Source organism: Brevundimonas sp. DW-iso22 (assembly GCF_058725425.1).
Window position 1 is genome coordinate 221,410 of sequence record NZ_JBZXEB010000005.1, and the last position, 111,732, is coordinate 333,141.

At 65.1% G+C, this 111,732-nt stretch carries 111 protein-coding genes and 3 tRNA genes (2 of these 114 cut by a window edge); 62 read left to right on the forward strand and 52 right to left on the reverse strand.

From position 1 onward, the window contains the following. The 7 genes from AC4PRM_RS09850 to AC4PRM_RS09880 all read right to left on the reverse strand — a co-directional run. Window positions 1–54: the 5' end (the start) of a PIG-L deacetylase family protein gene (locus AC4PRM_RS09850; RefSeq protein WP_492039708.1), read on the reverse strand. It extends 624 nt beyond the left edge of the window; 54 of the gene's 678 nt are visible here — the first part of the coding sequence; its start codon is at window positions 52–54; the stop codon falls past the left edge of the window. Continuing rightward, the gene (locus AC4PRM_RS09855; RefSeq protein WP_492039709.1) at window positions 48–1,178 is read right to left on the reverse strand and encodes an acyl-CoA dehydrogenase family protein; all 1,131 of its coding nucleotides are present in this window, start codon (window positions 1,176–1,178) and stop codon (window positions 48–50) included. The genes AC4PRM_RS09850 and AC4PRM_RS09855 overlap by 7 nt, the downstream gene beginning before the upstream one ends. Further along, complete coding sequence (locus AC4PRM_RS09860; protein WP_492039710.1) at window positions 1,175–2,254, reverse strand: glycosyltransferase; 1,080 nt, start codon at window positions 2,252–2,254, stop codon at window positions 1,175–1,177. The genes AC4PRM_RS09855 and AC4PRM_RS09860 overlap by 4 nt, the downstream gene beginning before the upstream one ends. Then, entirely contained in the window at window positions 2,251–3,225 is a 975-nt protein-coding gene (locus tag AC4PRM_RS09865; RefSeq protein ID WP_492039711.1) for a glycosyltransferase family 2 protein, read from the reverse strand. Before AC4PRM_RS09865 ends, AC4PRM_RS09860 begins: the two co-directional genes overlap by 4 nt. Then, window positions 3,219–4,346 carry a glycosyltransferase family 4 protein gene (locus tag AC4PRM_RS09870; RefSeq protein ID WP_492039712.1) on the reverse strand — a complete coding sequence of 376 codons (1,128 nt, stop codon included), beginning with the start codon at window positions 4,344–4,346 and terminating at the stop codon, window positions 3,219–3,221. The genes AC4PRM_RS09865 and AC4PRM_RS09870 overlap by 7 nt, the downstream gene beginning before the upstream one ends. A 163-nt stretch (window positions 4,347–4,509) precedes the next feature. Further along, the gene (locus tag AC4PRM_RS09875; RefSeq protein WP_492039713.1) at window positions 4,510–5,226 is read right to left on the reverse strand and encodes a Crp/Fnr family transcriptional regulator; all 717 of its coding nucleotides are present in this window, start codon (window positions 5,224–5,226) and stop codon (window positions 4,510–4,512) included. A 130-nt stretch (window positions 5,227–5,356) separates the two neighbouring features. Further along, window positions 5,357–5,902 carry a response regulator gene (locus AC4PRM_RS09880; protein ID WP_492039714.1) on the reverse strand — a complete coding sequence of 182 codons (546 nt, stop codon included), beginning with the start codon at window positions 5,900–5,902 and terminating at the stop codon, window positions 5,357–5,359. Window positions 5,903–6,083: 181 nt separating this feature from the next. Here AC4PRM_RS09880 and AC4PRM_RS09885 point away from each other — a divergent pair, with 181 nt between their 5' ends. The 3 genes from AC4PRM_RS09885 (at window position 6,084) to AC4PRM_RS09895 (ending at window position 8,413) form a co-directional block, all read left to right on the forward strand. Further along, window positions 6,084–6,491 carry a helix-turn-helix domain-containing protein gene (locus AC4PRM_RS09885; protein WP_492039715.1) on the forward strand — a complete coding sequence of 136 codons (408 nt, stop codon included), beginning with the start codon at window positions 6,084–6,086 and terminating at the stop codon, window positions 6,489–6,491. 243 nt (window positions 6,492–6,734) lie between these two features. Beyond that, window positions 6,735–7,325, forward strand: a complete 591-nt coding sequence (locus AC4PRM_RS09890) for a hypothetical protein (protein WP_492039716.1) — start codon at window positions 6,735–6,737, stop codon at window positions 7,323–7,325. Beyond that, window positions 7,322–8,413 (forward strand): OmpA family protein, encoded by a 1,092-nt coding sequence (locus AC4PRM_RS09895; protein WP_492039717.1) that lies wholly within the window; start codon window positions 7,322–7,324, stop codon window positions 8,411–8,413. The genes AC4PRM_RS09890 and AC4PRM_RS09895 overlap by 4 nt, the downstream gene beginning before the upstream one ends. A 431-nt stretch (window positions 8,414–8,844) precedes the next feature. On the opposite strand, the gene AC4PRM_RS09900 is transcribed toward AC4PRM_RS09895, so the two are convergent. Continuing rightward, window positions 8,845–8,921: transfer RNA gene (locus AC4PRM_RS09900), tRNA-Lys, on the reverse strand. A 111-nt stretch (window positions 8,922–9,032) separates the two neighbouring features. Here AC4PRM_RS09900 and AC4PRM_RS09905 point away from each other — a divergent pair. After that, window positions 9,033–10,112 carry a CaiB/BaiF CoA transferase family protein gene (locus tag AC4PRM_RS09905; RefSeq protein ID WP_492039718.1) on the forward strand — a complete coding sequence of 360 codons (1,080 nt, stop codon included), beginning with the start codon at window positions 9,033–9,035 and terminating at the stop codon, window positions 10,110–10,112. Window positions 10,113–10,114: 2 nt separating this feature from the next. Here the strand turns inward: AC4PRM_RS09905 and AC4PRM_RS09910 are convergent, their stop codons facing one another. Both AC4PRM_RS09910 and AC4PRM_RS09915 read right to left on the reverse strand, forming a co-directional pair. Further along, window positions 10,115–11,527: an ATP-binding protein gene (locus AC4PRM_RS09910; protein ID WP_492039719.1), complete on the reverse strand. Its 1,413-nt coding sequence runs from the start codon at window positions 11,525–11,527 to the stop codon at window positions 10,115–10,117. A 47-nt stretch (window positions 11,528–11,574) separates the two neighbouring features. Continuing rightward, window positions 11,575–11,847, reverse strand: coding sequence for a hypothetical protein (locus AC4PRM_RS09915; protein ID WP_492039720.1), 273 nt, complete (start codon window positions 11,845–11,847; stop codon window positions 11,575–11,577). Between the two features lie 139 nt (window positions 11,848–11,986). Between AC4PRM_RS09915 and AC4PRM_RS09920 the strand changes: the two genes are divergently transcribed. The 3 genes from AC4PRM_RS09920 to AC4PRM_RS09930 all read left to right on the forward strand — a co-directional run bounded on the left by AC4PRM_RS09920 (window position 11,987) and on the right by AC4PRM_RS09930 (window position 18,390). After that, on the forward strand, window positions 11,987–12,241 hold the full coding sequence (locus AC4PRM_RS09920; protein ID WP_487921822.1) for a hypothetical protein: 255 nt from the start codon (window positions 11,987–11,989) through the stop codon (window positions 12,239–12,241). Window positions 12,242–12,313: 72 nt separating this feature from the next. Further along, complete coding sequence (locus AC4PRM_RS09925) at window positions 12,314–14,149, forward strand: autotransporter assembly complex protein TamA (protein WP_373258429.1); 1,836 nt, start codon at window positions 12,314–12,316, stop codon at window positions 14,147–14,149. Then, complete coding sequence (locus AC4PRM_RS09930; RefSeq protein ID WP_492039721.1) at window positions 14,146–18,390, forward strand: translocation/assembly module TamB domain-containing protein; 4,245 nt, start codon at window positions 14,146–14,148, stop codon at window positions 18,388–18,390. Before AC4PRM_RS09925 ends, AC4PRM_RS09930 begins: the two co-directional genes overlap by 4 nt. Window positions 18,391–18,456: 66 nt before the next feature. Here AC4PRM_RS09930 and AC4PRM_RS09935 read toward each other — a convergent pair whose 3' ends face one another. After that, entirely contained in the window at window positions 18,457–18,987 is a 531-nt protein-coding gene (locus tag AC4PRM_RS09935) for a hypothetical protein (protein WP_487921820.1), read from the reverse strand. A gap of 69 nt (window positions 18,988–19,056) precedes the next feature. After that, window positions 19,057–19,593, reverse strand: coding sequence for a hypothetical protein (locus AC4PRM_RS09940; protein WP_492039722.1), 537 nt, complete (start codon window positions 19,591–19,593; stop codon window positions 19,057–19,059). A gap of 84 nt (window positions 19,594–19,677) precedes the next feature. Between AC4PRM_RS09940 and AC4PRM_RS09945 the strand changes: the two genes are divergently transcribed. From AC4PRM_RS09945 to metH, 10 genes are all read left to right on the forward strand, one after another. Further along, a complete protein-coding gene (locus AC4PRM_RS09945) occupies window positions 19,678–20,928 on the forward strand; it encodes a hydrolase (protein ID WP_492039723.1) in 1,251 nt (416 codons plus the stop codon). A 2-nt stretch (window positions 20,929–20,930) separates the two neighbouring features. Continuing rightward, a complete protein-coding gene (locus AC4PRM_RS09950; RefSeq protein ID WP_492039724.1) occupies window positions 20,931–21,938 on the forward strand; it encodes an arginine N-succinyltransferase in 1,008 nt (335 codons plus the stop codon). A gap of 8 nt (window positions 21,939–21,946) precedes the next feature. Continuing rightward, the gene (gene astD, locus AC4PRM_RS09955) at window positions 21,947–23,365 is read left to right on the forward strand and encodes a succinylglutamate-semialdehyde dehydrogenase (protein ID WP_492039725.1); all 1,419 of its coding nucleotides are present in this window, start codon (window positions 21,947–21,949) and stop codon (window positions 23,363–23,365) included. Then, entirely contained in the window at window positions 23,362–24,699 is a 1,338-nt protein-coding gene (gene astB, locus AC4PRM_RS09960) for an N-succinylarginine dihydrolase (protein ID WP_492039726.1), read from the forward strand. The genes astD and astB overlap by 4 nt, the downstream gene beginning before the upstream one ends. A gap of 55 nt (window positions 24,700–24,754) precedes the next feature. Continuing rightward, entirely contained in the window at window positions 24,755–25,369 is a 615-nt protein-coding gene (locus AC4PRM_RS09965) for a DUF998 domain-containing protein (protein WP_492039727.1), read from the forward strand. Window positions 25,370–25,418: 49 nt separating this feature from the next. Continuing rightward, window positions 25,419–26,381, forward strand: a complete 963-nt coding sequence (locus AC4PRM_RS09970) for an ArsR/SmtB family transcription factor (protein ID WP_487921813.1) — start codon at window positions 25,419–25,421, stop codon at window positions 26,379–26,381. Continuing rightward, window positions 26,378–27,331: a methylenetetrahydrofolate reductase [NAD(P)H] gene (metF, locus tag AC4PRM_RS09975; RefSeq protein WP_373258418.1), complete on the forward strand. Its 954-nt coding sequence runs from the start codon at window positions 26,378–26,380 to the stop codon at window positions 27,329–27,331. The genes AC4PRM_RS09970 and metF overlap by 4 nt, the downstream gene beginning before the upstream one ends. Further along, window positions 27,328–28,395 carry a homocysteine S-methyltransferase family protein gene (locus tag AC4PRM_RS09980; RefSeq protein WP_492039728.1) on the forward strand — a complete coding sequence of 356 codons (1,068 nt, stop codon included), beginning with the start codon at window positions 27,328–27,330 and terminating at the stop codon, window positions 28,393–28,395. Before metF ends, AC4PRM_RS09980 begins: the two co-directional genes overlap by 4 nt. Window positions 28,396–28,544: 149 nt before the next feature. After that, the gene (locus AC4PRM_RS09985; RefSeq protein WP_492039825.1) at window positions 28,545–28,781 is read left to right on the forward strand and encodes a DUF6508 domain-containing protein; all 237 of its coding nucleotides are present in this window, start codon (window positions 28,545–28,547) and stop codon (window positions 28,779–28,781) included. Next, entirely contained in the window at window positions 28,781–31,447 is a 2,667-nt protein-coding gene (gene metH / locus AC4PRM_RS09990) for a methionine synthase (RefSeq protein ID WP_492039729.1), read from the forward strand. The genes AC4PRM_RS09985 and metH overlap by 1 nt, the downstream gene beginning before the upstream one ends. A gap of 3 nt (window positions 31,448–31,450) precedes the next feature. Here metH and AC4PRM_RS09995 read toward each other — a convergent pair whose 3' ends face one another. Continuing rightward, window positions 31,451–32,029 (reverse strand): hypothetical protein, encoded by a 579-nt coding sequence (locus AC4PRM_RS09995; RefSeq protein ID WP_492039730.1) that lies wholly within the window; start codon window positions 32,027–32,029, stop codon window positions 31,451–31,453. Window positions 32,030–32,181: 152 nt separating this feature from the next. After that, complete coding sequence (locus tag AC4PRM_RS10000) at window positions 32,182–35,052, reverse strand: TonB-dependent receptor plug domain-containing protein (protein ID WP_492039731.1); 2,871 nt, start codon at window positions 35,050–35,052, stop codon at window positions 32,182–32,184. 275 nt (window positions 35,053–35,327) lie between these two features. On the opposite strand from AC4PRM_RS10000, the gene AC4PRM_RS10005 reads away from it, so the two are divergent. The 3 genes from AC4PRM_RS10005 (at window position 35,328) to AC4PRM_RS10015 (ending at window position 37,402) form a co-directional block, all read left to right on the forward strand. Then, window positions 35,328–35,864: a hypothetical protein gene (locus AC4PRM_RS10005; protein ID WP_492039732.1), complete on the forward strand. Its 537-nt coding sequence runs from the start codon at window positions 35,328–35,330 to the stop codon at window positions 35,862–35,864. Next, complete coding sequence (locus tag AC4PRM_RS10010; RefSeq protein ID WP_487921805.1) at window positions 35,861–36,274, forward strand: protein tyrosine phosphatase family protein; 414 nt, start codon at window positions 35,861–35,863, stop codon at window positions 36,272–36,274. The genes AC4PRM_RS10005 and AC4PRM_RS10010 overlap by 4 nt, the downstream gene beginning before the upstream one ends. Window positions 36,275–36,499: 225 nt before the next feature. Beyond that, window positions 36,500–37,402 (forward strand): MBL fold metallo-hydrolase, encoded by a 903-nt coding sequence (locus tag AC4PRM_RS10015; protein ID WP_492039733.1) that lies wholly within the window; start codon window positions 36,500–36,502, stop codon window positions 37,400–37,402. A 3-nt stretch (window positions 37,403–37,405) separates the two neighbouring features. Here AC4PRM_RS10015 and AC4PRM_RS10020 read toward each other — a convergent pair whose 3' ends face one another. Both AC4PRM_RS10020 and AC4PRM_RS10025 read right to left on the reverse strand, forming a co-directional pair. Further along, complete coding sequence (locus AC4PRM_RS10020; RefSeq protein WP_492039734.1) at window positions 37,406–38,101, reverse strand: DUF1499 domain-containing protein; 696 nt, start codon at window positions 38,099–38,101, stop codon at window positions 37,406–37,408. 4 nt (window positions 38,102–38,105) lie between these two features. Continuing rightward, window positions 38,106–39,734: a long-chain-fatty-acid--CoA ligase gene (locus AC4PRM_RS10025; RefSeq protein ID WP_492039735.1), complete on the reverse strand. Its 1,629-nt coding sequence runs from the start codon at window positions 39,732–39,734 to the stop codon at window positions 38,106–38,108. A gap of 149 nt (window positions 39,735–39,883) precedes the next feature. Here AC4PRM_RS10025 and AC4PRM_RS10030 point away from each other — a divergent pair, with 149 nt between their 5' ends. Beyond that, window positions 39,884–40,480: a hypothetical protein gene (locus AC4PRM_RS10030; RefSeq protein ID WP_492039736.1), complete on the forward strand. Its 597-nt coding sequence runs from the start codon at window positions 39,884–39,886 to the stop codon at window positions 40,478–40,480. A 26-nt stretch (window positions 40,481–40,506) separates the two neighbouring features. Further along, on the forward strand, window positions 40,507–41,154 hold the full coding sequence (gene udk, locus AC4PRM_RS10035; RefSeq protein ID WP_492039737.1) for a uridine kinase: 648 nt from the start codon (window positions 40,507–40,509) through the stop codon (window positions 41,152–41,154). A gap of 3 nt (window positions 41,155–41,157) precedes the next feature. Here udk and pdxH read toward each other — a convergent pair whose 3' ends face one another. After that, on the reverse strand, window positions 41,158–41,832 hold the full coding sequence (pdxH, locus tag AC4PRM_RS10040; protein WP_492039738.1) for a pyridoxamine 5'-phosphate oxidase: 675 nt from the start codon (window positions 41,830–41,832) through the stop codon (window positions 41,158–41,160). A 91-nt stretch (window positions 41,833–41,923) separates the two neighbouring features. Between pdxH and AC4PRM_RS10045 the strand changes: the two genes are divergently transcribed. The 3 genes from AC4PRM_RS10045 to AC4PRM_RS10055 all read left to right on the forward strand — a co-directional run bounded on the left by AC4PRM_RS10045 (window position 41,924) and on the right by AC4PRM_RS10055 (window position 44,893). After that, on the forward strand, window positions 41,924–42,658 hold the full coding sequence (locus AC4PRM_RS10045; RefSeq protein ID WP_492039739.1) for a DnaJ C-terminal domain-containing protein: 735 nt from the start codon (window positions 41,924–41,926) through the stop codon (window positions 42,656–42,658). Between the two features lie 12 nt (window positions 42,659–42,670). Further along, window positions 42,671–43,756, forward strand: a complete 1,086-nt coding sequence (gene aroC / locus AC4PRM_RS10050) for a chorismate synthase (protein WP_492039740.1) — start codon at window positions 42,671–42,673, stop codon at window positions 43,754–43,756. 441 nt (window positions 43,757–44,197) lie between these two features. Beyond that, on the forward strand, window positions 44,198–44,893 hold the full coding sequence (locus tag AC4PRM_RS10055) for a pirin family protein (RefSeq protein ID WP_492039741.1): 696 nt from the start codon (window positions 44,198–44,200) through the stop codon (window positions 44,891–44,893). 214 nt (window positions 44,894–45,107) lie between these two features. Here the strand turns inward: AC4PRM_RS10055 and lon are convergent, their stop codons facing one another. Continuing rightward, entirely contained in the window at window positions 45,108–47,519 is a 2,412-nt protein-coding gene (gene lon / locus AC4PRM_RS10060) for an endopeptidase La (RefSeq protein ID WP_492039742.1), read from the reverse strand. A gap of 225 nt (window positions 47,520–47,744) precedes the next feature. On the opposite strand from lon, the gene AC4PRM_RS10065 reads away from it, so the two are divergent. Beyond that, on the forward strand, window positions 47,745–48,068 hold the full coding sequence (locus tag AC4PRM_RS10065) for a hypothetical protein (protein ID WP_492039743.1): 324 nt from the start codon (window positions 47,745–47,747) through the stop codon (window positions 48,066–48,068). A gap of 65 nt (window positions 48,069–48,133) precedes the next feature. On the opposite strand, the gene clpX is transcribed toward AC4PRM_RS10065, so the two are convergent. Then, a complete protein-coding gene (gene clpX / locus AC4PRM_RS10070; protein WP_373258396.1) occupies window positions 48,134–49,411 on the reverse strand; it encodes an ATP-dependent Clp protease ATP-binding subunit ClpX in 1,278 nt (425 codons plus the stop codon). A 189-nt stretch (window positions 49,412–49,600) separates the two neighbouring features. Here clpX and AC4PRM_RS10075 point away from each other — a divergent pair, with 189 nt between their 5' ends. Continuing rightward, window positions 49,601–50,248 (forward strand): HAD-IB family hydrolase, encoded by a 648-nt coding sequence (locus AC4PRM_RS10075; protein WP_492039744.1) that lies wholly within the window; start codon window positions 49,601–49,603, stop codon window positions 50,246–50,248. Here the strand turns inward: AC4PRM_RS10075 and AC4PRM_RS10080 are convergent. From AC4PRM_RS10080 to tig, 3 genes are all read right to left on the reverse strand, one after another. Then, the gene (locus AC4PRM_RS10080; RefSeq protein ID WP_492039745.1) at window positions 50,245–50,565 is read right to left on the reverse strand and encodes a hypothetical protein; all 321 of its coding nucleotides are present in this window, start codon (window positions 50,563–50,565) and stop codon (window positions 50,245–50,247) included. The two genes, AC4PRM_RS10075 and AC4PRM_RS10080, sit on opposite strands and share 4 nt — an antisense overlap. A 79-nt stretch (window positions 50,566–50,644) precedes the next feature. After that, on the reverse strand, window positions 50,645–51,286 hold the full coding sequence (locus tag AC4PRM_RS10085) for an ATP-dependent Clp protease proteolytic subunit (RefSeq protein WP_373258391.1): 642 nt from the start codon (window positions 51,284–51,286) through the stop codon (window positions 50,645–50,647). A gap of 158 nt (window positions 51,287–51,444) precedes the next feature. Next, on the reverse strand, window positions 51,445–52,788 hold the full coding sequence (tig, locus tag AC4PRM_RS10090; RefSeq protein ID WP_492039746.1) for a trigger factor: 1,344 nt from the start codon (window positions 52,786–52,788) through the stop codon (window positions 51,445–51,447). Between the two features lie 187 nt (window positions 52,789–52,975). Between tig and AC4PRM_RS10095 the strand changes: the two genes are divergently transcribed. Further along, on the forward strand, window positions 52,976–53,677 hold the full coding sequence (locus tag AC4PRM_RS10095) for an MBL fold metallo-hydrolase (protein ID WP_487921790.1): 702 nt from the start codon (window positions 52,976–52,978) through the stop codon (window positions 53,675–53,677). A 9-nt stretch (window positions 53,678–53,686) separates the two neighbouring features. Here the strand turns inward: AC4PRM_RS10095 and AC4PRM_RS10100 are convergent, their stop codons facing one another. Next, the gene (locus AC4PRM_RS10100) at window positions 53,687–53,980 is read right to left on the reverse strand and encodes a hypothetical protein (RefSeq protein WP_373258388.1); all 294 of its coding nucleotides are present in this window, start codon (window positions 53,978–53,980) and stop codon (window positions 53,687–53,689) included. A 412-nt stretch (window positions 53,981–54,392) separates the two neighbouring features. Between AC4PRM_RS10100 and AC4PRM_RS10105 the strand changes: the two genes are divergently transcribed. Further along, window positions 54,393–54,617, forward strand: a complete 225-nt coding sequence (locus AC4PRM_RS10105) for a con-10 family general stress protein (protein WP_373258387.1) — start codon at window positions 54,393–54,395, stop codon at window positions 54,615–54,617. Window positions 54,618–54,682: 65 nt separating this feature from the next. On the opposite strand, the gene egtB is transcribed toward AC4PRM_RS10105, so the two are convergent. The 8 genes from egtB to AC4PRM_RS10145 all read right to left on the reverse strand — a co-directional run bounded on the left by egtB (window position 54,683) and on the right by AC4PRM_RS10145 (window position 65,384). Further along, on the reverse strand, window positions 54,683–56,842 hold the full coding sequence (gene egtB / locus AC4PRM_RS10110) for an ergothioneine biosynthesis protein EgtB (RefSeq protein ID WP_492039747.1): 2,160 nt from the start codon (window positions 56,840–56,842) through the stop codon (window positions 54,683–54,685). Between the two features lie 108 nt (window positions 56,843–56,950). Continuing rightward, complete coding sequence (locus AC4PRM_RS10115) at window positions 56,951–57,964, reverse strand: threonine aldolase family protein (protein WP_373258385.1); 1,014 nt, start codon at window positions 57,962–57,964, stop codon at window positions 56,951–56,953. 4 nt (window positions 57,965–57,968) lie between these two features. Further along, window positions 57,969–58,904 (reverse strand): mechanosensitive ion channel family protein, encoded by a 936-nt coding sequence (locus tag AC4PRM_RS10120; protein ID WP_373258384.1) that lies wholly within the window; start codon window positions 58,902–58,904, stop codon window positions 57,969–57,971. Window positions 58,905–58,932: 28 nt separating this feature from the next. Continuing rightward, on the reverse strand, window positions 58,933–60,738 hold the full coding sequence (locus AC4PRM_RS10125; RefSeq protein ID WP_492039748.1) for an ATP-binding protein: 1,806 nt from the start codon (window positions 60,736–60,738) through the stop codon (window positions 58,933–58,935). A gap of 78 nt (window positions 60,739–60,816) precedes the next feature. Continuing rightward, the gene (locus AC4PRM_RS10130) at window positions 60,817–62,502 is read right to left on the reverse strand and encodes a cisplatin damage response ATP-dependent DNA ligase (protein WP_492039749.1); all 1,686 of its coding nucleotides are present in this window, start codon (window positions 62,500–62,502) and stop codon (window positions 60,817–60,819) included. A gap of 88 nt (window positions 62,503–62,590) precedes the next feature. Beyond that, window positions 62,591–63,061 carry an RcnB family protein gene (locus tag AC4PRM_RS10135; protein ID WP_492039750.1) on the reverse strand — a complete coding sequence of 157 codons (471 nt, stop codon included), beginning with the start codon at window positions 63,059–63,061 and terminating at the stop codon, window positions 62,591–62,593. Between the two features lie 94 nt (window positions 63,062–63,155). After that, window positions 63,156–64,973, reverse strand: coding sequence for an ATP-binding protein (locus tag AC4PRM_RS10140; RefSeq protein WP_492039751.1), 1,818 nt, complete (start codon window positions 64,971–64,973; stop codon window positions 63,156–63,158). Window positions 64,974–65,075: 102 nt separating this feature from the next. After that, window positions 65,076–65,384 carry a BolA family protein gene (locus AC4PRM_RS10145; protein WP_373258379.1) on the reverse strand — a complete coding sequence of 103 codons (309 nt, stop codon included), beginning with the start codon at window positions 65,382–65,384 and terminating at the stop codon, window positions 65,076–65,078. 45 nt (window positions 65,385–65,429) lie between these two features. On the opposite strand from AC4PRM_RS10145, the gene AC4PRM_RS10150 reads away from it, so the two are divergent. The 5 genes from AC4PRM_RS10150 to AC4PRM_RS10170 all read left to right on the forward strand — a co-directional run bounded on the left by AC4PRM_RS10150 (window position 65,430) and on the right by AC4PRM_RS10170 (window position 68,392). Beyond that, entirely contained in the window at window positions 65,430–66,101 is a 672-nt protein-coding gene (locus AC4PRM_RS10150; RefSeq protein WP_492039752.1) for a J domain-containing protein, read from the forward strand. Window positions 66,102–66,152: 51 nt separating this feature from the next. Then, window positions 66,153–66,581, forward strand: coding sequence for an organic hydroperoxide resistance protein (locus tag AC4PRM_RS10155; RefSeq protein ID WP_492039753.1), 429 nt, complete (start codon window positions 66,153–66,155; stop codon window positions 66,579–66,581). Between the two features lie 138 nt (window positions 66,582–66,719). Then, window positions 66,720–66,893, forward strand: a complete 174-nt coding sequence (locus AC4PRM_RS10160) for a hypothetical protein (protein WP_492039754.1) — start codon at window positions 66,720–66,722, stop codon at window positions 66,891–66,893. Window positions 66,894–66,976: 83 nt separating this feature from the next. Further along, a complete protein-coding gene (gene cobS / locus AC4PRM_RS10165) occupies window positions 66,977–67,981 on the forward strand; it encodes a cobaltochelatase subunit CobS (protein WP_373258375.1) in 1,005 nt (334 codons plus the stop codon). A gap of 105 nt (window positions 67,982–68,086) precedes the next feature. Further along, complete coding sequence (locus AC4PRM_RS10170) at window positions 68,087–68,392, forward strand: CsbD family protein (protein WP_373258374.1); 306 nt, start codon at window positions 68,087–68,089, stop codon at window positions 68,390–68,392. Window positions 68,393–68,678: 286 nt separating this feature from the next. Here AC4PRM_RS10170 and clpA read toward each other — a convergent pair whose 3' ends face one another. The 3 genes from clpA to AC4PRM_RS10185 all read right to left on the reverse strand — a co-directional run bounded on the left by clpA (window position 68,679) and on the right by AC4PRM_RS10185 (window position 72,095). After that, window positions 68,679–70,994 carry an ATP-dependent Clp protease ATP-binding subunit ClpA gene (clpA, locus tag AC4PRM_RS10175; protein WP_492039755.1) on the reverse strand — a complete coding sequence of 772 codons (2,316 nt, stop codon included), beginning with the start codon at window positions 70,992–70,994 and terminating at the stop codon, window positions 68,679–68,681. 14 nt (window positions 70,995–71,008) lie between these two features. Then, complete coding sequence (gene clpS / locus AC4PRM_RS10180; protein ID WP_373258372.1) at window positions 71,009–71,341, reverse strand: ATP-dependent Clp protease adapter ClpS; 333 nt, start codon at window positions 71,339–71,341, stop codon at window positions 71,009–71,011. Between the two features lie 262 nt (window positions 71,342–71,603). Then, window positions 71,604–72,095: a phasin family protein gene (locus AC4PRM_RS10185; protein ID WP_373258371.1), complete on the reverse strand. Its 492-nt coding sequence runs from the start codon at window positions 72,093–72,095 to the stop codon at window positions 71,604–71,606. Window positions 72,096–72,361: 266 nt separating this feature from the next. Here AC4PRM_RS10185 and AC4PRM_RS10190 point away from each other — a divergent pair, with 266 nt between their 5' ends. The 4 genes from AC4PRM_RS10190 (at window position 72,362) to rplI (ending at window position 75,253) form a co-directional block, all read left to right on the forward strand. Then, window positions 72,362–73,804 carry a D-alanyl-D-alanine carboxypeptidase family protein gene (locus AC4PRM_RS10190; protein WP_492039756.1) on the forward strand — a complete coding sequence of 481 codons (1,443 nt, stop codon included), beginning with the start codon at window positions 72,362–72,364 and terminating at the stop codon, window positions 73,802–73,804. Between the two features lie 183 nt (window positions 73,805–73,987). Beyond that, entirely contained in the window at window positions 73,988–74,380 is a 393-nt protein-coding gene (gene rpsF, locus AC4PRM_RS10195; protein ID WP_373258369.1) for a 30S ribosomal protein S6, read from the forward strand. Between the two features lie 11 nt (window positions 74,381–74,391). Beyond that, complete coding sequence (rpsR, locus tag AC4PRM_RS10200) at window positions 74,392–74,667, forward strand: 30S ribosomal protein S18 (RefSeq protein ID WP_373258368.1); 276 nt, start codon at window positions 74,392–74,394, stop codon at window positions 74,665–74,667. A gap of 1 nt (window position 74,668) precedes the next feature. Further along, the gene (gene rplI, locus AC4PRM_RS10205; RefSeq protein ID WP_492039757.1) at window positions 74,669–75,253 is read left to right on the forward strand and encodes a 50S ribosomal protein L9; all 585 of its coding nucleotides are present in this window, start codon (window positions 74,669–74,671) and stop codon (window positions 75,251–75,253) included. A 67-nt stretch (window positions 75,254–75,320) separates the two neighbouring features. Here rplI and lipB read toward each other — a convergent pair whose 3' ends face one another. Beyond that, complete coding sequence (lipB, locus tag AC4PRM_RS10210; protein ID WP_492039758.1) at window positions 75,321–76,040, reverse strand: lipoyl(octanoyl) transferase LipB; 720 nt, start codon at window positions 76,038–76,040, stop codon at window positions 75,321–75,323. Window positions 76,041–76,115: 75 nt separating this feature from the next. Here lipB and AC4PRM_RS10215 point away from each other — a divergent pair, with 75 nt between their 5' ends. From AC4PRM_RS10215 to AC4PRM_RS10245, 7 genes are all read left to right on the forward strand, one after another. Continuing rightward, a complete protein-coding gene (locus tag AC4PRM_RS10215) occupies window positions 76,116–76,367 on the forward strand; it encodes a FliM/FliN family flagellar motor switch protein (protein ID WP_373258365.1) in 252 nt (83 codons plus the stop codon). A 50-nt stretch (window positions 76,368–76,417) separates the two neighbouring features. Next, a tRNA-Leu gene (locus AC4PRM_RS10220) sits at window positions 76,418–76,504 on the forward strand. Between the two features lie 139 nt (window positions 76,505–76,643). After that, window positions 76,644–78,053 (forward strand): magnesium transporter, encoded by a 1,410-nt coding sequence (gene mgtE, locus AC4PRM_RS10225; protein ID WP_487921778.1) that lies wholly within the window; start codon window positions 76,644–76,646, stop codon window positions 78,051–78,053. Window positions 78,054–78,115: 62 nt separating this feature from the next. Next, window positions 78,116–79,168: a lysozyme gene (locus tag AC4PRM_RS10230; RefSeq protein ID WP_373258364.1), complete on the forward strand. Its 1,053-nt coding sequence runs from the start codon at window positions 78,116–78,118 to the stop codon at window positions 79,166–79,168. A gap of 104 nt (window positions 79,169–79,272) precedes the next feature. Continuing rightward, a complete protein-coding gene (locus tag AC4PRM_RS10235; protein ID WP_492039759.1) occupies window positions 79,273–80,436 on the forward strand; it encodes an acyl-CoA dehydrogenase family protein in 1,164 nt (387 codons plus the stop codon). Window positions 80,437–80,489: 53 nt separating this feature from the next. After that, window positions 80,490–80,675 (forward strand): DUF3008 family protein, encoded by a 186-nt coding sequence (locus AC4PRM_RS10240; protein ID WP_492039760.1) that lies wholly within the window; start codon window positions 80,490–80,492, stop codon window positions 80,673–80,675. Between the two features lie 105 nt (window positions 80,676–80,780). Next, window positions 80,781–81,416 carry an exopolysaccharide biosynthesis protein gene (locus AC4PRM_RS10245; protein WP_492039761.1) on the forward strand — a complete coding sequence of 212 codons (636 nt, stop codon included), beginning with the start codon at window positions 80,781–80,783 and terminating at the stop codon, window positions 81,414–81,416. A gap of 7 nt (window positions 81,417–81,423) precedes the next feature. Here AC4PRM_RS10245 and flaF read toward each other — a convergent pair whose 3' ends face one another. Together flaF and flbT are read right to left on the reverse strand one after the other, a co-directional pair. Then, entirely contained in the window at window positions 81,424–81,792 is a 369-nt protein-coding gene (gene flaF, locus AC4PRM_RS10250; protein WP_373258360.1) for a flagellar biosynthesis regulator FlaF, read from the reverse strand. Beyond that, a complete protein-coding gene (gene flbT / locus AC4PRM_RS10255) occupies window positions 81,752–82,174 on the reverse strand; it encodes a flagellar biosynthesis repressor FlbT (RefSeq protein WP_373258359.1) in 423 nt (140 codons plus the stop codon). Before flbT ends, flaF begins: the two co-directional genes overlap by 41 nt. 133 nt (window positions 82,175–82,307) lie before the next feature. On the opposite strand from flbT, the gene AC4PRM_RS10260 reads away from it, so the two are divergent. The 3 genes from AC4PRM_RS10260 to AC4PRM_RS10270 are packed head-to-tail and all read left to right on the forward strand — an operon-like array spanning window position 82,308 to window position 84,835. Continuing rightward, window positions 82,308–84,125 (forward strand): tetratricopeptide repeat protein, encoded by a 1,818-nt coding sequence (locus AC4PRM_RS10260; RefSeq protein ID WP_492039762.1) that lies wholly within the window; start codon window positions 82,308–82,310, stop codon window positions 84,123–84,125. Between the two features lie 36 nt (window positions 84,126–84,161). After that, entirely contained in the window at window positions 84,162–84,608 is a 447-nt protein-coding gene (locus AC4PRM_RS10265; protein WP_492039763.1) for a hypothetical protein, read from the forward strand. An 11-nt stretch (window positions 84,609–84,619) separates the two neighbouring features. Then, window positions 84,620–84,835: a hypothetical protein gene (locus tag AC4PRM_RS10270; RefSeq protein ID WP_492039764.1), complete on the forward strand. Its 216-nt coding sequence runs from the start codon at window positions 84,620–84,622 to the stop codon at window positions 84,833–84,835. A 64-nt stretch (window positions 84,836–84,899) separates the two neighbouring features. Here AC4PRM_RS10270 and cysS read toward each other — a convergent pair whose 3' ends face one another. Then, window positions 84,900–86,351: a cysteine--tRNA ligase gene (cysS, locus tag AC4PRM_RS10275; protein ID WP_492039765.1), complete on the reverse strand. Its 1,452-nt coding sequence runs from the start codon at window positions 86,349–86,351 to the stop codon at window positions 84,900–84,902. Window positions 86,352–86,512: 161 nt separating this feature from the next. On the opposite strand from cysS, the gene folE reads away from it, so the two are divergent. Continuing rightward, window positions 86,513–87,139 (forward strand): GTP cyclohydrolase I FolE, encoded by a 627-nt coding sequence (gene folE / locus AC4PRM_RS10280; RefSeq protein WP_373258354.1) that lies wholly within the window; start codon window positions 86,513–86,515, stop codon window positions 87,137–87,139. Between the two features lie 169 nt (window positions 87,140–87,308). Then, the gene (locus AC4PRM_RS10285) at window positions 87,309–87,746 is read left to right on the forward strand and encodes a biopolymer transporter ExbD (RefSeq protein ID WP_373258353.1); all 438 of its coding nucleotides are present in this window, start codon (window positions 87,309–87,311) and stop codon (window positions 87,744–87,746) included. Window positions 87,747–87,848: 102 nt separating this feature from the next. Here the strand turns inward: AC4PRM_RS10285 and AC4PRM_RS10290 are convergent, their stop codons facing one another. The 4 genes from AC4PRM_RS10290 to AC4PRM_RS10305 form a co-directional block, all read right to left on the reverse strand. Further along, a complete protein-coding gene (locus tag AC4PRM_RS10290) occupies window positions 87,849–88,769 on the reverse strand; it encodes a MotE family protein (protein WP_492039766.1) in 921 nt (306 codons plus the stop codon). 73 nt (window positions 88,770–88,842) lie between these two features. Next, window positions 88,843–89,418, reverse strand: coding sequence for a DUF6468 domain-containing protein (locus AC4PRM_RS10295; RefSeq protein WP_492039767.1), 576 nt, complete (start codon window positions 89,416–89,418; stop codon window positions 88,843–88,845). Continuing rightward, the gene (fliM, locus tag AC4PRM_RS10300; RefSeq protein WP_373258350.1) at window positions 89,418–90,476 is read right to left on the reverse strand and encodes a flagellar motor switch protein FliM; all 1,059 of its coding nucleotides are present in this window, start codon (window positions 90,474–90,476) and stop codon (window positions 89,418–89,420) included. Before fliM ends, AC4PRM_RS10295 begins: the two co-directional genes overlap by 1 nt. 2 nt (window positions 90,477–90,478) lie before the next feature. Further along, the gene (locus AC4PRM_RS10305; RefSeq protein WP_492039768.1) at window positions 90,479–91,153 is read right to left on the reverse strand and encodes a flagellar basal body-associated FliL family protein; all 675 of its coding nucleotides are present in this window, start codon (window positions 91,151–91,153) and stop codon (window positions 90,479–90,481) included. A gap of 176 nt (window positions 91,154–91,329) precedes the next feature. Between AC4PRM_RS10305 and flgF the strand changes: the two genes are divergently transcribed. The 8 genes from flgF (at window position 91,330) to AC4PRM_RS10345 (ending at window position 97,660) form a co-directional block, all read left to right on the forward strand. Next, the gene (flgF, locus tag AC4PRM_RS10310) at window positions 91,330–92,067 is read left to right on the forward strand and encodes a flagellar basal-body rod protein FlgF (protein ID WP_373258348.1); all 738 of its coding nucleotides are present in this window, start codon (window positions 91,330–91,332) and stop codon (window positions 92,065–92,067) included. Between the two features lie 14 nt (window positions 92,068–92,081). Next, window positions 92,082–92,870 carry a flagellar basal-body rod protein FlgG gene (flgG, locus tag AC4PRM_RS10315; protein ID WP_373258347.1) on the forward strand — a complete coding sequence of 263 codons (789 nt, stop codon included), beginning with the start codon at window positions 92,082–92,084 and terminating at the stop codon, window positions 92,868–92,870. Beyond that, the gene (locus AC4PRM_RS10320) at window positions 92,867–93,469 is read left to right on the forward strand and encodes a flagella basal body P-ring formation protein FlgA (RefSeq protein ID WP_492039769.1); all 603 of its coding nucleotides are present in this window, start codon (window positions 92,867–92,869) and stop codon (window positions 93,467–93,469) included. Before flgG ends, AC4PRM_RS10320 begins: the two co-directional genes overlap by 4 nt. 15 nt (window positions 93,470–93,484) lie before the next feature. Next, a complete protein-coding gene (gene flgH, locus AC4PRM_RS10325; RefSeq protein WP_373258345.1) occupies window positions 93,485–94,228 on the forward strand; it encodes a flagellar basal body L-ring protein FlgH in 744 nt (247 codons plus the stop codon). A 73-nt stretch (window positions 94,229–94,301) separates the two neighbouring features. After that, a complete protein-coding gene (locus tag AC4PRM_RS10330) occupies window positions 94,302–94,769 on the forward strand; it encodes a hypothetical protein (RefSeq protein ID WP_492039770.1) in 468 nt (155 codons plus the stop codon). A gap of 38 nt (window positions 94,770–94,807) precedes the next feature. Then, complete coding sequence (locus AC4PRM_RS10335; RefSeq protein ID WP_373258343.1) at window positions 94,808–95,239, forward strand: hypothetical protein; 432 nt, start codon at window positions 94,808–94,810, stop codon at window positions 95,237–95,239. A gap of 14 nt (window positions 95,240–95,253) precedes the next feature. Then, entirely contained in the window at window positions 95,254–95,772 is a 519-nt protein-coding gene (locus tag AC4PRM_RS10340; RefSeq protein WP_487921756.1) for a hypothetical protein, read from the forward strand. A gap of 67 nt (window positions 95,773–95,839) precedes the next feature. Continuing rightward, entirely contained in the window at window positions 95,840–97,660 is a 1,821-nt protein-coding gene (locus AC4PRM_RS10345) for a DUF885 domain-containing protein (RefSeq protein ID WP_492039771.1), read from the forward strand. Here AC4PRM_RS10345 and AC4PRM_RS10350 read toward each other — a convergent pair. From AC4PRM_RS10350 to msrA, 3 genes are read right to left on the reverse strand one after another with little or no spacing between them, the layout of a single operon-like run. Then, entirely contained in the window at window positions 97,626–98,159 is a 534-nt protein-coding gene (locus AC4PRM_RS10350; protein ID WP_492039772.1) for a c-type cytochrome, read from the reverse strand. The genes AC4PRM_RS10345 and AC4PRM_RS10350 overlap by 35 nt on opposite strands. A gap of 59 nt (window positions 98,160–98,218) precedes the next feature. Then, complete coding sequence (locus AC4PRM_RS10355) at window positions 98,219–98,566, reverse strand: MmcQ/YjbR family DNA-binding protein (protein ID WP_492039773.1); 348 nt, start codon at window positions 98,564–98,566, stop codon at window positions 98,219–98,221. A gap of 23 nt (window positions 98,567–98,589) precedes the next feature. Further along, window positions 98,590–99,249 carry a peptide-methionine (S)-S-oxide reductase MsrA gene (msrA, locus tag AC4PRM_RS10360; RefSeq protein WP_492039774.1) on the reverse strand — a complete coding sequence of 220 codons (660 nt, stop codon included), beginning with the start codon at window positions 99,247–99,249 and terminating at the stop codon, window positions 98,590–98,592. A 135-nt stretch (window positions 99,250–99,384) separates the two neighbouring features. On the opposite strand from msrA, the gene AC4PRM_RS10365 reads away from it, so the two are divergent. Beyond that, a tRNA-Ser gene (locus AC4PRM_RS10365) sits at window positions 99,385–99,474 on the forward strand. A 397-nt stretch (window positions 99,475–99,871) separates the two neighbouring features. Here the strand turns inward: AC4PRM_RS10365 and AC4PRM_RS10370 are convergent. From AC4PRM_RS10370 to AC4PRM_RS10390, 5 genes are all read right to left on the reverse strand, one after another. Then, window positions 99,872–100,141 (reverse strand): hypothetical protein, encoded by a 270-nt coding sequence (locus AC4PRM_RS10370; protein ID WP_492039775.1) that lies wholly within the window; start codon window positions 100,139–100,141, stop codon window positions 99,872–99,874. A 156-nt stretch (window positions 100,142–100,297) separates the two neighbouring features. Then, on the reverse strand, window positions 100,298–102,340 hold the full coding sequence (locus AC4PRM_RS10375) for an AIPR family protein (RefSeq protein WP_492039776.1): 2,043 nt from the start codon (window positions 102,338–102,340) through the stop codon (window positions 100,298–100,300). Further along, the gene (locus tag AC4PRM_RS10380; RefSeq protein ID WP_492039777.1) at window positions 102,327–103,346 is read right to left on the reverse strand and encodes a PD-(D/E)XK motif protein; all 1,020 of its coding nucleotides are present in this window, start codon (window positions 103,344–103,346) and stop codon (window positions 102,327–102,329) included. The genes AC4PRM_RS10375 and AC4PRM_RS10380 overlap by 14 nt, the downstream gene beginning before the upstream one ends. Next, a complete protein-coding gene (locus AC4PRM_RS10385; protein WP_492039778.1) occupies window positions 103,343–106,081 on the reverse strand; it encodes a Z1 domain-containing protein in 2,739 nt (912 codons plus the stop codon). Before AC4PRM_RS10385 ends, AC4PRM_RS10380 begins: the two co-directional genes overlap by 4 nt. A gap of 19 nt (window positions 106,082–106,100) precedes the next feature. Next, on the reverse strand, window positions 106,101–107,612 hold the full coding sequence (locus AC4PRM_RS10390) for an ATP-binding protein (protein WP_492039779.1): 1,512 nt from the start codon (window positions 107,610–107,612) through the stop codon (window positions 106,101–106,103). Between the two features lie 427 nt (window positions 107,613–108,039). Here AC4PRM_RS10390 and AC4PRM_RS10395 point away from each other — a divergent pair, with 427 nt between their 5' ends. Genes AC4PRM_RS10395 through AC4PRM_RS10405 form a run of 3 tightly spaced genes read left to right on the forward strand, consistent with a single transcriptional unit; the run spans window position 108,040 to window position 110,266 of the window. Further along, window positions 108,040–109,152 carry a hypothetical protein gene (locus AC4PRM_RS10395; protein ID WP_492039780.1) on the forward strand — a complete coding sequence of 371 codons (1,113 nt, stop codon included), beginning with the start codon at window positions 108,040–108,042 and terminating at the stop codon, window positions 109,150–109,152. Further along, the gene (locus tag AC4PRM_RS10400; protein WP_492039781.1) at window positions 109,149–109,421 is read left to right on the forward strand and encodes a hypothetical protein; all 273 of its coding nucleotides are present in this window, start codon (window positions 109,149–109,151) and stop codon (window positions 109,419–109,421) included. The genes AC4PRM_RS10395 and AC4PRM_RS10400 overlap by 4 nt, the downstream gene beginning before the upstream one ends. 2 nt (window positions 109,422–109,423) lie before the next feature. Next, window positions 109,424–110,266 carry a hypothetical protein gene (locus AC4PRM_RS10405; protein ID WP_492039782.1) on the forward strand — a complete coding sequence of 281 codons (843 nt, stop codon included), beginning with the start codon at window positions 109,424–109,426 and terminating at the stop codon, window positions 110,264–110,266. 316 nt (window positions 110,267–110,582) lie between these two features. Here the strand turns inward: AC4PRM_RS10405 and AC4PRM_RS10410 are convergent, their stop codons facing one another. Both AC4PRM_RS10410 and AC4PRM_RS10415 read right to left on the reverse strand, forming a co-directional pair. Next, window positions 110,583–111,593, reverse strand: coding sequence for a DUF4917 family protein (locus AC4PRM_RS10410; protein WP_492039783.1), 1,011 nt, complete (start codon window positions 111,591–111,593; stop codon window positions 110,583–110,585). Continuing rightward, window positions 111,593–111,732, reverse strand: partial view of a hypothetical protein gene (locus AC4PRM_RS10415; RefSeq protein ID WP_492039784.1) — the end only. Its footprint extends 388 nt past the window's final position; only the last 140 of its 528 coding nucleotides appear in the window; the start codon falls outside the window, past its right edge; its stop codon occupies window positions 111,593–111,595. The genes AC4PRM_RS10410 and AC4PRM_RS10415 overlap by 1 nt, the downstream gene beginning before the upstream one ends.

Consider the following 111,732-nt stretch of genomic DNA (forward strand, 5'->3'; position numbering starts at 1 on the left):
GAGGACAAGCCATCGCGCACCTGCCCAGGCGCTTTGGGTGAGGGGCTCTACCAAAGGCGGTCGTCCGCAGACCATACGTCGTGGTCCAGCCAGGCCTGAGCCGCCTGATCCCGCGCATGATCAGGCCCGGCCTGACGCAGGTACAGGCTGAGGTCTCTCGAGATCTTGTCGATGCGCTGGCCATCGAAGGCACTGCGGGTGCCCACGATCCGCGCGGCCAGTTCCATGACGTCCAGTCCCGCGCGCTCGACCACGCCCCGGGTCATCTGGACGAACGCCGGCGCATCCGGATCCTCGTCGGCCGATCTCAGGGCCGCTTCGCGAACCCAGAAGCCTGCCGTGCGCGTCGCCACCACGGCCTCGGCAAACTTGGCTCGTTGCAGAGGGTCGCTCCTGGCCCCTTCGGACATGGCCAGTCTCAGTTCCATCAGGAGGCCTTCGATCCCGCCCAACTGCACCGCCGTGAACCGCCAGGCCCCCGCCGTGAAGCGCGGCTCCCGGTCATAATCGCCTGGAGCGCCGAGGCAGGCCTCGCGGGTAGCCGGCAGGCCGGTCACGTCGTAAAGCCCGCTGCCGGTGGCGCGCATGCCCCGAACCTGCCATCCGGACAGATCCGTGCGGTCGCTTTTGTCCGCCGGTACGATGACCATCCGTCGGGGACCGACCTCGGCCCGCGCCGTGATCACGGCAAATCCGAGCCCGCCGGCCCCGGTCGCGAACGCCTTGGCACCCTCCACGATCGCGGATTCACCCATGCCCACAATCCGGACGCCCGGTGCCGGTTCGGTAGCCCAGACCCCATAGTAGAGGCCTCGGTCCAGATGATCACCGAGGCGCCGGGTCTGGTCGAGCGCGCCGTACCAGGCAAACAGTTTCAGGGCATTCACATGGCCCTCGAACAGACGCCCCAGGCTGAGGTCAGCCCTGCCGACGACCCGCAGGCTGTCCAGCAGGTCCAGCGCTTCCAGGCGTGCGGATCCGAAGGTCGTGCCGCCGCTGGCCAGGGGCGCATAGCGTCGGTGCAGGCCCGCCCCCGTCAGAACGGCGAGACTGTCGGCGGGAAAGGCCGGCGTGGCATCATACTGCGCCCCGAGGGTGCAGAGCCGCGCGTGAAGACTGGCGAGATCCGGGCGATGGTATGCCTGGGCCTGCGGCCTGGACATCGATAGAAGGCTCATGACGGTCTTTCAGCAGCAGTAAATCCGGATCGCGCGGCACCGAGGGACCCTGCCAGATCAACAAGGCGCGTGGCCGTGCGTTCCGGCCCATGAGGATCGGCCAGCCGACGTCTCGCAAGCGAGGGAATGGCGCGTGCCCTGTCGACCAGTGGCCCCCAGTCGCCGGGCTCGGGCCAGGTGGTCTCGACAACAGCAGCCCCCACCGTCTCAAGGCAGCGGGCCGCGCTCAGCTGCTCATCAAACGGCCTCGGCTCAGGCAGGCAGATGAACGGGCGATCGGCCGCCATCACCGCCGTGACCAGGCCATTCCCGGCACCGCCGATCACGACCTCGGCCCTGGCGATTTCCTGCGAGACCGCCCCCGTCCATCCGAGAAGGCTGAGATTGGGTGGCAGGTCGATATCAGGACCGGACACAGGGCCAGCGACACGCCACGTCCATGCGGGCCATGCCCGCGCCGCCTCTGAGAGCTGGCCGACGTCAGCCGACTGCCCGCCTCGACCGACCACGACCAGCATCCGCCCTGGCACAGCGTCGCCCGACGCAGCGGGGGGCGCAAGTCCGGGGGCATAGAGCGTCTTGCGGCGCACCCACTGAGGCGTGCCGGGATCATCGAGGACCTCGGCATAGGGGCACAGAAGCGCGGTCGCTCCCCTGAACGCCTCCAGATGGGGAGCGTCCCCTCGGTCGCCATTCAGGCGGACACATACGGTGGGCACCGAGGCGAGGCGCGCCAGCATGGCCACCTCCACCGACACATCGACCACCATGAGCGCCGGGCGGGCTTCGGCGATCCATGCCGTGAGCGTCGCGACACGCCGGCGGATACCGTCGTGGTCCAGGGGCGCATAGTGGAGCGCATCCGGCCGGTCTGCGGCCCCGTCCCGGCCATCGAAGGCGGCAGCCCCTGTCATCCGGTCGTCTGGCAGGTCGATGAGGTCCACGTCCCCGGCCGCGCCCGTCAGGCCGGTTCCGAGCAGAACAAACCGGCCGGGCGCGGCCCGCGCAATCTGTAGCGCCCGCTGCCGGTGCCCTTCACCATGATGATGCACATAGTAGCCGATAGGGGCTGTCATGCGACCACCCCGACGTCCGCCAGCACCATATCCGCCACCATCGGCTCAAGGCTGCGTTCGGCCTCCAGAAGGACGTCTGGCGACACGTTCGATGCGCGCCGTTCCGCGCGCCACCGGGCCCGCTGGCGCCACTGATCCAGCGACGGTGCGAGAACGGGCTGACCCTGGGCCAGGGTGTCGGCCAGCGCCAGGAGATGATCGGCCATCCCTCCCCGCGCGCGGCCATCCAGCCGGCCCGAAACCCGGGTCCAGACATCGACAGGATGTCTGAGCCGTGCGCCGATAGCGACCGCGGCCTCGACAAGGGCACGGTCTTCTCCAGAGGCGACGGGCGGGATGCCGCCTGCCGCCCTGTAGGTCGAGACACGCAGGGCAAGGCTGGCTCCGGTATGGTCGCCATGTCGCGGAGCCGGATCCCAGGCGACTGGATCAATCGCATCCTCGATGGCCCGCACCTCGGTCCAGTACCGGTCCCACAGCGCTCTTGCGCGGCCCATATCGTGCGGAAGCGGATTCCGTTCGTCGATCACGAGACGGCCGCCGACGATGTCAGCGCCCGCCTGGAAGGCGCGGAGCGTGTTGGCCACCCAGTCACGCGGCGGCCGACTGTCGGCATCGGTGGAGATCAGGACGGCATCCGCACGCCCCTCAAGCCGTGAGATGCCCAGATCCATGGCCAGGGCGCGGGCTCCTCCGGCATTAGCGTGTTCGGCCGGCAGGGTGACCTCCCGCAGGGTCATATCCAGGCGGCCTTCAAGTGCCGTAGCAGCATCCCGCGCCGCCTGGGCCGTGTGGTCCCCGCTGTTGTTGACGAGCACGGCGACGCGGACTGGCCCCGCGACAGTCTGGGCAGCCAGGGCTCTAAGCAGAACCGGCAGTCTCGCCACCTCGTTGCGGGCCGGCACGCAGACGCAGAACGGCAGCGGATCGACGCTGCGATCGTCATCTTCCGGTTCCGGGGCGTTCAGCACGGCGACAGTTGACGCGCGCGCCCAACAGGTTCGCGTTTCCAGTCGGACCGACCATGCGAAGGTCCTGCTGTTTCGCTGATCATCTGGCGATAGAGTCGCTCATAGCCGTCGATCATCACCCGGGCATCGCAGATCGTCTCGGCCCGGCGACGGCAGGCCGCGCGATCCAGCAGCAGGGCCTTCGACACGGCTGAGGCCAGGTCTGTCGCATCATCGGCGCGGGCCAGCACGCCGCAATCCGGTGTCAGGATTTCGGGGATGGCCCCCCGCGCAAAGGCCGCCACGGGAACCCCGCAGGCCAGCGCTTCGGCCACCACCAAGCCGTAGGGCTCGTCCCAGCAGGGTGTACAGACGAAGGCTGCGGCTCCGCCGATCACCTGCGCCAGCGCCGTGTGGTCCAGGTGACCGAGATATTCGGTTCCAAGCCCCATGCGCGGCACGATCTGCTCGCGATGATAGTCCTCATCCAGGATCGGACCGGCAAATCTCAGGGGCAGGCCGACGGTCCGCGCCGCGTCCATGGCGTGATGCAGCCCCTTCTCGGGGACAATCCGCCCGTACCAGACCAGATAGGGCGTGGTCGTCGGCACAGGCTGGAAGACGAACCGGTCCAGGTCGATCCCGTTGAGGATGACATTCCCGACGGGGGTGACCGGATGCCAGGCCTGGCGGATCGATTCCGATACACCCACAAAACGGCTCTGAGGCGACCGTGCCAGGCGGATCCCGCTCTCGAGCCAGCAGAAGGGCGGGGTATGCAGGGTCGTCACCATCGGCATCGGCAGGGCGTCGGCCATGGAGACGGGCAGATAATGCAGCGAGTTGTTGTGGATCAGGTCGAAGTCGCTGGTCCGCAGCCAGTTCATCAGGCTCAGGTAGGCGTGGTGCTCCCGAAAGAAGGCGACGTCCCCCGCCTCGTCCACCCCGACCGCCATCATGGCGGTCTCATCGCAGATCGCCTCCAGCCCCAGGGCGGGATCCGACCGGGTAGACGCGAAGATCGTGACACCATGGCCCCTGTCGCGAAGGTGCCGGGCGAGCAGGTGGGTGTGCATTTCCAGCCCACCCGCGAACGGCTCCGCGATCGGGTGTTTCAGATGGGCGATGATGCCTATGCGCAAGCGGGTTGGTCTCCAGCCGGTCGATCCAGGGTTTACGGGCACGAGGATGCAACCTCCTCCTCGACCTGCTGGATGCTCCAGGACCGGCCGAGGCCGGGCTAATCCCCCCCGGCTCGGCCTGTTCCGTATGACGCTGCGCCGACATAGCGGCCCATCGTGGCGGTCAACCCTCTAGCGGACCCCACAGGAGGTCCCAGCGCTGCCGGAGCTCCGGCAGGCATTCACAGGCGGCCTGCTCGAGCGCCGCCCTGTCCCTGACCGCGATCTGGCCGCGGCTGTAGCGGATCAGTCCTTCGGTCTTGAAACGGCCTGCGATGCCGCTCACCGTGGTCCGGTTGACCCCGAGCATGTGGGCCATGAACTCCTGCGTCAGCGCAATCCGGTCCCGGCCTGCATGGTCGCAGGCGGTCAGAAGCCAGCGCGCGAAGCGGCGTTCGATCGCATGCCAGGCCCGGCAGGCTATGGCCTGCTGCGCCTGGTTGGCGGCCCCCTCGACGTAGCGGTCCACCATGATCCGGACATCCGGACGGTCCTGCACAAGGGACCGGAAAACCGATCCCTCCAGGGTCAGGACGGTTCCATCCACCTGACAGATCGCGCGGGTGTAGGCGGGCAGTCCTGTCAGGACAGCATGAGCCCCAAGCGCGCCTTCCCGCCCGACCATGCCAGCCTCCACGGCGTCGCCGTCGATCAGGATCGTGACCAGGGAGATGGCACCGGATGTCACGAAATGAACGTCGCGCGCCACCTCGCCGGGCTCGGCGAAGACACGCCCCTGCACCATGATGTCCGTCCGGGCACGATCGACCATAGCGGCCATGATGTCCCTGGGAAGGGAGGCGAGCATCCGGTTGGCAGTCGCAGGCGGCGGTGTCGTCATCAGCGGAGCGTCCTGGTCCTCAGTCGCCCCCTAAACGCCTGCGATCCCCCAGCGTTGCGGCAGCAACCCACATGAGGTCAAGTCGCGCAGGGTCATCCCAAACTCATCTGGATCGACCTGCCGCCTGCGCCTAGATAGTGATCTGAAGGCGTTCGAGACCATCCGACTGATCGGACTTGCGCCTCTTGGGCGTGTGGAAACTCTCCGCGCTGAACCGGCGTCGATCCGGACCGACATAGTGACGGTTCTCCAGCCATCCCCGTGGCCGGAGAACAAGTCCCTCGATCCTGCGGACGATCTCCGCACTGGCAAAGGGTTTGCGCACGAACTCATGAACCCCGGCATCGCGTGCCTGGCGTATCCCGGACGCGGTTGGCTCGGCCGCGAGCATGATCACCGGGGCCTGCCTGCAGCCAAGCGCAGAGCGGCGCAGCGCTCTGGTGAAGGCCACACCATCCAGTCCAACAGACACTTCAGTGAAGATGAGGGTCGGCTCGAGCGACCGGACGGTCTCCATCGCCAGATCCCCCTCCGTCTCAATCACGATGTCTCTGGATCCGAGCTGTTTGACAATGTCGCCCAGCAAACGGGCCCCGTGCAGATGGGCATCCAGAATGACGACGCGACTGACAAGCGGGTACAGGTCTGCTGATCGGCTTTTGATAACGCTATTCAAGGCAAGACCTCAGCGGAATGGGAAAAACAGATTTGTCAGCCAGAGGTTGAAATTAGCCGACCGAACGAAGTTACCGGGAACTTCCCGCCCGGCGGCTCTGTAGCGGCCAGACGCGAGCACATTCCCTCTTGCTACGGTCCGCAACCCTTGCAACCCTGCCCTCATCAGGGAGTTTTCATCGATGCCGCGCGGTACAGCCGATTCTTCACCACACCCCATCGATCTGCACGTTGGGAGACGTATTGCCGAAAAACGTCTGGCTCTCGGATACAATCAGAGCGAACTGGGACGCGCCCTGGACCTTACGTTTCAGCAGATCCAGAAATACGAGAAGGGTGCCAACCGCGTCTCGGCCTCCAAACTCTGGCTGATCGCCAGGTTCTTCAAGGTCGATATGGCCTACTTCTTCGAGGATCTGTCGAGCGACGGGGCGGACAACTACGACGCCGTTGATCGGGCCATCGCTCCGCCGCCAACGCGGCAGTCGATCGAGATCAGCAACCTGGTGCAGGGGCTCGAACTGCCCCAGCAGAGGCTCGTCCTGGACCTCGTCAAGTCCATGTCGTCCAGATCCCGCCCCGAAACCTGACGCGTCTCATCGCCAGACCCGGCCTCGCCCTTGGGGTCATGCCGGAGCAGATCAGGGCTACTCTGTACCTGACGCCGGCAAGGACGGGCCTGCGCCCGCGCAGCGGCAGCCGAACAGGTGACCAGGACTGCATGCACCGCGATGTCGGACGTTCGGGCCCACCGTTATTGAACGGATGGCGTATCTCCACGTTTCAGGCCTAGCAGGCAGCCAACCCCTTTCCGACGCACCGAGATTTTGAGCATGATCAGCAAGACGCTCCGCGCCACCCTTCCAGTCACCCTGATGCTGGTTCTCTGCGCATGCGGCCAAAGCGGGGACGGTTCGGATGACACCGCCGTTGCCGATGCCGGGACCACGCCGGCAGCCTCCTCAGGGACCACTGGCGGGTCGTCATCGTCACTCTGGCGCGGTGGCGAGCAGGTTCCCCTCGACATCCAGGTGCCGCATCCGAACGGTACTGTGCTGCAGCTGACCTCACTTCAGTCCAGAGAGACTGAAACCGTGGTGGGGATCAGGGTCATCAATGGTGATGACCGCGAAATCCGGCTCAACCGGTTCAACAACAACCGCAACGGCTTTATCGTGGTGGACAGCGGCGAACGGATCTATCTGTCGCCGCCGACAGGGAACAGAGATCTGGCCATTCAGGCTGGCCAGACCATGGAGGGCGAACTGGTCTTCCTGGGTCGCCTGCCGCAAGCGCAGAGCGGCATCCTGATTTTGAACGAGAACAACTCCGCTGAGAACGAATACACCAACACGCCCGGCTTCCGCATCAACCTGCCGCTGGGAGCTGGACCCGCCGCCGCAACACCCGGACAGGCGCAATGATGCGGAAGACAGCGCCCAGGGCGATTGGCCCGCTGGTTCTGGTCGCCGCCGTTGCGCTGAGCGCCTGTGACGGGACAGGGCTGGGCTTTGGCGGGAGAGGCGACGGCGCTCCGCTCGAGCTTCAGTCGGCGCACGCGAACGGCGTGGTGTTCCAGGCTCTTTCGGCTCGCGTCGGTCGAGACTCCACGGTGCTCAATGTCCGGATCATCAACGGCCGCGATCGCGAAATTCAGCTGAGCCCGGGTGACGAAACCACCTATCTGCTGACAGATCGCGGTGACAAGCTGTTGCTCGTTCCATCGAGCACCAATGCCAAGCTGGCAGTTCCGGGCGGCCAGACGATCGACGCCGCCCTGGTCTTTGCAGGCAAACTCGCTGGCGACGGCAGCGCCACCCTGATTCTGAACGAGAACGGATCGTCCGATAGCGCCAGCTCCAGCAGGCCCAAGTTCCAGCTCGCCATACCCCTGGAAGGTGCCGCGCGTGGGGGGACCATTCCGGATGCCTCGGCTCTAGCAGGAATGCGGCCCAACCCGGTCTCCAGCCTGCGCGTCGCGGCACCGCGTGGATCGTCGATCGCCGCAGGAGGCCAGGCAACCAGCACCCTGCAGGCCGTCGAGGCGTTGAAGACCGAACTCGGGGCAGTCGAGACGGATCGCGGCACGGTCGTCTCATTGCCCGGCGACGTGACGTTTGACTTCGACAAGGCAACCCTCCGAGCCGATGCGAACGGCACGCTCGACCGTCTCGCTCAGCTCATCCAGGCCAGTGGAGAGGGTGAGATCACGATCGAGGGCCACACTGACGCCAAGGGCGACGACGCCTACAACAGGCGGCTGTCTGAACAGCGTGCGGCTGCGGTCCAGGCTTATCTGGTCGGCAAGGGCGTGAGCGCGGACCGGGTTCGCACCATTGGACTGGGTGAACTGAGACCGGTCGCGCCAAACGCCAGAGCAGACGGCACCGACGACGAAGCTGGACGCCAGCGAAACCGGCGAGTTGAGGTCATTCTGCCGAGCGCGTCGGTCGATGAGGCGGATCCTCCCGCGCGCAGCGGCACGGTCTCAACACTCAACCCGGTCACCTGACAGGGAGCGGAGGCGGTTCTTTTCCCCCCTGCCCGCCCCGTTCCCTCTGCCAAGGCACCACGGGTAACCCCGAGCACCAGTCAGGTCGTCGAATCCGAACGGATGTGCTCACCTGAGGAGGCACTGTCTCTCCGGGTTGCCGGCCCAATGTCGTTCAAAAAAACCAGCCTGGTTCAATGCTCGGGGATGTCCATCACACGCGACCGGGGAAGGATGCCGAGCCGTTTCGCAAAAGGCGGGTGACCTTTGCGACAACACACTACCCTGGTGCAGTTACCAGGCGCTACGGTGTCATTCACCGAGCCAGACTGCCGCGTTGAAAGCCGCGTTTCGCCCGGCGATGTAACCGCCTGAAACGAGACGAACTGTGTCCCCTGTGTGCCCCCAAATGGATAACACGGGTTTCTCAATCAGCTAAGTTATTGAAATGATGGTACGTCCTCTCGGGCTCGAACCGAGGACCCTCTGATTAAAAGTCAGATGCTCTAACCAACTGAGCTAAGGACGCACATCGTCGCCGGGCGCGCTTGCGTCACCGGCGACGCGCCTTCTGGTGCATTGGCCGCGCCGGGTCAAGGGCTGGCTCGACGTTCCGGGAGCGGAAGGCTACTCAAAGCACATGAAACCTCTCTCTGGCCTGCGCATCATCGAGTTCGACGGCCTGGGGCCCGTGACCTTCGCTGGCATGGTCCTGGCCGACATGGGGGCCGAGGTCGTTCGCCTCAGCCGCAGCGCGGCGGCGGGTACGCCGGTCTTTGCCGATGTCGGGGGTGAGGTGCTGCATCGCGGCCGGGCGGCTGTAGAGGTCAATCTGAAAGACCCTGCGGACCATGCCAGTGTGCTGGGGCTCATTGGAACGGCCGATGCCCTGATCGAGGGGTTCCGGCCCGGCGTGATGGAGCGGCTGGGACTGGGGCCGGACGTCTGTGCTCTTCTCAACCCACAGCTGGTGTTCGGGCGCGTCACCGGGTGGGGCCAGACGGGGCCGATGGCCGATCAGGTCGGGCACGACATCAACTACATCGCCCTGTCCGGAGCCCTGCATGCGCTGGGCGAGCCGGATCGCCCTCCTCGCGCGCCCCTGAACCTGGTGGGAGATTACGGCGGCGGGGCGATGATGCTGGTCACCGGTGTGCTGGCTGGTCTGCTGGAGGCGAAGCGCACGGGCATCGGGCGGGTCGTGGATGCGGCCATGACCGACGGTTCAGCCCTGCTGATGAGCCTGTTCTCGGCATTCTCGGCCCGTGGCCTCTGGAAAGAGGCGCGGGGCACAAATCTGCTGGATGGCGGGGCACCCTTCTATCGCTGCTATGCATGCCGGGACGGGGGCCATGTGGCGGTCGGCGCCCTGGAACCTCGTTTCTACGCCGCCCTGATCACTGGCCTGGGTTTGACGGCAGAGGAGGCCCCGCAATTCGACATGGCGAATTGGCCAACCCTGCATGCCCGGTTCGAAGCCCTGTTCGCAACCCGCGATCGCGACGACTGGGCCGCGCATTTCGACGGCACAGAGGCCTGTGTCACGCCCGTGCTGTCGATGTCCGAGGCGGCCCAACACCCGCACAACCAGACGCGAGGCACTTATGCGGGTCATCCCCTCCAGCCTGCGCCCGCCCCTCGGTTTGGCATAGACGCGCCCGATGTGGGGCGACAGCCTCCGACCTTGTCGCTGGACGACGCCGTCCGCGCCTGGTCCTGATTTCAGGCCGCTTCGACGATCTCAATACGTTGCGGCTGACGACAGGCCTCGGCCAGCGTCACGGCCAGCAGCGCCGGATTGATCGGCTTGGTCAGGAAGGCGTGGACCCCTATCCCGTCCCAGGCGGCACGGTGAGTGTCCATGGCATTGGCGGTCAGGGCGATGACCGGCGTGCCCCGGTTCGGGCCGGCCAGTCGGATAAGGCGGCTGGCCTCCAGCCCGTCCATGACCGGCATCTGCATGTCCATCAGAATAACGTCGAACGGTTCGTGCGTCGCTCGCTCTACCGCCTGGGCACCGTCCTCGACCAGCGTCAGGCGACAACCGTACGGCTCCAGCAGCAGGGCCAGGATGCGGCGGTTCACCGGATGGTCGTCAGCGGCCAGAATCGAGCGATTGGCCAGAACAGATAGATCGACCGCGACCTGCACCACATCATCCTGCTGGCTCGCCACGACCGTCATGGGCAGTTGAAGCGTGAAGGTCGAACCCTCGCCCTCGACGCTGGCCACAATCAGTGACCCGCCCATGACCTCGGCCAGCTTGCGGCTGATCGACAGGCCCAGGCCTGTGCCGCCATAGCGGCGCGTGGTGCCGGCATCAGCCTGTTCGAAGCTGTTGAACACATGCTCCAGCCTGTCTGCAGGAATGCCGCAGCCGCTGTCGGTGACGGCCACCGACAGCAGACCACCGGCCCAGTCCACCTTGACCAGAATGTCGCCGTCGCGGGTGAACTTCACCGCATTGGACATCAGGTTGAACAGGATCTGCTGGAACCGCAGCGGGTCGGTCCGCACCGCCTGCGGTACCTCCGGTGCGATCTGCCACGCCAAGCGGATGTTGTTGGCCTCTGCGCGTGGTTCCCAAAGCCGCCCCAGCGCCGTCAGACGGTCGCGCACGACCATGTCGGCCGTCTCCAGTTCCATCTTGCCAGCTTCGATCTTGGAGACGTCCAGCACATCGTTCAACAGGCCCATCAGGACGTCACCGGCGTCGATAAGCATGTCGACGTGTTCGGTCTGGCGGGCGTCCAGCTTAGTGTCTTTCAGAAGGTTGGCCGCCGAAATCACGGCATTCATGGGCGTGCGGATTTCATGACTGACCACGGCCAGGAAGTCGGACTTCGCCGCGTTGGCGACTTCGGCCTTGCCCCGCGCCTCCAGGGCGGCGTCGCGCGCCTCCTGCATTTCCCGCGTTGTACTGGAGCTCTGCTTCACCGCGACCACGAGGTGGCTCATGTACAGCAGACCACCGATCGGCACGAGAAGATCCTGCCAGCGCCCGCTCTGGGTCGCTTGGAATAGGGGAAGCCCCAAAAAGTATATGGCATGCGGCACAACGGCCGAAATCAGGATCGGTCGGGCGTGGTGCATGTGCAGGCTGACATGCAGCAGACCACCCGCACACTGGATCATGGCGAAGATCCGCCCGGTTTCCCCGCCATAGAACCACATATAGCCGGTCAATCCGGCATAGACGGTGACCTCAGAACCGTCGTGGCGCAGGACAGAACCAAATAACCCTTATCCGGCAGCCATTCGGGGCGATGACGGAAGCGGCTGAAGACTTTCCAGTCCAGCGCCTGCGTCAGCAGCATCGCCGCAAACCAGACGATGGGCCATATCGTCGGCGTGACGACCCAGGCGGTCAGGCCGATGAAGGCAGCCAGGCCGATCCGGGTCTTGAGCTCTCGGTAACGCACCTGCGCGACCTTGGCATAGGCTGTGGTCGTCATCTGCCCCTCCGAGAGAACACCGTCTCACCAAAGGTGAAAGGATTGGTTTCCGTCAGTGGTGACCAAGGTGATAATCACGTCTATGGAACCTGAGGCAGATCAGCACGTTCGCTGGATGAGCCGTGGGGAGACGACACTCGTGAAACGCCTGTTTGTGACATTTGCGCTGCTTTGTGTCGGTGCCATCGCGGCCTGTGATGATCCCGACAGCTACGATGAACAGCCTGAAGTCATCGTCGAAGACGTTGTGGAAGCGCCTGCGGCTGAAGAAGTCGCAGCACCGGTCGTCGAACCCGCTGCCCTTCCTTCGGCCCCGCCCGTCGACACCTTGCCGCCCGAAAAACGGTCGTCCGAAGAATCCGTCCAGCCCGAGAGTGAGACACTCTTCTACTGAATCGCGCCCTATCGACGCCATGAAGCCGCATGATAGGGACCCGCCTTCCTTCGCACAGCCCAGAGTTTCCATTTGACGAGCCGCCATGCCCTGTTTCTGATCAGCACGGCGGGCTTCATGGCACTGGCGACGGCGGTTCAATCCGAGCCTCGTGCTCTAATTCGCGGTGAACTGGACAGCGAACTGCGCGCTCAGTTGCAGAGGGCTGTCGGCGATGTCGACGATCCTCCGTCCAACCGCTTCGAAGCACGCCGGCGAGCCCGTGCCGCCATGGAATCGGCAGAAGCCCTTCTGAGATCCGAGGGCTATTATCAACCAACCCTCATCGATGACGTCGAAGGCGAAGAGACACCCGTCGCTATCGTCGAAGTGACCCCAGGACCGCGGTTCCTGCTGGCCGACTATGGGCTGAACTGGACCTTGCCGCCCCCCGATCAAACGACCGATCTGGCCGTTCGCGAAGAGGTCGATCTGACCACTGGCGACCCGGGCCGCGCGGTCGATGTACTGGCGGCAGAGGGCCGCATTGTCGCGGGCCTGACCCGTCGAGGCTATGCCGATGCCGAAGCCAGGGCGCGTCGCGTCGTGGTCAACCACACCGACTATACCGTCACCCCAAACTACAACATCGATAGCGGGCCTCTGGTCCGGCTGGATGGCATTCTGCTGCGGACGCGCGGCCCCACCAATCCTGACTGGGTTGCCGGCTTGGCCCCTTGGGTCCAGGGCGATGTCTATGATCCGGAACAGGTCGCGGAACTGGAACGGCGGCTGACCGAAACCGGCGTTTATGACGGCATCGGCGTAGCTCTGTCGCCTGCGGACCAAAACCTGCCCAATGGCACTCGCCCGGTCATCGTTACCCTGCGGGATCGCCCGGCTCGTACCCTGGAAGCCGCCATCACGCTGTCAACGGCCGAGGCGATCGTCACGGCAGGCAGAACCGGCGCGTCACCCTCCAACACCGGCGGGTCGGCGATCGAGGGGACCTGGACCTGGTCCAACCGCTTCGGTCGCGCAGACACCCTGATCTGGCAGGCCCGTCTGGCTGAGATCGACAGCCGTATCGGAGGCGTGCTCAGCCTGCCGCACTGGCGCAGGCCCAGCCAGACACTGCGTCTTGAAACCGCGGCTGTTTATGAGAACACCGATGCCTATCGCAGGACCGCCCTCGTCCTGGCTGCCGACATCCGCCAGCGGGTCGGCAAGACCTCATTCTACAGCTATGGACTGGGCCTGGACGGCGGTCAGTACGACGAAAACCGGTTCGACCCGCTGACGCAGGCTCCCATACGCCTGACCCGTGACCTGGTGATTCTGACGGGGCGCGGCAACTTCTACTGGGACCGCTCGAACGATGCGCTGGACCCCACGAGCGGCTGGCGACTGAGCGCTTCGGCCCAGCCAACGGCCGTGGCGGGCGAGGACACGGTGCTGTTCCTTCGGACCGAAGCCGAGGCCACAGGCTACCTGTCTTTCCAGGAGGACAGGACCGTGCTTGCGGGCCGTGTCAAGTTGGGCTCGATCGTCGGCGGCGAAGAGCTGACCGTTCCTGCTGACCGACTGTTCTATTCCGGCGGCGGCGGCTCTGTACGCGGCTATGAATACCAGAGTGTGGGCCCTCGCCTTCCCGACAACACGCCTCGCGGAGGTCTGAGCCTGTTCGAGACCTCTCTTGAGGTGCGCCGCAAGGTCTTCGGCAGCTTCCAGGGCGTGGCCTTTGTGGATGCCGGTGCCGTGGGCTTCGACGAAACGCCGGACTTCGGCAACCTGCGCTATGCTGCCGGTGTGGGCGTTCGCTACCTTCTGCCATTCGGCCCGATCAGGGCGGATATCGCCATTCCGCTGGATAAGCGTGAGGGCGATCCCAGCTTCCAGGTCTATGTCAGTCTGGGCCAGGCGTTTTGACCGACGCTCAGCCCCCGACCGATGCGCCCGAAGACAAGGCGGAGACGCCCGCCGCCGAGGAAAAGCGCAAGCGCACCCGCCTTCAGGCTCTGGCCTTCTTCGGCGGCATCGCGGTCGCCATCCTGATCGGCCTGCTGATCGTGGGTCTGGTCGGCGGGCGGATGTATCTGCTGTCGGGGCCCGGCCGGGAGCTGGTGACCAGCTTCGTCGAGGGCAAACGCATCGGCAACTATGGTGAAATCCGCGTCGAGGGCGTCGAGGGTGACCTGTTCGACGACTTCACTATCCAACGGGTCACGGTCACGGATGCCCAGGGAGTCTGGCTGGAGGCGCGCAAGGTCCGCGTCGACTGGAGCTTCTGGCCCCTGGTCGCGCGGCGTTTCCACGCCACCAATATCGAGGCCGAGGTCGTTCGCCTGATCCGCCGCCCCGAGGTCGAGGCCTCGACCAACCCGCCCGGCCAGCAGCCTATCTCGGTCGATATCGACCGGTTCGCCGCCAATATCGAACTGCTGGAAGGCTTCAGCCAAGAATATGGCCGGTGGAAGCTGGACGGCGCTCTGGGCCTGCCCCGTGTCGGCGACAAGACCGCCACGATCAATGCCTTCAGCAACACCCGCCCCGGCGACTTCCTGCGTCTGAGCGGTCGGATGGGTGACGAGCTGGCCGATATCCGCCTGAACGTTCAGGCCAATGAGTCCCAGGGCGGCCCGCTGGCCGGGGCTCTGGGCTATTCGCCGGACCAGCCGTTCAATGCCGTCGGTATCGTCAATGGCGAAGTCGTCAATGTGGTGATGCGCACTGGCACCTTCACACCCCTGACCATCCGCGGCACCTATGGCAAGGACCAGACGCGGATCGCCGGCTACGCCGACTTCTCCGGCTCTGACCTGCTGCAGCCCTTCGTGGACCGCGTTGGGCGGACAGCGCGCTTCGGCCTGGTCGTGCGGCCCGATACCGACAACGACGGCCTGCAAGGCGTGGGCTGGAATCTGGTGTCCGAAAATCTGAACTCCAGTGCGTCTGGCATGATGCGCAAGGCGGACCGCAGCACGCCGGATGGCATTCAGCTGGAAATCTCGACGCCGTCGCTGACCCGACTGGCCGGCACGCCGCTGGCGGGTCCTGCCGCCTATTCCGCCCTGTTCAAGGGCGATGGAGCGGCCTGGACCCTGAACGGGTCGGTCGATCTGCTGAACGCCAACCTGTCCAGCTATCAGGCCCAGCGGATTTCGGGGCCTCTCAACTTGAGTTCCAGGGCGGGTCGCTTCGACCTGCAGGGCGACATCCGCGCCAAGGGCGGGTCCACTGCCGGGATCGTCGGTGGCCTGCTCGGCACCCAGCCCCGTGTCCAGTTTCAGGCGGCGCGTCAGCCGGATGGAGCGATCCTGCTACAACGCCTTCAGGCGGACGGTCAGGGCCTCAAAGTCACAGGCTCGGGCGGACGCAACCTGCTGGGCGGGCTCAGCTTCCGGGGCAATGCGACCGTCACCGATGCCTCTCTCGTGCAACCCGGCGCGCGCGGATCGTTCGGCGGGCCGATCACCGCCGCCATGCGCCGCACCGGTGCCCCCTGGAGCCTGACCTTCGACGGCCGCGGCCGTGGTCTGTTCACGGGTCAGGAGGAGCTGGATCGCCTTCTGGGTCGCACACCTCGTCTGCAACTGACCGGTGGCCTGGACGGCGGGCGCATCTCCATCCAGCGCGCGGCCCTGACAGGGGCCCAGGCCAATGCCAATGCGCGCGGCATCATCGAGGGCAATGGCCAGCTGCGGCTCGCCCTCGACTGGAACGCGCGTGGCCCGTTCGGTGTCGGCCCGGTCGCTATCGACGGAGCCATGACCGGTGATGGTGCCCTGACAGGCACCCTGGCCGAGCCGCGTGCGGACCTGAAGGCCCGGTTCGATCGCATCGCCGCTGGACCGCTGGATTTGACCCAGGCCAATCTGGCCCTGACGTTCCGCAAGGGTGCCGACGCCTCGGACGGCAGTATCGCGATCACGGCCCAGTCCAACTATGGCCCCGCCCGCGCCAGCGGCAACTTCTACCTGGGCGGTCCGCAAATCCGTCTGACCAATGTCGATCTGGATGCGGGCGGTGTGACGGCCCAAGGCTCGGTCGCCCTGTCCAACAACCTGCCCTCCAGCGCCGACCTGGCCTTCACCGCCCGCCCCGGAGCGTTCCTCGCGTCCGGCACAGCGGAGGGTCGCGTCCGCCTGACCGAGGGTGCCGGCAGAGACACCGCCATCGTCGACGTCACCGGGGCGAATGTGAGGCTGGCCGGTCAGTCATGGGTCGTGCGTCGCATCGACCTTAACGGTCGCGGCACCCTGGATCGCCTGCCCTTCACCATCGTCGCCGACGTCGGGGGCGGCACGCCCGCCGCCTTCAACGGCACCGGCGTCTATTCCCGCCAGGGCGCGGCCCAGACCATCGTGCTGAACGGCTCGGGCAGCGCGCGCGAGATCAATTTCACGACCCGCAACCCAGCCGTCTTCGCCCTGTCCGGCGATGGCCAGGTGGCGCGTGTTGATCTCAACGTTGGCGGCGGAGTCCTGACCGGCGAGATGCGTCGGGATTCCCGCGCCGCTGTGATCGAGGCCAATCTGACCAGCGTGGAGCTAGGCTCCTTGTCGCCTGATCTGCGCGGTCGGGTCACGGGCCGTCTGTCCCTGCGCGGCGCAGGCGACGACCTGTCCGGCTCGGCCAATGTGGCGCTGGAGAATATCCGCAGCATCGACGCGCCGCGAGGCCTGGCCGTCGACGGCACGGTCAGTGCCATGCTGGTCAACAACACCCTGCGCATCCAGGCCGATGCCCGCGACAACGGAGCCGTCTCCGCCACCGCCGACGTCACCCTGCCGGTCGAGGCCTCCGCCGCGCCACTGCGCCTGGCCATCGCCCGCACCCGCCCGATGAGCGGCACGGTTGCGATTCAGGGCCAGGTCCAGCCCATCTGGGACCTGTTCCTGGGTGGTGAACGCTCCTTGTCCGGCCAGATCGACGCCAATGCGACGCTGGCCGGCACCTTGAATGCTCCGCGCATCAATGGTCGACTGGACGTGCAGCAGGGGGCGTTCCGAGACAATGGCACGGGCCTGCGTCTGGCCGGTCTGACACTGGCCAGCCGCTTTGACGACACCACCGCCCTAGTCGAGACCTTCACAGCTAATGACGGATCGGGGGGCACGGTGTCCGGCAGCGGACGCATCGGCCTGCGCCAGGGCTCCGGGTCCAACTTCGAACTGGCCCTGACCCGCTTCCGCATCATCGACAACGACATCGCCGAGGCCCGCGCCTCCGGGCCCCTGACCGTTGTGCGCGGTGCCGACGGCAACATCCAGCTGACGGGGCAGATCGATATCGACGAGGCCAGGATCGAGGCCAATCCGCCCGGCTCCACCGGCATCGTCCGTATGGATGTGGTCGAGATCAACAAGCCCGGCGGCAATGCCGAGGAGATCGATACCGCCGACCGGCCCCAAGGCCCCCAGATCGGACTGGACATCGCCATACGCTCGCCGGGCGGCGACGTGCGCGTCGTTGGACGAGGCCTGAATGTCGAGATGCACGTCAATGCCCGCGTGCGTGGCACCATCGCGGAACCGCAGCTGAGCGGCACGGCGCGCGTCGTGCGCGGCGACTACGACTTTGCCGGCAAGCGGTTCATCTTCGACCCGCGCGGCACGGTCAGCCTGTCGACCAATCCTGAGCAGATCAGGCTCAACCTGTCAGCAACTCGCGAAGACCCGGCCATCACAGCAACGATCCGCGTTACCGGCACGGCCGCGCGGCCCGAGATCGCCTTGACCTCCAATCCCGCCCTGCCCCAGGACGAAATCCTGTCGCAGGTCCTTTTCGGACGCTCGGCATCACAACTGTCGGGCTTCGAGGCGGCCCAGCTGGCGGCAGGCGTCGCGTCGCTGGCCGGAGGCGGTGGCTTCGATGTGATCGGGAACCTGCGCGAACTGGCCGGTCTGGACCGACTGTCATTCGGCGGCGAGGCGTCAGGCCTGACGATTGCGGGTGGCCGCTATCTGACCGACGACCTGTATCTGGAAGTCATCGGCGGCGGCGACAATGGCGCGGCGGTGAATCTGGAGTGGCAGGTGCGCCGCAACCTGACGGTCAGCACCAAGTTCGGTGGCGAAGGGGCCAGCCTGTCGATCCGCTGGCGTCGCCAGACCCGACAGCCCGGCACCGGTCCAGAGGACCGGCGCCAGAACCGTCAGGGGCGTTAAAGCGGAGCCGGGTTGGCAGAACCTAGCCCGGCACCGCTCACGCTTCGTTCCGGCTTGATGTCAAAATCAGAACACGTCCTGATCGACGGCACGCATCTTGTTCATCGCATTGGCACCGCGAATGCCGGCGATGTGAAGCACGAGCTCCACGACCAGAACGACAAGGCCCAGAACCGTGAACCACATCGGACCCGCCGCCGCTGACTGAGCTGAAGGTCCCATCAGGCCCAGAAGAGCGCTTCCCAGACCGAACACGACCAGGACTGTGAACAAGATCGGGATCACGATGTTAGGTTTGAACCATTGCACCAGACCCAGAACGATCTGGATCACGACCATTAGCCCGGCCCAGATCACGACAAAACCGGTCATGGCACCAGCGATGCCTTCCATCCCGGCCACATTCGGATCGGTTTGAGCGGCTTCGGCAAAGGCCGACTCCATCAGAGCCGGTGCCGCCGTCGCCAGATAGATCGTGGTGACGATGCCCCAGGCTACGCCGATGAAGATGGCGACGGCGCTGGATCGCGCCGCAGCGATAGCCTGGGTACGGTCCGTGATCGGGGCCGTGGGGTTCATTGCAGATATCAGACTCATTCTCGCCTCCCGGTTATGAGGCGCGGAGCCTAACCCGACCACAGTGATGTACGAAAGGCGTCTTGATCCTCAGTCTGAAGCCAACTTGCGAAACTCCGCCAACCTGCCGGCCCCTTTAATGGCCGTTGCATGCAGAAGCGCTGCTGCGGACATAGTCACAAGGGTCATGACGATCAGACCCATGGGCTGACTGGCCATCCCCTGACCGCCCACCGCATATACGAATGCCAGGGCTCCGGTCCCCAGGGCCCACACGACCAGCATCAGGAAAACCAGAGGCAACAGGCTACTGGGCTTGCGCCAGTGCACCACGGCCAGGACAAGCTGCAAGGCCACCATACTAATCGCACCGGCCAGTCCGATCTGCGTTGCCGCCTGCATCTGTTCGGCGGTTTCAGGTCGCTGCGTCATCTGATCAACGGCCAGCCGTGTCGCCTCCGCACCGGCATTGGCAGTGTACCAGGCGAGGATGGAGTCCCGCGCCGCACCGATGATCATGCCGATCGAGCTGGCACGTGTCGCCGCGAGGGCATGATCCTGAGTTTCCAGCGTCGCCGCCGGATTGAAGTATCTGATCCAGCCGTGCGCCATAAATTGTTCCCCCATGAATCGTAGCCTAGCCCTTGCTGGCAACGAGAGAAACCGTCGCCCGCCTTCACCTTTGCAATCCATGTCGCTAGGGTCTGCCGCATGCGGATTCTGCCGACAGATCAGAACGTGCTCGACCATGTCGCAGCGCGCGAGGCGATTATTATCCAGCGTGCCGTCGAGTGGTCAGATTTGAACTCTGGCAGCCGAAATGCCGCTGGACTGCAAGCCGTGCTGGCGCGTCTGGAGACCGAAGCCATCAGCCTTGATGCCGCCTGTGAACGCATCGGCACAGCCTCCTCGACCAGCGTCGGCGATGATGGCGCGGTCCGTCACGAGGCCCACGCCGATGCCCTCAAGATCACCCAGCGCCCTGACGCCCCCATCCAGGTCGTTCTGACGGGCCACTACGACACCGTCTTCCCGGTCGAGAGCGCGTTCCAGACCGTGACCACCCGCCCCGATGGGGCGCTGAACGGTCCAGGCATCGCCGACATGAAGGGTGGCATCTCCGTCATGCTGGCCGCGCTTGAGGCGTTCGAGACCCATCCCGACAAGGCCAATGTCGGCTGGACCGTGCTGCTGAGCCCGGACGAAGAGATCGGCTCGCCCGCCTCCGCCCCCCTGCTGGCCGAACTGGGCGCACGTGGCCATGTCGGCATGACCTATGAGCCAGCGCTGGCCGACGGCACCCTGGCCGGAGCGCGTAAGGGCAGCGGCAACTACCACCTGATCGTCACAGGCAAGGCTGCGCATGCCGGTCGCGCCTTCCACGAAGGGTCGAATGCCGTGGCCGGGGCCGCCATCATCGCAGCCCGCCTGCACGCCCTGAACGGCCAGCGCGAGGGCGTCACCGTCAATGTGGCCAAGATTTCCGGGGGTGGCGCGCTCAATGTCGTGGCCGACAATGCCGTCGTACGCTTCAACGTGCGCGTGCCAGACGCCCAAGCCTCGGCCTGGATATCCGAGACCGTACAGCAGATCGCGACCGAGCCGCCCTTCCCCGGCCTGACCCTGGACCTGCACGGCGGCATGACCCGTGCGCCCAAGCCGATGGACGCCAGCCAGACGGCCCTGTTCGAAGCCGTGCGCCACACCGGCTCGCTGCTGGGCCAGACCATCGCCTGGAAGCCGTCGGGCGGCGTGTGCGAGGGCAACAACCTGCATGCCGCGGGCCTGCCCAACATCGATACGCTCGGAGTCCTGGGCGGCGATATCCATTCGGATCAGGAGTTCGCCTGGCCCGCCAGCTTCGTCGAACGCGCCCAGCTGTCGGCCCTGATCCTGTGCAAGATCGCCTCGGGCGAAATCGATGCGCTGAAACTGAAATCCCTGCGTCTGGAGACGATGTAACCATGCTCGTCGTTCGCCCCGCCGGACCTGCCGATCTCGATTTCCTGCTGGAACTGGCCATTTTGTCCGGTCCGGGCTTCACCAGCCTGCCCGAAGACCCGGACCAGCTAATCGAGCGGCTGGACCTCAGCCGGGACAGCTTCGCCGGCCGGATCGATGTCCAGCAGCGCTGGTACACCCTGATGCTGGAGGAATCCGAGACGGGTGACGTCGACGGCATCGGCTCGGTCAAGGCGGCCGTCGGGCTGAACCGCCCCTTTTTCAGCTTCCGCGTCGTCAACAACGCCCAGTCATCCCCATCGCTGGGCATCAAGCTGGAACAGAAGACCCTGGTCTTGGTCAATGAGTGCACGGGCTGGACCGAGGTCGGCTCGCTGTTTCTGAAGGCCGACCGGCGCAAGGGCGGCGCAGGCCGCCTGCTCAGCCAGTCGCGCTATATGCTGATCGGGGCCGAGCCGGAGCTGTTCAGCGAGAATGTCCTGGCCGAGCTGCGCGGCGTCTTCACGCCCGATGGGGCCTGCCCCTTCTGGGACCATGTGGCGCACAAATTCTTCCCGATGGAGTTCGACGAGGCCGATCGCATGACCGGCTCGACCGACAAGCAGTTCATCCTGGACCTGGCCCCGCGCCACCCGATCTACATCGAACTGCTGCCCGAACCCGCGCGGGCCGTGATCGGCAAGGTCCATCCGCAGGGCGTACCCGCCATGGCCCTGCTGGAGAGCGAAGGGTTCCGCCCCAACGGCCTTGTCGACATCTTCGATGCGGGCCCGACCGTGGCCTGCGGACGCGACAACATCCGCACCGTGCGCGATGCCCGCCGCCTTACCGTCGCCATCGCCGACGAGGTTGAGGCCGAACTGCCCGCCCTGATCTCGACCGACTGCGTCGCCGACTTCCGCGCGGTGCGCCAGCGTACCCAGATCGAAGGCGAGACCGCCACCCTGAACCGCGAGACCGCCGACGCCCTGAAGGTCCGGGCCGGCGATGTGGTTCGCGTCAAATCCTGAGTGACCAAATGACCCGCTTCCAATCCATTGACCCCGCCACCGGCGACACCGTCTGGAAAGGCCCAGCGGCCTCCGCCACCGAGGTTCAGGCTGCGACCGACCGCGCCCGCGCCGCCTTCCCCGACTGGGCCGACCGTTCGCGTCAGGACCGCATCGACGCCGTCAAACGCTATCAGGCCGTCCTGAAGGACCGCGCACCCCGGATCGCCGAGGCCATCAGCCGCGAGACCGGCAAGGCCCTGTGGGAGACGACCACCGAACTGACCGCCATGCAGGGCAAGGTCGACATCTCCATCCGCGCCTATGACGAACGGACCGGCGAACGCACCGCCGACACCGCCTTCGGTTCCGCCACCCTGCGCCATCGCCCGCACGGCGTGGCGGCGGTGCTGGGTCCCTTCAACTTCCCCGGCCACCTTCCCAACGGTCACATCGTCCCGGCCCTGCTGGCCGGCGACACGGTCGTCTTCAAGCCGTCCGAGGAAACCCCCCTGACCGGCCAGCTGATGGCCGAGGCGTTCGAGGCCGCCGACCTGCCGACCGGCGTGGTCAATGTGGTCCAGGGCGGACGCGACACGGGTGCCGCCCTGCTGGACAGCGGCATCGACGCCCTGATGTTCACCGGCTCGGGCGCAGCGGGTGCTCACTTCCGCCGCAAGTTCGCGGACGATCCGCACGTCATCCTCGCGCTGGAGCTGGGCGGCAACAATCCGCTGGTCGTCTGGGACACGGCGGATGCGCAAGCCGTCGCGGGCATCGTCGTCCAGTCCGCCTTCATCACCACCGGCCAGCGCTGCTCCTGCGCGCGCCGCCTGATCGTGCCCCAAGGGCCCCAGGGCGACGCCATCATCGAAGCCGTCGCCGCCCTCAGCGACCGTCTGCTGTTCGCCCCTTGGAACAGCAGCCCCGAACCCTATGCCGGCCCGCTGATCTCCGAAAAGGCCGCCGCCGCCGCGCTGGCCGCCCTGCAGGAGCGGATCGATGCGGGCGCCCGGGTCATTCGTACCTCCGGACCTGTCGGCAATCTGCCCGGTGCCTTCGTCAAACCGGCGATCATCGACGTGACCGGGGTCGATGTGCCCGACGAGGAGATGTTTGCGCCCTTTCTGTCGGTGACTCGCGTCGCCAGCTTCGACGACGCCATCGCCGCCGCCAACGCCACCCGCTACGGCCTGTCCGCCGGTCTGGTCAGTGACGACCCGGCGCACTGGCAGACCTTCATCCGCCGCATCCGCGCGGGTGTCGTCAACTTCAACCGCCCGACCACCGGGGCCGCCGGCGACATGCCCTTCGGTGGTCTGGGGGCCAGCGGCAACCACCGCCCCAGCGCCTACTATGCCGCCGACTACTGCGCCTACCCGGTCGCCAGTTTCGAAGCGAGCGCGGTGAAGAACATCGAGGGTGAGATCAAAGGGTTGCAGGCATGAGTGCCCACGCCGTCGAAGCCAACGCCGACGGCCTCATCGGCCCGACCCACTCTTATGCCGGACTGTCCCCCGGCAACCTCGCCTCCAGCCTGAACGCCGGCGAGGCGTCCAACCCCCGCGCGGCCGTGCTGCAGGGCCTCGACAAGATGAAGCGGCTGGCGGACCTCGGCCTGCCGCAATACGTCCTGCCGCCGCACGAGCGGCCCAACATACCCTTCCTGCGCAGCCTGGGCTTCACCGGCTCCGACGCCCGCGTGCTCGAACAGGCCTGGAAGGACGCGCCCAGCTTCGCCGCAGCCGCCTGTTCGGCCAGTCCCATGTGGGCCGCCAATGCCGCGACGGTGACGCCATCCGCCGACAGCGCCGATGGCCGCGTCCACTTCACCCCCGCCAATCTGGTCACCAACCTGCACCGCTCGCTGGAGCACCGGCAAACGACGCGCGCACTCGACGCCCTCTTTGCCGATCAGGACCGGTTCGCCGTCCACGACGCCCTGCCCTCCGTCGCCCATCTGGCCGACGAGGGAGCCGCCAACCACGTCCGCCTGTGCGCCGAGCACGGCCAGCCGGGCGTCAATCTGCTGATCTGGGGGCGAGAGGCCTATGAGCCTTGGTCCGGCCCCTACCCCGCCCGTCAGACGCGCGAGGCGTCGGAAGCCATCGCCCGCCGCCACGGGGCCTCCGGCCCCGTCCTGGCCCGTCAATCCCGAGCCGCGATCGCGGGCGGGACCTTCCACAACGACGTGGTATGCGTCGGGGCTCTGGACACCCTGTTCCACCACGACCTGGCCTTCGAGGACACCGCGGGCACCCATGCCGCGATCCGCGCGGCCGCCACAGGCTTCGACCCCATCTTCGTGGAGGTCTCGTCCGCCGACCTGCCGCTGGCCGACGCCATTTCCAGTTATCTTTTCAACTCCATGCTGGTGTCGCTGCCGGGCGAGGACCGCCTGACCCTGATCTGCCCGACCGAGACCCGCGACAACGCCCGCAGCCATGCGGTGGCTCAGGGTCTGGTCACGTCCAACGGCCCCATCGGCCGGGTCGAATATGTCGATGTCCGCCAGTCGATGCGCAACGGCGGCGGCCCGGCCTGCCTGCGCCTGCGCGTCGTCCTGACCGAGGCGGAGCAGGCCGCGACCAACCCCGCCATGCGCATGACCGACGCCCTGCATGCGCGGCTCAGCCAGTGGGGCAGTACCCACTACCGCGACACCCTGACCCCCGCCGACCTGACCGACCCCGCCCTGCTGGACGAAAGCCGCCGGGCACTGGACGAACTGACCGGCATTCTGGATCTGGGCAACGACTTCTATCCGTTCCAGCGAATCTGAGCGCTTGGCCATAGGCTCCACGGTCGTCTAGCCTGACGGCAAGGGAGGGCCCCAGATGCTGCGTGAACTGACAATCCTGTGTGGCACGGCCAGCCTGCTGATCCTGGCCGTCGTCATCTTCGCGGCCCCCTTCGGCTATCCGGGCTACGATCCCCTCAGCCAGTACGTCAGCGAAATGGGAGCCGGCGGCACGGCGACGGGGACGTGGGTCAGCACGGCGTTCATCATGTCCGGCCTGCTGCTGGCCGTTTTCTGGCTATTGTGCGCCGCCGTCTTCCCGCGCAGCCCGCTGGCCGTCATCGGCTTCATCCTGTGCGCCCTGAACGGCGCAGGACTCTTCTTCGGCGGCGTCTTCCCCTGCGATTTCGAATGCGCGGTCGAGGGAGCCAGCGCCTCCGGCATGCTGCACGAACTACTCGGTGGCCTGGGCTATCTGCTGGGTGTCGCCGGTGTCTTCGTGCTGGCGATCGCGTCCCGGGGCTGGCCCGGTGGGCCCAGGCTGTTCCCGCTGGGTCTGGTCTGCGGCATGGCCGCCGCGCTCATGATCCCGATCATCGGTCCGGAGTTTCCATGGCACGGCGCGGCCCAGCGCGTGCTGGAAGCGGCCTTCGCCACATGGACCATCGCCGTCATGATCGCTGTCTCGCGCCTGCCCAAGCCTCCGTCGTGACCGCAAAAACGGCTTGCCAAATCATATAAGGATATCCTTATATGATTATATGACCCTGACCGCCGATCAGACAATCGAGGCCCTGCGTGCTGCGGGCGAGCCGACGCGCCTGCGGGTGCTGTCGCTGCTCGCGGGCGAGGAGCTGTCGGTCATGGAGCTGTCCGGCATTCTGGATCAGAGCCAGCCGCGCGTGTCGCGCCATCTCAAACTCATGACCGATGCGGGCCTGATCGAGCGCTTCCCCGATGGGGCTCGCGTCTTCTACCGCCTGTCTTCGGACCCCCTCGCCCGTCGCCTGATCGACACCATCCTCGATCTTCTGGACGACGAGGCCGGGGCCGCCGACGACCGTCGTCTGGAAGACGTCCGCCGCGACCGCGAGGTCGCCGCCGGGGCCTATTTCGAGCGCGTGGCCCCCCAATGGGACCGCATCCGCTCGCTCTATGTCTGCGAAACCGACGTCGAGGCCGCGATCCTGAAGGCGGCGGGCGACGGTCCGTTTGAGCGTGTCGTCGATCTGGGCACCGGCTCGGGCCGGATGCTGACCCTGCTGGGCAAACAGGCGCGGATGTCGGTGGGCCTGGACCTCAGCCACAACATGCTGAATATCGCTCGCGCCAATGTGACCCGGGCGGGCCTGGACAAGGTTGAGCTGCGCCACGGCGACATCTTCGCCACCCGCCTGCCCGCCCAGAGTGCCGACCGCGTCCTGGTCCATCAGGTGTTGCATTATCTGGCCGATCCCGCCGCCGCCGTGGCCGAGGCGGCGCGCCTGGTGGCACCCGGCGGCCGCCTGCTGATCGTCGACTTCGCCCCGCACCAGATCGAACAGCTGCGCGAGGAGCATCAGCACCGCCGCCTGGGCTTCGCCGACGAGGAAATGCGGCGCTGGCTGGCCGAGGCCGGCCTCACGCCCGCCGCCCCGATCATCCTGCCCCCCGACACCGACGGCCTGACCGTCTGCATCTGGACCGCCGAGCGCCAGGCCGCCGTCGAAACGAGGGCCGCATGACCGCCGCCTCCCTCAATCTGGCCGAGGCTCGCGCCCTGCTGCTGTCGCCGCTGGGGCCAGTCGCCCGCGCCGGTCAGGACCGGTCGCGACCCCGCGTGTCCTTCGAATTCTTTCCGCCCAAGTCCGACGAGGCCGAGGCGACCCTGTGGAAGGCTGTGACCCGTCTGGCCCCTCTGAAGCCCGACTTCGTCTCGGTCACCTATGGCGCGGGCGGCTCGACGCGCGAGCGGACGCACCGCACGGTCCAGCGCATCCTGGCCGAGACCGACCTGACCCCCGCCGCCCACCTGACCTGCGTCGAGGCCAGCCGGGCCGAGGTCGATACCGTGATCGACGGCTACAAGGCCTCTGGCGTGCGTCACATCGTGGCTCTGCGCGGCGATCCGCCGGGCACCGAGGGCATCGGCGGGGCCTATGTTCCGCATACGGACGGTTACGCCAACGCCACCGAACTGACCGCCGCCCTCGCGGCCAAGGGCGGGTTCGAGATCACCGTCGGCTGCTACCCCGAGGGCCATCCCGAGAGCGGGTCGATCGACCACGACATCGCCGTGCTGAAGGCCAAGGTGGATGCGGGCGCGACGCGCGCGATCAGCCAGTTCTTCTTCGACATCGACGCCTTCCTGCGCTTCCGCGACCGCGTGAGGGCAGCGGGCATCACCATTCCCATCATCCCCGGCATCATGCCCGTAACCAATTTCAACGGCCTGAAGCGGATGAGCGCGGCCTGTGGCGCCGCCGTGCCCGACTGGCTGGCCGCCCATTTCGAGGGGCTGGACGACGACCCGGAGACCCGCAAGCTGATCGCCGCCTCCGTCGCGGCCGAGACCTGTGCGCGGCTGCAGGAAGAGGGCTTCTCCGATTTCCACTTCTACACCCTCAACCGCGCCGAGCTGGTCTATGCGATCTGCAGGGTGCTGGGCGTCAGGGAACAGGCGGTGGCCGCATGACCCGCGCTACCCGCATCGCCGCCCTCCATGCCGCCGCACGCGAGCGTATCCTCGTCCTAGACGGCAGCTGGGGCGTGATGATCCAGCGCAGCGAGCTGTCGGAAGAGGATTTCCGCGGTGACCGCTTCACCAGCCACAACGGCCAGATGAAGGGCAATAACGACATCCTGTGCCTGACCCGGCCGGATGTCATCGCCGGCCTGCACGACCAGTATTTCGCGGCGGGCGCCGACATCTCCGAGACCAACACCTTCTCGGCCACGGTGATCGCCCAGGACGACTACAAACTCGACGAACAGTCGGTGTGGGACATCAATCTGGAGGGGGCGAAACTGGCCCGCGCCGCGGCCGACCGCTGGACCGCCAAGGAGCCGCACAAGCCGCGCTTTGCCGCCGGCTCGATCGGGCCGCTGAACAAGATGCTGTCGATGTCGTCGGACGTGAACGACCCCGGCGCCCGGCTGGTGACCTTCGACCAGGTCTATGACGCTTATCGCCACCAGGTGAAGGCGCTGAACGAAGGCGGCGTGCACCTGTATCTTATCGAGACCATCACCGACACGCTGAACTGCAAGGCCGCCATCAAGGCCATCAAGGACCTCGAGGACGAGGGCATGGAGGCCCTGCCGATCTGGATTTCGGGCACCATCACCGACCGTTCCGGCCGGACCCTGTCGGGCCAGACGGCGGAAGCTTTCTGGAACAGCGTGCGCCACGCCAAACCGTTCGCCATCGGCTTCAACTGCGCGCTCGGCGCCGATCTGATGCGGCCGTTCATAGCCGAACTGAGCCGCGTGGCCGACACCCTGGTTGCCGCCTATCCCAACGCCGGCCTGCCCAACGCCATGGGCCAGTATGACGAACAGCCGCACGAAACTGCCCACTTCATCGAAGAATGGGCAGCGTCGGGCCTGGTTAACATCGTCGGCGGCTGCTGCGGCACGACGCCGGAGCATATCCGGCATGTGGCGCAAGAGGTCGCGCCGTTGGCACCCCGCGTGGTTCCGGAACGACCCGTGGCGATGCGGCTGTCGGGTCTTGAACCATTCGAGCTGGTGGCTTGAGTTCGGCCATGTCCCCGTCATCGCTACGCGATCTCGCCGAGCGCCTGGAGGCCACGACGTCGCCGGACTTCGTCCGCTGGCACAGCCCCGACGGAAAATCCCTTCCCCATCCAGACTACGCGTCAATCGAAGGAGATTGGCGGGCAGCGATGCAAGCATTGGGTGCGGGGGGTCCGAGCGAGACCTACGACAGGATACTTCGTCGTGAACTGGCTCCGGCAACGCTTGAAAGCGTCGCAACGGCAGATCGGGTGACCTTGGACGGTTTCACAACCCACATCATCCGGGCTGAACGCTTCTGCGATGGAGCAATCGCAGCCGCCCACGAGCGCGGCCTTTTGGCTGCTGTCGCTCTCCGATACGCTGATTTGTTGGAATCTGCCTGATGCGTCCCACCTTCATCAACGTCGGCGAACGGACCAACGTCACCGGCTCGGCCAGGTTCAAGAAGCTGATCATCAACGGCGACTATGCTGCCGCTCTGGACGTCGCGCGTCAGCAGGTCGAGGCCGGGGCCTCGGTGATCGACATCAACATGGACGAGGGCCTGCTGGATTCGAAGCAGGCCATGATCATCTTCCTCAACCTGATCGCGGCCGAGCCCGACATCGCCCGCGTGCCGGTGATGATCGACAGCTCCAAATGGGAGGTGATCGAGGCCGGGCTGAAATGCGTCCAGGGCAAGCCGATCGTCAATTCGATCTCGATGAAGGCGGGCGAGGCGGAGTTTCGCGAACAGGCCGTGAAATGCCTGCGCTACGGCGCCGCCGTGGTGGTCATGGCCTTCGACGAGGTGGGGCAGGCCGACACCGCCGCGCGCAAGATCGAGATCTGCACCCGCGCCTACCGCATCCTGGTCGACGAGGTCGGCTTCCCGCCCGAGGACATCATCTTCGACCCCAATATCTTCGCCGTGGCGACGGGAATCGAGGAGCACGACAACTACGCCGTCGACTTCATCGAGGCGACGCGCGCGATCAAGGCGACCCTGCCCTACGCACGCGTCTCGGGCGGGGTGTCGAACGTCTCGTTCAGCTTCCGCGGCAATGAGCCGGTGCGGCGGGCGATCCACAGCGTCTTCCTGTACCACGCCATCCAGGCGGGCATGGACATGGGCATCGTCAACGCCGGCGACCTGCCCGTTTACGACACCCTCGACCCGACGCTGCGCGAGGCCGTCGAGGACGTGATCCTGAACCGGCCGCAGCGGACCAATGTCTCCAACACCGAACGCCTCGTCGACATCGCCCCCAACTACAAGGGCGACAAGGGCGTGGCCCGGGTCGTCGATCTGAAATGGCGCGACCAGCCGGTCGGCAAGCGGATCGAACACGCCCTGGTCAACGGCATCACCGAATATATCGACGCCGACACCGAGGAGGCGCGCCTGTCGTTCGAGCGGCCGCTGCACGTCATCGAGGGTCCGCTGATGGACGGGATGAACGTGGTCGGCGACCTGTTCGGTTCGGGCAAGATGTTCCTGCCCCAGGTGGTCAAGTCGGCCCGGGTGATGAAACAGGCCGTGGCCTGGCTGGAGCCCTATATGGAAGCCGAAAAGGCCGGCAAGCCGAGGGAACAGGCCGGCCGCATCCTGATGGCCACGGTCAAGGGCGACGTCCACGACATCGGCAAGAACATCGTCGGCGTGGTCCTTCAGTGTAACAACTACGAGGTCATCGACCTGGGGGTCATGGTCCCGGCGGACCGGATTCTGGACGCCGCCGTCGAGCACAGGGTCGACATCGTCGGCCTGTCGGGCTTGATCACGCCGTCGCTGGACGAGATGGTGTTCGTGGCGCGCGAGATGGAGCGGCGCGGCTTCGACATTCCGCTGCTGATCGGCGGCGCGACGACCAGCCGGACCCATACGGCGGTCAAGATCGAACCCGCCTACCGCCGGGGCTCGACCACCTATGTCGTCGACGCCAGCCGCGCCGTCGGCGTGGTCTCGGGCCTGCTGTCAAAGAGCGAACGGGCGAAGAACGAGGCCCTGACGCGCGACGAATACGTCCGTATCCGCGAGCAGTACGCGCGCGGTCAGGAGGTCAAGGCGCGGGCGTCCCTGCCCGCCGCGCGCCAGAACCGCTTCCGGCCCGATGCCGCGACGCCCCTGCCCTGCTCCCCATCATTCCTGGGCGTGCGCGCCTTCGATAGCTGGGACCTGCAGGACCTGGCCGACCACATCGACTGGACGCCCTTCTTCGCCAGTTGGGAGCTGATTGGCCGCTATCCGCTCATCCTCGAAGACGAGATCGTCGGCGAGGCCGCGCGCGACCTGTTCAAGGACGCCCAAGCCATGCTGAAGCGGATCGTCGAGGAAAAATGGTTCACGGCGAAGGGCGTGGTCGGCTTCTGGCCCTCCAATACCATCGGCGACGATATCGCCGTCTACGCGGACGAGAGCCGCACCGCCGAGGTCGCCCGCTTCCACACCCTGCGCCAGCAGATCAGGAAGTCGAACGGCAAGCCGAACCTGGCCCTGTCGGACTTCGTCGCCGAGGACGGCCGCGACTATATCGGTGCCTTCGCCGTCACCGCCGGCCACGGCGAGCTGGAGATCGCCAAACGGTTCAAGGACGCCGGCGACGACTACTCGGCCATCATGGCGACGGCCCTGGCCGACCGTCTGGCCGAGGCCTTCGCCGAGGCGCTCCACAAGAAGGTCCGCACCGAACTGTGGGGCCATGCAGTCGGCGAGGAGACTACGGTCGAGGACTTGATCGCAGAGAAATACCAAGGCATCCGCCCGGCCCCCGGCTATCCGGCCCAGCCCGATCACACGGAGAAGGCGACCCTGTTCCGGCTGCTGCAGGCCGAGATCAACGCGGGCATGGCCCTGACCGAGAGCTTCGCCATGACTCCACCCGCATCCGTCAGTGGGCTGTATTTCGGCCATCCCGACAGCCACTATTTCGGCGTCGGAAAGATCGATCTGGACCAGGTCCAGGACTACGCCCGACGCAAAGGGTGGGGCATCGCCACTGCGGAACGCTGGCTGGCTCCCATACTGAACTACGATCCAGAGGTACCGCAGAGAAACGCTGCGGCTTGACGGCTACTCCAGCCCCACTTCCGCCGGGGTGACGGGCGGCGTCGTGATATTGTCGCGGATGCGGCGTGCCGCATGCTCGCACCGTCCCGGCAAGCCGAAGAACAGGCCGAACGCCTGGCTGCGCACCGCCTCCGACTGACCCACCAGAGGTGTCCACTTGCCCGTAGCTTCGGCGGCAGCGGCCCGCGCCGCCTCGCGTGTCGCCGCCGTCTGACGAGGCTCGGCCGCAACCAGCGCCGAGCGGAAATCGGCGGCCTCAAGACGACCCAGGCGGATGATGTCCTGATCCAGCGGATCGCGGTCGCTCAGCGTCTCGCCCAGCGCCACATGGCCGTTCACCAGCGCCTCGCACCACGCCACCAAAGGATAGTCGCCCTGCGGAGCCCCACGAGGCAGATCGTTGCCATAGGCCACCGCCTCGCGGAAGCGCAGGGACTCGCTAGTCTCGCCGCCTTCGGGCGCAGCGGTCGACACCGGCCCATCGGTTGATGGAACCGCGCGAGGTGCGGTGGTCACCGGGCCGTCCTGCGGCAAGGGCGCGGACTGGATCAGAAGCAGGGCAGCGACGACACTGGCGATCATGGGGCAGGCACTCATCGAATGGCGACCACGGAGGTCGGGATTGCGGCAACGCCTGAAGTGCCCCGATGGTTTTTCTGCGGCAAGCGGCGCGCAAAGAAAAAGGCGGCGGAGCCGAAGCCCCGCCGCCTGATCCTGATTAGTCAGGTCGCGTTCTAGTACTTCAGACGCGCGCCGACGAAGAAGTAGCGTCCGACCACATCATAGGCGTTGGGGTCGGTGTTACCGTCGTTGGCGTTGTCGAACACGGGAGGCTCTTCGTCCAGCAGGTTACGAACGCCGGCGAACAGTTCCATGTTTTCAGTGGCCTGGAACGTGCCGCTGAGGTCGTGGTACCAGTAGGAGTCGACACCCGAGTAGCCCGACGGATCACCGAAGTCAGGGATGTTACCCTGGTTGTCCAGCTCGTCGATGATCGTGCCCGAGTAGGCCAGACGCACCGGACCGACGTCGTAGCCCAGCGAGATGTTGGCCTTCCACTCCGGCAGGGTGGCGCTGATGTTGTAGGCGCCGGCCGTGCCCTTGTACTCGATGCCGTCCAGCTCGTAGCTGTCCAGATAGGTCACGTTGACAGCGATATCGAGCTTGTCGCCCCACATGCCGCCAGCCCACGGCACAGCCCAGCCGTAACGGGTCGAGAAGTCGACGCCGCTGGTGGTTAGCTGCGAGACGTTGCCCAGAGGCGCACGCGCCTTCAGGTTGCCGGCCGGGTCGCGGAAGATCAGCGGCAGGCCGATGCCCGGATCATTACAGGCTGCGACAGACGACACAGGCGTCGGAGTCGTGGCCGAGGCGGCTGCACCTGCGGCGAAGCACTGTCCGACGATGCCGGAGGCGCCGCCGAAGATGGTGCCGATGTAGTCCTCGACTTCAATCTTGTAGTAGTCGAGCGAGAACGACAGGCCCTGGGCGAAGGTCGGCTGCCAGACGGCACCGACGGTGACGGTGTCAGACTTTTCTTCCGACAGGTTCGGGTTACCGAAGAAGAAGGTTTCCGTCTGGGTGTTCTGGGCGACGAAGCCGGTCACGACCGGGTCAAAGCCAAGTTGTGCCGTACAGAAGTTCTGCACGCCCGGCGTCAGGGTGCGCGGTGCACCCGTGGTCGGGTTGACGGTGGTGCAGGGATCCAGAACGGCCGGGAAGCCCTGGTCGTTGGCCTGGAACAGTTCGAACACGTTCGGCGCACGGCTGGCGCGCTGATACAGGGCACGCAGTCGCAGGCTGTCGACCGGCTCCCACGAACCGCCGAACTTGTAGGACCAGACGTCGCCGACGGTGCTGTAGTTCGAGTAGCGCAGACCGAATTCCAGTTCCAGCGACTGGGCGAACGGCATGTCGCGCAGGATCGGCACGGCGGCTTCGAAATACGCTTCCTTCGAAGAGCTGCGACCCGAAACGGCACGCTCGGCGTTGAAGCCGAAGATGTCGCCGGCATTCTTGGCGTCATCCGGCGTGTAGGCCAGGCTGTCCTCGCGGTATTCGACACCGGCGGCGATGCCCAGAGGACCAGCCGGCAGTTCGGTCAGCGTACCCGTCAGGTTCAGCTGGGCGTTGTTGCGCTCGAAGATGCTGCGGTCGGTGAAGTTCAGGCGAACGAAGGCAGCAGCCTGAGGCGTAATGGTGCCGCGTCCGAACAGGTTGATCGGCACGCAGGTCGGGAACAGGGCCAGCGCCGAGGGGGCGCAGGTCGTGGCCGTGCCGCCACCGGCCAGGGCGGCGTTCAGGCGCGAGCGCGAGACGTCGTTCTGGATGGAGGTGGTCAGTTCGGTGCGGCCGTAGCTGTAGTAGCCCTCCAGTTCCCAGTCGCCGCCCAGATCGGCACGCAGGCCGGTGTTGATCTGATAGACGTCAGTGTTGTTGCCCTGGATACGCGCACCGACTTCCGACATGCGGCGGTCAAAGTTGAGCGGCAGCAGCGGGTTCGTACGGGTGTTGACATAGGCCAGCAGGGCCGGCGAGTTCTGCACGAAGAAGTTGTCGACCGGAATCTGGATGCCGGTCGCCGGGGTCGGGGCCAGCTGCGAGGTGTTGCGGCTGTCCGTATAGAAGACTTCGGCAAAGGCTTCGATGTTGCTGGTGACGTCATAGTGACCCATCAGGGCGACGTTGAAACGCTCCGACGGCGACTGCAGCAGGTTGACCGGCGCGAAGTCATAGCGATCGCTGGTCGGGCCGAGGCCGAAGTCGTTGTTGAACGGGCCAGGAACACCCGGCGTGCGGAACGAGCGGCGGCAGGGGTTGGCCGTCGGGCAGCCAGCCGCAGTGTAGGGGTTGGTCCCCAGGTTGTTCAGGCCACCAAACTCACCGGTGCCCGAACCGCCAGCGGCGCTGGACACGGACCAGGGACGATCCTCGTTCGGGAAGAAGCCATCACGGTCAGAATAGCCGACAAAGCCCGTCACGTTACCGCGGTCGTCGGCGAAGTTCGAACCGAAGGTCAGCGAGGCATTGAACTGCTCGCCATCACCAAAGCCCGAGATGCCATACTGGGTGTCGAAGCCGAAACCTTCGTAGTTGCGCTTGAAGATGAAGTTGACGACGCCAGCCAGGGCATCGGAGCCGTACACGGCCGAGGCACCACCGGTCACCACTTCCACGCGCTCGATCAGCGAGGCCGGAATGCTGTTCAGGTCGACGGCATTGCTCTTGTCGTAGGGGATGAAGCGGTGACCGTTGACCAGCACCAGCGTCCGGCTTGCACCCAGGCCGCGAAGGTCCACCGTGGCCGAACCGTTCGAGGGGTTGTTTGAGTTAGCAGACAGGCCAGGCACGACCTGCGGCAGCTGGTTCAGGATCTGCTCGACGTTGACGTCGCCGCGCGCCTGAATCTGCTCGGACGTGACGGTCGAGATCGGGCTGTTGGCGACATAGTCCTGACGGACGATGCGCGAGCCGGTGACGACGACATCATCGATGGTGGCAGGCTCCGCATCCTGCGCCACGGCCGGCGCGGCGAATGCGAGCGCAGAGGCACCTGCAATGATTGTCGACGCCAGCAGGCTGCGGCGGCTATGTTGGAACTTCAAAGGTAGTCTCCCCTCTTGACGCCAGCCAACAGTAAAACTGTCTTATGTGCGGCGTCTCGGCTGCGTGAATATTGCATTTGCGGCATACCGAAGCACCGCAACCTGCCAGAGGTAGGCCCGGACTCGCCTCTTGTGCTAGAAAATTACACCGTCGTAATGCAGTCGCCGCTAACCTGTCGCATTCTTGACACGGGTGCCTTCGGAGGCGTGATAGCGTCACGATGTGTCGCCTCACAGACCCACGAACCCGTTATTGCCTGATGGCCGAGGATTTCATGGTTTCCAGACTGTTAATACTTCCCGCAGCCGCTCTTTTCGGCCTCTCGGTATTCGATGCTAACGCCCAGGACGCTGGTCATGGCGATACCCCCCGTATCGTGGCGTCCCTGTCCGAATGCCTGACCATCACTGCCGATACACAGCGGCTCCAGTGTCTGGACACCGCAGCGCGCGCGATCGATTCCGCCCTGCGTAGCGGCGACCTTCTGGTCGTCGATAGGCAGCAGGCGACCCAAGCGCGCCGACAGGCCTTTGGCACCTCCTCCGCCCCGGCCGACATTCTTCAACCGGCCCGGCCGGCAGATCGCATCGACTCCATCGAGACGACCTTGACGCGGGCCAGCCAGGCTGGCGATGGCCGCTGGACGTTCGTCCTGGCTGACGGCAGCACCTGGAATCAGGTCGATACAGATCGCGTCCGCATCAACAACAGAGCCGGCGAGACCGTGCGGGTCCGCCGCGGTGCGCTGGGCAGTTTCTTGCTGGTGGTCGGTCGCAGCGGTGCCGTTCGCGTACGGAGACAGCAGCCATGACAAATCCCAGCGCCCTGTCGAACACCGTCAGTGTCGGGCCTCAACTTTCGATGGATGATCTGGTGGCCCTGGGGGCTCAAGGCTTTACGTCCGTCATCAACAATCGGCCGGATGACGAGGAGCCCGGTCAGATTTCCTCGACCGACCTCGAAATGGCGGCCCGAGCGGCGGGGCTGGACTTTCACCATATCCCGATCAGAGGCCTGCCTCACGCCGAGGCCGTCAGCGCAGTAGGCGAGGTGTTGAAGTCCGACGCGGCGAACAATGGGCGCACCATCATGTTCTGCCGTTCCGGTATGCGTTCGGCGGCGTGCTGGGCCATGGCACAACGGCTTGCGGGTGCTGACGCCGACCATCTGCGCGCCGCCGCCGCTGCCGCAGGCTACGATCTCAGTCGCCTGCCGTTGTGATCATCGGATCAGTATTCCTCGCGCCGCATACGACGCAGGTTCGGGCGTGCACGAAGCCACGACCAGTTGGCTCGCCATGATACAAAGGAGCGTCATGGTGACGATCTGGAGCCGTTTTGAAACAGTAAGGGCTATCGACAGGGCCATATCAGGCGCTCCGCTAAGGGTTTACAAAACCCTAACGCAAACGCGATGCCGCTTTTATCGAACAGCCCGGAGCGCCGCATGATCCCCTTCGTTCGCGACTTCGATTTCGCCTACGGCCGTTGCGACCAAGTCTCGCCGCTGATCCGACGGGTCGTAGCCAACAATCCCGGCCCCTTCACCTTCACGGGGACCGGCACCTACATCGTAGGTCGTGACGAACCCGGTGCGGGCGTGGCGGTGATCGATCCAGGTCCACTGGATGACGCCCATCTGGGTGCTCTGCTGGATGCGGTGAAGGGCCAGACGGTCAGCCATGTGTTGGTCACCCACACCCACCGCGACCACGCCCCCCTGGCGCGCCCGTTCGCCGAGGCCGTCGGAGCGCCGATTATGGCGGCCCGCCCGCCGCTGAGGACCATCCACGCGTCGGCCACGCTGGACGAGGAGGAGGACGACGCCTTCTTGCCCGACCTCGTGCTGAAGGGGGGCGAGCGACTGGAAGGTGACGGCTGGACGATCGAGGCGCTGTGCACGCCCGGCCACGCCTCCAACCACATGGCCTTTGTGCTGGAGGACGAGAATGCCCTGTTCTGCGGCGATCACGTCATGGGCTGGTCGACGACCGTGATCGCCCCACCCGATGGCGACATGGCCGACTATATGGCCAGTCTGGACGCGGTGATCGGGCGCGACTTCGCCACACTCTGGCCGACCCACGGCGCGCCGATCACTGACGCCGCGCCTTTCCTTCAGGCCTATCGCGCTCACCGGCTGGATCGCGAAGCCCAGGTGCTGACCCAACTCCGCGCCGGACACGCCCGAATTGCCGACGTGGTGCCAGTCCTTTACGCCGCCGTGGACCCGCGCCTGTGGCCCGCCGCCAGCCTGTCGGTCTGGGCCCATCTGATCGCTCTGGAGAAGGCCGGACGGGTTCGCGCCGCCCCCGCCCCGGTCATGGACGCTCAATGGACGCCAGTTTGAGGTCTATTCCGACGTCTGCAACGCCCGGCTGATCTCACCGGCCAGACGACAGGCTTCGCTCCCGTGCGAACGCCCATCCCGCGCCGCGACGCGGACGTCCGTGCGGCCCGGCCGGATTCGCACCACCGCGTCATGGGTGAAGCCGAACCAGAAGCCGGTCCGATCACCGTCTGCCCGGGCCACGAACGCCCCGCGCGCCGTAAATCCTGCTGCCTGCAAGGCCTCATAGGCCCTCTGGGGCGCGACCTGGCGCAAAACAGGCTGGGCTGCCGGACAGGCCTCCGGGCCAATGGCCGATGCCGGGCCGCCGGTACCGCGAGCCGCCTGAACACTGTCAGCAAAGCCCGGTCTGTCGTCCGGATTGGTGCTGACATCCTCCGGCAGCCCCTCGGCCAGCCGCGCCTTCTGCCAGGCAAAGGCCCCGAGCGTTGCCACAGAGATGACGAGGCCTGCGACCACATAGAGCCCCAGACGCTTCAGCTCGCCGCGCGCCACGACCGCCGCAGCCACCGCCGCTACGACACCGACGAACGCCAGCCCCCAGGCCACCTGAAGCGCCAGCAGGTCATAACCCACCGACGCCCCCCAGAACCCCAGCGAGGTCCCGAACGCCGCGATCAACAGCAGGAACGGCGCGGCCAGGGTGACCAGCGTCAGGCCCTGAACCAGCCCCTCATGCCTTGGCCGTGTTCGGGCCATGCGCTCAGGCCGCCGTCGGGATGCGATAGTCCTTCATCCGCTCGCGGATCAGCTTCTTGTCGACCTTGCCGGTCGCGCCCAGAGGGATGTCCTCCACGAAGACCACATCGTCGGGCATCCACCATTTGGCGATCTTGCCGACCAGGAAGTCCAGGTGCTCCTGCTTGTCCTCGGTCTGGCCGGGCTTCAACTTGATGATCAGCACCGGCCGCTCGTCCCATTTGGGATGCGCCGCGCCGATTACGGCAGCGAGTTCGACCTTGGGATGGCCCACGGCGATGTTCTCGATCTCGATCGAGCTGATCCACTCCCCACCCGACTTGATCACATCCTTGGCGCGGTCGGTGATCTGCATGAAACCATGCTCGTCGATGGTCGAGACGTCGCCCGTATCAAAGAAGCCCTCGGTGTCCAGGATCGGCGTCTCGTCGTTGAAATAGGCCCCGGCGATGGTCGGGCCCTTGATCATCAGCCGCCCGTAGGTGTGGCCGTCGTGCGGCATCTCCTGACCGGCATAGTTCTTCAGCTTCAACTCGACTCCCAGCGGCGGCGTGCCCTGCTTGACCCGCCACTTCATCTGCTCGTCGTATGGCAGGGCGCGCAGCTCCGGCGTCATGTTGGACAGGGTGCCGATGGGCGAGGTCTCGGTCATGCCCCAGCCCTGCAGCACCTCGATGCCGAACTCGTCATGGAAGGCCCGGATCAGGCTTTCGGGCACCGCCGAGCCGCCGATCAGCACGCGCTTGACGGTCGGGATCTTCAGCTTGTGCTCGCGCAGGTGGGCCAGAAGCCCCTGCCACACCGTCGGCACGGCGGCGGAGAAGGTCACGCCTTCGCTCTCGATCAGCTCGTAGATGGCCGCACCATCCATGCGGGCACCCGGCATGACCAGCTTGGACCCCGCGCCGGGTGCCCCGAAGGCGATGCCCCAGGCATTGGCGTGGAACATCGGCACGACCGGCAGGATCACCTCGCTCGGCGTCGCGCCCAGCACCGTGGTCTGCAGACCCAACAGCGTGTGAATGAAGTTGGAGCGGTGCGAATACAGCACCCCCTTGGGGTTGCCGGTCGTGCCCGAGGTGTAGCAGAGGCCGCATGCGGTCTGCTCGTCGAAGTCGCCCCAGACCACATCCTCGGACGCGCCTTCCAGCAGGTCCTCATAGCATTCCAGGCCGGGCAGCTCGACGGCGGGCATATGCGCCCGGTCGGTCATGACCACGACACGTTCGACCTTGGGACAGTGCGGCAGCACCGCCTGCAACAACGGCACGAAGGTCAGGTCGACGAAAATGACCCGGTCGCCGCCGTGGTTGATGATGTAGACCAGTTGCTCCGGGAACAGGCGCGGGTTCAGGGTGTGGCACACAGCGCCGATCCCCATGATGCCATACCAGGTCTCGATATGGTTGCCGGTGTTCCAGGCCAGGGTGCCGATGCGGTCACCGACCTGGACGCCCCATCCCTGCAGGACGCTGGACACCCGCTTGGCTCGCGCGTGAATGTCGGCATAGGTGGTGCGGACGATGGGGCCTTCGACCGACCGGGTCACGACCTCACGTGCGCCGTGCCAGTTCTTGGCGTGGTCCAGTATCTTGTCGACCGTCAGCGGCCAGTCCTGCATCAATCCAAGCATCAGCGTCCCTCGCTCTGCGCCTACGACCTGAGGCACTTGGAAATACGGTAACCGAGGTGAGCGTCGATTAGCAACGTGACGCTGGGTCAGCTTATGGGCTTTTCACCAAGACCATGCGTTATGATTGATCCGTTTGCAGGAGCGCGTCGATGATCATCAGGACCCACACCCTCGTTGCCGTCGCACTGGTCGCCCTGGCGGCGTGCGATCAGGCCAGTCAGGCCCCCGAACCCACCACCGGCACCCCCGCGCCAGCAGAGACACCCTCCGTAGAAGAACCACAGCGCCTGGCCATGCAAGGCGGCCTGACGATCGATGGCGAGGGCCTGCGCCATTTCTCGCCAGAGGGAGCCGCAACGCCTATCCCGTTCGGGACTGCTCAGAATGCTGTTCTCACCGCTGTGGCGACCAGCCTCGGTGGCAACGCCCCGGCGATCCGAACCAATGGCGAGTGCGGCGCCGGACCCACGCAGTTTGCGCGTTTCCGCAATGGTCTTCAGCTTGATTTCCAGGCTCAGCGCTTCGTCGGCTGGACCCTGGACCAGCCTGGCCTGACCACAACTGATGGCGTCGGCGTCGGCTCCGCCAGATCGACGGTCGAGAACAGCCGGACGGTTCAACTGGTGCCGAACTCCACCCTCGGCGTCGAGTTCTCATCCGGAGACCTCGGCGGCTTTTTCGATGGCACCGGAGCGGAGGCGAAGGTCGTCAGCCTGTACGCCGGCCAAACCTGCTTCTTCCGTTAGAGGCGGTCCGGCGGTACAGCCACGCCATGACCATCCTCATCGCGATCACCGGCGGCTCTGGCTCCGGCAAGAGCACTCTTGCTGAAGCGCTCGTCGCCTCACTGGCACCGGGCTCAGCCGTTCTGATGCGGGAAGACAGCTATTATCGCGACGCCGCCAGTCTGCCCGGCTTCGATGCGGCCACCTTCGATTTCGATGACGTGACCGCCCGCGACCACGAGCTGATGGTCCGCGACCTGCGCACGCTCAAGTCAGGCAAGGACATTGTGGCCCCGGTCTATTCCTTCATCCACCACGGCCGCGAGCCCGGCGGCGAGCCCGTTCGGGCCGCCGAGGTCGTGATCGTCGAAGGCACCCATGTGCTGTGCACGCCAGATCTGGTCGATCTGTTCGACATCCGCATCTTCGTGGACACGCCTGCCGACATCCGCTTCATCCGCCGCCTGCTGCGCGATCAGAGCGAGCGAGGGCGCACCGCCGATTCCGTCGTCGCCCAGTATCTGGCTACCGTCCGCCCCGGCCACGAACGCCTGACCGAGCCGTCGCGGGTCCGGGCCGACTTCATCATCGCCGATGCGACCGCCGCCGTGCGTCTGGAAGACACCCAGGCCGTCGTACGCCTGGCCGCACCCGTCCTGGCCCACCCGCTGCTGGCAGGGCTCAAGTCCGCCTAGATCTCAGGGCCAGAGCCGGGTCTTCGTCCACCCCTGCCCGTGCCGGTCGAACCGCAACCGGTCGTGCAGGCGGAACGGCCGGTCCCGCCAGAACTCGACGCTGTCCGGCATCACGCGCCAGCCGGTCCAGTGTTCGGGCCGCGGGACGTCCTGTCCGTCGAACCGCGCCGTCTCTTCGGCCACCGCCGCCTGAAGCGCCGCACGACTGTCCAGCGGCCGCGACTGATCCGAGGCCCAGGCCCCGATCCGGCTCTCGCGCGCCCGGCTGGCGAAATAGGCGTCGGCTTCGGCCGCACTGACCGGCTCCAGCCGCCCGCGCACCCGCACCTGACGCCTCAGGCTCTTCCAGTGAAACAGCAGGGCCGCAGCGGGCGTCGCGCTCACTTGCCGGCCCTTGGCGCTCTCGCGATTGGAATAGAAGGTCAGGCCGCGATCATCGACATCCTTCAACAACACCATTCGGCTGTCGGGCAGGCCGTCGGCGTCCACGGTCGACAGACACATGGCGTTGGAATCATTGATCTCATGCATCCGCGCCTGCGCCAGCCATTCGACGATCAGGCTGATCGGCTCATCCCGGTCAAAGATCGTCTCGTCGCCATTGGCGGCCAGCGCGGCGGCATAGTCCCGATCATACTCTTCGCGGGTCGGGCTGGGCGGGATCACGGGTGCGGTCATGGGTTCCAGATAGACCCTGACCGATGCTTTTGGGAGAGGCATTCTGTCACGGTTAACCGCGCGTTGACCCTGTTCTGCGCCCATTGGGGTCATGTCGTCGCGCGCCACATCCGAAATCGCCTCGATCGCAGAGGCCCACGCCCTGCTCGGCCTCGATGGCCCGGCCGACGGCGAGGCGCTGAAGGCGGCCTTCCGCCGCGCCATCAAGGCGGCCCGGCCCGACCTGATCGGCGGCAATGAAGACCATTTCCGGCGCGTGATCGCGGCCTGGGGTCTGATCCGCATGCAAGGTGCCGGACATCTCGCCCTGCCCGCGCCGAAGGCTCGCCCTGCTGGCCTAACCGTCGTCGCCATCTCGCCCAACCAGGCCCTGGAAGGTGGCGCGGTCGTGGTCCATCTCGGCAAACGCACCCTGCGCGTGCGGGTCCCAGCCGGCCTGCGGACCGGGGACCACGTCCGCCTGACCGGGGCAGCCCCTGACGGCAACGACCTGTATCTGCCCGTCCTGATCCGCCCGACGGCCAGCCTGCGGATCATGGGCGACGACGTCTACATGCGTTGGCCGGTGTCACAGCGCCTGCTGGACGACGGCGGCCGCATCGAGATCGAGACCCATGCCGGCCCGCGCTCGGCCTGGATCGTCGCAGGATTGTCGGCCACCACGACCCAGCTCCGCCTCAAGGGCCTGGGACTTCCTGCCCGGGGGCGACGCCCCCAAGGCCATCTGTTCGTGACGCTGGAACCCAGCGCCGACGCCCCCTCCTCCGCCGACGACCTGCTGGCCCGGTTCACGCGGGTCTGGACGCCGGACCGGCTGGCGGCTTAAGCGTCAGGGACCATGTCCCACAACACCTTCGGCCATCTGTTTCGCGTGACCACCTGGGGCGAGAGCCACGGGCCGGCCATCGGCTGCGTCATCGACGGCTGTCCGCCCCTGATCCCCCTGACCGAGGCCGACCTTCAACCCTGGCTGGACCGCCGCAAACCGGGCGGAAGTCGTTTCGTCACCCAGCGCAGCGAGAGCGACACCGCCCGCATCCTGTCCGGCGTCTTCGACGACGGAAACGGACCCGTGACCACCGGCACCCCCATCGCCATCGAGATCCAGAACGAGGACGCCCGCTCCAAGGACTATGGCCAGATCGCCCGCGCCTATCGCCCCGGCCATGCCGACCTGACCTACCAGACCAAATACGGCGTGCGCGATTATCGGGGCGGCGGCCGCTCGTCGGCGCGCGAGACGGCCATGCGCGTCGCCGCCGGTGCCGTGGCGCGCAAGGTTCTGGGGCCAGACATCCGCATCCGCGCGGGCGTTGTCCAGCTGGGGCCGCATCGCCTGACGGACGATCACATCGATTTCGACGCCGTCTACGACAACCCCCTGTTCGCAGCCTCCGGTACGTTGGGCACAGAGTGGGAGGCCTATCTGGACGGCGTGCGCAAGGCAGGCTCCTCCATCGGGGCCGTCGTGGCGCTGGAGATCACGGGCGTCCCTGCCGGCTGGGGCAGTCCCCTCTATGGCAAGCTGGATGCCGAACTGGCCGCCGCCCTGATGTCGATCAATGCCGTCAAGGGCGTGGAGATCGGTGCCGGTTTCGCCTCCGCCGAGCTCTCGGGCGAGGAGAACGCCGACCAGATGCGCATCGGCGAGGACGGCCAGCCCGTCTTCCTGTCCAACCATGCGGGCGGCGTCCTGGGCGGCATTTCGACGGGTCAGCCCCTGACGGCCCGCGTCGCCTTCAAGCCCACCTCCTCCATCCTGACCCCGCGCCAGACCATCACCCGCGACGGCACCGAGACCGACTTGCGCACCAAGGGTCGCCACGACCCCTGCGTCGCCCTGCGCGGCGTGCCGGTGGTGGAGGCCATGGCGGCCTGCGTCCTGGCCGATGCGATGCTGAGGCATCGGGCGCAGATGGGGTGAGCAGACAGCCCGTTCGACATGTCGGATGGAGAAAGACTTTCAAGGTCTGGGTCGCCCATGCGAACTTCGACTATGGGGTAGTTCTCGGACTGCCTCTGGCGGCTCTGACTATTGTGGCGATCTGGCTGATCGCTGACCCCCAATACCCAGGCAAGGCGGTCACGGGTCATATAGTAGGTCTGACGACCTTAGGCAGGGGTAGCACCAGCGGCGTCATAGCTGTCGTAGACGGGCTGTCGATTAAGGTTTCGGCCCCGCTCCATTTTGGCTGTGAAGCTGGCGAAACCGTAAAGCTACGGGAGTTCGGCTGGCGCTGGGGACGGTATTATCAGTTGGACGTCGTGCCAGACCCTTGCCCTTCAGCCTCTTTCCGCCACTAGAACTGTTACCTATATAGGCGTCAGCGAGGTTTCTAACCCTCGGTTTCCCGGGAGCATCCCCATGATCGACGTCAGACCTTTCAAAAGCCTGGGCGGAGCCAACCACGGTTGGCTTGACGCCAAACACCACTTCTCCTTCGCCAACTACTATGACCCCAATCGCATGAGCTGGGGCCGGTTGCGCGTGTGGAACGACGACACCATCGCCGCCAAGTCGGGCTTTCCGCCCCACCCCCACTCGGACATGGAAATCATCACCTATGTCCGCACCGGGGCCATCACCCATGAGGATTCCATGGGCAACAAGGGCCGCACCGGAGCGGGCGACGTCCAGGTGATGAGCGCAGGCACCGGCGTGCGCCATTCCGAGTTCAACCTCGAGAACGAGCCCACCACCCTGTTCCAGATCTGGATCGAGGCCGACAAGCGCGGCGCGACACCCAGCTGGGGTGCCAAGGTCTTCCCCAAGAGCGACCGCACCGGACAGTTTTCGGTGCTCGCCTCCGGCGACACCACCGATGACGCCCTGACCATCAATGCCGATGCCAAGGTACTGGGGGCTACGCTGAATGCGGGTGAAAGCCTGACCTACAGCCTGGCCAAGGGCCGCCGCGCCTATCTGGTGCCTGCGGTCGGCGAGGTCGAGGTCAACGGGGTGAAGCTGAAGCCCCGCGACGGTGCCGCCATCGCGGACGAGCCGACCATCACGATCACCGCCAAGGCCGACGCCGAACTGGTGATGGTGGATTCGCTCTGACTCACCTCCACACGCGCGAAGGCGCGTGGGGAGGACAGATCGCGCAGCGATCAGGAGGGGGCGGCGCGGACAGGAGGGATTAGCGATCTATTGGCAACCGCCGGTGCCGCCCCCTCCTGGCATCCTTCGGACGCCTGTCCTCCCCATCGGCCTGCGCCGATGGGGAGGTGAAAGAAAACCCCGCCCGGAGCGATCCGGGCGGGGTTCTCTTCGATCAGTGCGTGGCGACCACGGTACCGGGGTCCTGCACCGGCTGCGGCGCAGGCAGAGGCTCGGCCACCTCGTCCCATTCCACCGGGGTCAGCGACCCGGTCAGGGCCCATTTCAGGGCCTCATCCGCCGTCTTGATCGGGACGATCTCCAGCGCCGACTTCACATTGTCGGGCACATCGGCGAGGTCCTTCTCGTTCTCCTCGGGGATCAGCACCGTCTTGATACCGGAGCGAAGCGCGGCCAGCAGCTTTTCCTTCAGGCCGCCAATGGCTGTGACCCGACCGCGCAGGGTGATCTCGCCGGTCATGGCGATGTCCTTGCGGATCGGAATGCCCGTCAGAACCGAGACCATCGCCACCGTCATGGCCACGCCCGCCGAGGGACCGTCCTTGGGCGTCGCGCCGTCCGGCACGTGCACGTGGATGTCGGTCTTCTCGAACACAGGCGGCTTGACGCCGAAGCTCAGAGCGCGCGCCCGCGTGTAGGAGGCCGCAGCTGACACACTCTCCTTCATCACCTCTTTCAGGTTGCCGGTGACGGTCATGCGGCCGCGCCCGGGCATCTTGATCGCCTCGATGGTCAGGATGTCGCCGCCGAACTCGGTCCAGGCCAGACCCGTGACGATGCCGACCTGATCCTCTTCGTCCGTCTCGCCATAGCGGAACTTCTTCACGCCCGCATAGTCGGCCAGCTTGGCCGCATCGACCGTGATCGACAGCGTCTTCTCCTTGGACATCTCACGCACGGCCTTGCGGGCCAGGCCGCCCAGCGCCCGCTCCAGTGACCGCACCCCGGCCTCCCGCGTATAGTAGCGGATCAGGTCGCGGATGGTCTCGTCCGGCACCACGAACTCGGCCGGCGTCACGCCATTGTCCTTGGTCACCTTGGGCAGGACGTGCCGCTTGGCGATCTCGACCTTCTCGTCCTCGGTATACCCACTGACCCGGATGATCTCCATCCGGTCCATCAAGGGCTGAGGCATGTTCAGGCTGTTCGCCGTGGTCACGAACATGATGTTCGACAGGTCATAGTCGACCTCCAGATAGTGGTCGCCGAACGCATTGTTCTGCGCCGGGTCCAGCACCTCCAGCAGGGCACTGGAAGGGTCGCCCCGCCAGTCGGCGCCCAGCTTGTCGATCTCGTCCAGCAGGATGAAGGCGTTGGTGGTCTTCACCTTCTTCATGGACTGGATGATCTTGCCGGGCATGGAGCCGATGTAGGTCCGGCGGTGACCGCGGATTTCGGCCTCGTCACGCATCCCGCCCAGCGACATGCGGACGTATTCACGGCCCGTCGCCTTGGCAATCGACTTGGCCAGCGAGGTCTTGCCGACGCCGGGAGGGCCGACGAGGCACAGGATCGGGCCTTTCAGGCTGTTGGTGCGCGCCTGTACCGCCAGATACTCGATGATCCGTTCCTTGACCTTCTCCAGGCCGTAGTGATCCTCCTCGAGGATGTCCTCGGCCTTGGCGAGGTCGATCGGCTTCTGTTTGGTCTTGCCCCACGGGATCGACAGCAGCCAGTCCAGATAGTTGCGCACCACCGTGGATTCTGCCGACATCGGGCTCATGTTGCGCAGCTTCTTGACCTCGGCCTCGGCCTTGGCGCGAGCCTCCTTTGACAGGCGCGTCTTACGTATGCGCTTCTCCAGCTCCATGATCTCGTCACGGCTGTCGTCGGTCTCGCCCAGCTCGCGCTGGATCGCCTTCATCTGCTCGTTCAGATAATATTCGCGCTGGGTCTTCTCCATCTGGCGCTTCACGCGCGAGCGGATCTTCTTCTCGACCTGCAGGACCGAAATCTCGCCTTCCATCAGGCCATAGACCTTCTCCAGCCGCTCGGGCACGGCGAAGGTTTCCAGCAGACCCTGTTTGTCGGTGATCTTGACCGACAGATGGGCCGCCACGCTGTCGGCCAGCTTGGACGGATCGGTGATCTGGGGGATGGAGCTCAAGGCCTCGGGCGGCACCTTCTTGTTCAGCTTTACATAATTTTCGAACTGCTCGATCACCGCGCGCAGCAGGGCCTCGGACTGAGCCGGTTCGCCGGCATCCTCCTCGATCTCGACGGCCTCGGCCTCGAAGTAATCCGTGCGGTCGGTGAAGCGGGTCAGACGCGCACGACTCTTGCCCTCCACCAGCACCTTCACCGTGCCATCGGGCAGTTTCAGCAGTTGCAGCACGGTCGCCAGCACACCGATCGGATAGATGGCATCGGCCGCCGGATCATCGTCGACGCTGTTCTTCTGGGTCGCCAGCAGGATCTGCTTTTCACCCTTCATGATCTCGTCCAGCGCTTTCACGGACTTTTCGCGCCCGACGAACAGCGGCACGACCATGTGCGGGAACACGACGATGTCACGCAGCGGCAGAACAGGCAGTGTCTTGGTCGCGGGATTTTGGGTCTCGGTCATTCTCGTACTTTCCGGGGTCGTCGTTGATCTCTGACCCGCCGAGGGGGCGTCCGGAACAAGGGGCCCCGGCGTTTCGACTCGGCCCACATTCCGTGGCCTTCGGATCAGTATGTGGTTCGTGCACGCCCCGGTTCAAGCGTCGCCGCGCGATAGCGGTGGACCGTTGCACGCAACCCGCACGGCAGCTTGGCCGTTAGCGGTGCCATAGACAGGGAGAAGACCACCATGCGTATGCTGATCCTGACCACTGCCACCATGTCCGCCCTGGCCCTGGCTGCCTGCAATCAACCGACCGAAAGCCCCCCTGCTCCGGCTGCGGATGACAATGCCATCGACGCCGTGGCCATCGACAAGAATGCCTTGCCACCTGCCCCCGTCGTTCAGGCCCCGCGCCCGGCGCGGGCGGCACCGGCACCGTCTGTTGCAGCAGAGGAAGAGGTCGCCACGCCTGCAGAGGCCTCCACAGAGGGCACGATGGCTGGCCCAAGCCCGGCGGTCCGCGAGGCAGCCAAGGAAGAGGCTGAAGCCACCAACCTACGCCCCAGCTGATCTACGACTGAAAAGGGCGGATCCGCTGCCGGACCCGCCCTTGTCGTTGTTATATTGAACTGAACCTACGCCGCGCTGTCGGGCGTCGCGGTCTTCTTGGACTTGGTCTCGGCATAGATCAGCAGCGGCTGGGCCTTGCCCTCGATCACCTCGGCATTGACCACGACCTCTTCTACGCCTTCGAAGGTCGGCAGTTCGAACATAGTCTCCAGCAAGATGCCCTCCAGAATGGAGCGCAGGCCGCGCGCGCCGGTCTTGCGAGTGATGGCCTTCTTGGCCACGGCAATCAGGGCGTCGTCGGTGAAGGTCAGATCGACATTCTCCATCTCGAACAGACGCTTGTACTGCTTGACCAGGGCGTTCTTCGGCTCGGTCAGGATGGTGACCAGCGCCGCCTCGTCCAGGTCTTCCAGCGTCGCCAGCACGGGCAGACGACCGATGAACTCCGGGATCAGACCGAACCGCATCAGGTCGTCAGGCTCGACCTGTTTCAGCACGTCGCCCATGCGGCGCTCGTCGACTTCCTTGACCTTGGCACCGAAGCCGATCGAGGCCCCCTCACCACGCGCGGAGATGACCTTCTCGAGGCCCGCGAACGCGCCGCCGACGATGAACAGGATGTTAGCCGTGTCGACCTGCAGGAATTCCTGCTGCGGATGCTTGCGTCCACCCTGCGGCGGCACGGAAGCGACCGTACCTTCCATGATCTTCAGCAAAGCCTGCTGCACACCCTCGCCTGACACGTCGCGCGTGATCGAGGGATTGTCGGACTTGCGCGAAATCTTGTCGATCTCGTCGATGTAGACGATGCCGCGCTGGGCCCGCTCGACGTTGTAATCCGAAGCCTGAAGCAGCTTCAGAATGATGTTCTCGACATCCTCGCCCACATAACCGGCTTCGGTCAGGGTCGTTGCGTCGGCCATGGTGAAGGGCACGTCAATGATGCGTGCCAGCGTCTGGGCCAGCAACGTCTTGCCCGAGCCGGTCGGCCCGATCAGCATGATGTTCGACTTGGCCAGTTCGACGTCGTTGTTCTTGGCCGCGTGGTTCAGACGCTTGTAGTGGTTGTGGACCGCGACGCTCAGCACCTTCTTGGCGTGGCTCTGGCCGATCACATAGTCGTCCAGGACGTCGCGGATTTCCTTGGGCGTCGGTACGCCGTCCTTGGTCTTGGAGAAGGAAATCTTGTGCTCTTCACGGATGATATCCATGCACAGTTCGACGCATTCATCGCAGATGAACACGGTCGGCCCGGCGATGAGCTTGCGCACCTCGTGCTGGCTCTTCCCGCAGAAGGAGCAGTAGAGGGTGCTTTTGGCATCTGTGCCGGCGGCTTTGGTCATCGGGCCTTCTCACTCCCGCGGTTCACCCCGATATGAGGCGAAACGCGCTTACCTCGCGTTGATTCCCCAACAATGGGCGCGAAGGTCTTCAAAAAATGACAATCACTCATACGGACGCTCGCCACAAGCCCGCCCAAGCGTGGCAGATGCGGATAGCGGACGGAACACTGTTCATGAGGATCGCGGCGAATGTCTGACATGGGGATAGCGGACGGGTTTCGCCAGCAGCCTCGCAAGGATCAGGCCATCGTCGCCTTCGACTTCGACGGCACCCTGACCGTGCGCGACAGCTTTACTGCCTTCCTGCGCTGGCGGGCGGGCCGACGTGGCTGGGCCATGGGCCTGATGAAGCTGGCTCCCGCGGTCGCAACCTATGCCAAGGACCGCGACCGGGGACGCATCAAGGCCGCCTCGGTGAAGCAGTTTCTGAAAGGCGTTTCGCGCGCCGAGTTGGAAGCGGACGCGGAAGAATTCGCCGCCGATGTCTGGGCCAAATTCATGCGTCCGGACGCCCTGGCCTGCTGGAACGACTGGGGCAAACGCGGTGCTCATCGCGTAATCGTGACCGCCTCCCCCGGCCTGACCGTCGCCCCTTTCGCCCGACGCCTCGGTGCTGAGGGCCTTCTCGGCACCCATCTGGATTTCGATGCCCTTGATCGCCTGACCGGCAAATTCACCAGTCCGAACTGCCGGGGTGAGGAGAAGGTGCTGCGGCTGCGCACCGCCTATGGTGACGCAATGACCCTTACCGCCGCCTATGGCGACACCTCGGGCGATACGGAAATGCTGGCAATGGCACGGCAGCCCGGCTTTCGGGTCTTTACAGAGCGGCCCTAGTTCCCGTCGGCATCCACGTCGAACACCACGGCCTTGCCGCGCGAAGTCGGATCCCAGCCTGCCGCCATCGCCGATTTCACGGCGTTGCGCACGCTTTCGACATTGATCCGCTGGCTCTCGAAGATCGGCCGCCCATTAGGACGCAGCGGCATTGGGAACTGTACCACCGCCTCGCGCTTGAACCCTTGCAGATGCAGCGACAGGGCAATCCCGTCCCAGCCCCCCGCAGCTGTAGGCTGCGGCTGGCGCCGAACCTCCCAGTCATAGCTTTCGCCGTCGACCTCGACCGTGCCGTGGGTATCGCGTGTGTGCTGCATGGCGGCCTGATAGCACAAAAGAAAAGAGGCGCACCGATCGTGGCGCGCCTCTTTGAATCCTATAAGTGTCGAACGGTCGTCAGACTGTCTTCACACCGTCGCTGTCGGCCTGTTCGCGGCGATCGTAGACGTGGTCGACGATGCCCCATTCCTTGGCTTCCTCGGCGCTCATGAAGTGGTCGCGGTCCAGGGTCTTCTCGACCTCCTCATAGGTCCGGCCCGTGTGATGGACATAGATCTCGTTCAGGCGGCGCTTGGTGTAGCGGATGTCGGCGGCGTGCAGTTCGATGTCCGAAGCCTGGCCGCGGAACCCGCCCGATGGCTGGTGCACCATGATCCGCGCGTTAGGCAGAGCCACCCGCTGACCTGCCGCACCGGCCGTCAGGATCAGAGAGCCGGCCGAGGCCGCCATGCCCATGACCACGGTTGAGACCGGGCTCTTGATGTATTGCATGGTGTCATAGATCGCGAGCGCCGAGGACACCTGTCCGCCGGGGCTGTTGATGTACATGCTGATTTCTTTCTTCGGGTTCTCCGATTCCAGGAACAGCAACTGGGCGCAGATCAGCGAGGCCATCGTGTCCTCGAACGGCCCCGTCAGGAAGATGATCCGCTCGCGCAGCAGGCGCGAGAAGATGTCAAACGACCGCTCCCCCCGGCTGGACTGCTCGACCACCATCGGCACCAGGTTCATGTTCATCAGTTCGATCGGGTCGCGCATGTCAGGCTTTCTTGATGGATCTGGACCCGACTCGCCGTCGGCATCCCTCTGGATCAGGATATCGCGTTGCCAGACGCGGGATGCAAGTGACGCCCGAAAAGCAAATCCCCGCTCCGGTGACCGGAACGGGGATTATGCATTCGTCGCGGTGACGACGGCTAGATGTCGTCGTCTTCCTTCAGCAGCTCTTCCTTGGTGATCGGCGTGTCGGTCACCTCGGCCTGGTCGAAGATCAGGTCGCAGACCTTTTCCTCATAGATGGGGGCGCGCATCTGGGCTGCGGCATTGGGGTTCTGGCGATAGAAGTCCAGCACCTGACGCTCCTGGCCCGGATAGTTGCGGGCCTCGTTCATGATAGCGTTGTTCAGCTCCTGGTCGGTGACCTGGACGTTGTTGGCGCGACCGATCTCGGCCAGCACCAGACCCAGGCGCACGCGGCGCTCGGCGATCTTCTGGTATTCTTCCTTCAGCTTCTTCTCGGACTTCTTTGCGTCGTCCTCTGGCAGGCGACCGGCCTCCTTGTCGGCCTGCACCTGTTGCCAGATGCCTTCGAACTCGGCCTCGACCATCTTGGGCGGCAGCGGGAAGCTGTGGGCCTTGTCCAGTTCGTCCAGCAGGGCGCGCTTCAGCTTGAAGCGGGCGGCTCCGACATACTGCTGGTCCAGATTGGTCTTCAGCAGCTCTTTCAGCTTGTCCAGCGACTCGATGCCGATCCGCTTGGCGAAGTCCTCGTCGACAACGGCGGGGGCCTCGGCCTTGATGGCCTTGACCTTGACGTCGAACGTCACAGCCTTGCCGGCCAGATGGGCCGCTTGATAGTCATCGGGGAAGGTCACGTTCAGGACCTTCTCCTCGCCGACCTTGGCACCCTTCAGCTGCTCTTCGAAGCCGGGGATGAAGCGGTTGGACCCGATCACCAGCTGGGTATCTTCGGCGGCACCGCCTTCGAAGGGTTCGCCGTCCAACTTGCCCAAGAAGTCGATGGTGACCTCGTCGCCCTCGGCGGCCTTCACGGCCTTGCCCTTCTTGTCTTCGTACGACTTGGCCTGACCGGCCAGTTCGGTCATCGCCTCGTCCAGATCGGCGTCGGACGCCTCATAGGTCGGACGCTTCAGCTTCAGGGTCTTGGGATCGACAGGCGTGAAGTCGGGCATGACTTCCAGCGCCATCTCGTAGGACAGGTCTTCCTGGCCGGCGATGACCTTGTCCATGTCGCTGGTCAGCTTCATCTCGGCCGGTGCGGCGGGACGCAGCTTGGCGTCGTCCAGAGCCTTCTGGCTGGTCTGGTTCAGGGTGTCGTTGATGATCTCGCCCATGAAGTCACGGCCGAAGGTCTTCTTGACGTGCGCGACCGGCACCTTGCCGGGACGAAAGCCCTTCAGCTTCATCTGCGGCGCGACTTCCTTCAGCTTGGCATCCAGCTTGCTGTTCAGCTCGGCGACGGGGACGGTCACCGCGATGACGCGGCTCAGACCTTCGGTGGACTTTTCGACGACTTGCATGGTCGGACTTCTAACGCTCTGTGGCGGCGCCACTGGGGCGGGCGCGCGCGATGGGGATAAAGCAAGAAGGGCCGCCCCTTGCAGAGCGGCACCTCGAAGCCCGCCCTTATGTCGATGCCCGGCGCAAAGGTCAACGCGCCAGCCGCCCAGACTGGCTACCTTCGACCAGTACCGCTATCTCCTGCGCATGACTCAGTCCCCTGCCCCCATCGGCGTCGCCGTCTTTCCCGTCACTCCGCTGCAACAAAATTGCACCCTGGTGTGGTGCCGCAAGACGATGAAGGCGGCCTTGATCGATCCGGGTGCCTCGGTCGATGCCCTTTTGGCTGCCGTCCAGAAACAGGGCCTGACGCTGGACGCCATCTGGGTCACTCATGGCCATCTGGATCACTGCGGCGGCGTGGCCGACATGCAGGAGAAGACGGGGCTGGACGTCATCGGCCCCCATCCGGACGACCAGTTCTGGATCGACGATCTGGCTCAGCATGGCCTGGCCTATGGCGTACCCGAGGCGCGCCCCTTCACGCCGACCCGCTGGCTGGCCGACGGCGACACGGTCACGCTAGGCGAGACAGCGTGGGAGGTCTATCACTGCCCCGGCCACACCCCCGGCCATGTGATCTTCTTCAACCGCGAGGCCCGGTTCGCCCAGGTCGGCGACGTGCTGTTTTCCGGATCGGTCGGGCGTACCGACTTTCCGCGCAGCGACCCCGAAGCCCTGCTTCAGTCCATAGTCACCAAGCTATGGCCGCTGGGCGACGATGTTCAGTTCGTTCCAGGGCACGGCCCGGCCTCGACCTTCGGGGCCGAGCGGAAGACCAACCCGTTCGTGTCGGATGCCGCGATGCAGCGCGCGCCGATCGCCCGCCCTGCATCCGGTCCATCCTGAGCGAGCGGCTTATCGGGACAGCAGCAGCCCGATAATCACGCCGACGCCCAGCGCGATCACGCTGGACTTTACCGGCTCGCCCTCGATGGCGCTGCGGACTCGCACGACCCGCGTGCGGCTCCAATCGGCAGCGGCTTGCGCATCCTCCTGCACCGCGCGGCGTAGCGGCTGGGGGGACCCGAATGTCTTGTCCTCGCCCGATCGCAGCAGAGCATCGGCTTGCCGCTCCAAAGTGGCTGAAGGCGTGTTCAGATCATCGTCTGCGATATCGGTGCCATAAGGATTTGCGGTCGTGTCTGTCATCGGATCGTCCTGGGTCAGAGCGGAATGGGACTGGATCAATCCGCCCGCCACGGACCAGTTCCGCCCCTCGTGTCGATCAGGGTGAACAAGAGACGTCCCTGCCCGTTCTTCTTCCCAGAGGAGATCGCCATGACCTTTATTGAACCCACCCCACCCGGAACACGCCAACCCGATATCCTGCCGCCTGACACACCGGGACCCGACATCGACCCTGCCAGTACGCCTGACGAGGTTCCGCCTCTGGAACCCGGTGGCGGCGGAGAAGGCGACTCGCGACCGCATGACGCAGGGTAACATCCGGCCCCGTTCGCGCTCCGTAACTCTCTCAAATCCGTGAGGTCCCACCCCGGAACCGGACCGTAGGCAGAGGGTTCTTTCACGGACCGTTACAGTTTCTCGAAAGGATGAACCGATGGCTCAAGGACAGCCCACAAGAGCCTCCGGCGTTTCCAAACGCGGATTCGCCTCCATGGACCCGGAGCGTCAGCGCGAAATCGCTCGCAAGGGCGGGGCCAGCGTGCCCAGCGAAAAGCGCAGCTTCTCTCAAGACCGCAGTCTGGCTGCCCAAGCGGGCCGCAAGGGTGGTGAGGCTTCGCACGGAACGCGCAACCCCAAGGATGCGCCGCCCGCCGAGTAGCAGACTGAAGGCATAAAAGAATCAGGCGGCTTCCGGCTTCGGAGCCGCCTTTTTCATGCTTGGTCTCAGGTGCCCAGCAGGGCCAGCGCGACCGATGGGGCTTCGCCGGCTTCAAACGCGGTTACCGTCCATCCGGCCGACGTCGCCAGTTCCCGGATGGTGTCCTCGGTAAACTTTCGCGAGCTTTCGGTGTGAATCGTCTCACCTTCGACAAATGACACGCGGGTGTCACCGATCGTCACGTCCATGTCGCGGTTGGCCCGCAGATGCATCTCCATCCGCTGGGCCTCAACGTTCCAGCGCGCATGATGCGCAAAGGCGTCGATGTCGAAGTCAGCATCCAGTTCGGCATTCGCCCGCACCAGCAGGTTGCGGTTGAACGCGGCGGTCACATCCGCTGCATCATCATAAGCCGCAATCAGGACCTCTGGCTCCTTCACCAGATCCACGCCCAGAATGAACAGCGCATCCTTGTCCAGCAGACTGCGTGCCGACTTCAAGAAGGCGATCGCCTCGTCCCGCTCGAGATTGCCGATCGTCGACCCTGGGAAGAAGCCGATTCGTCGTCCCGAACCGATCCCTTCGGGCAAGGGCGGCATGTGCAGAAAGTCGCCGACCAGAGGCACGACCTTCAGATCGGGATAGCCCTCACTGATCCGCTCCACCGCGCCATTCAGCGCATCGGCGCTGATATCGATCGGCACATAGGCCGCCAGTCCCGGCGCGGCATCCAAAACGATCCGCGTCTTCTCACTGGCGCCCGAGCCAAACTCGACCAGCACTGCATCAGGCCCGAACAATTCGGCCCACTTGGGCGCGACCGTGCGCAACAGGGCCGCCTCCTGCCGCGTCGGATAGTACTCAGGCAGGCGGGTGATGTCCTCGAACAGGTCCGAGCCCCGGGCATCGTAGAACCATTTGGGCGAGGCGACCTTGGGCGACTGCGACAGGCCCGCGATCAGGTCGCGCCGGAACCGGGCCACCTCTCCATCCCGCGTCTTCGCCTCAGCCTGTTTGGGCGCGTCCTCGGCCAGTCGAAGTCCCATGAAGGCCCACCTTTGTTGCGGATAGAAGAAGTTGCGATAGCTGACCCGCCCATGATCCTCCGGCGTCGCAAAGCTGGAGCCCCGCAATACCATCTGATTGGCCATGAACTTGCCGTTGTATTCCGAGGCCGTGCCTTCGGTCGGCTGAAAACCCGGATAGGGTCCATAGGCGCTCGACGTCCACTGCCAGACCTCGCCAAACGCATTCGAAAAGGCCTCGGGCCGCGAGCGCACGGCGTGTTCCCATTCACCCTCGGTCGGCAGACGCTTCCCGGCCCAGCGCGCATAGGCGTCGGCCTCGTAGAGGCTGATGTGCCGTACCGGAGCCGCCGGATCGACGGGGACGCGCCCTGCCAGGGTCATGACCGACCAACCTTCATCCTCGCGGTGCCAGTACAGGGGGGCTTCCCAGCCCTCGGCCTTCACTGCTGACCAGCCGTCGGACAACCACAGCTCGGCCCGCCCATACCCACCGTCCTCGATGAACCGCAGCCAGTCACCATTGGTCACCAGATCCGCCGCCAGACGATACGGCTCCAGCCACTGTCGATGCGACGGACCTTCATTGTCGAAGGCAAAACCCCTGGCGTCATGCCCGATCCGGCAAAGCCCGCCTTCGAATGCGACCGGGCCGCCCCGCTCCGCCTCCAACACCCGCCCGCGCGGCTCCACGGCATAGGCCGCCGGCTCCAGCGGCGAGCGCGACATCAGGTTCAGGATGTCCATCAGAAACAGCTCCTGATGCTGCTGATCATGATGAAAGCCCAGGGTCAGCAAATAGATCTGGTTCGCGTCCAGTTCGGTCCGCTCCAGCCAGTCGATCATCCGCCGGTCGATCTCGGCCCGGTAGGCCAGCACCTCGGCCAGCGACGGTCGGGTCATCAGACCGCGCTCGAAACGGTTCACCCGCTCGCCCAGCGCCTCGTAATAGCTGTTGAACAGGGCCTGCAGGCGAGCATCCACCGGCACATAGCCCGGTTCCTGGCTCAGCAGCATCGCCTCGAAGAACCAGCTCGTATGCGCCAGATGCCATTTTCCGGGGCTGCAATCCGGCATGGACTGGGCCGCCAGATCCTCTGCGGACAGCCCCGCGGCCAGCGCTGGCATGGCCGCGCGTACCGCCTTGTAGCGGTGCACCCACCCCGACGTCGGCGTGGTCGCATAGGCCGCTGATGTCATACGCGCTTGCCCCTTGGGCTGCCGAAAGTTGCGGCAGTCAATCGGTGAACGAGGATGGCCACCCTTCGTTCCTGCCAGATAGTCAGCCTTTTGCCGCAGGCAAGCCCGTCACAGCGTGGCGATGGCTTCAACCAGTTCATCCACGACGTCCGGTTCCGTGGCCCAGGAACAGACAAACCGCACCGAGCCATCGTCGAACATGTAGCAGGCCCAGCCCAGCGCATTCAGCCGCGCATGCGCCTCCTGCGGCATCCTCACGAAGACCGCATTCGCCTCCACCGGGTGCGCCAGCACGAAGGCCGAACGACTTGCGATCCCCTCTGCCAGCCGCCGCGCCATCAAATTGGCATGCGCCGCCCCGCCCTCCCAGTCGCCGCTCTCCAGCAAACCCAGAAACGGCGCTGCCAGGAACCGCGCCTTGGACGCCGTCTGCCCGGCCTGTTTCAACCTGTTGTCGATGCGCCGGGCCAGGGCCTTGTCAAACATCACGATGGCCTCGGTACAGTGCGCCCCCGCCTTGGCTCCGCCGAACACCAGAATATCGACACCTAGCCGCGCGATCTGGGTCAGATCGAACCCCGCCGCTGCCGCATTGGCCAGTCGTGCGCCGTCCATATGCACGCCGAAACCGCGTAGCTTCACGGGCTCGATCAGATGCCGCAACTCCTCCTCGGAATAGACAGCGCCATATTCGGTACACTGGGTCACGCTCAGTGCCGCCGCAGGCTGGCGATGGCCGACCACCGGTTCTTCCAGCGCCGCCGTCAGGGCCAACGGTTCGATCTTACCCGAAAAGCCGGGCAGGCCGATCAAGCCCACGCCGTGCCCGAAGAATCCCGGTGCCCCCGTCTCGTCCGTGCAGATGTGCGCCGCGTGGTGCGCCAGCACCGCTTCGTGTGGCTGGGCCAGCATCGAAAGAGCGATGGCATTGGCCGCCGTGCCGGAAAACACGAACCGCACCTCGGCATCTGCATCCAGCCGTTGGCGTATCTGGTCCGCCGCCCGCTGAGTGATCTCATCCGCGCCGTAAGCCCGGGCATAGCCTGCATTGGCCTCGCCCAGCGCCTTCAGCGCCGATGGGGCCATGCCCGCCGTGTTGTCCGAGCCGAAGTCGTAGCGCATGGGCCTATGGTTCCTTGGGACGCTGTACTGTCACCACAGTCGGCAGGGTATCGCCTTCGTCGCCATAGGGAACGGCGACCTGGTGCGGGAACGGGATTTCGATCCCCGCCGCGTCCAGAGCTTCCTTGCCGGCCTGCATAAGATCGGCTTGCGTCTGCCACCAGTCGCCAGAGTTGACCCAGGCATGCAAGGTGACCTGGACCGCACTGTCCAGCAGCCCGGTTACGCCGGACCAGGGCAGGGGATCACCCAACACCTTGTCATGCCCGGCTGCCACATCGCAAAGCACCTGTCGTGTCCGGGCCAAGTCTTCGCCGTAGCCGACAGTGAAGTTGATTTCGACCCGTCGCGTCGTCTGACCCGACAGGTTCAGGATGACATCGCCCAGAACTTTCGAGTTCGGCACGACAATCTTGTGATTATTGGCATTCGACATCTGCGTGACGAACAGGTCCAGCCGCTGCACGGAGCCACTGACGCCACCGATATCGATCACATCTCCCACCTTGTAGGGCCTCAGGATCAGCAGCAGCACCCCGGCCGCCACGTTTGACAGCGTGCCCTGCAAGGCCAGGCCCACCGCCAGCGAGGCTGCCCCCAGCACCGCGATGATCGAGGTCGTTTGCACGCCCAGTCGCTGCAACACGGCGATGAAGCCGATCACATAGACCAGCACTCGCACCACCTGCACGGCAAAGCTGAGCACCGTCGGATCATGGCGAAAGCCTCTGACCCGGCCCAAGGCGGTCCGCGTAGCCCGCGACGCCCATTTCGCCGCGAACACCGTTGCTACGAGGATCAACATGGCGATCGACAGATTGATCGCAAAGTCGCCGGCCATGTCGGTCAGCTTGGCGATCATAGCAGTATCGACGGCCACGGCCTTCTCGCCGGCGGCCACGGCCTGGGTCACGGTTTCGGTCAGGGAGTTTGAAAGCATACGGCGGGTTTAACGCCTGTCTCGCGGATTAGAACCCCGAACCTGCCCGGCGCGGCTCGGTTTCTATATCGACCATTGCCGCATTGATGGCCCGAACAAGGACCGGCAACTGTATGGGCTTGGGAACGACCGAGGTCATCCCCGCCGCCAGACATTCCGCCACCTGATGATCCATAGCGTTGCCGGTCAGACCGATGATCGGCACATGGGTACCGACCATTCCGCCATCACCTCTTCGTATCGCGCGCGTCGCCGCCAGCCCGTCCAGCACGGGCATCTGGACATCCATCAGTATCACCTGGAACGGGCGCATACGCAGGGCATCGATCGCCTCCTGACCATTCTCGACCATATGCGGTCGCGCTCCCAGATGCTCCAGAAGGCTGCGGATGACTGTACGGTTCGTCGCATTGTCCTCGGCCACCAGCACCGAGAAGCTGTCCAGCGTGTCGGCAACAGGCTGCGCGGTTGCGTCGTCAGTCATCTCCGCCACTTCGGCGGGGACAACCAACCGAAACACACTGCCGTGCCCCACGTCACTTTCGGCCTCGAGCCAACCCTTCATCAGTTCCGCCAGTTGCAGACAGATGGCGAGACCCAGACCGGACCCCTCGTGCGCGCGTCGATGCGATCCGTCGGCCTGTTCGAAAGGCCTGAAAACCCGCGCCAGATCTTCAGCCGCAATGCCCGGCCCGGTGTCGCGCACCTCGAACACCAGTTGCCCACCCAGCACGGCGACCGAGACATGAACGCCCCCGTCGTGCGTGAACTTGATCGCGTTACCGACCAGATTATCGACCACCTGGCGCAGCCTGACCGGATCACCGCGGAAGGCTCCCGCCACCTCGGGCCCCGCCGACGATGTCAGGGACAGCCCCTTCAACCCCGCCGAGGCGGCAAAGGTGCTGACACTGTCCGATGCGATCTGGGCGGGGTGGACGATGCCGTCCGTAAGTTCCAGCCGCCCGGCCTCGATCCGTGACAGGTCCAGCACCGCATTTAGCGTCCCCAGAAGCGTTTCGCCCGATCGCCTGATCACCTCGACCCGTTCCCGCTGCATCTTGTCCAGCGGATTCATGGCCATCAGTTGCGTCATGCCCAGGATACCGTTCAGCGGCGTGCGGACCTCATGACTCATGGTCGCCAGGAACGTCGATTTGGCCTGCGACGCCGCATCGGCGGCCATACGCGCCGCCTGCAGATCCGCGATCAGCTTTGCATTCTCGGCACAGGATTCGCTCCAGGCACGCCAGACCTCGCCCGCCTGTCGTCCGATCACGACCAGAATGGCGACCAGCAGAGCCATCGATCCCGCCAGCGCTGGCCCCGCCGGAGTCAGCACGTAAGGCCACATGGAAACGACGACGGCGAACAGTGGTGGTGAAATGGCGGTCACGAACAGACGAGGCACCGCGTTGAACTGCGCCATGGCCACACAGATCGACCACGCCTGCAGCATCATGACGACCGCCATGATCGCCGGGCTGTGGGTCGTCACCACTGCCGCGATGGATCCTGCCACGCCAAGGCTGAACCGAGACGCCACGATCGGCACCAACCCACGCACACCCACCCGGGGATCGATGGGTTCAGCGGTCCATAGACGCCGCAGGTGGCGCTGGAACCCCATATCCACCAATGTACCGATACCGCTGGTTATCAGGGCGATCTGCCAGAACCCCAACAGCGCCAGAACCAGCCCGCCCGCCGCCCAAGCCCCGAACAGCAGCCACGGCTCCGTGATCATGGTCGCCAAAGTGATGCGATAGCGATCCGGCATGTCCACGCCGACCTTCAGCGGCGGCGGTTTGGCCAGAAACGACAGATCGGGCACTCTCAACACCTGCAGTCACCGCTCCAACCCTGATCGTCGATATACCACCTCCCATTGCAACCACACTAAGCAAGTTGGTTACCGGACCAGTCTTCCACCGCTACGTTCCAGCGATTCCAGCAGGTGCATCACATCGCCTTGCGTGTTCGCCTCGCGCGCCGGCTTGTCCCAGCGGATGCGGCTGACGCGGGGAAACCGCATGGCCACGCCCGACTTGTGCCGCGTCGACCGGTTCAGCCCCTCAAAGGCAATCTCCAGCACCAGACCGAAATCCGGCTCGGCCTTCACAGACCGGACCGGGCCGAACCGATCGACCGTGTTGTCGCGCACGAACTTGTCGATCTGCTTCAACTCTTCGTCCGTAAAGCCGAAGTAAGCCTTGCCGACCGGGGTCAGCGTCCCCTCCTCGGTCCAGACGCCGAAGGTATAGTCGGAATAGAAGCTGGAGCGCTTGCCGTGCCCGCGCTGGGCGTACATCAGCACTGCGTCGATCACATGCGGATCGCGCTTCCATTTGAACCACGGCCCCTTGGGTCTTCCGCCGACATAGACGCTATCCTTGCGTTTGAGCATCAGCCCCTCAGCCGCCGCCCCGACCGGCGGATCGAGCCGCAGCGGCACCAGCTCCTCCCAGTCGTCGAACTCCACCAGCGGAGACAGGTGCAGCGTCCCCGCCCCGTTGCGCGCCACCAAGGCTTCCAGCCGGGGTCGCCGCGCGGCCAGCGTCAGGCCTCGTAGGTCCTCCCCCTCCTCGGCCAGCAGGTCATAGGCCACGATGGCGGCGGGATACTTCTCGAGCATGGCCGCATCCGCCGTCTTGCGGTTGAGCCGCTGCTGCAGGTCGCCAAACGCCGCAACCTGACCGTCACGCCAGACGACCAGCTCGCCGTCGATCGCCCCCTCGAAGGACAACCCGGCCATGACATCGGGAAAGGCCGCCGATATCTCGTCGCCCGTCCGGGAATACAGCTTCTGCACCCCTTGTTCGCGCACGGCCTGAACGCGGATGCCGTCCCATTTCCATTCGGCAACATAGTCGGCGGGATCCAGCCGTGCGAAATCCACCGCCTCGTCGATCGCGACCGACAGCATCACGGGCCGGAACCGCCCCGGCGCATCGCCGCTGGGCCGCTCGCTGCGCCCCTCCAGCCAGGCGAACAGGTCCTCATAGGGCGGCGTCAGCGCATGCCAGATTTCCTCGATGTCAGAGGCCGTGACCGGCTCCAGCGACACAGTCCCTTCCCCGCCCTCCGGATCGGGCGGTTCGGCCACCGCGGCCGGTCGCACCATTGCCGCCGCCGTCTTGGCCAGCCGTGCCGACAGTCCCACCCTCAAAGCGCCGGTCATCAGCTTCAGCAGCGCCCACCGCGCCTTGGGCCCCAGCGCGTCCAGCCAGCCCTCCAGCAGGGGTCGGACCTCGGCCCGCGACGCCTGACGCAACGCCTCCACCACCTCCGACAGTTCCGGCTCGCGATTGGGCCGGTGTGCGGGATCGACCGGCCAGATCAGCGCCACCGTCTCGGCCAGGTCGCCGACATAGTCATAGGACCAGCCGAACAGCACCGGATCGACCCGCGCTTCCGTCGCCTTCCTGATCATCGCCGGCTTGGCCGCATCGAACGTCAGGTCGCCCGTCAGCGCCGCCAGCGCCCAGCCCCGGTCGGGGTCGGGCGTGACCCTCAGATAGTCGCGCACCAGCACCAGCTTGGCATTGCGCGACGCCGTCAACGACAGACGGTCCAGAAGTTCGGCAAAGGCGCGCATGCGGTCCCGTTCGGCGGCAGATGACCACCAAACGCGAAAACGCCCCGGAAGTCTCCTTCCGGGGCGCAGTCTCGGTTTTGGACCTGGCTTAGTTGAACAGCCCCGCGATCACGGCCGTGATCAGACCCGTCGCAACGGCAGTCAGAACGACGTCATTGCCGCTGCGGACGTAGTGGTAGCCACGGGGCGGCTGACGCAGGCCATAGCGGCCGTAGTCGCTGACGACGTAGCGGCTGTCGCGATACTGGACCGGCATGCGCTGGCCATAGGACCACTGACGAACCGCATAGCCGCGCGGGGCGACATAGCGCGACGCATTATAGCGGCGTTGCGACTGCTGCCAGCGGGCATACTGGCGCTGATCCTGACGATATTCGCGCCGGTCCTCGCGTTGGTCCTGACGGAATTCACGACGGTCTTCGCGGTTGTCGCGGCGGTCGTCGCGCTGTTCGCGGCGATCCTGACGATCGTTGCGGGACTGTGCATCGGCGGCGGTGGCGACGCCCATGGTCGAGCCGGCGATCACGGCAGCCAGCGTAGCGGTGAGGATCTTGTTCATGGTGGGCTCCTTAGGCGGTCGAACCATTTCGACTTGAACCCACGATGCCGGAGCGCCTCTGAGGCAGGTCTGAACAGTCTTGCTCACCTTTCGTTCATGCGGCGGCGGAGGTCTCTCCGCTTTCTACCAGGCTGCGAACGCCTGCACGACCACCTCCAACGCGGTTCATGACCCGCGCCAGTGCTGCAAAATCGATCGGCTTGTTCAGATAGGCGTCAGCCCCGGCCTCCAGTCCCGCCTCGTGGTCCTCGCGCCGGGCAGAAGCAGACAGCACTACAATGGGGGTTTCCGCGTTCAGACCTGCAACGGCGCGAATCGCACGTGTCGCCGCCAATCCGTCCATCACCGGCATGTTGACGTCCATGACGATCAGGTCAAAGCGCTGTCCAGACGCGACATCCACCGCGACCTGGCCGTTTTCGGCGGTCGAGGACGCATGCCCCGCCGACCCCATCCACGCTTCCAGAATCATGCGGTTGACGGGATGGTCCTCGACGATCAGGACGTGCAGCGCCCGCCCGTCATCGATGTCGGCGTGGATGGGTTCGGCTGCGGCCTGGCTTGTCCATTCCACCACCTCGGCCTCGACCGAAAATGTGAAGGTCGAGCCTTGGCCCACGGTAGATTCCACAAGGATATCGCCGTGCATGATGTTGGCCATGCGCCGCGCGATGGTCAGGCCCAGGCCTGTTCCGCCAAATCGGCGCGTCGAAGAGGCATCGACCTGGGTAAACGGCTGGAACAGCCGCTCCAGATCGTCGGGAGCAATCCCGGCCCCTGAATCCGTGACGGCGAAGTCGAACCGGACCCGGTCATCCGCCAGACGTGTTCCTTTAACGACATAGCGAATCTCGCCCGCGTCGGTGAATTTGACGGCGTTGGACAGAAGATTGTGCAGAACCTGACACACACGAAGCGGGTCCCCGCGCACTATGGACGGCACTTCGCCCTCGAAGCGCGACACGAAGGTCAGCCCCTTGGCTTCAGCCTGGGCCTGGAAAGGACCTGCCGCGCGCTTGTGCAGATCGTCGCTGACGATGTCGACGACCTCGAAGGTCATTCGACCCGCCTCGATCTTGGTCATGTCCAAGATGTCGTTCAGCAGGCTTAGAAGATTGTCTCCGGAATTGCGGATGATCGACAGATACTCGCGCTGACTGGCTTCCAGCCGCGTCGATGCCAGCAGCTGTGCGGCCCCAAGCACGCCATTCATGGGGGTACGCAGCTCATGCGAAATGACCCCAAGAAAGTTGGACTTGGCATCGCTGGCCGCATTGGCCCTGTCGCGTGCAGCCTCTAATTCCGCGATAAGATGAGCCTGATGCTCCTGAAAGGCCGTGATCCGGTCTTCGCGTAGCATCGTCATGGTCACCAGCACGAAAAGGCCCGCAGCGATAAAGGGCACTACCGCCAGGAATGACCAGAATAGCGGCGTCCCCCACAGAGACACCAGAATGATCAAGGCTGCGGCACCATAGGGTGAGGAGATCACAACCGCCTGGCGCGGCGAACTACGCAGCTGCGCAAAAACCAGGACATAGCCGGATATCAGCAACGCCATCGCCAGCGGGTGTCCGAACGGATGGCCAGAGAACCATGCCAGCAAAGGCGCGACGGCCCACGCCGCCGTTGTCGCGGTGGCCACGATCGGGAATACCATGCCCCAGCCAGAGCCGACACGGGCACTGACGCCCTTCTCGACCTGACCACGCAAAGCCCCTGCCGCAACGGTCCCGACGAACCATATCGACGCATTTACCGGTCCCACGGTCGCCAGAAGGCCCACGGCCCAGCTGGCAATGATCAGATAGCGCAGATACTGAGTTTGCAGGATCGCGCGCAGGGCTTGGGCAGCTTCGCCCGGGCGCTGTTCACCCGCCAGCGCCTTGCCGATCCCGTCCGATTCAACCATCACCCGTCCCGCAGCCGCTCAACCCCAGATGTCAGGCTACGGACAACCTTCTAAGACGGGGTGAACGGCGTGATATGACTGGTCGCTGCCTGCGCAAATCCTCTATCGGCCGGTGTCGGCCTCTTCAGCGGGCGTCAGTGCCTTTATGGAAAGGGCATGGACCGGCCCCGCCAACTGATCCCGCAGCAGGGTGTTGATCGTCCGCTGACGTTGTACCCGCGCCTGACCCTCGAAGGCGCTCGACACCACCGTCAGATTGAAGTGGCTCTCCCCGCCCGGCTGGGCGTCCATCCCCCCTTCATGATGGTGTCCGGCGTGTCGCGCGCTGTCGTCTTCCAGCTCCAGACGGGTCGGCGACAGGGCTGCGGTCAGTTTTTCGCGGATAATCGTCGCAATCGGGCCATCTGGCATGGTCTTGTCCTTGTTGAAGTCCAAATCAGCCTTACACTTCGTGCGATGCCGAACGACTTTCAATACAAGCCCCGCTTCACCGACATGCGGATCAAGCCGCCCCGCCCCGAAGAGGAAGCGGCCAAGGCCGATGTCCTGCATCTGAAGCCGGGCCAGAAACCCTGCAACTGGCCCGACTGCCGTCAGGCCGCAACCGCCCGTGCGCCCAAGTCGCGCGAGCGGCTGAACGACTTCTACGACTTCTGTCAGAAGCACGCGGGCGAATATAACAAGAGCTGGAATTTCTACGCCGGCATGTCCGAGGCCGAGATTCGCGCCGCCAAGGAAAACGAGGCCATGACCGGCGGTCGCCCGACCTGGGAGATGAAAGCCGGGGCCAATACGCGCGAGGCCGCCGCCGACGCGGCCAAGCGGGGCAAGTCCAAGGTCGATCCAGGCACCTGGCGCGACAGCTTCGGCCTGTTCGGTCGCCGCACCCAGGAACAGGTCTCGCCCGCCGGTGAGGACACCCTGCGTCTGGGCAAGCTGGAACGCGCCGCCTTGGCCGACCTCGATCTGGACGCCCGCACCGACAAGGCCGGGGTCAAGGCCCGCTATCACGAGCTGCTCAAACGCTTCCACCCCGACCTGAACCAGGGCGACCGTGGTGCCGAGATCAAGCTCCAGAACGTCATCAAGGCCTACAAGACGCTGAAGAAGGCCGGGCTGGCGGCCTAGCATTGGGCCGGGTCGTGCCTAGCTAAGGAGCCCCAACACAGGAGCTCTCCCATGGACGTTCTCTACAAGGCCCACGCCACCGCCTCGGGCGGCGGACGCGAAGACGGTCGCTCGGCCACCGACGACGGCAAGATCGATGTGAAACTGTCCACCCCGACGGAAATGGGCGGCAAGGGCGGCGACGGCACCAATCCCGAGCAGTTGTTCGCCACAGGCTATGCCGCCTGTTACCTGGGTGCCCTGCGTCTGGTCAGCGGCAAGGCGGGCACCCCCGTCGGTGCGGACACGAAAATCCATTCCACTGTCGGTTTCGGCAAGAATACGCGCGGCGAGGGCTTCAACCTGGATATCGCCCTGAAGGTCACCGACCACGGCCTGGACCAGGCGGTCATCGACGACCTGATCCAGAAGGCCCACCAGGTCTGCCCCTACTCCAATGCCACGCGCGGCAATGTGGATGTGGCGTTGAGCGCCGAATAAAACCAGCATTCATTACTTCGGATAAATAGTTTCGATGGCGCGAAGGATTGTTGTCCTTCGCGCCTTTTATTTTGCCACATGGAACAAAAACTGAACAGCGTCGCTATCATTGTTCGAAGCGCGGGGAGCGCTGAAATCATGAAAACGCTGGAAACTAAAACCAACCGCAAATCGAGCCCCTATTACTCGGGCGGCGGCGACCTGTCAGGCGTCGACCTGCAGGTCTTCAGCGGCCCGGCCTTCGTCAAGCATATCGCCGCGCTGGTGCGCATGGCCCGAGGCAAGCGCGCCGTCCGCCACACCTCTATCTGAAACGACCGCGTCGCAACGTCACCCTGGCCCGTAGCGCACACGCGGCGCTGGACCGGGCCCGTCCGGTTTTCTAAGGGTGGCGCATGACCACCCTGTTCGACGCCACGCCCGACCCCCTCCTGACCCTAGAGCCGCATCGCCGCGCCACCGTGCGCGAGATTTTCGGCGTCGACAGCGACATGACCGTGCCGGTCTTCGCCGAACGCGACAGCCATGTGCCGGAAATCGACGACAGCTATCGCTTCGACCCCCAGACCACCCTGGCCATCTGCGCGGGCTTCAGCTTCGACCGCCGCGTCATGGTCCAGGGCTATCACGGCACCGGCAAGTCGACCCATATCGAACAGGTCGCGGCCCGCCTGAACTGGCCACTGGTGCGCGTGAATTTGGACAGCCACGTCAGCCGGATCGACCTGGTCGGCAAGGACGCCATCGTCCTGAAGGACGGCAAACAGATCACCGAGTTCCGCGAGGGCATGCTCCCCTGGGCTATCCAGCGCCCGATCGCCCTGGTGTTCGACGAATACGACGCCGGCCGTCCCGATGTGATGTTCGTGATCCAGCGCGTGCTGGAGGCGCAGGGCCGTCTGACCCTGCTGGACCAGAACCGCGTGATCCGGCCCAACCCCTTCTTCCGCCTGTTCGCCACGACCAACACCATCGGCCTGGGCGACACATCCGGCCTCTATCACGGCACCCAGCAGATCAATCAGGGCCAGATGGACCGCTGGAACATCGTCACCACCCTGAACTACCTCGACCACGACGTGGAGGCCGAGATCGTGGCCGCCAAGGTCCCCGAATGGGCCGACGCCGAGGGCAAGCGCAAGATTGCCGCCATGGTCCGCGTCGCCGACATGACCCGCAACGCCTTCATGAACGGCGACATCTCCACCGTCATGAGCCCCCGCACCGTCATCACCTGGGCCCAGAACGCCATCATCTTCAACGGCGACGTCGGTCTCAGCTTCCGCCTGACGTTCCTGAACAAGTGCGACGAACTGGAACGGCCGACCATCGCGGAGTTCTACCAGCGGGCTTTCGGGGAAGACCTGCCCGAGGCGGCGACGCGGGTGAAGGTGGGTTAGGCCAAGGCGTTACCAAGGTTTCATGGTCGAAACGGAACCCCCCGCCCCTCTCTGCGCTATGACGGCACGCCTCCCCGGCACCCATTCATTCGAGAGGATTTCTCCATGACCGACCAACGTATCGAAGGCGCCGCCAACACTGTCGGCGGCCGTATCAAGGATGGCGTCGGCGGCCTGACCGGCAACGATCGTCTGCAGGCCGAAGGCAAGCTGGACCAGGTCAAGGGCAAGGCCCTGGACGCTTATGGCCGCGTCATCGACGGCCTGGACGGCTTGGTCGAGAAGGCCCCGGTCCAGTATCAGGACAAGGCCCGCCAGGGTCTGGACTTCGCCCGCCGCAAGCCCCTGCTGACCACCGGCATCGTCGCCGGTCTGGCCGTGCTGCTGGGCGGCCTGGGTCGCCGCCGCTAAGGCGAGGCCTGTCCACACAGACAAAAGGCCCGGGCAGCGATGCCCGGGCCTTTTTCTCTAGCATATGCATATTTGACAAAACTAGCTAGCAGCTAGGTGCGTTGAGGCACTGATCCCACACGATCCACGCTAGCCAGCCCCCATATATGAGCAGTCCGGCTAGCAGGAAGGCCGACAGGACAAGAAGCGCCCGAATGACCTTGCGCATTGTCGACGGCTCACGCCTCCTCACGCCTTGGCATCCTTTTCTTTGGATTATTCCTCCCCTGTTAGGGGAAGATTACCGTCAGTCCGCCACGACGTCAGCGTCCTCGGCCACCTTTTCCGGCGCGCCTTTGGTCGGGGTGATGTCGAAGGCGATCTTACCGTCCTTCAGCTCCACCTTCACATGGCCGCCGCGCGTCAGGCGTCCGAACAGGATGTCGTCGGCCAGCGGCTTCTTGATGTGTTCCTGAATGACCCGCGCCAGGGGACGTGCGCCATACAGTTCGTCGAAGCCGTTCTTGGCCAGCCAGTCGTTGGCTTCGTCCGACAGTTCGATGGTGATGTTGCGATCCGCCAGCTGGACCTCCAGCTGGATCATGAACTTGGTCACCACCGACTTGATCGTCTCGGCGTCCAGCGCCTTGAAGGCCACTATGGCGTCCAGGCGGTTGCGGAACTCCGGCGCGAACAGCCGCTGGATGGCCTTGTCGTCCTCGCCCTCGACCTTGCCCCGGCCAAAGCCGATGGAGGCCCTGGCATTGTCGGCGGCCCCGGCATTGGTGGTCATGATCAGGATGGTGTTCCTGAAATCGACCTTCTTGCCGACCGCATCGGTCAGCATTACGTTGTCCATCACCTGCAGCAGGATGTTGTAGACGTCCGGGTGGGCCTTCTCGATCTCGTCCAGCAGGACCACCGAATGCGGATGCTGATCCACCGCATCGGTCAGCAGGCCGCCCTGGTCATGCCCGACATAGCCCGGAGGGGCCCCGATCAGGCGGCTGACGGTATGGCGCTCCATGTATTCGGACATGTCGAAGCGCTGCATCTCGATGCCCAGGGTGGACGCCAACTGCTTGGCCACCTCGGTCTTGCCCACGCCCGTGGGGCCGCTGAACAGGAAGGCCCCGATCGGCTTCTGCGGATCGCGCAGACCGGCGCGAGCCAGCTTCATGGCCGCAGAGACCTGTTCGATCGCCGCCGACTGGCCGAAGACCACGCGGTTCAGATCGGTCTCCAGCTGGCGCAGGCCCTCGGTATCGGACTTGCTGACCGACTTGGCGGGGATGCGGGCCATCTTGGCGATGACGGCCTCGACCTCCTTCTGGCCGATGACCTTCTTGCGCTTGGATTCGGGCAACAGCATCTGCGACGCCCCCGCCTCGTCGATCACGTCGATCGCCTTGTCCGGCAGTTTGCGGTCGGTCATGTAGCGGGCAGACAGTTCCACCGCCGTGCGAATGGCGGCGTCCGTATAGCGCAGCTTGTGGTGCCCCTCGTAGGAGCTCTTCAGCCCCTTGAGGATCTTCACCGTGTCCTCGACCGTCGGCTCGTTGACGTCGATCTTCTGGAAGCGCCGCACCAGGGCGCGGTCCTTCTCGAAATGCTGGCGATATTCCTTGTAGGTCGTCGATCCCATGCAGCGCAGGGTGCCCGACGCCAGGGCGGGCTTCAGCAGGTTGGACGCATCCATTGCCCCACCCGAGGTCGCGCCCGCGCCAATCACCGTGTGGATTTCGTCGATGAACAGGATCGCGTTCTCGTGGTTCTCCAGCTCCTTGACGACCTGTTTCAGCCGCTCCTCGAAGTCGCCGCGGTAGCGGGTGCCGGCCAACAGCGCGCCCATGTCGAGGCTATAGATGGTCGCGCCTTCCAGCACTTCCGGAACCTCATGGTTGACGATCTTGCGCGCCAGACCTTCGGCGATCGCGGTCTTGCCCACGCCCGGCTCACCGACCAGAAGGGGGTTGTTCTTGGTCCGGCGGCACAGGATCTGGATGGCCCGCTCGACCTCGCCATGACGGCCGATCAGGGGGTCGATCTTGCCCTTGCGCGACTTCTCGTTGAGGTCGACGCAATAGGCCTCCAGCGCCTCTCCGCCCGTCTTGGCGGCGGCGGCATCCTCGGCATCCTCGGGGCTGGCGGCACCGGCCTTGGCCGGACGGGTCTCGCCCCCGCCCTTCTTGGCAATACCGTGCGCGATATAGTTCACCGCATCGTAGCGGGTCATGTCCTGCTCCTGCAGGAAATAGGCGGCGTGGCTCTCGCGCTCGCTGAAGATGGCGACCAGCACGTTAGCGCCCGTGACCTCCTCGCGGCCCGAGCTCTGGACGTGGATCACCGCGCGCTGGATCACGCGCTGGAACCCCGCCGTCGGCTTGGCGTCCTCACCATCGCTGGTGGCCAGGGCCGCCAGGTCGGTATCGACATACAGCGTCAGCGCTGTCTTCAGATTGACCAGCTCGACATTGCAGGCGGTCATCACGCCAGCCGCATCGGGGTCATCGATCAGCGCCAGCAGCAGGTGTTCCAGCGTGGCGTATTCGTGCTTGCGCTCGTTCGCATAGTGCACCGCGCGGTGCAGGGTCTCTTCGAGAGGACGTGAAAATGAGGGCATGGGAGCTTATCCTCTCAGTCTTTTTCCATCGTGCATTGCAGCGGGTGCTGGTGACGTCTGGCGGTTTCGATCACCTGGGCCACCTTGGTCTCGGCGACTTCATAGGTGAACACGCCGCAGACCCCGACGCCATGCTGATGCACATGCAGCATGATGCGGGTCGCGTCCTCGCGGCTCTTCTGGAAGAACCGTTCCAGCACATAGATGACGAATTCCATCGGGGTGTAGTCGTCGTTCAGGATCAGCACCCGATAGAGCGAGGGCTTCTGAAGTTTCGGCCTGGTCTCGGTGATCGTGGCAGAGCCGGAGCCCTGGTCCTGATCACCGGTCTTGCGTGACGGGGGCATTCGTAATCCAGTTGGGAAGGTCGATGGATCAGATAGGCAATGATGCCCTGAATTGAAGATGCGACAAGTCACCTCTTTGTTTGCGCAGGCGCAGACGCCTGTCCCTCCCGCTCGAGGCGCCGCGCCCTCCCACCCGGCTTCGCTGCGCTCAGCCACCCTCCCCCCAGGTGGGAGGGACAACGCCGTGCATGCCCTCAACAGTAAAAAGGCCCCCGGATCGCTCCGGGGGCCTTCCTGTTACGCTACTAACTTGGTCAGGCGCTTAGCGAGCGGCCTGGAATTTTTCGACCGAGGCGGTGACGCGCTCGTTGATGGGCTTGAAGCTGTCCTTGACCGAGGCGGTCATGATGTCCGTCGCCTTGGTCACTTCGGCCAGATAGGCCTCGGTGGCCGACTTGGCCCAGCTGGTTTGCAGTTCCAGCAGTTCCTGGATCGAACGGGCCTGGGTCATCGACTGAGCGGCGGCGACGCCGTCTTCCCAGGATTTCTTGGTGAAGGCGACCGATTGGGCCGACAGGGTCTCGACGCCCTTCTGGGCGGCGGTAGCCGAGGCGACCATGGCTTCCAGGTTCTGCTTGCCGTGCGCGTTCAGCTCGGCGAGGCTGGCGGCCGACTTGTCGGCAGCTTCACGGAACACCTTGGCACCGGCAGCCTGGGCTTGCTCGGCATTGGCCTGGAACGTGGCCTGGGCCTTTTCGGTCGAGGCCTTGGCAGCGTCGACGGTCTTCTTCACGGTTTCACCGGTGTCAGCCATGGTACAATCTCCTGAACTGAGGTGTCGCAGTGATCCCGCGACTGAATTTTCTCGCAGCAGGCGATTCCGCCGCGACGAGGGTGATATGGTGCATGTGCGAACAAACGTCAAGGCGTATTGTGCGCTGCACAAAACTGTCAGTCGGACTTCACAATCCTGTTGACGCCTTGTTTACCCTCTCGAAACGGACGGAGCGCATGTTAGTCCTATCGTCAGCGTCGTGTGGTGGGGCCGCCGTCGCGCTAGTCAAAGAGTGAGGCCTTCCGTTGCAGACCATCGCCCTGATCCGTCGCGGACTTCTGTCACTGGCCCTGATCGTGGGTCTGAGTCTGACGCCTGCGGCCACTCCACCGGTCGCACAGTCCGGCGACAACGCCCGCTATGCCGCCATCGTCGTCGACGCCGAAACAGGCGAGGTCCTGTTCGCCCGCCATGCCGACGCCAGGCGATTCCCGGCCTCCATCACCAAGATGATGACCCTGTATGTGACCTTCGAGGCGATTTCGAAAGGCGAGGTCAAACTCACGGACGTGCTGACCGTCTCACCCCGCGCCGCCAGGGAGCCGCCGTCCAAGCTTGGCCTCGCCGCTGGCCAGACCATCACCCTGGACAACGCCATGCGCGCCACGGCGGTACGCAGCGCCAACGACATGGCCATGGTGATCGCCGAACATGTGGGTGGGTCCAACGACCGCTTCGCGGCCCGGATGACGCAGAAGGCCCAGGAACTGGGCATGACCCAGACCCGCTACTACAATCCCAATGGCCTGCCCGACAGCCGACAGGTTACGACAGCCCGCGACCTGTCCATCCTGGCCCGCGCCATCATGCGCGACTATCCGCAGTACTATACCTACCTGGGCCAGCACGACTGGGCCTATAATGGTCGTGAATACCGCAACACCAATGGCCTGCTGCACTCCGGCAACGGCTACGACGGCATGAAGACGGGCTATACCAACGCCTCCGGCTTCAACCTCGCGGCCTCGGCGGTGCGCGGCAACAAGCGGCTGATCACCATCGTCCTGGGCGGTCGTTCGACGGCCAGCCGCAATGCCCATGTCGCCGCCCTGATGGACACCGGCTTCGAACTGGAACGGGCCCGTGGCCGTGGCCAGACCATCCAGGTCGCCCAGGCCTTCTTCGAACAGCGCGGCTTTGGCATCAGCGCCCAGCCTGCCGACGACGTCCAGTTTGCCTCCATCACATCCAGCGGTGCGGCTGCCCTGAACGAGGCCAATGGCGACGAAGGCACGGCCTATGCCGCGCTCGCCCGAACGCCCACTCCTGCGCCTGCACCGCGTGCAGAAGTCCGTAGCGAACCTCGCACACCCGCTCGCCCCGCGACGCGCAGTGGCCAGCTTCCCGCCGACCTGCCCGCAGACGTCACCGCCATCCTTAACGGTGGTCGGTCGCCCGCCACAGCCAGTGTCAGCGCCTCGACACGCACCTCCTCCCCTGCCCGTGCTTCAGACGGCTGGGCCGTTCAGGTCGGGGCCTTCCGCGACGAGACCGTGGCCAGCAACTGGCTGACCGAGGTTCAGCGCCGCTTCCGCAGCCAGTTCTCATCCGCCGAACGCACCGTGGTCGACGCCGAAGGCTGGTTCCGCTCGCGCTTCACAGGCATGACCGAACAGACCGCCCAAGCCGCCTGCGAGGCCCTCGCCGCCCGTAGCGTGACCTGCATGGTGGTTCGCCCGCAGGGCTAGCGTAGACGCGGCTTTACCAGAGCCGCCTTTTCCCCTATACGCGCCCCCTTTCCAGGGCTTCGGTCCTGGCGTGGAGTTCCAAAGGGTTCGGGAAGTCATTCCGGCCGCCACGCCTGGATCCATCGTGGGAGAGGACTTTAACCCGGTCCCCTCGCGCCGACGCCCTACAAGGGAGACTACCGCATGGCTCTTTACGAGCACACGGTCATGTCGCGCCAGGATATCAGCGCGCAACAGGCCGAAGCGCTGAATGACACCATCAAGGATCTGATCGTCGCCGGTGGCGGCTCGGTCGCCAAGATCGAATACTGGGGTCTGCGCAACCTGACCTATCGGGTCAAGAAGAACCGCAAGGCACACTATTCCCTGCTCGCCATCGACTGCCCGCCGGCTGCCATCGCCGAGGTGGAACGTCAGCTGTCGATCAACGAAGACGTGCTGCGCTGGCTGACCGTCCGCGTCGAGGAACTCGACCTGGAACTGTCGCCCCTCCTGGCCCGCCGCGAGCGCGAGCGTGAACGTGAGCGTGAGCGCACGCCGCGTGAAGACGCCCCCGTCGCCGAAGCCGCAGAATAGGATTCCGGAACATGACCGATACGACTGCTCCCTCGCCGGGCGCGCCGGCCGGCTCCGGCCCTGCTCGCCGTCCCTTCTCGCGTCGCCGCAAGGTTTGCCCGTTCACGGGTGAAGGCGCGCCGAAGATCGACTACAAGGATGTGAAGCTGCTGCAGCGTTACATCTCCGAACGCGGCAAGATCGTGCCCTCGCGCATCACCGCCGTCTCTCAGAAGAAGCAGCGCGAACTGGCCAAGGCCATCAAGCGCGCCCGCTATCTGGCCCTCCTGCCCTATGTGGTGAAGTGATATGAAGGTCGTTCTGCTTGAGCGCGTCGAGAACCTCGGCGCCATCGGCGACGTCGTGTCCGTCAAGGACGGCTTCGCCCGTAACTTCCTTCTGCCGCGCGACAAGGCCCGTCGGGCCACGTCCGCAAATCTGAAGGCTTTTGAACTCGACCGCGCCGCCATCGAGGCCCGCAACGAGAAGAACAAGGCCGACGCCGGCTCGATCGGTTCCAAGATCGACGGCCAGACCTACGTCATGATCCGCCAGGCGGGTGAGACCGGTCAGCTGTACGGTTCGGTCGCCGCGCGCGACATCGTCGAGGCCGTCACGGCCGACGGCGGCAAGATCGAGCGCAGCCAAGTCGTCCTGAACGTGCCGATCAAGAGCCTGGGCGTCCACGAAGTGCTGGTTCGCCTGCACGCCGAGGTCACGGCCACGATCAAGATCAACATCGCACGCTCGGCCGAAGAAGCCGAACGTCAGGCCAAGGGCGAGGACGTCATCAAGGCGGCCTACGACGAAGATCGTGAAGCCGCTCTCGAGCAGGCCCGCGACATGGTCGCCGGCGGTGCCGGTCAGCAGGACGGTCTCGGCTCCGAAGCCTGATCGTCGATCAATACTGACTATCGGACGGCGGCGTGGAGCACTCCACGCCGCCGTTCTTTTTTGCCGCTCAGATATCGGGCGCATCAGCCGTCTGAACCGGCCCGAACACGGCCTCGAACGCGCTTCTCAAGGCCGCATCCGCCTCGTCCATCGTGGCCAGCACGCCCAGGTCGACCAGGCTGGTCACCCCATGCTCGGCGATGCCGCACGGCACGATGCCGCCGAAATGGTCCAGGTCCGGTTCGACATTCAGGCTGATGCCGTGAAAGCTGACCCATTTGCGGACCTTGACGCCGATGGCGGCGATCTTGTCTTCCCGTGACCAGCCCGCGCCCTTGCGCTCGACCCAGACCCCGACCCGACCCTCGCGCACCCCGGCCTCGACGCCGAACCGCTCCAGCGCATCGATGATCCAGCCCTCCAGCCCGCGCACGAAGGCGCGCACATCGCGCCCCCGCCGGTTCAGGTCCAGCATGACATAGGCCACGCGCTGTCCCGGCCCGTGATAGGTAAACTGCCCGCCGCGCCCCGAGCGGTGGACCGGAAACCGCCCCGCATCCAGCAGGTCATCGTCCTTCGACGACACCCCGGCGGTATAAAGCGGCGGGTGTTCCAGCAGCCAGACCATCTCGGACGCCTCGCCCGCCGCGATCGCCGCAACCCGCGCCTCCATGAAGGCTACCGCCTTATCATAGGGTACCAGCCTGGACGACACGGCCCATTCCACTGGCACCCCATCACTCGGGATCAGTCGATTTTCCGCAAGGCTTAACGGGTCAGCAAGCATGAAGACTCAATGTGTCCCCCGAAGGCATCGCGCAAGGGCTGTCGCTTGCGCACCTTCGCTTGAACCGGATGTGCCTTGAGCCAGATTGACGCCGTCGATGTCGAGATTTCCGTCGTGCTTGGCCGTTCGGTCCTGCCGATGTCGCAACTGCTCAAGATGGGCCGTGGCGCGGTGATCCCGCTCGACGCCTCCGAAAGCGACGAAGTCTGGATCCTGGCCAACAACCACCCTGTGGCCCGTGGTGAGATCGAGATCCGCGACGACCGCATCGCCATCACCGTGACGCGGGCGGCGGATGTATACGACTTCATGGCGGGAGCGGCTTAGCCCTCTTCCCTTTCCCCGCGACCTCCGCTATCAGCCCCGCTCCGATGTGAGCGGCCGTGGCGGAATTGGTAGACGCGCAGCGTTGAGGTCGCTGTTCCTTAACCGGAGTGGAAGTTCGAGTCTTCTCGACCGCACCATCGGATTTCGAAACCTGTGAGGCGGCTGGACTTCGGTCCACCGTCCGGGCAGGCTTCCTTCATTCAGGCGAACCGCTGGCGGTTCATGGGGCGACGCATCGGCGAATAGCTGATCCATTTTTTGAGGGAGGCTTGAAGCGTGATCACCACCGCAGACGCCCCCTTGCCGCCCGAAGCCGAAGATCACATCGCCCTGGACGAAGACTACGTCCTGACGCCCGCCTTCGTCGAAAAGGTCGTCGATGCCGCCGACGACGGTGACGGCGCGCGTCTGACGGCCCTGCTGGAAGACCTCCACCCCGCCGACGTCGCCGATCTGATGGGCTTTCTGACGGAACAGCATCGCGGTGTGGTCGTGATCTGGCTGCCCGCCGACCTGTTGGCCGAGACCCTGCCCGAGCTGGACGACAGCATCCGCGAGGAGGTGCTGGAGCGCGTCCCCCACCTGATCCTGGCCGAAGCGCTGCAGGAGCTGGATTCCGACGACGCTGCCGCCGTGGTCGAGGACCTGGAGGACGACCAGCGCGAAAAGGTCCTGGCCGCCATGCCGGACGAGGATCGCGCCGCAATCGAAAGCTCGCTGGGCTATGCCGAGGACACGGCCGGTCGCCTGATGCAGCGCGAGGTCATGGCTGCGCCCCAGTTCTGGAATGTCGGCGATACCATCGATCACATCCGCAAACAGGGCGAGGACCTGCCCGAGCTGTTCTTCGACATCTATATCGTCGACCCGGCCAACAAGCCGATCGGCGGCGTGGCGGTCAGCGGCCTGCTACGGGCACCGCGCACCGTCGCCCTGACCGACATCATGGAGCCGATCAACGCGATCGCTGTCGATCAGGACCAGGAAGAGGTCGCCTATATCTTCGAGAAGTATCACCTGATCTCGGCCCCGGTGGTCGATGCGGCGGGCCGTCTGGTCGGCCAGATCACCGTCGATGACATCGTCAACATCATTCAGGAAGAGAACCGCGAGGATATCCTGCGCCTGGCCGGTGTTCAGGACGAGGACCGCGGCTCCTCCATCCCCGAGATCGTGCGCAGTCGCGTGCCCTGGCTGACCATCAACCTGGCCACCGCCACCCTGGGGGCCAGCGTCATCGGCTGGTTCGAGGGCACGATCCAGCAGATCGTGGCCCTGGCCGTCCTGATGCCCATCGTCTCGGCCATCGGCGGCAATGCGGGGACCCAGGCCCTGACCGTGACCGTTCGCGCCCTGGCCACGCGCGAGCTGAACAGCTCCAACGCCCCGCGCACCTTCTGGCGCGAACTGGTCGTGGGCCTGGCCAATGGCCTGGTGCTGGCCCCCCTGATCGGCCTGGCCACCGCCTTCTGGTTCCGGGACGAAGGCTGGCTGATCGGCGTGGTCATCGCCGCCGCCATGGTGCTGAACCTGCTGGTTGCCGCCAGCGTGGGCGTGCTGACGCCCCTGACCCTTTCCAAGCTGAAGTTCGACCCGGCCGTCTCCTCCGCCGTCTTCGTGACCGCGACCACGGATTTCTTCGGCTTCCTGATCTTCCTCGGTTTGGCCACGATGGTGCTGCTGTAACGGCGCGGCCCTTGCTGCTTCCCCGGTAGGGCGAGTAAGCCTGTATCGTTCTGGGTCAATCCGTGTCCGACGCCGCCAAGCCACGTCTGAAAATCTCCCGTCCGGGCCTGATGCTCATCAAGAGCTTCGAGGGCTTCCGGCCGCGCGCGGTCCAGGCCGAGGACGGCCGCTGGATCGTCGGCTATGGCCACACCGCCTCGACCCGCGAAGGGGCCACAGTCGATGAGGCCGACGCCGAACTGCTGCTGCAATACGACCTGCTGCCCATTACCGCCGCGCTGAACGACCGCATCGACGGCCCCATCAACCAGCATCAGTTCGACGCCCTGGCCAGTTTTGCCATCTCGGTCGGACTGAAGGCCTTCCTGGCCTCCGATGTCCTGCGTCGCTTCAACGCCGGTCAGGCGAAGGAGGCCGCCGACGCCCTGATCGGCTGGCCCGAACCCGAATCGCCCGACGCCGCGCCGCGCCGCCGCTCAGCAGAGCGGGCCCTGTTCAATGCCGGACCCGACGCCTCCGTCACCGTCGCCGACCTGATGATCGCGCCCCTGCCGGTCGCAGGCGACCTGTCGGAAAAGCCTGCCCCCCTGCCCGCCAACGCTGAGGCCACCGATCCCCAACCCGCCAGCCCGGCCTCGGACGCCCGCGCCGCCGCCGTGGCCAGCCTGCTGGGCGAAAGCGCGCCTGTCACCTCGACCCCCGTCACCACGACAGATGGGACACCCGCCACCGCACCAGCCACCGACGATGTCGCCGCCGACCCTGCCCCGCAGTGGGACGCAGGCTCGACCTCGGCCCCAACAACGGACACGGCCTCGGATCAGACCCCGGCCGTCGTCGAGGATGAAACGCCGACCGCATCGGTCATGCGACACGAGGCCACGCCTGCGAAGGCCAAGGGCTTCGACTGGGGCTATACCGGGGCCTTCCTGATCATGGGGGCCATCGGCTTCACCGCCTGCGGGGCCGCCGCTGCGGCCTTCCGCCTGGCCTCCAGCCGGCCCTCGCCCTCGAACGAGACCCTGGTCATCGCCGGCGTTCTGGGCCTGATCGGCGCGGTCTGCGTCGCCGCCGCCGCTTGGAACCTCTACGTCCGCTGGAGCAAACCGGACTGATCATTCCTCCCCCCTCGGGGGAGGGGAACCATGCGAAGCATGGTGGAGGGGGCTGCCTTCTCTCTCGCTTCACTCGCAGGGATGAATGATGCTAACCCCGCGTCATGAGCATTCCCTTCGCCCCCCAATCCATGGAATTCGGCCTCGGTGAGACGGCTGACGCCATCCGCGACACCACCGCCCGCTGGGCCGCCGACCGTCTGGCCCCCCTGGCGGCCGAGATCGACGAGACCAACGCCTTCAAGCGCGAGCTCTGGCCCGAAATGGGCGATCTGGGCCTACACGGAATCACGGTGGAGGAAGAGTACGGCGGCCTCGGCCTCGGCTACCTCGAACACGTCGTGGCCATGGAAGAAGTGTCCCGCGCCTCGGCCTCCATCGGCCTGGCCTACGGGGCCCACTCCAACCTTTGCGTCAACCAGATCCGCCGCTGGGGCACCGAAGAGCAGAAGCGCAAATACCTGCCCGGTCTGATCTCCGGCGAACACGTCGGCTCCCTGGCCATGTCCGAGGCCGGCTCCGGCTCCGACGTCATGTCCATGCGCACCCAGGCCCGCAAGGAGGGCGACCGCTACATCCTGAACGGCACCAAATTCTGGATTACCAACGCCCCCCACGCCGAGACCTTGGTGGTCTACGCCCGCACCGGCGAAGGCAACGGCGGCGTCACCGCCTTCCTGATCGAAAAGGGCATGAAGGGCTTCAGCGTTTCGAAGAAACTCGACAAGATGGGCATGCGCGGCTCCGACACCGCCGAACTGGTCTTCGAGGACTGCGAGGTCCCCGCCGAGAACATCATGGGCGGCGAAGGGCGCGGCGCGGCCGTGCTGATGAGCGGCCTGGACTATGAGCGCGCGGTGCTGGCCGCCGGTCCGCTCGGCATCATGCAGGCCGCGCTGGACGTCGTCCTGCCTTACGTCAGAGACCGCAAACAGTTCGGCAAGGCTATCGGCAGCTTCCAGCTGATGCAGGCCAAGGTCGCCGACATGTACGTTGCCCTGAACAGCGCCCGCGCCTATGTCTATGCCGTCGCCTGCGCCTGCGACCAGGGCAAGACCACCCGCTACGATGCCGCCGGGGCCATCCTCCTTGCTTCCGAGAATGCCGTGAAGGTCAGCCTGGAGGCCGTTCAGGCCCTGGGCGGTGCCGGCTACACGAAGGAATGGCCCGTCGAACGCCTGGTCCGCGACGCCAAGCTGTACGACATCGGGGCCGGAACGAATGAAATCCGGCGTTTCCTGATCGGGCGGGAGTTGCTGGGCGGCTGACGGCGGAACCCTCGGGCGGGCGGTGACTTCTCCTATCGGAAGGAGTTCCCCCCATGCCCGCCAAATCCGCCGCCCAACAGAAGGCCGCCGGCGCTGCCCTCAGCGCCAAGCGCGGCGACACGCCCAAATCCGATCTGAAGGGGGCGTCCAAATCCATGGTCAACTCAATGAGCGAGACGCAGCTCGAGGACCTGGCCCACACCAAACCCAGCGGCAAGCCCGAACACGTTGACGACTGAGCCGTCGCGGCCCCGCTCGAATCGTCATGGATTTTTGTTAAGTGGCGCGAAGGGCCTGTCGTGCCTAGATCGGGCGTCAACGCCGCCTCCGGATGCCGCCTCCTGATGCCAGACTACCACTATCAGGCTGACACCCGCACCTTCTCCCAGGTGATCGAGGATATCGGCGCGCGAGAAGAGCCGAAGCTCTATCTCGGCGAACTGATCAACGGGTTTGGAGAGCGCGGTTTCGGGGCCATGCTCCTGTTCTTCGGCCTGATCAGCGTGGTCATCGGTGCCGTCCCGGGCACGACGACCGTTCTGGGTGCCCCCATCCTGCTGATCGCGCTGCAACTGGTCTTCAGAGGCGATCAGCTTTGGATGCCGAGCTGGATCCTGAAACGCAGCATCGACCGCGCGACCTATCGTACCGCCATCGGCAAGATCATGAAGCCCCTGCGCAAGGTTGAGCGGCTGTCGCGTCCTCGCCTGTCGATCATGACCAGCGAGGTTTCAGAAGTCCTGATCGGTATCGCCTGCGTCGTCCTTTGCCTGATCCTGATGCTGCCGATCACGGGGGGAAACCTGTTTCCGTCCCTGATCGTGGCTGCCTTCGGCTTCGGCCTGATGCAGCGCGACGGGGCCATCATTGTCATCGGCTGGATCGCCACCGCCGGCTTCGGCGTCTTCGTCTGGCTGGCCTGGGAACTGATCAGCCGGGTCGTCCTGGCCACCTGGGAGTGGGCCACCGGCCTCTTCTAGTCTGGCCCTAGGCCGCCTGAGCTGTCCCCGGTCCGGCCAGCCCTTGCATGATCATCTTGTTGATGTCGATCAACGCCTCGAAGTCGTCATCGCCGCGCATCACAACGGACGAATGGCGGCTGACGAACAGGCTGATCGAGATGATCTGGGCTCTCAGCGCCTTGTCCATCCGGTTGTCAGGGTCCGAGCAGTCGGTGGCCAGCACCGACCACAGGCGCCGGTTCCAGTCCAGGGCATCGATGCGCGTGGCGATGTCCGACTTGTCGACCGTCGCCGCATGCATCAGCGCGCGGGTGACCTGGCCGAACAGCCGGTATTCCATTTCGCGCGGGTTTTCAGTCCGCTTGGCTGCGGACGCGTACGCCTGAAGCGACATCGGCCAGACCCTCCTCGTAATCTACCAGTTTGCGGGCCGACATCAGCGCCTTGTAGTATTCCTTGGCCATCACATGGCGTGAGGCTGAGACGCATTCGGCCTGGATTTCAGGGTTGCGCGTGGCCCCCATGAACTCTGTCAGGCGCAGCACGAACTCGTCATAGACCTTGGGTGCCGAGGTCTCGTCCAGATACATCATCATGACCGGGAAATAGACGCGCCGGGCGGGCGTGTTCACGTCCTCCAGCTGCATGATGTCCTTTTCGCGCAGTACACTGGCCTTGTTCTGCAGGATCAATACGCCCCGGCGGTCCCCGTTCTGGACGACTGCCCCGTTCAAAACGAATTTCTCGCCCGGCTTGAGCGACAGCTTCAGCGGCATGAGAGGACGCACTCCGACTGGCCCGAGAACCCAGAATGGAATCAGGCGAGCAAACGCAGGCTAAACAGTCGTGGTTAACCATCCCTTGTGACGTTCGAGGCACCATGCCCCTTATCCCGAACCAGGCCTGCTCATGACCACCAATCCCCTGCTGGATGCCGCCCCGCAAGAGCAGGCGCATGCCCCGCGCGCCGTGCTTCAGGCGACGGTCGGCAATGCCGCCTCCCCTGCAGCCATCCGCAGGCTGTCGCACGCACTGGGTGGATCCAGACCGTCTTCGGCCAAAGCCCAACGGCTTGTGGTTGAAAAACTGCGCGCAGCCCTGGCGGCTGTGCGTAGCGGCAACTTCGCTCTTGGTATCCGTCAGGCTCAGGGCGCGCTAAAGGCCGATCCTGAAAGTGGTGTTGCCTGGCATGTCCTGGCCATTTGCCATGAAAAGTCGGGCGAGGTCGTCGCGGCCCTGGAGGCCTATCAGGCGGCCTTGCAGCGCCTGCCCGAAGGTACAGACATCGCCCATGACCTGGGCCGGCTGGCGCATCAGCTGGGCTATCTGCCCATCGCCGAAAAGCTATTGCTGCGCTACCTCGCCGCCCATCCAGGCCATGCCGAGGCGACCAACAATCTGGCCTGCGTCCTGCGTGATCAGAACCGCTACGCTGACGCCATCGGCTTGCTCACTCCCCTGCTTGAGATCGAACCCGCCAACGCTGTTCTGTGGAACACGCTCGGCTCCGTCCTGAACGATCAGGGTCAGGTCGATCAGGCCCTGATCTTTTTCGAGGAGGCCCTGCGTCTTGATCCCGACTTCGCCAAGGCCCGGTACAACCGCGCCAATGCCCGCTCTCCTCTGGGTGACATGGTCGGTGCGCTCGATGACATCGACGCGGCTCTGCCCGGTGCCGAAACGCCTTATGAACAGGCCATGATGCGCATGGCTCGCGCCATCACCATGATGGGCCTGGCAAGGATACCCGAAGGGTTCGAGGCCTATGAGGCACGGTTGGACCCCGCACTGCCAGATGCCATGCGGGTGGCGGTCGATGCTCCGCGCTGGGACCCGGCGACCCTGGACATTGCCGGCAAGCGCCTGCTGGTGGTGGGCGAACAGGGAATCGCGGACGAGCTGGTGTTCGCCAATGCCCTCGCCGACGTCATCGACGCCGTTGGCCCGGACGGTCAGGTCTATCTGGCGGTCGAAACGCGCATGGTGCCCTTGTTCCAGCGCGCGCATCCCCGCGCCATCGTCGGCGGGCACCGAGCCGTGCGGCTGGAAGGCCGCCTGACCCGCTACATGCCCTTCGTCGAGGCGTTGTCAGAAGCCGGCGTTCGCATGGACGCCTGGACCCCGATCGCCTCCCTGATGGCCGTCTATCGCCCGTCGATCGCCGCGTTCCCCCCGGCCCAGCAGATCATCGTGCCGGACCCTGAGCGCATCGCGCACTGGACATCCGAACTTCAGGCGCTCGGCCCCGGTCTAAAGGTCGGGCTTCACTGGAAGAGCCTGGTCATGACGGGGGCTCGCGCCGCCTTCTTCGCCACGGGTTTTCAGCTGTGGCAGCCGATCCTGACCGCTCCTGGCTGCGTCATGATCAACCTCCAGTGCGGAGACGTCTCCGACGACCTTGCGGCGGCCGAGGCGGCGGGCGTGCATATCTGGACGCCGCCGATCAATCTCAGGGATGACCTGGAGGACGTGGCGGCCCTCTCAGTCGCCTGCGATCTGGTCATCGGCCCGGGTATCGCCGGGACAAACATCGCAGCCGCCGCCGGAGCCCGCACCTGGATGGTGGCCGCACCCGACGATTGGCACCTGATGCAGACCGACCGGTACGTCTTCTACCCGGATGTCCGCATCTTCAGCCGTGCCGCTGTCGACGGCTGGCCTCAGGTCATTCAGGATATCCGCGACGCCCTGGATCGCGCTGTATCCGGAGACTGGAACACCGCCTGACCCGCGACGTTGTCTCTGGGTACAGGGAGACCCATCATGCCGGATATCGACGACGATCAGGCTCAGGCCGAAGCCTATGACGAAACCCATCTGGATGACGAAGGCGACGGCGACCTCCTGCCCGACGAGGCCGACCCCGTCCTGGATGTGACCCAGGTCGAGGGCGACGCCGACGAGGAAGACTTCGACGAAGATCAGCCCGATGATCTCGACGAAACCCAGGGAGCCTCCGGCATCGAGGCCGAAGCCGACGCCCTGCTGGGCCTCGATGGCGAACGCATCAACCAGATCGACACGGAAAGCGACGGCCAGGGCGGAGCCGACGAGGTCGAGCTCGTCTATTCGGGCCTCATGCGCAACGCCCGCGGGGCGCAGGCCAGCGCCGCCCACTGGGAGGCCAAGCGCCTGTCAGATGACGATATCGAAAGCTTGGGCTACGGCCCTGATGCCGCCGCCGGCGACCGCGACAATCCCCACCGTTGAGGAACTTATTCATGACTGTGTCCAATACCCCATCCAAGACCCGCACCCAGGAAGACTGCGACACCGACACGCCCCACGCCCGCGAGGCTGAGCGCGAACACGGCAAGCCCGATCAGTTGAAGCCCGAAGACCGCATGGCCGAAGATCGCCAGCAAGCCCTCATCGACGAAAGTCTGGAGGAGACATTTCCCGCCAGCGATCCTGCCACCGCCAAGCGGATTACCTGACAGCACGCTGCAAGTTGGCGCTTCTCGCTGTCGGAAACGCTAAAATGTCGGTCCAGTGTTCGCGCTACCCCTTCACCCGCCAGGTCGCGCCTTCCGGCCCGTCCATGACCACGACATTCAGGGTGTTCAGCCGGTCACGGATGCGGTCGGCCTCGGGCCAGTCCTTTGCGGAGCGTGCGGTGGCGCGTTCCTCCAGCAGGGCCTCGACCTCGGTCTTCAGCGTCGCATCGCCGCCCTCGAACCAGGCGTCCGCCGTCAGGGCCAGGACGCCCAGCAGACCAGCGGCCTCGATCAGGCTCCAGCGCGCCATGGCCACATCGTTGATGTCGGCCTCTGCATCATTCAACAGCTCGCGCAGCGCATTGCCCAGAGCGAACAACTGGGCCACGGCCGCGGGCGTGTTCAGGTCGTCCTCGAGCGAGTCGAGCACAGGATCGAGCGCATTCTCCGCCAGCTCCATCTCGGCTTCTTCCAGCGTCGAGATATCGAAATCCATCAAGGCCGCATCGGCGTCCCGCAGCACGCCATACAGCCGGTCCAGGTTCTTCCGCGACTGGTCCAGCAGCACCTGGTTCCAGTCCAGCGGCTGGCGATAGTGCGCGCTCAGCAGGGCCCAGCGCACGACCTCGCCCGGCATCGACTGCACCAGATCGTGCAGCAGCAGGACGTTGCCGACCGACTTGGACATCTTCTCCGCATCGACGGTCAGAAAGCCGTTGTGCATCCAGTAGCCGGCATATTCCTGATGCGCGTCCGCCGAATGGGCGTGGCCATGGGCACAGACGCCCTGCGCGATCTCGTTCTCGTGGTGCGGAAAGACCAGATCGATGCCACCGCCGTGGATGTCGATGGGCAGCCCCAGGGTCTGTTCGATCATGGCCGAGCATTCGATGTGCCAGCCGGGACGCCCCGCCCCCCACGGCGACGGCCACGAAGGCTCGTCGACCTTCGACGGTTTCCACAGGACGAAGTCGTGCGGGTTCTTCTTGTAGGGCGCGACCTCGACGCGGGCCCCCATGATCATGTCGTCCAGATTGCGTCCCGACAGCCGCCCATAGGTTTCGTAGGACGAGACGTCGAACAGCACATGGCCCTCGGCCTCATAAGCGCAGCCGTGATCGATGATGGCCTGGATCTGGGCCACGATGGCATCCATGTGGTCGGTCACATGCGGCGCGATGTCCGGCGGCGACACGTTCAGCTGGGCCATGTCGGCCAGATAGGCCGCCTCGTAACGCGCGGTCACCTCGCCGATCGGCACGCCTTCTCTCGCGGCCTTCTGATTGATCTTGTCGTCCACGTCGGTGACGTTGCGGGCATAGACGACCTTGTCCGCCCCATAGGTCCGGCGCAGCAACCGCACCAGCACGTCGAATACTACGGGGGGGCGCGCATTGCCGATATGGGCATAGTCATAGACGGTGGGCCCACAGACATAGAGGGTCACCCGGTTCGGATCGCGCGGTGTGAACACACGCTTTTCGCGGTGCAGGGTGTCGTGAAGCGTCAGCGTCATAATGCTGCGGGGCCTTGGAAGTGCTTGCGGCTAAGCCGGGGTCGCCCATATAGCCGGTTCGTCCCTGCTGCGAACAGCGGCGCGGACGTTTTCAAGGGAGCGCGGCGCGCGTCCATCCGAAGCCTTCGCTTCGGCGCTACTTCGCCGCGGATACAGGACTAATGACCACCCCCTCCACACCCGCTCTGGTGAGCGTCAACGATGCCCGCGACACCGTCGTGACCCGCCCCAGCCGCGACGAGGCCCTGAAGGCCGTCCGTACCCTGCTGGCCTGGGCCGGTGACAACCCCGATCGTGAAGGCCTGAAGGACACGCCCAAGCGCGTCGTCGATGCCTATGCCGAATGGTTCGACGGCTATGACGCCGATCCGGCCAAGGAGCTGAGCCGCACCTTCGAAGACGTCCAGGGCTATGACGACATGGTCCTGCTGCGCGACATCGAGGTCGAAAGCCACTGCGAGCATCACATGGCCCCGTTCCTGGGCAAGGCCTACGTCGCCTACATCCCGACCGAAAAAGTCGTCGGCATTTCAAAGTTGGCCCGCGTGGTCGAAATCTTCTCGCGCCGCCTGCAGACCCAGGAAACCCTGACCCAGCTGATCGCCGAGGCCATCGAATCGAACCTGCAGCCGGCAGGCGTGGCCATCATGATCGATGCAGAGCACCAGTGCATGACAACGCGCGGCGTTCATCACCGCCACGTCTCGACCATCACCACCCGCTTCACCGGCGTATTCAAGACCGACGAGGCCCTGAAGGATCGCTTCCTGAAGCTGGCCAAGGGTTGAGGCGGCCTTTTTTGCGCCCGCAAGGCGTGAATAACTGCGCTTGAAGCGATCAGGGAACGCAATGGGTGCCGAACGTGCTTTACAAGCGCGGACCGGGACGCCAAGAAACGACCCGACCTAATGTTGTCGCCTGCCGCGTGTTGCGCCGGGCTTGAGGGAGAACCAGCGTATGGGCGCTAAACTTTCCGGCCCCGGTGGCAAGGGCAAGACGATCGAGCAGAACTCGGACATCAACGTCACGCCGTTCGTCGACATCATGCTGGTGCTGCTGATCATCTTCATGGTGGCCGCGCCGCTGGCGACCGTGTCGATCAAGCTGGACCTTCCCCCGGCGATCCCGAACCCGAACGACCCCAACCCCAAAGAGCCGGTCTACATTTCCATCCAGAACGGTGGTGACCTCTATATCTCCGAGAACCAGACAACTCTGGCCGGCCTGACCGCAGACGTGTGCGCTGCCCAGCAGGTTACGACCGACTGCCGCGAGGAGCGTGTCTTCGTTCGTGCCCAGTCCGAGGTCGAGTACCGCCAGTTCATGGAAGTCATGAACGAGCTTCAGGACAAAGGCTTCTACAAGGTCGGCCTGCTAAACGAAGACATCGAATAGGCCTTCCTGTCATTCCGATGAAAGAAAGCCGCGCCCTTCGGGACGCGGCTTTTTTCTTATCGACAGGTCAGCTGCTGCCGACTTTGAAGCGGCAACCGCTCCTTACTGAACGGACTGGCGCGGAGCCGCCGGTGCCGCCTCACCCGCCTGATAGGGCTGCGGTCCTGACGGAGCCGCTGCAGCCGGAGTCGGGGTCGGGGTCGGGGTGGCGGGACGGGGCGTGGGCCTGGACGGTGCCCGGCGCACGGCAGGACGAGGCGTCGGCGTGGCCGCCGCTGGAGCTGCTGCCGGGGTCGGGGCTGGCGGCGTCGCCGTCGCTGCCGACGGCACAGCATTCGCGGTTGGCACAGCCACCGGCCCCGGGGCGGGTGCATTGGCCGTCGCCGCCGTCGCGGCTCGCGCGGCTAGCTGCTGGCGGGCGGCGAAACGCCGGGCCAGTTTCTCGGTCAGTTCTCGGGCTGCAGCAGGCTCCATCTGGGCCATGACGGCCGCCAGTGACCGAGGCCGCATTGCGGCGGCTACGGGCAGGCGTACATCGTCGCTCAGGGTCGCAAACACCCGCGCCGCCTCTTTAGGACGCATGGCTGTATAAACGGCGACCAATCGATCATTCTCGGCCTTCTCCTGCTCGCTGACCTGTCCCAGCAGTTGCTGCACCTCAGCCTTGACGGCCTCCAGCGCCTGCACGCGGGCATCAAGCTTCTGCTCGGCCGTCGCCATCAGCGGCAGCATGGACGCCAGGTCGGTATCCCGCGCATCCAGTTGCGTCCGACGCGATTGCAGCGATTGCAGGATACGCAACTCTGCAGGCGAAATCCCAGCCTGCTGGGCCAGTTGCTCAGGCGTGAGGGCACAGACGGCCGCGGCCGGCTTGACCGCAGCCGCGGCTGCGGCCGGCACGGCCTCCTCGGCCCAGGCCTGAGCCCCCTCGAACAGACCAGGCGCAATGCCGACGGCACGGACCACCACGACCCCGCCGATGGCGACGGCAATCAGGGGCAACAGGCGCGGGATTTTGCTCATGGTCGGTTACTCACAAGAGCCCTCAAGTCGCCTGCACGCCGCGCGTGCAGGCATAGGGCAAGAAGGATGATCTTCAGGCGGCGAACAGGTCTTCGTCCAGATTACGCCGCGCCTGATTGAGACTTTGCTTCGCGGCTTGGTTAGCGGTCATCGCACCCAGAATGGCCGAGACATTCGATCCGCCCGGGGCCTGGGCGCGGGCCGAAGCCGGTGTCGCCATGCCCTGAATGCGCTCGGCCAGGGCCGCCATGCGCAGCGCCCGCTCGTCGTCGGCTGTCGCGGCAACGGGTGCCGTCGCGGCCACCGGCACTGGACGCGGCGCGACAGTGCGCAGTTCCAGCGGCGCTTCCTCCACAACGGCGCGAGCCGGCGCCGAAGGCGCACGGGCGATCAACCCTTCCAGCTGAGCCTTGACCTCACGGGCCTTGACGATGCGGTCGTGCAGCAGATCGGTCTCATGCCCCGAGGCCCGCAGGGTCGCCAGTGCCGTCTCGGCCCGCCCTGCGGCCGTGTTCAGCTCCGTCACGGCCGATGCAAACGCCTGCTGACCCGCGCGCAGGGCCGACAGCTTGCGCTCCAGCCGCACGCCATAGCCCAGGGCCGCGACCAGCAGCACCATCAGGACACCATCCAGGATCAAACCGGTCATCAGCGTTTTCCTCCAGTCAGGCGGGCGGCGGCGTCGATATTGATCGGGGCCTCCACACGCACGGCGATATGCTGGCCCTTGCGGCCCATCTTGCCGGTAGTCAGCGGTATGGTCCCGGCCCGGATCGAAATGTCGGAATCGGGCGTGGCGTTGAACATCATCGTGTCGCCGACCTTCAGGGCCAGCACCTGCGACAGGGGGGCCTGTTGCTCGTCCAGCACGCAGCGGACCTCGGTCTCGGTCGTCCAGAGCTCAGTGGCCAGGTGGCCTTCCCAGATATTGTCGCGTCCGAACTTCTCGCCCATGAACTGTTGCAGCAGCATCTTGCGGATGGGCTCGAGCGTCGAATAGGGCAGCAGCAGTTCGACCCGACCGCCGCGGTCTTCCATGTCGATTCGCAACTTTACCAGAATGGCCGCATTGGCCGGACGCGCGATGGCGGCGAAGCGCGGATTGGTCTCCAGCCGATCAAGGTTGAAATGCACCGGCGTCAGAGGCTCGAAGGCGGCACGAGCGTCGTTCAGGATGACCTCGACCATCCGCTGGACCAGCACGCGCTCGATAGTCGTATAAGGTCGGCCCTCGATCCGCAACGCCGCGGTACCGCGTCGGCCTCCCAGCAGCACGTCAACGATCGAATAGATCAAGTTGGAATCGACCGTCAGCAGGCCGTAGTTGTCCAACTCCTCGGCCCGGAACACTGCCAGAATAGCCGGCAGAGGAATTGAGTTCAGATAGTCGCCGAACCGGATCGAGCTGATGTTGTCGAGGCTAACCTCGACGTTGTCAGAGGTGAAGTTGCGAAGGCTGGTCGTCATCAACCGCACCAGACGGTCGAACACGATCTCCAGCATCGGCAGGCGCTCGTAGGACACCAGCGCCGAGTTGATGATGGCTCGAATGCCTGAGCGCTCGGACCCGTCGTCGTCGCCCAGATCGAAGCCCAGCAGGCTGTCGATCTCGTCCTGGTTCAGAACCCTTTCGGACAAGGCAGAGGGACGATCCTCGTCCTCTTCGCCCAACGGGTCGATCGGTTCGGCGAACGCAGCGTCGGTCATGCCTACTGCACCAGCATTTCTTCGATCAGGACCGCATCCACCTTGCCCGGTGCCGCGACCAGATTGACCCGACGCAGGATTTCGGCCCGCAATTGGAAACTGCCCGCCGATCCGGCCAGATCTTCGGGCCGCAGTTCGCGCAGGAAGCCCTGAAACATATCCTGAAGGCGCGGCATTTCGCTTTGCAGCTGCTCGGCGACGTGGGCGTCCTTGGTCTCCAGCGTCAGCTTCAGCTTCAGATAGGTCGGACGCCCTTCCGGCCCCTGAATGTTCACCAGCATGTCCGGCAGCGTGAAGAAGGTGATCCCGTCGGGCCCCTCGGCGATCACGCCCATGGACGGATCGGCCTCACCCTCGGCGCCGCCGCCGTGGTCACCGCCCCCCTTCTTCTTGGCCTCGCCATGGCCTGCATCGGCCTTGGCCTCACCATGCTCGCCGCCCTCGGCCTCCGCCGCAGCCGGCTTGGGCTGAAGCATGAAGAAGGCTGCGGCCCCACCCCCACCCAGCACCAGTACTGCCGCCGGGATGACGATGAACAGCAGCGGGATTTTCTTCTTCTTGGGCACGGCATCTGCACCCTCCCCGCCCTCGCCTTCGGTCGAAGGCGCATCGGACACGGCCGGAAGATCGGCGTCACCGCCGCCCTTCTTGTCCTTCTTCTTGCCGAACTTCAGCATTCACAGCGCCCCGGAGAATCTCGAAGGCCATTCGACCGTTTTTTGGTTAACGAGCCGCTAAGAACCGGCAAATCCTGCCGGGTCCGCAAGGCTGAAATCGGCGGCAAAGCCCGCCACCACTGGATTAACCCTGTTGGCACGACCGTTGCGAGGCCTCTTTGCGAAAGGAGCCGCTCATGGAAAATGCCGCCTACGTCGGACTATCGCGCCAGATGACGCTCCGCCGCGAGCTCGACATCGTGGCCAACAACATCGCCAATGCCGACACCACCGGCTTCAAGGTCGAACAGCTGCTGGTCGGCACCGAGGTCGGCGAGCGCGCCCGCAACGCCTTCATCCGGCCCAGCGCCAGTTTCGTCCTGGACAAGGGTGTCGGCCGCGACTTCGGCCAGGGCGCGCTGGAACAGACGGGCCGCAGCCTGGACTTCGCCATTGAGGGCGAAGGAGCCTTCTTCAAGCTGCAGGACGGGGCTGGCGAGGCCTATACCCGCGATGGAGCGTTCACCCTGAACGCCGAGGGTCAACTGACCACCGAGGGCGGCTTTGCCGTTCTGGGCGACGGTGGCCCCATCATCCTGGACCGTGCACTGGGCGAGCCCGCCGTCGGTCCTGACGGTACCATCAGCCAGAACGGCGAGCTGACCGGCCGTCTCGCCGTCGTCCGCTTCGACACCCTGTCTGTGCTAGAAAAGGGTGGCGACGGTCTGTACCGCAACGCCTCCAACGCTGCGCCCGTCGAGGCGACAGACGCCCGTGTGCGGCAGGGCATGCTGGAAGGCTCCAACGTCAATCCGATCCTCGAGATCACCAATCTGATCGAGATCCAGAGAGCCTACGAGAGCATCTCGCGGATGATCGAAAACACCAACGACCTGTCCCGCCGCTCGGTCGAGCGGCTGGGCCGGGTGTCGTAAGGAGAGACTGAACCATGCGCGCACTTCGCACCGCCGCCTCGGGCATGTCGGCCCAGCAGCTGAACGTGGAGGTCATCTCCAACAACATCGCGAACATGAACACCGTCGGCTACAAGCGCCAGCGGGCCGAGTTCCAGGATCTACTGTACCAGAACGTCGAGCGGATGGGCGCACAGTCGTCCAGCCAGGGCACCGTGGTCCCGACGGGCATCCAGATCGGTGCGGGTGTCAAGGCCGGGGCCGTCTACCGCGTCACCGAACAGGGCACCCCGACCAATACCGGCGGGCTGTACGATGTGGCCATCGACGGGCGCGGCTACTTCCAGATCCTGCTGCCGTCAGGCGAGACGGCCTTCACCCGCGCCGGCAACTTTGCCCTGAACGGCGAGGGCCAGCTGGTCACCGACGACGGCTATGCGGTCCAGCCCAACATCTCCATCCCCCAGGATGCGGTGGACGTCTCCATCTCCAAGTCCGGGCAGGTCCAGGTCATTACCGCGGGTGAGACCGAGCCCTCCATCGTCGGCCAGTTGGAGATCGCGACCTTCTTCAACGAGGCGGGACTGGAAGCCGTCGGCGACAACCTTCTGCTCGAAACCACCGCCTCGGGCCCGGCCAATGTCGGCACACCCGGCGAGGTCGGTTTCGGCCAGTTGCTGCACAAGTTCACCGAGGCGTCGAACGTCGATGCCGTGGCCGAGATCAGTTCGCTGATCATTGCCCAGCGCGCCTATGAGATGAACTCCAAGGTCATCACAACCGCCGACCAGATGCTGTCCGTCGCCTCGCAGGTGAAGTCATGAGGGCGCTGATCCTGGGGGCCGCACTGGTCTTGGCCGTCGCGGGTTCTGCCTTCGCTGGCCCCGTGACGCTGAAGAGCAATCCCGTCGATTCAGACGGCCAGGTCACATTGGGCGACCTGTTCGACGGAGCCGGCGGCGCGTCTGGCGTCGTCGTAGGCCGCCGGGTCGGCCCTTCCATTGTATTCGAGGCCGGTCAGCTCCAGAGCCTGGCCCGGCAATCCGGCCTGGACTGGGCAAATCCGACCGGGTTGCGCCGCGTCGTGGTTCGTCATGCCGTCGAAGCACCCGTCATGACTGCCAGCGCTGGAACCGCGGTCTCGCCGACGACAGCCGCAGCCCCCACCTATGCCCCGGCCCGCGCCGCCTACGCCGACCGCGTAATCAGCCGCAACGATCTGGTTGAGGTCGCCTTCGAATCCGGCGGCATCCGCCTGACCGTCACCGGCCGCGCCCAGCGCAATGCCGGCATGGGGGAGCCCGTCGCCGTGCTGAACCTGCAGTCCGGCCGCACCGTCGACGCCGTCGCCACCGGCCCCGGCCGCGCCATCGCGGGCCCTGCTGCCCAGTCTGCCCGCAACAACCAGTTCGCCGCTCGCTAAGAGGGATTTCAGTTCATGCGTACCGCCCTGATCACCACCGCCGCCCTCGCCTCCACCCTGGCGCTCGGTGCCTGCTCGACGGCCGTCGAGGCGATTCGCGGGCCGGAACTGGCCCCCATCGGCTATCCGGCGGCCCTGGTCCCGACCAGCCAGGTCTATCTGCCGACGCCAGAGCAGCAGCGGGCGGATCGCGCCGCCAGCGCCAACAGCCTCTGGCGGGTCGGATCGCGCACCTTCTTCGGCGACCAGCGCGCCCGGCGCGTCGGCGACATTCTGACCGTCAACATCGACATCGACGACCGCGCCCAGACCCAGAACTCGACCCAGCGCAGCCGGACCAACAATGCCTCGGGCGGCGTGACCAACTTCTTCGGCCTGGAAAACAGCCTGGGCCGCATCTTCCCCGGTGGCTTCGACCCTTCAACCATGGTGGGCATCGAGGGCGAGTCCAACGCCAACGGCTCCGGCTCGGTCAACCGCTCGGAGCGGGTGTCCCTGACCATCGCGGCCGTCGTCACAGACGTGATGGCCAATGGCAATCTGATGATCCAGGGCCGCCAGGAAGTCCGCACCAACCGCGAGGTGCGCGAGCTGACCGTCGCCGGCATCGTCCGGCCCGAAGACATCAGCTCGGCCAACACCATCGCCCATACCCAGATCGCCGAGGCCCGCATAAGCTACGGCGGTCGCGGGGACATCAGCCGGGTCCAGGCCACGCCTGCTGCCCAGTCCCTGGTGGAGCGGTTCAGCCCGTTCTGATCTGGTTGTAAAGCTGTGCCGTGAACCGTTGAGGGACACCCGCGTTCAATGATCGAACGCAAGGTATCCCCCGTTGCTCAAGATCGCCCTTCCTGCTGTCGCCGCCCTCGGACTGGCCGCCTTTGCGGCCCAGACCATGGCGACGGATACTCAGGTGGTCCCCGAAGGCATTGAAGGCATGGGCTGGCACATCAATCATGACGGGCCAGAGGCACGCCTGTTCTACGGCGTCGCCAACTCCGACCGACTGGCCGTCATGATGAGCTGCCGCATCGGCGACGGAGAGATCGTCACCATGGGCGCGGTCCATCCGGTCGCGGCTCGATCCGCAGGCAGTCTCGAGGCCGACATCGACCCCCTGAGCGGCGACCTGATCGAAATGCGCGCCCTGTCCGCCGACGACCCCGCCATGGCGCGTCTTGCTCGCGCCGGACGCCTGGGTGTCGAGGGACCCGAGCGCCGCTTCGACCTTCCCGCGACACAAACCGAGCGCCAGTCTATAAGGGCATTCTTGGACGACTGCGGAACGCGCTCCGCCTGACGGCGTCCTGAGGCCGAACGACAGCGAGGGGCTGCACCATGTCTATCCTGATCGCCGCCTGGGCCTTGGCCCTGCAGTCCACCCCTGCGCCCGAAACCGCGTGGACCTGGACTCTGTATGCCGACAGCGCACCGGTCGTCCTCGCCAACGAAATCCCCGACACGCCCAGCCTGCGCTCGACCCTGGAATGCGAGCCCGGCTCCAGTGTCGCCCGACTGACCCTCTATCAGACCAGCGACATGACCGGCATGACACGGATCGCGGCGGGCACGTCAACCGCCATGACACAGAGTGAGGCCGGACGCGCCGGATCGGTCAAGGTCGCCCTGCGCACCGACCATCCGGTGTTTGCCGCCTTCGCGCGCGAGGGCAGCCTGTCGATGAGCGCTGGCGAAACCCGCCGGACGCTGGAAATCCCGCAGGCCCATCTTGCCAAGCTGCGCCGGTTCGCCGAGCTTTGTTCCGGCTAGTTCCGGAGTAGCCCATGCGTCGCGTGTCTTTGTTGTCTCTTGCAGTCGTCAGCCTGACTGTTGCTGGTTGTTCCACGACGCCCGCACCCACTTCCGAGAACGCTGCCCCATCAGGTGCCCCCCAGCCGATCCCGGGCTACGACTGGTTCCTCTCGACCGACGGCAGCCAGGCAAAACTGGCCTATGGGGCTGAGCGCAGCGACGATCTCAAGCTCAGCCTCGAATGCACACCCGGCAGCGAGCTATTGGATCTGACCGCCAGCGCCGAAGACGGTGCCGCGCCTGAAATCCATCTCGAATCCGGCGGCGACACCGAACGCAATTTCGCCCAGGCCGAGCCTGCCGTCGTCCACGCCGGCCTGGTTCTGACGGCCCAGGCCCGGTCCGACGCGCCCGTCTTCCAGCGGTTCCGCCGCGTCGGCTGGATGGCCGCCTGGCATGGCGACATCCGCGAAACCTACGTACCCCAGCCTGCGTCCGCCGAACGGATCGAGCAGTTCTTCGCCCTCTGCACGCGGGGTTCCGGCACCTGATCCCTTGACGCCGCGCCTGGCGTCCGGTGCAGTTACCGCGCCCGCTCGGGGCACGAGGGGCAGATCCATGAACACCACCACCGCCGTTAGCCTTCTGGCGCTACTGGTTGCCCTGCCCGGCACCGCTCTGGCTCAGTCGACCGGTGCCCCAGCCACGATCCAGCCCGCGTCTGATGCGGCGGGTCAAGCCAACCCCGCCCTCGCCACCATCCTGACCGACTACGAGACCTATCTGAAGGCCAACGATCCGATCTCGGCGGGCCTCGACGGCGACGTCGCCGCCCTGTCGCGCTTGCCCGACATCTCGCGTGAGGCCGAACTGGCTCGCCGCGCGCCGCTACGGGCCTTCAAGGCGCGGCTGGAGGCCATCCCCATGGCCGGATTGTCGGCCGACGATGCCCAGAACCGCACCTTCCTGCTGTTCCTGATCGACCGCGAGTTGGAAGGCATGGCGCTGCACACAAGCCGGCTGGCCCTGAACTCCGAAGGCGCAATCGGTCAGTCGCTGGCCTATATCGCCTCGGTCACCCGCATTGCGAACAAGCGCGATGCCGAGGCCTGGCTGTCGCGCCTCGCCGCCATGCCCGCCATGTATGATGCCACCCTCGCCCATGCCCGGCGCGGTCTGGAAACCCGCCTGATCCAGCCTCGGTCGGTCGTCGAAAACGCCCTGACCCTGGCGCAGACCGATGCCGCCATCACGCCCGCCGTCGACCCCCTGATGGCTCCCCTGGCCAACCTGCCCGCGACCATCCCTGCCGCCGATCAGACTGCGCTAAAGGCCCGTGCCGCCGCCCTGATCGCCGAGGGCATCACGCCCCGCCGAGCCGAATGGCTGAGGTTTCTGACCGACGACTATCTGCCCGCCACCCAGACCCAGCCCGGCATCGGCCAGCGTCCCGGCGGGCGCGACCTCTATGCCTATTTCGTGCGTGGCTACACCACCACCGACCTGACGCCGGATCAGGTTCACGCCATCGGCCTGGAAGAGGTCGCCCGCATCCGCGCCCGCATGGATGAGGAGATGCAGGCCGCAGGCTGGACCGGCGATTTCGCGGGCTTCCTGACCTTCCTGCGCACCGATCCGCAATTCTACGCCACCAGCCGCGAGGGCCTGCTGGAGAAGGCATCGGAGATGGCCAAGCGGGCCGACGACGGTCTGCCCGCCCTGTTCGGTACCCTGCCCCGGCTGCCCTATGGCGTCCGGCCGGTCCCGCGCGAGATCGAGGCGAACTACACCACCGGCCGCTACTTCGGCGGGTCGATGAAGACCGGTGTCGCCGGCGGCTACATGGTCAACACCTCCAGCCTGGACCAGCGACCCCTGTACGAACTGCCCGCCCTGACCCTGCACGAGGCCGTGCCCGGCCACCACCTGCAGATCGCCCTGCAACAGGAGGCCGAGGACCAGCCCTATTTCCGGCGGGGGGCCGACGTCACCGCCTTCGTCGAGGGTTGGGGCCTGTATGCCGAATTCCTGGGCGAAGAGATGGACTTCTATCGCACCCCCTACGAACGCTTCGGGCGGCTCTCCTACGAGATGTGGCGGGCTTGCCGCCTGGTCGCGGACACCGGCCTGCACTGGATGGGATGGGACATCGAACAGGCCAGAGCCTGTTTCCGCGACAACTCGGCCCTGGCCCCGCTGAACATCGAGACGGAGCTTCAGCGCTACATCGGCTGGCCCGGCCAGGCCACGGCCTACAAGATTGGCGAAATCCGCCTGCGCGCCATCCGCACCCGCGCCGAGGCCGCCTTGGGCGACCGGTTCGACATCCGCCGCTTTCACGACGCCCTGCTGGTGGATGGCCCCCTGCCGCTGGAACTGCTGGACGCCCGCATGGACCGCTGGATCAGCGCGGAGGCGGCGCGCTCGCCGGCATCTTGATGTTCAGGTCCTCATAAGGCGTGGACGGCACCTGACCCGGCGGCAGCCCGTCCGGCACCGCCTCCCCCGGCTCGCCGGGCAGCGACCGGATGTAGCGATAGATGGCCCGCTTGTCGGCGTCGTCCATGGCCCGCACGCTGGCCCAGGGCATGATCGGGCGACCTTCGCGCGTCGACAGCATATCGACCCAGGCCTCCTCGGTTAGCGTCGCCGTCGTCAGCCTCAGATTGGCGGCATAGGTCGTTCCCCACGGGCCATAGAAGCCCATGCCATTGCCCCTCAGCGTGTCGGCCTCATCCAGCGGAGGCGACCCCGGGGCTCCGCGCGGTGAGTGGCAGTCGTTGCAGCCGGTGATCTGGACCAGATACCGTCCGGCCTCGATGTCCGTGGCCGCGACCACCCGCGTCGTTTGCGGCGTCGTGACCCTAATCTGGGCATTCTCGCAGGCCCCGAGCAGGGCGATGGCACCCAGACCCGCCGCACACATCACAAGCCGCATTCCGCCCTCCCCCGAAAAGCGGGCACAGAGAACGCCGGTTTTCGGGATTTGGCAAGACGCTAGGCGTCGAGCCCCAACGCCGCCCGCGCCTTCTTCGTCAGCTTGGCCGCAATGATCCCGTGCGCGATCGCCAGATGTTCGGCCAATTCATCATCCGGCCAAGCGCTGATATCGTCCAGATGCACCCATTTCGCCCGCGCCAGATAGGGGGCCGGACGGGCGCGGCCATCCTCGGTCAGCACCTCATAGGCAATGTCCGACACCTTGAACGACAGCCCGCCCTGCCCGCCGACCATGGCGAACATCTTGCCCCCGACCTTGTAGCAGTCGTGGTCGTCACCGAACGGATGATCCAGCGTGACCCCCGGCAGGGCCAGGCAGACCTTGCCTACACCCTGCCTGTCCACGATCAGGCCTCGACGCCCCGAAGCTACGGCTCGGCGTCGCGACCAAGATCAAGACCGATCGGGCAAACCACGCCCGTCCCGCCGATCCCGCAATAGCCGGCAGGGTTCTTGGCCAGATAGCCCTGATGGTAGTCCTCGGCGAAATAATAGGGCCCAGCCGGCGCGATCTCGGTTGTGATCTGGCCGCGACCCGCCTTCGACAGCGCCGCCTGATAGGCATCACGCGACGCCTCTGCCTCGGCCTTCTGTTCGTCGTTCAGATAATAGATGGCCGAGCGATAGGTGCTGCCGACGTCATTGCCCTGACGCATGCCCTGCGTCGGATCGTGGTTTTCCCAGAAGGCCTTCAGCAGCTCAGCATAGGTGATTTCCGCCGGGTTGAAGACCACCTGAACCACCTCGGTGTGTCCGGTGCGACCGGTGCAGGTCTCCTCATAGGTCGGATTGGGCGTGATCCCGCCAGAATAACCGACGGACGTCACCCACACCCCCGGCAACTGCCAGAAGATGCGCTCCACCCCCCAGAAACAGCCCATGCCGAAGATGGCCGTCTGGAAGCCCTCCGGATGCGGCCCTTTCAGCGGGCGACCCGAGACGAAATGCATCTCGTCCGTCCGCAGCGGCGTATCGCGCCCCGGCAGGGCGGTGTCGGCGGTCGGCAGTTCGGTTTTCTGAAACAGCATGGCGATGATCCTCACGAAATCGGCTTTGCACCCATATGGGGGCAACAACCCCGCTTGCCGAGGGGGTCTGCTTGTTCTATCAGCCTGCCCTCCGCTGGATCGACCGTCCGGCGGGTTCACGCGCGTCGTGGAAACGGACAGGTGGCGGAGTGGTCGATCGCGCACGCTTGGAAAGCGTGTGTAGGTGAAAGCCTACCGAGGGTTCGAATCCCTCTCTGTCCGCCACGCACTTCCTGGATAACCGCCGGGTCCCTGTAACCCAGGAAATAACCCCGACATTACCGCGCCTTTGCCGAACCCGGAGACGGACAGCCCGTCTCTGATCGCGGGATCTTGCCTGCAACACCCCCTTTTTGCCGCCTCAGTCTCCGTTCGCCCGGCGACGGGTCGTTTTCGCCTGCCTGGGCCCATCCCTAAAAACAGGGAAGTACAGGGAAATCCGCGAATTTTTCATCTGAACGCCCTTCGCCGCAACCCGGAAAACCCCGCTACGACTGGAATTTCAGGTGCGCGCCGCGACCTTTTCCCACGACAGGAACAGGGAATTTCTTCCGGGCTAACAGGGAATATTTTGAGGGAACAGGGAAGGAAATCCCCGGATCAGGGATGCCGCGGCTGGGTCTCAGCCAGCGGCGTAGAGACGACGCTGCGCCTCCCAGTCGAGGGGCATCTCTTGGCGGGTGACCGCCTCCAGAGTCAGCCCGGCCGGCAGGCAGCCATCGAGGATCGCCGCTTTCAAATCCGGAGCGAGGAAGGCCGTGCGGATAGTTCGGGCGGCGTAGGCTGCGGTCACGCCTTCAGCCTTGGCGATCTGGTTCAGGGTCTTTGCCTGGCCCGTCAGCAGCTGGCGCTTCCAGGCCTCGGCACGGATCCTCGTGCCCTTGCACGTCATTGATCAGGTCGTTGAAATGATCCGCGACCAATCCATCTCACGGTACCTGTACGATCCCGGAAGCGCCTCGTTAGTTGTTCATGGCGGACGTCCCGACGCAGACCATCTGTGACCGGCGAGCTCCTTCAGTGATTGTCAATCAAGCCTTGGCCAGCCTCACCCCCTGAACCCGAGACCTCGCGCCTCCTCGATGATCTTCTCACCGTGGAGGGCCTGCTTCCGCGAGGGCTTCTTCTCACTTCCGGCCAGGCGCCCCAGGCTGAAGGCCAGCGACCGCTGCCACCCTACAAGGGACTGGGTGTCCTTGGCCCATGCCGAAAGATCGAACCAGGTCTGCGCCGGGATGGCCGCGACCCGGTCGATCTGTTCCGTCTCTGTAGCGCTGCCCTGTTCCTCCAGAACACTTGTTGCCCGTCCGGTTTGACCCCGCTCCCGCGCGATGAGGCCTGCCTCAACCTCGGCTGGAATCTCGATCCGAGTGTCCCTGAATCGCTCCCAGGAAGCTTCCTTCTTGCACCACTCGGTTACGTTCTGGCCGCCAGGCGGCGTTGTCACGTGGGCGTGCGCGTGAATGCTGAGTACTTCGATAAAGGCCGCCAGCGGCGCTGGAAGCTCCTGCGCCAACCAGATCGCCTCAAGATTAACGCGCTTGGCGGTATGGTGCGAAAGCCAAGCAACGGCATAGGTGACAATGTTCGCTCGATAGCCGCCGAACTTCTGACGCGAGACGATCCGTTCGGACTGGCGAAACAAGATCGCCCGGGCGACGCAGCGCTCGAAATAGCGCTCGTCAGGCTCAAAGGCACCGCGCTTGTCCAGCGCGTCCATGAAGTCGAGATAGCATTTCTGGCCGCCCCGGCTGACGATGTGGGGCAGCTGCGACCAACTGTGCTCGTACTTCGCGAGGTCGGTCTTAGTAATCAGCTGGTTTCTTGGATGGATCAACTCCCACTTGCGGCGTTCGGCGTCGGTCCGGTTTTCCGCGACCGCGTCATGATACTGGCCACGCGCCCGTTCGTAGAACCAGCGCGACTGGCGCTGGAGCCCGCCCGCCGGCGGGGCCCAGATCGATCTGGAAAGTGACTGCATCGTCCGGTGAAATGCATGGTTCGACGAGAAGTCGGCCATGTTGACCTTGTTCTGATTGTTCGCTGACAGCGAGATGCGCGGCGCGATCTCCTCAATGTCGCCGTCGCTCAGGATTTCCGTGATCTTCACAGGCACCTGGAGCCGGCTCGCATCGACCTTGTCCTTCCGCCACGCGCGAAAAACCGAGCCGGTCGTCTGGCCGCCGTTGACGATCTGAAAGTCATCGGCGGCGAGCAGGTCCACGGTCCCGTCGCCGTGATCGCGCACCTGCAACCCGGTGGCCGTCACGGATAACCCGTTGTTGAAGGCCAGGAACATTTCCGGCTCGTCGATGATGGTTTTGCGAATGCTCTGGTTCACCTTGCCCTTCAGCTGGAGGAAGCTGCGGACGTTACGCTCCAGAAGCCGGGGTCCGTGCTGGCGGTACATCTCGACGAGGACATCGCCCGGCACCATGCCGAGTAAGCAGCGGTAGCCGCCGCCCGGCGGTGTCGACGCGATGCAACGGAGCGTCCCGCCCAGCTTCGCGAAATCGACATGGATCGGTTCGCGGCTCGAACCGGACGAGACGGCTCTGTGAAGGCGTTGAAGATCCCAAAGGTGGCTGGTCACCTCGATGGATCCGAGGAGGTAGCTATCGATCTGCTCGATGGTCGCCACGCCGTCCGTGAGCACGAACAGGCGGACATGACTGAGATCATTGCGCGCTTCCCAGATCGCCCGGGTCATGTCGTAGCCAGCAAGCGCCTCCTCGCGCTCCCGGTGGAGGCCGTCCAGCGCCTTCTCAAGATAGGCGCTGACTCGCCGAAACGCGGTGTCGATCTCCGCCTTCGGCACAGTAGCCGCGGCGCCGTCCAATCGGGGGAGCACCAGGAACAGATCTAGACGGTCATTGTCCTCCGACAGGTAGTAGCCTGAACAGCGAATGCCTCGGCCTTCGAGTGCACACGCGATCCCGTCGTCGATTTCGCCCGCATCGACGAGATGCTCGAACAGCAGCTCGGCCAGCGCCTCGGCGCGGAGCACGCCATCCTCGGCCGCGTCCGCCCGCGCGATAACGTCTTGCGCAATGTTTACAGCGTAGGTCTCGAGATCTTCACGCTCGGACATTGGAAACCTCCACCAGCAGTGCGACGTCGGCCGAAGAGACCTCGTAGACGCCTAGGTCGTCGGCGCTGATCGAATAGCGGATGTCGCCGACGCCCTCGGGCAGATTCGCCTCGGTCAAACGGGGGAACCCTTCTGCGACCTGATAGTATCGGGTCGTGGAGCAGAGCCAGCGCCGGTCTTGATAGAGGGGGGCGTGGACGTCGAGGTAGCCGCTCATCGCCAGAAGGTCGTCGAGACCCGCTGACGCCATCGGATCGGCCACGACGAGGCCGCGGACGCGACTCACCGCCATAGGCAGGGAGTCGCCCCGCACCGTGCTTTCGTCCAGTCGCAAATGGGCGAGTATCAATGTGTCGTGGGGACGCTCGTCCAGTTGCTTCTCGTTGGATATCATCATCCGCGCGGGTCGCTTCGCCAAGCTAGTCTTAACCTCGATCGCGAGGCCGCCGCTGACGAAATCCTGATGGGAGGCGTCCGGGCCGGTCCAGGCGGTCACGGCTGCCAGCCTGTCCATGCGGGGCAGGAGCAGCCGCTCCAGAACAAGGAGTTCTCCCAGCAGGCCTCGTTGTTGCGGCTCCGTCAGACCGGCAGCCGGCAGCCGTTCGAACAGTATCTGCCACATGCACAGCCGGTCGAAGCAGCGTCGAAGGGCGGAGGCGGCCGACACTTCGGCCACAACCACGTTGACGAGGTCCGCCGACATGACGGCGAAGATGTCGAGAAGGTTCTCATCTTCCAGCATCACGCGAAGCACGGTTCGGGTCTCAGGGACGACGATGAGCTCGTGTACCACGCGCACACCGCGGCACTTCGGGATCCGACCATTTCCAAGCCGATGGTCACCAGCACCTTCCACAAGCAGACCCGGTCGCCGACTTGGCCAGTATATGCAGGCGAAGACGTCCGCGGCGGCCGTCGGGTCGATGCGGACACGCTGAACCCCAGACGGGCTCGGGGGCTCGTCAGCGAGATCACTCCAGGCTGTGCGCAGCGCGTCGGGCGTCACTGGAAGATCCTGTCGAGCTGTTTCACGCTGTTTTCCGCATAATCGATCAGCGGCGCGTCGGCGTCGAACGGGAAGCTGATCGCGAAACCCATTAGGGGAAGGTCACCGGCAAGACCCGCGTCGATCGGATAGATCAGCAGGAGGCCGCGGTCTGGGCTGCGCTGCTTTCGGATGAATGGGCCGCTCGGCGTCTTTGGCCGGTCCTTCTTGGGCTCGGGCTTCCTGGACCAGGCCACCACGGTCTCCGCCATCGCCCGCGCCTGCGCCGCTTCGTCGAGATCGGCCATCTCGTCGCTGGGGCTGACCAGCCGTCCGAGGCTGATCCGGCCATCGCCGCCGTGGTCGTCGCTCCGACGATCAGTCAGATCGACCTGGTAGGGTCCGACGGCGCGGCTGACCTTCGACTGCCCCGATCCGGCCAGCACCACCGTCCAGGAGCGGAGGCGGCCGGCCGCGATCCGGTTGGCAACGTGCCCGGCGAGCGCGGAAGCGTCCGCCTTCCAAGAATCGGGGGAGGTTTGTAGCTGCCTCAGTAGGCCGTGCACATCAGCGCCGGAGACGTCGTCCCACTGTTGGCGGCCCCTGCCAGGACGGGGCGGCAAACTCCCCAGGAACCGGTCGAAGGCCTCGTAATTTGCCTGAGCTTGTGATCGCTCGAACGACACGGTCTCCGAGATGGTCCCGGAGAAGCCGGCCCGGATCTTTGAACCAGACCGCATCTTGTTCGCGGCTGTGATCAGCAGGCCGTCAGGGTGGGTGCGGACGCGGTGACCGAATTCAAGCGGCGTCTGACCGTTGTTGAACGCGAGGTCGAATTCTTCCCGGAGTTCGGCGGTCGCGATCGCGATGTGCCGGTACCAGCCGACGAGGGCGGGAGAGGTGTAGAGGCGGCAGAGGTCCGCATAGCGCGGGCGGTAGCCAAACCAGCGCCCCATCTGCATGAGGGTGTCGTACATCTTCGTCGTGCGGATGAAGTAGCTGATCGAGAGCCCCTCCAGCGTGAGGCCCCGCGAGAGCTTGTCCCCGCCCACGGCGATGACGGAAAGACCGTCCGGGTGTTCGGCATAGTCGAGAACGTCCTTGGCCGAACCGTTGATCTCCCGGACCCGCACCCTGCGGGCGGAGTCAAAAAGGTGGGTGTGAACCTCTTCCCATGCGACGGGAGCGAGATCGTGATCAGCGAGTTGGGATCGCAGGATCTCGGCCTTCGCGGCGAACTGCTTGGCCCAAAGCAACTCCATCGCCTCGTGCGCATTCCCACCGGTCCCCGGAAACTCCAGCTGACGCACGACGTCGGCTAAGTATTCCTCGATCAGGCGCGCGACCTTTTCCTGAACCGCGACGAGCCGGGTGACGTGCACCAGCATGGAGTTGTCGACGTTGATATCGCCGCGGGCACGACGCGCCGCGCACACGAGCAGAAACGCGAGAATGGCCTCCTCGAGCGACTCCGGCAGTTCAGTGACCGGCAGGTCCGATTTGTGTCCTGGAGGAAAGACCGCCTCGGCGTCCCCGATGAGGCGCAGGATCGGCAGTCCGCGCGCCTGCCCCTCTCTTCCCGGCCTTCCCAACCCGAAGACCTTCTCGGGTCCGATATAAGTCGAGGGCGCAGGAAGGTTGATGATGAAACTGCTCGGAAAGAGGTCCTTGCCAAGATCCCGGTGCGCCGCCTCGTGGTGTATGAAGACGTTTGCGAACGGCGTCGCCGTGTAGCCGACGTAGGCGCTCTTCTCGAATGAGACGAGCAACTTTCGGATCAGCATGTTGGTTTTGGTGGGGTCGGCGTCCTCGTCGATGCTGCCATCGTCGTTTCTGTACTCGTTCGTATTGACGGAGGCGTTGTCGGCCTCGTCGTCGATGACCAGCATGGGCACGTCGCGGACGAGCTTCCCGCCCGGGGTGGCGGCGTCATCGACGGCCCGGACCGACTGAACCCATGCGATCAGGTTCTGCAGAATGGAGACCCGCTTCTTGACGACGAGGATGATCGGATCCCGGCCGCCAGGGATCAGACGCGTGCCGTTGGCTGTGCCCGCCTTGAAGTCGCCGCCGTCGGCGCTGCTGGTCAGCGAGTGAGCCACGAGGAAGGGCGCGCTCGGCATCTTGCCGGCGCCGATCCTCTGGTTCTCCTGGTCCTCGGCCAGAAGGCTCAGCCGCGTGTCGAAGCCGAGGAACCCCTCGTCGACCCGCAACTGGGTCTGGCTTCGCAGGCTGTTGTGCACGCCGGCCAAGATAATCACGAGCGGGAAACCAGCATCGACCGCCTTGCAGATCAGCGCGGTGTAGTTGGATGTCTTGCCCGACTGCACATCGCCGACGACGAGGCCCCGGCGATCCCAAGCACCCTCGGTCTCAGGGTTGCGGAGACGGTCGAGGATGTCATCCGTCATGTTGTCGAGCTCGAGCAGGGGTTGCCTCGCCCAGCCCCGGCCGCGGTCCATCCAGTGACGGTAGCGGTCCCAGAAATCGAAGGGGCGTCGCTCGCGCGCGGCCTTCACCCAGGCGACGAACTCCTTGTCGTCGATGATCGAATAGCCGCCGACCAGCGTGTTGTTGCGAGCCTCCAGTTCGCGCAGGAGGCGTGTGCGGTCGACCGAGGCGTAGGGTGGCATGGCGAGCACGAAGTCCACGCTCCGCTCGAGCGCCTCCTGGGTGATGCGCGGCTCAAGCTCCAGCAGGGCATTGGCCGCGCCGTAGGCGCTGCGAAGCAGCTGTTCGGATGATCCTGCCTGCATTGGTTTTCCCCGGGCGGTTTCACGCCCTTGTTTGGTCCGTCTCGCGAACGATCTCGTCCAGGAACGCCGTGACGACCTCTGGATAGAGATTGAACGGCTCCATCGAAAGCAGGGCGCGCGCGGCTTCGGCCCGGTCGCGTCCACCCTCGACCAGCGCCCCGAACACTTCCTTCATCGTCGACATCAGCTCCCGTTGGGCTCCCTCGAAGGGCTGGCCAATCGCGTCAGGTGTCTCGGCGTTGTTGATGACGATCAATGGCGCGGGAATGGTGTGTTCGACGAGGCTGAACAGCGCCTTCAACGCGACGCGGTCCTCGGTGGTCTCCAGCACCTTGCGCACGAGGGGATGATTCCGGTTTATCCGATAGAAGGCTTTGCCGTGCTGAAGAACGTGCTGCCACAGGAAGGCCTCACGGTCGCCGAGCTGGCGCTGGATGACCTTGCCGCGATGACGGTAAATGCTTGACGCTCGGCTTCGCGCCGCGCGAGCGATGCGCTGGAGGTCCCGCCGCAAGGAGGCCGGCGGCCGCGCCCGCGACTTCTTCACGTCGATCTGCCAGAGCAAATCGGCGGAGCTCGGCAGATCGATACGGATCCGCGCGAGCTTGAAATGCTCTTCCTTCTGCATTCCCAGCCCGAGCCAGTCGCCGGCCACCAGTAGCCGGCGGTTCCGGTAGATGTAAAAGCCCTGGTGGGCGTTCCATCCTTTCGGACCGGCCGCGTCGCGATGTTGTTCGGGATCGAGGCGACTGTGGTGCGGGAGGATGAACGCCTTGACCTCGGCCCGTTCGCCCGACGCAACGAGCGTCTCGAGAGGTTGGGGGTCCGTGAACTCGACGTCCTCGAGGAAAGGATCCCATGGTTCGATCGACCGACCGTTCATGTGGATGTTGATGGCTCCGCGGCCCCTGAGGAAACGGTGGAACACCATGGCGAGGTGCTGCCGCACTGCTTCCGCGCGTTCCCGGAAATGTTTCTGCGCCACCTCATCGCTTTCCGGGGCGTCCCCGACCAGCACGTCGAGGCGATCCCAAAAGAGGACGGTCCCGCTCTCTTGGGCCGCCAAGAGCGCGTGGTCCGCCGGATCGAGCAGGGTGGGGCTTTTCAGCAGTCGCCACTCACCCGTTCCCGTCCCGGCAATGTAATCGAGATCCCAGCGCCGGAGCGCCGCCTCCCCTCCGGCCGGCTTACTGGTCACGGTGAGGCAGCGGCACTGAGAGATCGAGGCCGTCTTCATCCCGAGCCCGAAGCGGCCCAGGTCGTCCTTCGAGCGGCCGGCAAGCGGGCTGAGGCTGCCAGGCTTCATCGCCTGTCGTAGCTCGGCCTCGTTCATGCCACGTCCGTCGTCACGGACTATGACGCGAGAGGCGGATCCGGCCCACAGCATATTAATCCAGACGTTGCGCGCCTGAGCCGTGATGCTGTTGTCGATGATGTCGGCGATCGCAGTAGGCAGGTCGTAGCCAAAGGCGCGGAGTGATTCGAACAGCTCCGCGGCGCCTGGGCTCGCCATATCGTATTCAGGCGACAAGTACGATCCTCTTCAGGCAGGGGGAGATCGGATAACTGTACGGCCCGCACGGTGCCGAGGCGGTGTCTGCGAGAGAATGGATCGCCAAGGATACGCGCTTTCGCGGAAAGTGTTTAGTCCTTTGGGAATACCATCTTCGGTCGAGAAGCATAGGCCCCTCTACGAGCCGAACCGATCCGCATCGTGGCCCCCGCAGCCCCGGCGCGTCTCCGACATCGCCGGGTCACAGCCCGCCGAACCGCCGGCGTTCCGGTCCCGTCCCGCGCTACTGCGCCAAACACCAGACCCCGCCGTCCATCGGCGATGACGCGCATCGCTACTTCTAAATATGCAAAGCGGATTTCCGATACACCCATGCTTGACGCGGTCAGTGATGCGGTGTTTATAGTGCGGGCAACACAGCTTTCATAAATACCCACGGAAAAACATGCCGACCATCAGAGACATCTACGACGACCGAATGGACGAGTTCATGCCGGAATACGCATTCACCGAACAGGACGAGGTGATCCAATCCTTCGGCACGATCGGCGAACTGATCGACCTCGTTTTCCCCGACGCCGAGGCCGCCCTCATGATGACCGCGCTGAAGCGGATCGTCGCTCATGGCCGCCGAGGGGAATGGCAATGGTCGAAGCTGGACGGCGTGCCCGTCGATGCCGCCTGGCGCCAGACATGGAGCGAAATCGACGGCTGGAACGACACGTGTCGGCCCCCCTTCCTCGACGAACTTCATGATCTCAACGCCTTCGCTAACTTCGGCGTCCTGCCGATCTGGGGTTTCGCAGGCAGCCCTCGGCTGGACACCGAAGTCGGGGCTGATATGGCCGCGCGGCTGACGGCGGCCGCGAACATCCCGGCATACATCGAGGGCATCTGCGCGAAGGTTGACCGGCTGGCAGCCTTGCTGCCTCGGCAGGAGACCGGGCACACCCTTATCGGCCAGACGACATCAACCCGCGACCAGGCTCGGGCGCGTTTGGCGCTCGACCTGGGCCAACCCATTACGCTCCACGCGCTCGCCCTGCTTTCGGGCGTCACCCCGAAGCGCATCCAGAACGCCATCTACGCCAAGACCGATGAGGCGCCCCTCGTCGGCAAGAATGGCCTCATCGCCCCGGAGGCTTGCGAGCCTTGGCTCAACGCACGTGACTTCCAGTGGTCGATCTGGAAGCAGGTGAGCGCACTGGCTCCACTGTCCGCCGACTGGGGCAAGGACGTCCCGTTCGAAGCGGATGACGCAAGCGAACACGTTGAGGACTTTGTATTCGTCCCGGTCGCTAACGATGGAAGCTACTTCCATCCCGGCCTCTACAGGGGCGGCGAGGCTCGCGAGAAGGCCGACAGCGTTGGATATTCGATCGGAGGCAAGGGCGACGAACAGGTTGTCGGCGACTTCGATCAAGCCCTCGCCCTCCTGTCGAAGATGGAGACGCCTCGCTGGCGCCGCCCCAACAGCGAGTCCCAGAACTGGGGGATCGTGACGGGTCAGACCTGGAAACGCGTGCGTCGTTCGGAATTGCAGGGGCTGTCAGCATGACCGAAAGCCTTCTCTACATGACGCGGCACGCGGAGCAGCGCTCGCTGGACCGCAGCATTCCGAACATCGCTCGCCACCTCCTGCTGAACTTCGGCTCCTGCAAACCGGCGGGGAAGAGTGAGGTTCGCTACTCTTTCGACAAGCAGTCGTGGCGGGACATGGAGCGCGAGTTCGGAACGTGGCCGCTTAAGAAGATGGAGCAGCTCCGACGGGTCTACATGATCGTCGGGGACGACGGTTCCGTGATCACCCTCGCGTATAAAGATTGAACATGCAGATCGACAAAGCGCTCATCATTGCCGACCCTTGGATCAGCTACATTCTCGACGGTTCCAAGACTTGGGAGATGCGGGCGAGCAGCACCGCTCATCGCGGCTGGTTCGGCCTGATCCGCAAGGGCACGGGAGCGATTTACGGGGTTGCGAGGCTCGTCGATGTCGGGTCGCCGCTAGCGCCCGCCGAGATGCTCCGTACGACGGATCAGCATCGGATCCCCGCCGACCTCATCGCATCGGGGGACGTGGCGAAATGGAACACCCCATGGCGCCTGGCCGACGTGCGGTGCCTGACCACGCCGGTGCCCTACAGCCACCCGAGCGGGGCGGTCACATGGGTCACCCTCGGTGATGACATCGCGCAGGCTATTGCCTCGCAACTGACCGATATCCGGACTGTTCAGACAGCCGCGATAGGCCCTGTCGCTCAGAGCCCGTCGATCTCACAGGGAAAGGTGCCGTCAGCACCGGTCGCCGCGTCTCCCGTTCGGTCGGTCGAGGGCCAGTCCCTCGCGCCGGAGGGCGAAATCCGGATCGAGATCACCGAAGCCAACCTGAAGCACAATCACTTCTATCTGCGGCCGCACGTCCACAAATTTCCGGATGATGTGATCGGAGGCTCGAACAAGTCGAAGCTGGCCAGACGGGTCTTAAAGCTGGATTGGGGCGGACCCGCCGCGGCGGAAACGGACATCGACGGCGAGGACAAGAAGTTCTTCCGGGCGCGGGGCTGGGTGGGGGCCTTCTTCAAGCTCAACGGCGCACAGCCGGGAGATTTCGTGGTCGTCGAACAGGTGGAACCGTATCGATATCAAGTGAGATTGAGGAAGGCTGCATAAGCCATTGGAGGCAAGCGCATGATCGGTCTGCCTCTACGGGAGGACCGCCCTTCGCTCATTACGTGTTCAGCGGTGAGGCGCTGTACGAACGGACCTAGGCCGATGGGATGGATCCGCTTAAGGACGGTCAGCGCCTTCCCCGGGCTGCCGTTCGACCCAGACGTGCCCGACTGATGTTCCCGTCCCGCACGGGGTTTCCCAGTGGAGATCACCTCGTTGGGGGCTTCAAGCTGTTGGACTCCATGCTGCAACAGGAGCTTGAGACCATCTTCGATGACATCATTCTCAATCGTCTCGGGTGAAAGCGCTCTAGCAATCAACCCCAGGGGATTGCTTCCCCTGACGGGAATACGACCAGCTCAATGGCAGGGCCGCCCGCTGCACGGCGGACCTCACGCCAGCGCGCTTCGAGAGCAGCTAGGTCCTCGCGAGCTGCGGCGATGTCTAGGGCTCCGACATAAATCGTAGCCATGGTCCCACCAGAGATGCAGTCAACGATATGGGCGTCACCGTCTGAGAGTGCGTGACCGTAGACGAACAGGGCGTCGTCTTCTGATCGGCACGTTTCAGAGAGCTGTTCCAAACAGTGAGCGAGATACTGGTTCGCAGCTATGCGCTCGGATTTTTGCTCCGTCGTCCCCTCAGAAACGAACAGCGGCATATGCCCGCCCTCGATCATTCTGCGAAGATCAACCATCAGGTTGTCGTCGCCACGCCGGACTTTGAAAACCCGGCCCTGTTCTCCTTCGAAGATGTGAAGCGCGCCGTGAAGGTGAAACACGCTCTGGGTCAGGGCGTTGGCCTCTGACCATAGAAGGTTCTGTCCGGCGAAACCGTCACCCGTCCCGAGCGTGCGCCAATGCTCCAGCGTGGCCCAATAAAGGAGCAGATCGTAGTTGGTCGTGAAAATGTTGCCCTGATGCCCCGGGGTGCGGAAGTGCCCGAGAAATGCGGCGGAGGCGCGATACTGCCCCAGCGTGAGATCTGCAGCGCTAGCGGGGTGGATCGCTGAGACAACATCAATCAGCAACCGACCCAAGCTCGCGCGATCCTCTGTCATCGCCTGAATGGCAGCCTCTGACCCCTCATAGCACGAGGTGACCGCGATGGCGTCTGACAGGGCACGACTGACCTGCTCAAAGTCGGTGGTGTTAATGCGATCAAATACCGACCGAAGCCTCGTCTGTTGATCGCCGAAGGCACGCTCAAACAGCGATGCGTAAGCAAAACGCGGGCTGGCGGCGATACTGAAACCGTTGCCCAAGAGGAGGTGACGGCAACGTCCTTCGGACTCAGCGAGCGCCTCCGCAAAAGTCAGCTCTCTCATTAGAGCGCTTTATTGCTGACTGCGAAGTCGAAGGTAGCGGCCTGTTGCTCTTTGAGGAAACCTCGGGCGTCCGTCACGGAGATGCCCAAGCGGCCTGCGCCGGCGATAAAGCCAGCGAGCGAAGAGTCTTCCAGTTCTC

Coding starts and splice junctions, on each gene's coding strand:
- AC4PRM_RS10335 (WP_373258343.1), top strand. CDS start 94,808: ATGTCTATCCTGATCGCCGCCTGGGCCTTGGCCCTGCAGTCCACCCCT.
- AC4PRM_RS10290 (WP_492039766.1), bottom strand. CDS start 88,769: ATGAGCAAAATCCCGCGCCTGTTGCCCCTGATTGCCGTCGCCATCGGC.
- AC4PRM_RS10340 (WP_487921756.1), top strand. CDS start 95,254: ATGCGTCGCGTGTCTTTGTTGTCTCTTGCAGTCGTCAGCCTGACTGTT.
- metH (WP_492039729.1), top strand. CDS start 28,781: ATGCGTCCCACCTTCATCAACGTCGGCGAACGGACCAACGTCACCGGC.
- AC4PRM_RS09875 (WP_492039713.1), bottom strand. CDS start 5,226: ATGACGACACCGCCGCCTGCGACTGCCAACCGGATGCTCGCCTCCCTT.
- AC4PRM_RS10105 (WP_373258387.1), top strand. CDS start 54,393: ATGGCTCAAGGACAGCCCACAAGAGCCTCCGGCGTTTCCAAACGCGGA.
- AC4PRM_RS10400 (WP_492039781.1), top strand. CDS start 109,149: ATGACCGAAAGCCTTCTCTACATGACGCGGCACGCGGAGCAGCGCTCG.
- AC4PRM_RS09970 (WP_487921813.1), top strand. CDS start 25,419: ATGACCCTGACCGCCGATCAGACAATCGAGGCCCTGCGTGCTGCGGGC.
- AC4PRM_RS09935 (WP_487921820.1), bottom strand. CDS start 18,987: ATGAGTCTGATATCTGCAATGAACCCCACGGCCCCGATCACGGACCGT.
- astD (WP_492039725.1), top strand. CDS start 21,947: ATGACCCGCTTCCAATCCATTGACCCCGCCACCGGCGACACCGTCTGG.
- AC4PRM_RS10370 (WP_492039775.1), bottom strand. CDS start 100,141: ATGACGTGCAAGGGCACGAGGATCCGTGCCGAGGCCTGGAAGCGCCAG.
- AC4PRM_RS10015 (WP_492039733.1), top strand. CDS start 36,500: ATGATCCCCTTCGTTCGCGACTTCGATTTCGCCTACGGCCGTTGCGAC.
- cobS (WP_373258375.1), top strand. CDS start 66,977: ATGACCACCCTGTTCGACGCCACGCCCGACCCCCTCCTGACCCTAGAG.
- metF (WP_373258418.1), top strand. CDS start 26,378: ATGACCGCCGCCTCCCTCAATCTGGCCGAGGCTCGCGCCCTGCTGCTG.
- AC4PRM_RS10350 (WP_492039772.1), bottom strand. CDS start 98,159: ATGCGGCTTGTGATGTGTGCGGCGGGTCTGGGTGCCATCGCCCTGCTC.
- AC4PRM_RS10160 (WP_492039754.1), top strand. CDS start 66,720: ATGAAAACGCTGGAAACTAAAACCAACCGCAAATCGAGCCCCTATTAC.
- astB (WP_492039726.1), top strand. CDS start 23,362: ATGAGTGCCCACGCCGTCGAAGCCAACGCCGACGGCCTCATCGGCCCG.
- folE (WP_373258354.1), top strand. CDS start 86,513: ATGACCACCCCCTCCACACCCGCTCTGGTGAGCGTCAACGATGCCCGC.
- AC4PRM_RS10065 (WP_492039743.1), top strand. CDS start 47,745: ATGCGTATGCTGATCCTGACCACTGCCACCATGTCCGCCCTGGCCCTG.
- rplI (WP_492039757.1), top strand. CDS start 74,669: ATGAAGGTCGTTCTGCTTGAGCGCGTCGAGAACCTCGGCGCCATCGGC.
- clpX (WP_373258396.1), bottom strand. CDS start 49,411: ATGACCAAAGCCGCCGGCACAGATGCCAAAAGCACCCTCTACTGCTCC.
- AC4PRM_RS10140 (WP_492039751.1), bottom strand. CDS start 64,973: ATGGTTGAATCGGACGGGATCGGCAAGGCGCTGGCGGGTGAACAGCGC.
- msrA (WP_492039774.1), bottom strand. CDS start 99,249: ATGCTGTTTCAGAAAACCGAACTGCCGACCGCCGACACCGCCCTGCCG.
- AC4PRM_RS09965 (WP_492039727.1), top strand. CDS start 24,755: ATGCTGCGTGAACTGACAATCCTGTGTGGCACGGCCAGCCTGCTGATC.
- AC4PRM_RS10130 (WP_492039749.1), bottom strand. CDS start 62,502: ATGCGCGCCTTTGCCGAACTTCTGGACCGTCTGTCGTTGACGGCGTCG.
- aroC (WP_492039740.1), top strand. CDS start 42,671: ATGTCCCACAACACCTTCGGCCATCTGTTTCGCGTGACCACCTGGGGC.
- AC4PRM_RS10410 (WP_492039783.1), bottom strand. CDS start 111,593: ATGAGAGAGCTGACTTTTGCGGAGGCGCTCGCTGAGTCCGAAGGACGT.
- AC4PRM_RS10055 (WP_492039741.1), top strand. CDS start 44,198: ATGATCGACGTCAGACCTTTCAAAAGCCTGGGCGGAGCCAACCACGGT.
- AC4PRM_RS10375 (WP_492039776.1), bottom strand. CDS start 102,340: ATGTCCGAGCGTGAAGATCTCGAGACCTACGCTGTAAACATTGCGCAA.
- rpsR (WP_373258368.1), top strand. CDS start 74,392: ATGACCGATACGACTGCTCCCTCGCCGGGCGCGCCGGCCGGCTCCGGC.
- clpA (WP_492039755.1), bottom strand. CDS start 70,994: ATGCCCTCATTTTCACGTCCTCTCGAAGAGACCCTGCACCGCGCGGTG.
- AC4PRM_RS09980 (WP_492039728.1), top strand. CDS start 27,328: ATGACCCGCGCTACCCGCATCGCCGCCCTCCATGCCGCCGCACGCGAG.
- AC4PRM_RS10170 (WP_373258374.1), top strand. CDS start 68,087: ATGACCGACCAACGTATCGAAGGCGCCGCCAACACTGTCGGCGGCCGT.
- AC4PRM_RS09885 (WP_492039715.1), top strand. CDS start 6,084: ATGCCGCGCGGTACAGCCGATTCTTCACCACACCCCATCGATCTGCAC.
- AC4PRM_RS10085 (WP_373258391.1), bottom strand. CDS start 51,286: ATGCGCGACCCGATCGAACTGATGAACATGAACCTGGTGCCGATGGTG.
- AC4PRM_RS10405 (WP_492039782.1), top strand. CDS start 109,424: ATGCAGATCGACAAAGCGCTCATCATTGCCGACCCTTGGATCAGCTAC.
- AC4PRM_RS10245 (WP_492039761.1), top strand. CDS start 80,781: ATGCCAGACTACCACTATCAGGCTGACACCCGCACCTTCTCCCAGGTG.
- AC4PRM_RS09855 (WP_492039709.1), bottom strand. CDS start 1,178: ATGAGCCTTCTATCGATGTCCAGGCCGCAGGCCCAGGCATACCATCGC.
- AC4PRM_RS09905 (WP_492039718.1), top strand. CDS start 9,033: ATGAAACCTCTCTCTGGCCTGCGCATCATCGAGTTCGACGGCCTGGGG.
- flaF (WP_373258360.1), bottom strand. CDS start 81,792: ATGTCGCTTCAGGCGTACGCGTCCGCAGCCAAGCGGACTGAAAACCCG.
- AC4PRM_RS09860 (WP_492039710.1), bottom strand. CDS start 2,254: ATGACAGCCCCTATCGGCTACTATGTGCATCATCATGGTGAAGGGCAC.
- AC4PRM_RS10270 (WP_492039764.1), top strand. CDS start 84,620: ATGACTGTGTCCAATACCCCATCCAAGACCCGCACCCAGGAAGACTGC.
- AC4PRM_RS10185 (WP_373258371.1), bottom strand. CDS start 72,095: ATGGCTGACACCGGTGAAACCGTGAAGAAGACCGTCGACGCTGCCAAG.
- AC4PRM_RS10005 (WP_492039732.1), top strand. CDS start 35,328: ATGGTTTCCAGACTGTTAATACTTCCCGCAGCCGCTCTTTTCGGCCTC.
- AC4PRM_RS10135 (WP_492039750.1), bottom strand. CDS start 63,061: ATGAACAAGATCCTCACCGCTACGCTGGCTGCCGTGATCGCCGGCTCG.
- rpsF (WP_373258369.1), top strand. CDS start 73,988: ATGGCTCTTTACGAGCACACGGTCATGTCGCGCCAGGATATCAGCGCG.
- AC4PRM_RS10095 (WP_487921790.1), top strand. CDS start 52,976: ATGACTCAGTCCCCTGCCCCCATCGGCGTCGCCGTCTTTCCCGTCACT.
- AC4PRM_RS09985 (WP_492039825.1), top strand. CDS start 28,545: ATGCAAGCATTGGGTGCGGGGGGTCCGAGCGAGACCTACGACAGGATA.
- AC4PRM_RS10115 (WP_373258385.1), bottom strand. CDS start 57,964: ATGCGCTACGACTTCGGCTCGGACAACACGGCGGGCATGGCCCCATCG.
- AC4PRM_RS09895 (WP_492039717.1), top strand. CDS start 7,322: ATGATGCGGAAGACAGCGCCCAGGGCGATTGGCCCGCTGGTTCTGGTC.
- AC4PRM_RS09945 (WP_492039723.1), top strand. CDS start 19,678: ATGCGGATTCTGCCGACAGATCAGAACGTGCTCGACCATGTCGCAGCG.
- AC4PRM_RS10240 (WP_492039760.1), top strand. CDS start 80,490: ATGCCCGCCAAATCCGCCGCCCAACAGAAGGCCGCCGGCGCTGCCCTC.
- AC4PRM_RS09915 (WP_492039720.1), bottom strand. CDS start 11,847: ATGACGACCACAGCCTATGCCAAGGTCGCGCAGGTGCGTTACCGAGAG.
- fliM (WP_373258350.1), bottom strand. CDS start 90,476: ATGACCGACGCTGCGTTCGCCGAACCGATCGACCCGTTGGGCGAAGAG.
- AC4PRM_RS09890 (WP_492039716.1), top strand. CDS start 6,735: ATGATCAGCAAGACGCTCCGCGCCACCCTTCCAGTCACCCTGATGCTG.
- AC4PRM_RS10395 (WP_492039780.1), top strand. CDS start 108,040: ATGCCGACCATCAGAGACATCTACGACGACCGAATGGACGAGTTCATG.
- flgH (WP_373258345.1), top strand. CDS start 93,485: ATGCGTACCGCCCTGATCACCACCGCCGCCCTCGCCTCCACCCTGGCG.
- AC4PRM_RS09950 (WP_492039724.1), top strand. CDS start 20,931: ATGCTCGTCGTTCGCCCCGCCGGACCTGCCGATCTCGATTTCCTGCTG.
- AC4PRM_RS10145 (WP_373258379.1), bottom strand. CDS start 65,384: ATGCCAGATGGCCCGATTGCGACGATTATCCGCGAAAAACTGACCGCA.
- AC4PRM_RS10030 (WP_492039736.1), top strand. CDS start 39,884: ATGATCATCAGGACCCACACCCTCGTTGCCGTCGCACTGGTCGCCCTG.
- udk (WP_492039737.1), top strand. CDS start 40,507: ATGACCATCCTCATCGCGATCACCGGCGGCTCTGGCTCCGGCAAGAGC.
- AC4PRM_RS10295 (WP_492039767.1), bottom strand. CDS start 89,418: ATGACCGGTTTGATCCTGGATGGTGTCCTGATGGTGCTGCTGGTCGCG.
- AC4PRM_RS10320 (WP_492039769.1), top strand. CDS start 92,867: ATGAGGGCGCTGATCCTGGGGGCCGCACTGGTCTTGGCCGTCGCGGGT.
- AC4PRM_RS10260 (WP_492039762.1), top strand. CDS start 82,308: ATGACCACCAATCCCCTGCTGGATGCCGCCCCGCAAGAGCAGGCGCAT.
- cysS (WP_492039765.1), bottom strand. CDS start 86,351: ATGACGCTGACGCTTCACGACACCCTGCACCGCGAAAAGCGTGTGTTC.
- AC4PRM_RS10305 (WP_492039768.1), bottom strand. CDS start 91,153: ATGCTGAAGTTCGGCAAGAAGAAGGACAAGAAGGGCGGCGGTGACGCC.
- lipB (WP_492039758.1), bottom strand. CDS start 76,040: ATGCTTGCTGACCCGTTAAGCCTTGCGGAAAATCGACTGATCCCGAGT.
- AC4PRM_RS10075 (WP_492039744.1), top strand. CDS start 49,601: ATGTCTGACATGGGGATAGCGGACGGGTTTCGCCAGCAGCCTCGCAAG.
- AC4PRM_RS10265 (WP_492039763.1), top strand. CDS start 84,162: ATGCCGGATATCGACGACGATCAGGCTCAGGCCGAAGCCTATGACGAA.
- lon (WP_492039742.1), bottom strand. CDS start 47,519: ATGACCGAGACCCAAAATCCCGCGACCAAGACACTGCCTGTTCTGCCG.
- clpS (WP_373258372.1), bottom strand. CDS start 71,341: ATGCCCCCGTCACGCAAGACCGGTGATCAGGACCAGGGCTCCGGCTCT.
- AC4PRM_RS10345 (WP_492039771.1), top strand. CDS start 95,840: ATGAACACCACCACCGCCGTTAGCCTTCTGGCGCTACTGGTTGCCCTG.
- AC4PRM_RS10100 (WP_373258388.1), bottom strand. CDS start 53,980: ATGACAGACACGACCGCAAATCCTTATGGCACCGATATCGCAGACGAT.
- AC4PRM_RS10285 (WP_373258353.1), top strand. CDS start 87,309: ATGGGCGCTAAACTTTCCGGCCCCGGTGGCAAGGGCAAGACGATCGAG.
- AC4PRM_RS10020 (WP_492039734.1), bottom strand. CDS start 38,101: ATGGCCCGAACACGGCCAAGGCATGAGGGGCTGGTTCAGGGCCTGACG.
- AC4PRM_RS10025 (WP_492039735.1), bottom strand. CDS start 39,734: ATGCTTGGATTGATGCAGGACTGGCCGCTGACGGTCGACAAGATACTG.
- pdxH (WP_492039738.1), bottom strand. CDS start 41,832: ATGACCGCACCCGTGATCCCGCCCAGCCCGACCCGCGAAGAGTATGAT.
- AC4PRM_RS09995 (WP_492039730.1), bottom strand. CDS start 32,029: ATGATCGCCAGTGTCGTCGCTGCCCTGCTTCTGATCCAGTCCGCGCCC.
- flgG (WP_373258347.1), top strand. CDS start 92,082: ATGCGCGCACTTCGCACCGCCGCCTCGGGCATGTCGGCCCAGCAGCTG.
- tig (WP_492039746.1), bottom strand. CDS start 52,788: ATGCAAGTCGTCGAAAAGTCCACCGAAGGTCTGAGCCGCGTCATCGCG.
- flbT (WP_373258359.1), bottom strand. CDS start 82,174: ATGCCGCTGAAGCTGTCGCTCAAGCCGGGCGAGAAATTCGTTTTGAAC.
- AC4PRM_RS10150 (WP_492039752.1), top strand. CDS start 65,430: ATGCCGAACGACTTTCAATACAAGCCCCGCTTCACCGACATGCGGATC.
- AC4PRM_RS10080 (WP_492039745.1), bottom strand. CDS start 50,565: ATGCAGCACACACGCGATACCCACGGCACGGTCGAGGTCGACGGCGAA.
- flgF (WP_373258348.1), top strand. CDS start 91,330: ATGGAAAATGCCGCCTACGTCGGACTATCGCGCCAGATGACGCTCCGC.
- AC4PRM_RS10010 (WP_487921805.1), top strand. CDS start 35,861: ATGACAAATCCCAGCGCCCTGTCGAACACCGTCAGTGTCGGGCCTCAA.
- AC4PRM_RS10120 (WP_373258384.1), bottom strand. CDS start 58,904: ATGCTTTCAAACTCCCTGACCGAAACCGTGACCCAGGCCGTGGCCGCC.
- AC4PRM_RS10385 (WP_492039778.1), bottom strand. CDS start 106,081: ATGCAGGCAGGATCATCCGAACAGCTGCTTCGCAGCGCCTACGGCGCG.
- egtB (WP_492039747.1), bottom strand. CDS start 56,842: ATGACATCAGCGGCCTATGCGACCACGCCGACGTCGGGGTGGGTGCAC.
- AC4PRM_RS10155 (WP_492039753.1), top strand. CDS start 66,153: ATGGACGTTCTCTACAAGGCCCACGCCACCGCCTCGGGCGGCGGACGC.
- AC4PRM_RS10235 (WP_492039759.1), top strand. CDS start 79,273: ATGAGCATTCCCTTCGCCCCCCAATCCATGGAATTCGGCCTCGGTGAG.
- AC4PRM_RS09910 (WP_492039719.1), bottom strand. CDS start 11,527: ATGATCCAGTGTGCGGGTGGTCTGCTGCATGTCAGCCTGCACATGCAC.
- AC4PRM_RS09940 (WP_492039722.1), bottom strand. CDS start 19,593: ATGGGGGAACAATTTATGGCGCACGGCTGGATCAGATACTTCAATCCG.
- AC4PRM_RS10045 (WP_492039739.1), top strand. CDS start 41,924: ATGTCGTCGCGCGCCACATCCGAAATCGCCTCGATCGCAGAGGCCCAC.